Raw genomic sequence first — 84,584 nt, 5'->3', positions numbered from 1 at the left:
GCCCGGCGGGTGGGGGGGGGGGCGGACGCACGGCCGGCCGGAGCGGCCGGATCAGTGGTGATCAGCGGGGTTCAGCGCGGTGCAGTGCGGTTCAGCGGGTGAAGGTGACCCGCTTCTCCTTCAGCGCACCGCAGTTGGAGCCGTAGACCTGCACGTACACGTTGTCGATGCTGCCGCCCCAGTCGACGCAGTGACCCTTGCCGTAGACGTAGGTCGGACCCGCGTACGACGTGTACCAGCCGTCGTCCTGGTCGCCCATCTCGGTGTCCGGCACGTAGATCCACGCGGACATGCTGAGGGCGGTGCCCGGGTTGTTGCGGATCGTCGCCACGCAGTTCTGGCCGTTGCCGGCGTTGTAGGTGAGGTAGACGGTGCCCAGCGACCCGACGGACGCCGAGTTGACGGTCTTGTAGCTGCTTCCGCACACCTTCTGCGGAGTGGTGTTGGGCGCTGCCGAGGCCGGTGCGGCCAGGGCGGTCGTGGCCCCCACCGACAGTGCGGCCAGCGCCGAGGCGGCCAGGACGGAACGACGGAACGTCATATTTCCCCCTTTGCGACTCTTGGAGCGGTTGCTCCTGTCTGGTGTGACTCGCGGACCGTGCACATGGTTGTGCCGCATTCACCGCCCAGTCGCACCCCGTACGGTCACAGGCCGCTGACCTTGCCGCTCGCCGACATCTCGTAGACGAGGGTGACGGTCCGCCGGCCGCCGGGAGCAAGGGGGACGTTCCAGCGGACGATGCCGTCCTCGTCGATCGCGTCGGGCGCGGGTGAGCAGGCGTCCCGGCGCAGCCGCACCTCGACGGCCGACACCTCGGAGACCGGGACGCGTTCGCGCACCACGACCGTCTCGTCCCGGTGTTCGGCGGGGCCGGAGAAGCGGGACAGGTGCAGCCGGACGGTCCGGGTGACGACGGTCCGCTGGGTGAGCGCGGAGGTGTCCCGGGTCTCCTCGGTGTGCCGCAGCACCCGGTGGTCGTCCCGGCTGCCGAACGCGAGGTCGACGGCGGCGCCGGGTGCGGTGAAGGAGAGGGTGCCGCGTCCGCTGAATCCGCTTCCCCGGACGAGGTCGACGGGTCCGGCGAGCAGGGCGTGGCCGGACAGGTTGTCGAACCGCACCACCTGGCCGACCAGGGGCGACAGTTCGGGCGAGCAGGTGTACTCGCTCCTCGCGGTCGAGGTGAAGGACGACAGCGGAACACGGTGGGCGCGGCCGTCGGCGGGCACGGAGACGGGCGAGGGGGAGTGCAGCACGCGCACCTGCCCGCCGTCGTCCACTCCCGGCAGCCCGGTCACCGGGGCCGGGCCCGGCTCCGCGACCTCCTCCTCGCGCAGGTCCACGTGGACCGTACGGCGATCGGCGGCGGGGCGGTCCTCGAGGGTGAGCCGGTCCTCGGCGAGCCGGGGCGGCTCCGTGGCCCGTGCGGAGCGGGCCGTCGACAGGGTCAGCCGTACGTCCGTCCAGTCCTCGCCGGTGCGCTGCCAGACGATCGCGTCCGTGTCCAGGGTGAGGGAGTCGCCGTCGAGGACGGCCCGGTAGGCCGGCCGCCACAGGGCGCACGGTGTGAGGTGGCTCAGGCGCAGCACGGCCCGCCCGGCGGCCTCGGCGCGGACGGTGAGCTCGATGTGGCCGACCAGTTCGGCGGGTTCCGTCTCGGCGAGGCCCATGGCCCGTTCGGCCTCGGCGAGTTCGGCGGTGACGGCGGCCGTCCTGGCCTCCGCCGCGCGCAGCTCCTCGCCGCGCACGTCGCGTTCGCCGTCCACCCGGTCCAGCTCCCGCGCCCAGCGGGCCCTGTCGGTCTCCCCGCAGCCGGCGCCCTGCGCGATCTCCCGCAGCAGGTCGGCGGCGAGACGCCCGAGGAGGTCGAGACGGACGCGGAGCCGGTCGCACCGCTGCTCCAGGGCCGTCCGCTCGTCCTCCAGGGCGGTGATGTGCCGGCGCAGGGCGGAGTCGTCCTCGGCGGGGCGCGGCCCGCGCGGCGTCCACGTGCGGACGATCCGCACGTCGAGCACGGTCGCCGGGAGGTCGGTGGACAGTTCGGCGTGCAGGGTGCGGTCGACGGCCGTGGCGCCGACCGGCCCGAGCCGCAGCCGCCGGGTGCCGGCCTCGAGATCGAGCACGGCGGTGCGCTCGACGTGCGCGCGGTCCTCCGTGCAGGTGACGGCGGTGACCGGGAGCGGAATCAGCTCGGGAGATTCCGAGGCCTCCGAGGACTGCGAAGTCTCCGAGGGCTCTGGGGACATGGACATGAATGTGTCAGCTCCTGCGGTTGCCGCCGGTCAGGGCCTTGCCGGCCGGAATCCGGATCTCGTAGCCGCCGTCGAGGGCGGCGGTGCCGCCCGCGGGCAGTTCCATCCGCCACACCCGCGTGCCCGGCGCGTGCTCGTCCGGGCCCGTGTCGCCCTCCGGTGCCGTCCAGTCGGCCCGTTCCTCGATCCGGACGTCCGCGTCGGAGCCGACGGGCACCCGCTCGCGCACCTCGACGCGGACGGGGACCGGGAGCCGGTTGGCCAACTCGACGTGCACCCGGTGGTCGAGGACGGTGGTGTTGTTGCGCAGCCCCGCGGTCGACTCGTGCAGGTTGGTACGGCGGGTGACCTCGATGGCCTCGGCCGGGCCGAGGCCCACCCGGCGCACCCCGCCGGGTGCGAGGGTGGGCAGCGCGGCGGTCAGCAGGAACGCCTCGTCCACGGTGACGTCCACCGGGCCGGCCAGCAGCGCCTGATCGGTGACGTTGGACAGCACCAGGGTCGCGTACACGGTCTGCTCCACGGACGGTACGCACACGTACTCGGTGCGCAGGCCGACCGGGACCTCGCCGATGGTGACGGTGTGCCAGGTGCCGTCCGAGGGCACGTCGGCGGGCGCGACGGCATCGAACCGGTGGTCGAAGGAGCCGGCCGACTCGCGTGGCCGTACGGCGTGTCCGGGCAGCGGAAGCGCGGCCACCTCGCCGGCACGGCGGCGGTGCTCGGCGGTCACCGGGTCGACGGAGGAGCCGGGGAACAGCCGGCCCCTGCGGCCGTGCTGCTCCTGCGGCCCGTGCAGGACGAGGTCGGTGTAGTCGAGTTCGTCGCCGCTCGGCCGCGGCGGCCCGGCGGGCGGCGGCGTGGGCGCGGACCCGGCGGCGGCCCCGGCCGCGGCGGGCGGTGCGGGCCGGCCGGGTGCCGCGGGCGCCGGCGCTGCGGCCCTGCTCCCGGTACGCGGCCGGCCGCGCGTGAGCGCCTGTGCGCCCGGGGCGGCGCCGAATGCCTGCGGGGCGGGCGCCGGAGCGCCGCCGGGAACCGGCGGTGCGGCGGGCGGCGCTCCGTAGCCGGCCGGTGCGGGTGGTGGCGGTGGGGGAGTGGGCGGCGAAGCGGCTGCGAAGGCCGCGCCCGTGGTGCGTGCCCCGGCCGCCGCGGGTGCGGCGTGCGCGCCGGGGCGGGGGCCGGCCGCGTCGTAGCCGGCGAAGAGGTCGTTCAGGCCCGCCGGGGGTTCGCGCCAGCCGGACGGGGCGGGGGCGGCCTGGCGGCGTCCGATCCGCAGGGAGCGCAGTCGCGGCACGTCGGTGCGACGGCGCAGGTCGGCGGTGGCCAGGGCGATGCGCACACCGGTCCAGTCCTCACCGGTGCGCTGGGCGACCGACGCACGCAGCAACAGCCGTCCCTCCGCGGCACCTTGACGGTAGGTCAGGTGGTAGGCGGGCACCCAGACGGCGCCGGGCACCCCGTACTCGACCTCCACCTCCACCTCGACGTCCGTGTCGCGCGCCCCGTCGAGGGTCAGCACGGCGCTCCACGACGTCTCCACACCGTCCGGCGGCGCGGCCGTGGAGGCCCGGGACAACCGGTCGAGGGCGACGGCGAGGTCGTGCTCGGCGTGGCGCACCTCCTCCTCGCGTTCGCGGAGTCCGTCGTGCAGTCCGGTCAAGCGTTCATCGACGAAATCGGAGAGTTCCAGCCATGCGTCGACCGGGGTGCGGCGGTGCGGGTCGGCGCGCCGGCGCGGTGGCGGCACCGGACGCAGCGCCGCGACCTCCTCGACCAGTGCCGCCTGCCGGTCCCGGCGTCCCCGTGCCGCCGCGCAGGCTTCCCGCAGCCGCTCCACCTCGCGCCGCAGGCTCTCGGAGGGCTCGAGGCCGGCCGGCTCGGCCTCGATCCCCACCCGGGCCTCGACCACCCGCACGTCGGGTGTGCCCACGACGCGCGCCCGGAGCGAGCCCCGGTCCATCGAGCGGGGCAGGCCGGTGACCCGCACGCGTCCGTCCGCCGGCACCCGGCCCCGGGCGAGGCGGCGGCAGAGCGCGCCCTGCGCGTACACCACCACCGAATCGAGTGCCGACGCCCACCTCTGGGCCGTCCCAGCCGTCATGCGCTCCCCACCCCAGCCGTGTCCGTACCGGGAGCAGCCTACGCCGCCGCACGACCGGCCCGTACGGCCGTGAAACCGTGAGCCGGGACGCAGCACCAGGGGCAGCCCCACCACCGAACCGGACGATGTCCCCCTCGCGCCGGTTCCCACGGTGCCGCCACGGTGGACCGGCACACCGTCCGGACGGGTGGCCGACACGGGCCGGCGCGCTGTTGACGTCCCAGGTGCCGACGCGGCCCCGTCGGATCGGCCCTGCGTGAAGCGCCGCCGCGGCCTCCTCCACAGGCGAGCCGCGACGGGCCAACGGCCTCTTGACGGCCACCGCATGACAGGCCTACGACCCGGTCCGGCCGGGACCCGCCGTGTGACGCACCCTGCACGGACCCGCCGCATCCCCCGAGGTGATCTTGGGCAGGCATCAGCCGCCCCAGCCGCCTCACCCGAGGAGCACCACGGCCGTGACCGCCTCGCCCGTCATATCCCCCCGCACACCGACCGCGCCCGGCGCCCTGCCCCTCCTGGGGCACGCCCACCGGCTCGCACGCGACCCGCTCCCGTTCATCACCTCGCTCCGCCGGCACGGCAGCGTCGTCCGCATCCGCATCGGTCCCACCGCCGCCTTCGTCGTCACCGATCCCGACCTCACCCGCAGGGTCCTGGTCACCGAGGCCGCCCACTTCGCCAAGGGCGGCAGGATCATCGACGCGTTACGCGTCTTCTTCGGCGACGGCCTGGCCACCGTCGCCGACGGCGACACCCACCTGCGCAACAGGCGCCTGATGCAGCCCATGTTCAACAAGGCGCACATCGCCACCCGCGTCGACGCCATGACCGACCGGATCGGCTCCATGGTCGGCGCGTGGCCGGCGAACGAGAGGCGGGACGTCTTCGCCGACATGAACGACCTCGCGCTGGCCGCGTTCCTCGTCGCCCTCTTCGGCACGGACCTGCCCGAAACCCTCCAGGCCGAGTTCACCGCCCTGATGCCGGCCGTCATGAAGGGCACCATCCGGCAGACCGTCCTGCCCGGCTGGGCCACCCGGCTCCCGCTGCCCGCCAACCGCGCGCACGCCGAACGCGTGGCACGACTGCGCACCCTGATCGACCTGGTCATCGACCACCACGACACCGCCCCGACGGGCGCGTCCTCCACCGACGCGGGCACCGGCCAGGCCTGCCCCCACGCCGCACCGGCGCGAGCGGGACTGTTCACCACCCTCCTCACCGCGGACCGGCCGCTGACGCGCCGCCAACTGCAGGACGAGGCCATCACCCTGCTCACCGGTGCCATCGAAACCACCGGCACCACCCTGGCCTGGACCCTCTACGAGATCAGCCGGCACCCCGACATCGAGCGGCGCCTGCGCGACGAGGTCGCCACCGTCTGCGGCGACCGGCCCCTGCGCCACTTGGATCTCGAACGGCTCCCCTACGCCCGGCAGGTGCTGCAGGAAGCCATCCGCGCATACGGTCCGGCCTGGATGGTCACCCGCACCGCCACCCGCGACGTCGAACTGGGAGGCCACCGCATCCCCGAGGGCGCCGACGTGGTGTGGAGCCCGTACCTGCACCAGCACGACCCGTCGTACTTCCCCGACCCGGACGTGTTCGACCCCGACCGCTGGGACCCCGACCGCCCGCAGGCGGCCCGCGGTGCCTTCCTCGCCTTCGGGGACGGCCGCCGCAAGTGCATCGGCGAGAACTTCGCATGGAGCGAGATGCAGATCATCCTCGCGACGGTGCTCCAGCACTGGCCCCGCATGGAACTCGTCTCCCGCCCGCCCCGACCGCAGGCGGTGGTCACGGTCAAACCCGACAGTCTCACCATGACGTACGGCCACGGGCCTGACCGTTCCTGACGGTTCGTCAGGACAAGGGCTCCTGCCCGGCCGAGCGGGGGTGCAGGTCCTCGTCGGTGATCGGGCGGACGACCCGGCACGGCGTGCCGAACGCGACGCTCATCGGCGGGATGCTGCGGCTGACGACGCTCCCGGCGCCGATGACGGACCCGTAGCCGATGCGGACGCCGGGCAGGACGACGGCGTTGCTGCCGATCCACACCTTGTCCTCGATCACGATCGGCTCCGAGAAGCGCCCGAAGTCGGCGCGCCGCGAAGGGTGCACCGGATGGCCGGTCGTGGTCAGCGTCACGCTCGGGGCGATCATGACTCCGTCGCCTATGCGGATGTCGACGTCGTCGACGAAGGTGAGATTCACGTTGCCGAAGAAGTCGTCCCCGATGTGGACGTTGCTGCCGAACCCCGCGTGGAACGGCGGCAGCAGGACGGTGCGTTCACCGACGGACCCGAAGATCGCGAGGAGCAGCGAGCGGCGCTTCTCCGTGTCGTCCGGCGGGGTGTGGTTGTACTCGAAGATCTGGCGGGTGCGGCGGCGCGGGGCCTGGAAGGCCGCCTCCGACTCGGTGTAGACGAGCCCCTTGGCGATCCGGGCACGGACGTCGTCCTCCTGGGCGTGCGTCACGGCGTGGCGCTCCTTTCGTACGGCCTGCGGGCACCGGCCCGACGCGCCCGGGCGGCGCGCGCCTCCAGAGCCTAGGACGCCTCGCGGCCGGACGGGCGGGCCGTCGACGCCGATGCCGACGTCGGTGTGGACGGCGGCCCGCTGCGGCCGACCAGGCTGAGGCGACGCCGCGGCCAGGCGCCCGAGCCCCGCGACCGCCGCTCTCGGTCCCGGCGCCCGCGCCCCGCGACCGCCGCTTTCAGGCCCGCGCCCGGGAAGGCACAACGAGGCCTGTGCGCGCGCCCCGGAGCCGTCAGCCCTCGTCAGCGGCACCCCGCATCCCTGACGAGGCGTCAGGAAAAGCCTGCTGTTCCACACCTTGACCGGCCTGAACCGCGCGGTTTAACGTTCCCGCGTTCGACACGAATTGAAACGATTCAATCTCCCGGATGCGCAACCCGAACTCCCCTGGGGTGTACTCATGCACGAATTCGTCTCGCAGCGTGGCGGGATGTCCAGACGCACGGTCCTCGCAACGGCGGTCACCGTGGGAGCCGCGGCCGCCCTCGGCGCCACCGCGCCCGCCGCCGCGCTCGACCGGGCCGGCGCCGCACCCGACCGGGCCGATGCCGCGGGGCACACCGCCGACTGGTTCGCCGCACCCGGCCGGTCGGTGCGCCCGAAGTTCCGGTGGTGGTGGCCGGACGGGCTCGTGGACCCCGACGAGATCGCCCGCGAGATCGACCAGATCGCGGACGCGGGCTTCGGCGGCGCCGAGATCGCCGCGGTGCACCACAGCATCCGGGACAAGTCACTGCTGGACACCGCCCGGTACGGCTGGGGCAGCGGTCCCTGGCGCGACGGTGTCGAGGCGGCACTGCGCCGGGCGGCCCGGCGCGGCCTCACCGTGGACATCAGCCTCGGCCCGAGCTGGCCCACGGCCGTCCCCGGCGTCACCCCCGACGACGACGCCGCTGCCCAGGAACTCGCCTACGGCCGGGTCTCGTTGGCCGGCGGCGCCACCTACCGGGGCCCGGTGCCCCCGCCCGCGCACCGGGCCGCCTCCGGCGTCACCGGTGAGCGGCTCCTCGCCGTCCAGGCGGCCCGCGTGGAGACCGCCCACTCCACGCGCAAGGAGACCGGGCTCGCCCTGGACAGCGTCCGCGACCTGACCGGCACGGTCACCGGCAACACCCTGACCTGGACGGCGCCCGCCGAGGGCGACTGGGTGCTGATCTCGTACTGGCAGCGGGGCTCGGGGCAGCAGCCGGAGTCGGGACCGCACACCGCCCCCGCCGCCTACGTGGTCGACCACCTCAGCGCGGCCGGCACCAGCGCCGTCACGGACTTCTGGGAGCACCGGATCCTCACCGGCTCCCTGCGGCGCCTGCTGCGAGCGGCGGGCGGCGCCTTCTTCGAGGACTCCGTGGAACTGGAGACCGAGGGACTGGTCTGGACGCGGCGGCTGCCGGAAGAGTTCGAGAAGCGCACCGGCCGCGCCCTGCTGCCCCTCCTGCCCGCGGTCGTCGTCGACGACAGCAACCAGGTGTTCGCCTTCGACGCCCAGCTCACCCGGCAGATCAGGCACGACTTCTGGGCCACCGTGTCCGACCTGTTCAACCGCCACCACGTGCGCGCCCTGAGGGACTGGGCGCACACCCTCGGCATGACCCTGCGCGCCCAGCCGTACGGACTGCAGACCGACTCCATCGCCTCCGCCGCGCTGCTCGACATCGCCGAGGGGGAGTCCCTAGGCTTCAAGAACCTCGACGACTACCGCTGCCTGGCCGGCGGCCGGGACATGGCGGGCCGCACGGTGCTCTCCTGCGAGTCGGGCGCCTACAACGGCGCGGCCTACAGCACGACCTGGGACCGGGTGCTGCGCACCATGGGCGGCGCCTACGCGGCGGGCGTCAACCAGACCGTCCTGCACGGCTTCTCCTACGCCAAGGCCCCGGAGTCGCAGTGGCCCGGCTTCGCCGCCTTCAGCCCGTACAACGGCACGCCCGGCTACAGCGAGTCCTGGGGCCCCCGGCAGCCGACCTGGCGGCACGCCGAGGACGTCGCCGGCTACCTCGGCCGCGTCCACCAGGTCCTCCAGGCCGGCACGGTCCGCGTCGACGTCGCCGTGTTCCGGCAGACCGGCTACAGCGCGACCGGCATCGGCGCGTCCTGGTTCACCTCGACCGGTGTCCCGCTCGGCTGGACCCACCAGTTCCTCAGCGGCCCGCTGCTGGACCTGCCGAACGCCCGGGTGGCGGGCGGCCGGCTGGCACCGGACGGCCCCGCCTACAAGGCCCTGTTCGTCGAGGGCGACTTCTTCCACGGCTCCACCCCGACCCTCGCCCTGGACGACGCCCGCAAGCTGCTCCGCTTCGCCGAGGCCGGACTGCCCACGGTGCTCCTGGGCGGATTCGACCAGGCGCTCACACCGGGCGTGTCGGCGCCCGGGGAGACCGAGCGGCTGCGGGACGTCCTGGACCGTCTGCTCGCCCTGCCCACCGTGGTGCGGGTCACCGACAAGGCGGCGGTCGGCGACGCGCTCACGGCCCTCGGCGTCACTCCGGACGTCCGCCACTCCTCCGCCTCGACGCTCCTCAACGCCCACCGCGTGACCGAGGAGGCGGACTTCTACTACCTGTGCAACGGCAAGCACGCCGAGACCGTCAAGCCGCCCGTCGCCGCGATCGACCACGACGTCACCCTGCGCTGCACCCGCGGACGGGAGTTCGTGCCCTACCTGCTGGACCCGTGGACGGGCCGGGCCGAGCGGGCCGGACGGTACACGCGGCGGGGCGACGAGGTCACCCTGCGCCTCGCGCTGCGACCGGGCCAGACGGCGATCGTGGCGCTCGGCCGGCCGGGCCTCTTCGGCGACCGGAACGGCAACCGCCCGCACGCCGTCTCCTCGGACGCCGACGAGGTGCTGTTCACCGCTGACGGACTCGCCGTGCGGGCCGCCGCGGGCGGCACGTACCGAACGCGCCTGTCGCAGGGCCGCACGGTCACCACCACCCTCCCGGCCGTGCCCGCCGCGATCGAACCCGGCCGGTGGCACCTGGAGGTCGACGACTGGTTCCCCGGCCCGGACGCGACCCGGACCGAGACGGTACGCCGGACCCTGGTGCTGGACGCACTACTGCCCTGGTCGCGCATTCCCGGACTGGCGGACTCGGCCGGCGTCGGCAGGTACCGCACCACCGTGGTGCTCCCGGACCACTGGAGCCCCGCCCACGGCGCCCTGCTGGACCTGGGGCAGGTCAGCGACACCTTCCGCGTGACGGTCAACGGCAGGGACACGGGCCCCGCGGACCGCATGCGCCCCGTCGTGGACGTGGGCCCGCTGCTGCGGCGGGGCGAGAACACCATCGAGATCGAAGTGGCGACACCGCTGGTGAACCGTCTGCGGACGACCCGTCCGGAGGTCTTCGGCTCGGTCGCCCGCCAGGACCACGGACTCGTGGGCCCGGTCCGTCTGGTGCCGTACGCCCAGTCCACCCTCTGATTGAACGTTTCAAACCCCTCTTCCCGCCGCCGGGGTCGCCCGGCCCCGACACATCCGATGTGCGGACGGTGCACACGCCCGTCCGCACAGCGGCATGCCCGCGTACGGACAAGTCCCGCACGTCAGCGGGCACTTGCTGCGTTTCGTGGCGTCCTGTGAGAACCCTTGACGCTCCTGGCGGTGCCGCTTGGCGTCTGCGCCGAGTCGAGGCACACCGCCGCCGCCCGGCGGAATCGCCCCTTTCCGCACTCCTCAACGCGCCTCGCCGGTACGTCAGAACGGCAGCCGCCCCCGCATCCGCCGACCCGCGGAGCCACTGCGTCCGACCGCGCGCGAGCCGGAACGGAAGGGCTTGCTCAGCAGGCGTCCCAGCGGGCCCGGAGCCTTGGAACCGGCCCGGGAGCCGACGCCGAGAGAGCGTTGCGCCCCGTTCTGCGGGTGCCGGGAGAGACGCGGCAGGAGAAAGGCGAGCACAGCGATCACCACGCACACGGCAACGATGCCGACGACCATCATGGAAGCCTCCGAAGTCCTACACGCGAACACGGGCCGGCCGGCCCGTGTGCTACCGGATGCCCCGTCCCCGCCCGAACACGCCGCCCCATGCCCCCTCACCCCGGCCCCCCGCCTTTCCCTGGTGTTCCCCGGAGTTCCCCGGTTTCCCGGACAACCTCCCGGCCCGCTCGTGAGTCATGCATACGCGTCACCGATCCGGTGCGCCCGCTGTCCTACTTCCACGGGGGTTTCATGACGCCCTTCGCCGCCGTGCGGCGTACCGTTTCCGCAGTCGTGCTGGCCGCGCTGGCCGGCACCGCGTCCGTCGTTCCCGCCCGGGCCCAGGAGGAACCGCTGCCGGTCGCGGTCACCGGCCCCGACAGCGTGAACCTCTCCCTGCACCCGGACCCGAACGAGCCGGGTGAGCCCGAGATCGAGCTGGGTCTGCGGGCACCCGGCGAGCCGGTACCGGACGACGACGGCGTCATCTGGCCGATCCACACCGGCGATTACACGGTCACCGTGGACGCGAGCTCCCTCGCCGGCGTCGCCGCGGTGGACTTCTCCGGGCTCGGCGGGTGGCAGGGCTGCTCCGTCGACGGGCTCGTCGCCACCTGCGGCGGCTCCGAGATCTACGCCGGCGAGGACTACAACGACCTCGGCGGCATCGGCCTCGACGTGACCGACGAGAGCGCCGCCGGAGACACCGGCTCCATCGAGATCACGGCCGTGGGCGACGGCCTGGCCTTCACCGGGCACACGGTGGACGTCCTCGTGGGCGGCCCGGAGCTGCTGATGAAGCAGCTGTCCGAGCCCGCGGGCTTCCAGGCCGGTGACACCTTCCAGGCGCCGCTGGGCTTCCGCAACGCGGGCGGACTGGGCGGCGACGGCGTCGTGCTGCGGATCTCCGGCAGCAGGGGACTGTCCTTCCCCGGCGCGTTCGAGAACTGCTGGTACGACCCGCGTGACCCCGACGACCTGCTCGGCAGATCCACGGCGCTCTGCGTCTTCGACAGCGAATTCGCCGGTGAGGCCGCGTACGGGCTGAGCGCGCCCTTCCCGGTCGAGACGGCCGGCTTCGCCCTCTACGACGCGCTCTCCTACAGCTTCAGCGCCGTGCCCGCCGATCAGGCGCGGGAGATGCTGGCCGACGGCGACTACCAGGCAGGTACGGGGGCGCCGCTGGAACTGGTCCGCGTGCCGGACACCGATCCGGCCGGTTACACCCGCTACGCCGAGATGGACTTCCCCACGGCGAACACCTTCGACCTCGACCTGAGTGGTGAGCGGCTGCGGGCCCGCCAGGGCAGCACGGTGTCGGTCGACATCGGTTTCGCCAACCACGGCCCCGCCTGGCTGGCCTCCCTCCGCTCGGGCGGCGAACCGATCAGCTTCTGGGTCGACCTGCCGCCGGGCACCACGGCCACCGCCGTGCCCGAGGCCTGCCAACCCGGCTGGGAGGGCTCCGAGGGCGACTACGTCTGCTTCGTCGACACGCCGGTCCTGGAGGACGCCTCCGCCACCTTCACCTTCGGCCTGCGCGTCGACGAGGTCGTCAAGAACGCCGCCGGCCGGGCGTTCTTCGCGTACACGATGCCGAACGAGGGCAATCCGGCGAACGACTCCGGCACCATCCTGCTGAACCCGACAGGCCGGCACTGACCTCGCCGCGCCCGGCACGACGGGCCCGCCCTTCAGGGCGGGCCCGCACAGTCCGGTGGGGCGGTGGGGCGGCACGGAGACGGTGACCCGGTCGGGCGGCAACGGCGGGCGGAGCAGCGCCGCGACGTCACCTCCGCCGCCCGCACGTCGTCGGCCGGGACTGTGCCGATCGCCGCAGGAGCCGGTGCGCGTCAGTGAGCGGCATGGACGCCGACGGTCACCCGCTCGCCCGGAGCGCACCGCAGGAGACGCGCGCCGTGGCCGCGGCGCCGGGCCTCGGCGAGGAAGTCGTCCAGCGGGGACGTGAACACCGTGTAGTCGTCGTAGTGAACGGGCAGGGCCCGGCGCGGCCGCACCAGGTCGAGCAGGTCGGCGCCCTGTCCGGCGTCCATGGTGACCAGCAGCCCGCCCGGCAGGGTCGTGCCGCCCAGATGCAGAACCGCCAGGTGGATGTCCGGGTACCGCCGGGGAATCTCCCGCAGACCGTCGTAGATCAAGGTGTCGCCGGAGAGGTAGACGACGAGACGGGTTTCGCCCGAGCGGTCGCCGAACTGCAGCAGGCTGCCCATCACCGGCGGGAGCAGCATCCGCGCGGGGCCGGGTCCGTGACGGCCGGGCAGTGAGGTGATGCGCACAAAGGAGTCGCCGTGCCGCACGGTGCGGCTCTGCCAGGTGCGCAGGCCCGTGGCGTGACGGAAGCCGTACAGCCCTTTCAGCATGCGGCCGGCGTGCGGGGTGGTCACGAACGGCAGTCCGCGGTCGAGTCCGCGCCGGGCCACTCGGTCGAAGTGGTCGCCGTGCAGATGGGACAGCACCACGGCGTCCAGGTCCTCGTGCGGCAACTCCGTGACGTCCAGGGCCGGTTCGGTGCGCCGGCGCGACACCAGTCCGTAGCCGAGGTGGGCGAACTGCCCGCGGTGGAGGAAGTTCGGATCGGTGAGGAGCGTCAGCTCTCCGTAGCGGATCAGCAAGGTGGCGTTTCCGATGAAGAGGATCTCCGCCGTGCCCTCGGCCGGTGTGCCCGTCATGATCGGCTCCCTTCCGCACCGACGTCGTCCCGTGTCCCGTTCCGAGTGATCCGCCCCCGAGCGGTTCACACCCACCGTCCGGCCCCGGGCAGCGCCCGCCCCGGGCCGGAGGGACGGAACGAAGAGGGACGGAGAGCTCGGACCGGGCTGGAACTCCGGCCTCGTGGCGGGCACCGCGATCATCACCGACACCGTTCCGCTCGCCACCCGCGCCAAGACCCAGGGCCTGGTCGACGTCTCCATCGCCGTCGCCGGAGCCACCGGCGGCATGGCCTCCGGCCTCGTGGTCGCCGCCACCAGCTACCCCGCTCTCGCCCTCACCGGCGGCATCCTCTCCCTCGCCCTCCTGCCCGCCGTCGCCGCCACCGCCTACCGCAGATGACGCCCACGAAGCGCGGACACCGCCCGTCGCCGCCACCGCCTACCGCAGATGACGCCCACGAAGCGCGGACACCGCCCGTCGCCGCCACCGCCTACCGCAGATGAGGTTCACGAACCCCGGACACCGCCCGTCGCCGACGACGCCCGCCGTCCCCGGCACCGCCGGTCCGGACATCACCGTCGACGGCACCGCTCCTGCTCTGCATCACCCTGCTGCTCCGTCTGCGCAAGGAGATCGACGGCGCGGCGCCGGGGACCGTCGTCCACGTGATCGCCACCGACGCCGCCGCACCGCTCGACCTTCCCGCCTGGTGCCACCTGACCGGCCACCACTACCTCGGCCCCGTACACGACGACCCCGCGACCCGTCCTGTGTACGCGCTCCGGCTCGTCTCCGGCGCCCGCGCCACCAGGCCGGACGCGCCGTGGCGCGGCGCTGAGGCCTGACGCCGCCGTCCGCGGGCGCGTGGGGGAGTGGCGACCGGTCCCCGCCGAACCGGCGGCCGCCTCTCGTGTCGTACACACGGGTTCCGCGTCGGCGGGTGGCGCGGGACCGGCCGTGTCACGACTGCCCTTCAACGGCAGCGAGGTGGGTGGTGTAGAAGGCGCCGAGCCTGGCGACGGCAGGGGTGACGTGCTCGTCCTTGTCGTAGAGGGAGATGTGGGTGGCGCCCTCGACGACGAACAGCTCCTTCGGCCCGGCCGCCCTGGCCACGGCCTCACGACTGAAGTACGCCGTGTTCGCGTCGGATCCGACGATCATCAACAAGGGCCGGGGCGCGATGAGGTGGATCGAGGCGTACGAGTCGTACTGGATGATCCGGTCGAGGCTGCGGACGGGCCAGGGCCGGACCGCGCGCGGATGGTGGCCGCGCGGGGTGCGGTAGTACGCGTAGGTCTCGGCGTCCACGGCCTCGGTGATCCATTCCTGCCGCGGAACGGCCTCGCCACGGGCCTCCGCGGTGCGTGCGGCTGCGGCGGACTCCAGCATCGCGCGCAGGAGCTGCGGGTCCTGGGTGCGGCCGAGGCCGTCGCGCATCACCGATCCCATGTCGGTCGCATTGACCGTGGCCACGGCCTTGATGCGCACGTCGGTCTGGGCCGCGTAGGGAACGTAGCCGCCGGAGGCGCAGATGCCCAGGGCGCCGATCCGGTCGGGGTCGATCTCGTCGCGGGTGGTCAGGAAACTCACCGCGGACTTGATGTCCTCGGCACGCTGGAACGGGTCCTCCAGACCGCGCGGCTCGCCCTCGCTCTCGCCCTGGTACGCGGCGTCGAAGGCCAGCGCGGCGAAGCCCTCACGGGCCAGGCGCTCGGCGTAGACGCTCGCGGTCTGCTCCTTCACGCCGCCGCCCGGATGGGAGACGACGACCGCCGCGAGCCGGCCCGCGGTGGGCGTGTCGGGCAGGAAGAGGATGCCGGCGAGCGTGAGACCACTGCTGAGGAAGGTGACGTCTGTCTTCATGACCCCGACCCTCGCAGCCGCCCCGCGCCCGGATAAGGGGACAGAACCGGCCCCCTCACCGGCCGGCGGCCCGGTGCGAGACTCGACCGCATGAGCAGCGAACTGGGTGACTTCCTCAAGGCACGGCGCGGGGAGCTGAGCCCCGCGGCGGCCGGCCTCCCCGACGACGGGCGACGACGGGTCCCGGGTCTGCGCCGGGACGAGGTCGCCCTGCTGGCATCCATCAGCCCCGACTACTACACCCGTCTGGAACAGGGACGCCGCCGGGCCTCCGAGCCGGTCCTGCACGCGCTCGCACGGGCGCTGCGGCTCAACGAGGACGAGCGTGCCTATCTCTTCGAGCTCTCGGGCAAGGACGCCGGCCGACCGGGCCGCCGGCCCACCCAGCGGGTTCAGCCGCAGCTGCGGCGCCTGCTCGACGACCTCACTAACACCCCGGCCCTCGTCCTCGGCCGGTGCACCGACATCCTGGCGTGGAACGAGCCGGCCGCCGCGCTGTTCACCGACTTCGCGCTCCTCCCGCAGCACGCACGCAACTTCGTACGCCTGGTGTTCTGCGACCCGACCGTACGGGCCCTGTACGTCGACTGGGACTACATGGCGCGGGCCTGTGTGGCGCAGCTGCGGATGGAGGCGGCCCGTGATCCGCAAGATCCGCGCCTGACGACGCTGGTGGGGGAACTGTCGGTGCGGGACCCGGACTTCCGGACCTGGTGGGGCGACCACCGCGTGGCCGTGCGGACCTCGGGCACCAAGGCCCTCCGTCATCCGGTCGTCGGCGAACTCGCCCTCGACTGGTCCACCCTGACCGACACCTCCGACCCGGACCAGCAGCTCATCGCCCTGACCGCCGCGCCCGGCACACCCGCGCACGACGCCCTGCGTCTCCTGGGCTCCGTCACCGCGAGACCACCCGTGTCGCCACGACCGGTGGCCGGTCCCGCCGGCCGGACACCGGACACCGTCGACGCAGGGCGCGAAGTGCTGCCGGAGGCCTAGTGCGGTGACCGCACAGGTTCACCGGGTCGGGTCCCCGGTCAGGTTGACGCAGCGGCCCACCGCGATGAACCCCTGCTGGTCCGCCTGCCGGGTCTCCACGGGATCGGGTGGGCCGAGCGACGTGGGAACTCGCGCCCGCGCCGACCGACGGGTTCGAGACGCACTCACGGGAGGACGATGTTGCGGCCGGGTCCGCCTTCGAGGGTGTCCTTTCCGGTGCCACCGCAGACGAGGTCGTCGCCGCCTTCGCCGTCCAGTGTGTCGTTGCCGGAGCCGCCGAGGAGGATGTCGCGGCCGTCCCCGCCCATGGCGTGGTCGTCGCCGGGGCCGGCGTGCACGGTGTCGTCGCCGCCGTAGCCCTCGATCATGTCGTCGCCCCGGCCGCCCCACATCCGCTGGTTGCTGCTGTCACCCATCAGGTGGTCCATGCCGTCGCCGCCGTGCAGGGCGGCGGGTCCCATGACCATGTCGTTCCCCGCGCCGCCCAGCACCGTGCGTGCGGTGTGGGCGTGCAGTTCGTCGTCGCCGGGGCCGCCGCTGACGGTGCCGATCCCGGGGGTGAAGGCGGCGATCGTGTCGTTGCCGTCGCCGAGGACGACGTCGATCCTGTCGGGCCGCGGGCTGTCGGCGGGCAGTTCGCAGACGACGGAGGTGGTGTCCTCGGCTCTGGAGTACGCACAGTGGTCGCCCGGTTCGAGCGGGACCACGTCGCTGAAGCCGATTCGCCGGATTCCGTCGCTGGTGTACATGGAGAATATGTGGAGGTCGTTGGTCTGACCTGCAGCGGCGGTGAAGACGATCGACTGAGTTGCCCAGTCGGCTCCGACGCGGGCCTTCGCCTCGGTGGTGGCGGTGGTGGTGGCAGCGGCTGCCGGGCCGACGGCGAGGCCGCCGACGAGGCCGGCGGTGAACAGGGTCACGGCGACCGCGCTGACGGCGGCTCGGTTACGACTCACGAGACCTCATCTCGGTGGAGTGACGGTGGACCGACGTGCTGGGCGTGGTGCTGCCGGGGACCGGGCGGACCCGGTCGTGAAGGCAGTCTCCCCTGCTGGTCCGGATCCGCAAGACCGCGAACTGACGCGGCGTCATGGTAGGCCGAAGTCCCTCCGGATGCGACGGTTGGGATTTTCGGTCGGGCAGGAACCCGGTGCCGCCGAGGCAAGGTCCGCCACGTCCCGGCAACGGTCCCGACTCCCGGATCACGGCAGATTCCCTGCTCCCCGGCCACCCCTGTAATCAACTTTGTTTGTTGCATTGACATTTCACTCGGAGGACCTACCGTTGGGAGCGCTCCCATCGCAGCCTTGCAAACTGGAAGGAGTACCCCCACATGCGCAAACAGAGTCCGTTAACCGGGCGTTCGCGGTCGTCCCTCCGCCGGCCTCTCCAGGTGCTCGTCATGCTGTTCGCCGTGGTTGTCGGCGCACTGACCTGGTCGACCCCCGCCCAGGCTCACGGCACCATCGTCGACCCCGCCTCCCGCGCGTACCAGTGCTGGAAGACGTGGGGCAGCAACCACACGAACCCGGCCATGCAGACCGAAGACCCCATGTGCTGGCAGGCCTTCCAGGCCAACCCCGACACCATGTGGAACTGGATGAGCGCGCTCCGCGACGGGCTCGGTGGCCAGTTCCAGGCGCGGACCCCCGACGGGACGCTCTGCAGCAACAACCTCTCGAGGAACGCCAGCCTGAACAAGCCCGGGCAGTGGAAGACCACCAACGTCAGCAACAACTTCTCGGTCCGCCTGTACGACCAGGCGTCCCACGGTGCCGACTACTTCAAGGTCTACGTGAGCAAGCAGGGCTTCAACCCCAAGACCCAGACCCTGGGCTGGGGCAACCTCGACTTCATCACGCAGACCGGCCGCTTCGCCCCCGCGCAGGACATCACGTTCCCCGTCCAGACCTCCGGCTACACCGGACACCACATCCTGTTCGTGATCTGGCAGGCCTCGCACCTCGACCAGGCCTACATGTGGTGCAGCGATGTGAACTTCGGCTGAGCCGGCAAGCGCCGCACACGGCACCGGCCTCTGCCGGGCGCCGGTAACCCGCCGCCCGGCCGACCGAGCCCCGTCGGGGCAGGGGACCCATGTGGTCACCCTGCCCCCGGCGGGGCTTCCTGCGTTCCTGACACCGTCCCGGATGCGATCCACCGGTTCGCCGCGACGCGCCCGGCCCGTCCGGGCCCTCGGTGGTGGCGGGAGGCAGTCCCCGCCTGCGGAGAACTGAGGACGAGACCTGCGTCGTCGAGACGGAGACGACCACCGCCCGGCCCACCGCACCGGGCAAGCTCTTCATGGCGCGCGGCGAACCGCCCGCACGGTACGCCGCGTACGCGATGCATACGGGGAATGCACGCCAACCGTACGGTTCACGGGTAGGGTGTGGTGCCGGAGGTGTTGCATGTCCGAGTTGTTCGACGCGGTCGACGCGCTGGTCGCGTCCCGCGCACCGCTGCCGCCGGCGCAGGAGCGCAAGCGGCTCCGCCAGGCCCACGGGCTGACGCTGGACGACGTGGCCACCGCGCTGAAGGTGCGCCGGGCGACCGTGTCGGGCTGGGAGTCGGTCAAGAAGACGACCGAGCCGCGCGGTCCGGAACGCGAGGCGTACGCACGGCTGTTGAACAAGCTCGCGGCACTCTACCCGGCGCCTGCCGCCGCCCCAAACCCGACGCCCGTCGCCGCCCCCGAACCGACGCCCGTCGCCGCCCCGGACCCGGCGTCGGCCCCCTCCGCGGACCGGCACGCCCCGGCGGAGCGCACCGCGTCCACCGCTCCGCCCGCAGCCCCTGGCTCCGCTGCCGCCCGCACGCCCGCAGACGCCGACACCCCGGCTGTCCCCGCCTCCACGGCCGTTGCCGAACCTGTCGTGCCGCGTCCGACGCGCACCGCTCGCGGCGCACCGGCGTCACGCCGCCCGGCCGCACGGAACGCGGCCCCGGCCGGCATCCCGGCGGGCGGCCCCGCTCCGCGGTTCGAGAACGGACCGCTCGCGGTCGTCGACGTCGATGCCGACGGCCGGGTCCTGGCGTACTGCACCGGCGGCCTGGTCCTGGACGTGCCCGCCAAGTCCCTTCCGGCCCTGGTGGAATGGACGTTGAAGGAGGCGAAACTCGGGCAGCCGAGACTGTCCGGCCCGGGCAAGGACGCCGACCCGCTGCTCGTGCTCACCGAGGCCGCGCTGAAGCGCTACGGCCTCCCGGTCGCCCTCACGGAGGAGGAGCGGATCGCCGGGCGGCTGCCGGAGAACCACAAGGTCGTCAGGCAACTGGCGCGCGCCGACTGGAAACTCACCCGACGCGGTTTCGGCCCGTGGGCCCGGATCTACCGCCCCGCCACCGGCGCGGAACGCACCTGCGTCCAGCTGTGCATTCCCTCCTGGCACGCGCTGGACGCCCGCCACTGGGGCGAGGCGGCTCAGCTGCCGGCCGCGGAACTCGCCCGTGTGCTGGGCGTGTACGCCTCCCGCGTGATGACACCGCGCGGCTCCACCGCCGTGACCGGCCTGGAGTTGATGACCGCGCTGCACCCGCCGACCCGCGCCTCCGAGCCCGACGCCGAGGGCAAGCGGCACTCCGAGCACAACCCCGGCTCGCTGGGCACGGACCCGGTGGACTGCGCGCCGTGCGAGGCCCCGGACGGCCATCCGCTGCTCAACTACCTGCCGCGGTTCCACGTCCGCGGCCCGGCGGAGAAGCTGTTCGAGGAGGCGTACGACTGGGCGCGGCCGCTCACCGACGACGAGTGCATGCGCCGCCACCTGGTCGGCATCGACGTGAACATGGCCTTCGCGGCCGGCGCCAACGGCCTGGTCGTCGGCCTCGGCGCGCCCACCCGCGTCGAACGGCCGGTGTTCGACCCGAAGTTGCCCGGCTCGTGGCTGGTGGACCTGTCCCACGTCGACCTGTCCCGGGTGAAGGTCGGCAAGGACAGGTGGGCGGACCTGGACGCCGGCCTGCTGCCCAGCCCGTTCACACCGAAGGGCGAGCGGCCCGACGGTCCGGCCTGGTACGCCACGCCCACCGTGGCGTACGCGGTGGAGCTCGGTTACGAGGTGCGCCCGATCGAGGCGTGGGTGCGGTACGAGAACGGCCGCTACCTGGACGGCTGGTACAACCGGCTCCGGGACGCCTACCTGGCCACGATGGCCGACCTGGGGGTGCACGCCGACATGACGCCGGAGGCGTTCCTGGCGGCGATGGACGGCTGCAAGGAACGCGACCCGGAGCTGGCGATCGTCGTCTCCGCGGTCAAGGCGACGGTGAAGGGCGGTCTGGGCAAGCTGCGCGAGCGCCCGCGCGGGGAGGGCTGGCGGCCCGGCGAGCCGTGGCGGGCACTGTCCCGGCCGACGTGGCGGCCGGACATCCGCGCGGCCGTCATCTCCCGCACCCGGATCAACCTGCACCGCAAGATCGTCAAGCATGCGGCGTTCACCGGCCAGTACCCGGTGGCGATCCTGTCCGACTGCGTCGTCTACGCGGCCGACGGCACCTCACCGCTGGACTTCCTGCCCTACCGGGACGGCAAGCCGCTGCCCGGCGGGTTCAAGCTCGGCGTCAACCCGGGATTGGTCAAACACGAGGGCACCCAGTCCGTGCTGTGGGGCGAGGAGGTCCGCGACCGGTTCGGCGCGCCGGAGCTCAACCTCGCCCGGTACATCAAGGACGGCACCGTCACCGACGCCGACAACGGGGAGTAGGCAGGTATGAGCACGTTCGGGGACGGTCTCGACAAGGCGGTGCAGAAGGCGTTCACGCGCCCGGCGCCCAAGAGCGCGCCCGCGCAGATGCGCTACCTGGTCAAGCAGCTCAAGAGCACCAGGGCGGTCGCCCGGATGCTGCGCATCTCCCAGCGCACCGTCGAGCGGTACGTAAAGGACCAGATCAAGAAGCCGCGTCCGGACCTCGCCGCCCGCCTGGACGCCGAGGTGAAGAAGCGGTGGCAGCCGCAGATCCGGGCCAGGGCCCGGCAGAGGGCGGCCACCACCGACGGCATCGTCATCGACACCCGCGCCCGGATCGGCTACACCGCGCCGATCGGCTCGACCGACGACGCCCGCCTGCGGCACCTGACCGTGGCGCTCCCACCGCGGTACGCGGCCCGTCTCTTCGACGCCCGGCAGACCGGCGCCGACGAGCAGCAGATGCAGCGGATCGCCGCCGAAGCGCTCAAGGAGGTGTACTTCCAGGACGACGGCCGCCGCGCCGGAGACCTGGAGGAAATCCGCTTCACCGACATCGAACACGTCGAGTTCGACCTGTAGGCGGCCTCCATCTGCTCCCGCTGATGCGGACGCGTCTGGAGGAACCAACCGTCCCTCTCCGGCCCGACCCGGGGCGCAGCGGCCCCGGGCGCCCGCCCGGCCCGCGTCCTTCGGGTACGGGGCCGGGCGGTGCCGCGCGCCTGGAAGGGGCCTACTTGTGCCGCTCCAGGTAGATGGACGTGAACACGGCGACCTTCGCCCGCAGGACCCACGGATCGAAGGGCTTGCTGATGTAGTCGACGGCGCCCGCCGCGTACCCGCGGGCGGAGTGTTCCGACCCCGTGCCCATCGCGGTCAGGAAGATGATGGGGACGTCCCGGGTCCTCGGGCGGCGTTTGATGTGAGCGCAGGTTTCATAACCGTCCATCTCCGGCATCTGCACGTCCATGATGATGACGGCGAAGTCGTCGTGGTCGAGCAGGGCCTTGAGAGCCTCCCGGCCGGAGGAGACCGTGACGAGATCCTGCTCGAGCGTCGCCAGAACCGCGGTCATCGCCAGCAGGTTGTCCGGCTGGTCGTCCACGACGAGGATCTTGGGCATGCTCTGCTGCCCTGTCGGCAGCGCGGTGGCCGCAGCCTGCTCGACAGCCTCCAGCTGGCGTTCGAGCAGATCGCAGCGGCCCTCCGCCGCAGCGCGCTGAACCTGTGCCTCGTGCAGGGCCTCCCCGAGCCGCTCCACTTCCTGCTGGAGCGCGTTGCGTTCACGGAGGAGACCGGAGACATCCGGATGGGCCTCCGCGAGTTCGTCCGCGCGTTTCCGCTCCGCGATGCGGTCGGCCTCCAGCTGGTTGAGCCGCGTCTCCAGGTCGGCGATGCGCTGCGTCCGGTCCAGGAGCGCGTCGCCCAGCACGTCGCCGCGGACGCTGGACCGCCGGGAGACGTGGTCCGCGTCCGCGAGCTGCTGTTCCAGGATCTCCACCGCGTGCTTGGGGGAGGAGGCGGCGTCCACGGCCGTTCCGTACAGGCCCCGTACCAGTTCGATGGCCTCGGTCGTGACGGCGGTCCCGCGATGCTCGGCGACATCGGTGAAGAGGTCACTGATGACCTGCCACGGAGGTAACCGGGTGCCGTTCAGGTAGCGGGAGACCGTTCCGGGATCGAGGCGGCGTCGTGCGGCATACCTGCGGACGGACAGGTGAAGGCTCTCGAAGAGCTCGCGCAACGCCTCGGCCAGGGCCCGGGACGCATCGTTGAGGTCGTCGCCCAGGGGCCGCAGTTCACCCATGGCTCTCCTCCTCGACCGTGCCGGCGCCCACGGCGGTCCGTGACCGTACGGCGTCGTCCTCGGCGGCGATGAGGCGGTTGAAGAACGGCACAGCCAGTCCCGTTGCGGCGAGACCCGCGAGCAGACTGCGCGCGGTGCCTTCCCCGGCGACGGCGGTCAGCCCGCTCGCCGCCCCACCGGTGAGCAGGGCAAGCAGGAATATCAGGGCTGATCGCAGTGACAGCAGAGGACGGTCCATCCAGATCTCCATTCATCCAACCCGCCGTAGGCCGCCGGGACTTGTCCCCTTTCCGTCCAGGTGCGGACGGAGAGACCAGGATGGATGAAGCCACAGGTGTTGCAGTCCATGATCCGCGAAGCGGAGCCATTCCGACCGCGTGTTGCGTGTGCGCCATGCCGTTCACGGCGCAGTCCTGGCCGGTCAGCACCGCGACAGCCGGCCTGTTGCCGCAGCGTTGCTGTGCAACGCTGCCGATCTTCGGCAACGTCCGGCAGCACGGAGCGTTGGCCGCGCTCGGGCGGTCAGGCCCGCGGCGGGAACGCGGTGGTGCTCGGCGCGGGCGCTGAGGCAGTGCGCGCTTGCAGGAGACCCTCCACGCCCTGCAGGAAGGTGTCACAGACCAGTTGCGGGTCGAAGAGACAGCCGGCTGCCATGGCGCCGTCGCGGAGCATGACGAGGTGCCGGCCGGCCGCGTCGGCGGGCTCGCAGCCGGCCCGTGCCAGCAACTCCGTGACGGTGTCGAGGAACCATTGCCGGTGGGCCAGCACGGCCTGGTGGATGGGGTGCGCCGGGTCGGGATACTCGGCCACCGCGTTGAGGAAGGCGCACCCGCGGAATCCGGGCGACCGGATGCCTTCGGCGATGGACCGGCTGACGGCCCGGACCTTGTCGGGCGCCGACTCGCTGCTCGCCTCGGCGGCCGCGGTCTGCGCCCGGATACCCCGGTCGGCCTGGTCGAGATAGGCCAGGACGAGTTCCTCCTTGCCCGAGAAGTGCCGGTAGAGCGTCGCCCGGGTCACCTGCGCCTCCGCGATGATCCGGTCGACTCCGACGGAGTGGATCCCCTCGGCGTAGAAGATCTTCGTCGCCGTACTGAGCAGCCTGGCCCGTGCCTCGGACGTGCTGCCGACTCCTGTGCCCCGACTCATGGGGCCGAGGCTACCAAAGACGCGAGGGAGAACGTTCGGTCTTGACAGGAGCCACGGCTGCCCTCTTGGATGCTCTCAAAGAGACCGAACGTTCTCCCTCAGGCTTTCCGGCCTTCCTCGGCCGTGGCCGTGCCACCCGACGACCAGTCGTCCGACTCCCGCACACCGTCACTGAAAGGCACCCCGTGGACACCCTCCTCGACACGACACCGACCGGCGTTCCCGCGGCCCTGCGGAAGCTGTACCTCACGCGCTTCGCCTTCGCCGCCGTGTGGGCCGCCTTGCTGTTCGCGACCGCCGACACACTGGGGCCACTGAGCGCGACGCTCCTGGTGATCTATCCGTTGTTCGACGTGGCGTGCGCCGTCGTCGACGCCCGGTCCGCCAAGGCGAACGACGGCCCGGTGCGCCACCTGTACCTGAACATCACGCTCAGTGCCCTCACCGGCGTCGGTCTCGCCGTCGCCGCCACGTCCGGCATTCCGGCGGTCCTGCGGGTCTGGGGCGTCTGGGCCGTCACCGCGGGTCTCGTCCAGCTCGTCGTCGGTGCCGTCCGGCGCCGACTGGGAGGACAGTGGGCGATGATCGCCAGCGGTGCCATCTCCACCGTCGCCGGCGCCTCCTTCTTCGCCCAAGCGGGCACAGAGGACGCCTCCCTGCGCAACCTGGCCGGCTACGCCTTCCTCGGAGGGATCTTCTTCCTCATCTCCGCTCTCCGGCTCGGGCGTGCCGGCAAGAACACATGACCCCGTCCCACTCCAGCGCGGCGGGCCCGACCGGTGTTCCGACCGGGCCCGCCGCTCCCGTGGTGCGACCCCGGCAGGCGCGGCGCAGGGCCTCCGTCACCAGGAGCACCGAGCCGACGGACCCTGGATCAGGTGGCGGGACGAGCGTTCCACGCGTTGCACCGAGCCGACGGACCCTGGATCAGGTGGCGGGACGAGCGTTCCACGCGTTGCGGAGAGCCGGCTGCACCTCTTCCCCGAGAACCAGGTGCGTCGTTCTGCCCGGCAGGGTGGGCAGGTAGGCCCAGTGGGTCACGGTGTCGTCGTCGGCCGGGTCGTAGGGCCTGCGGATGATCCCGTCGGAGTCGACGAAGCAGTCGCGGTGTTCGGATCCGTCCTCGCCGAAGTGCCGAGTCGTGAAGTACATCGGCCTCACCAGCCAGAATTCCTCACCCGACGCCGTACCGGACTCGGCACCGTCGGCCGGATACCGGCCGGTGATCGCCGCTGCGACCGGTAAACCGTCCTGCGGCAGTTCCTCGCGTACGTCAACCCAGGTCACCTCGGTGACGAGACCCGTCATCCCCATCCTCACCCACCCAAGCGCTCGGACAACCGTGTACTGCTCGGCAACCCGGTAGGACCGCCCGGCGGTTGCGAAGGTTGATCCGTGCCGGAGCCTCTACCGGTCGAGTCGATCACCGCAGGTCCGGCAGCACGTCACGGCCGTCAGGCGGTCGGGGGCGGCGCCGGTTGCTGACGGATCGGCGCTGCGCGAGTGGCGGCGTGACCGTGACGGTCACGCCGCCACCGACCGACCTCCCGACCGGAGGACGGCGGGGGCCGGCGGGCGTACGGAGTGCTACGCGAGGGTGATCGCGTAGATCTGCACCCGAGGGTCGTTCTGCAGACCGACCGAACGCACCGTCTTCGACGCGTCGAGGTCCGCGGAGGCACCGAACAGCCGCACCGGCGGGCCGTCCACACCCTGCCCGCGCTTGATCCGGTGGGGCATCTCCAGTGCGACGGAGCTGCCCTGCGGCTCCGCTCCCGCCCAGTCGCCGACCGGGACCGGCACTTCGGCGGTGGTTCCGTCGGTGTAGCGGACGGTGAGCATGGTCGTCACCGGCCCGTGGTGGGCCGCGCCGACCAGGCGCAGCGCGCTGTACGACCCGGCCGGCAGCAGCATGGCCTGACCGCGCGCCTCGACGAAGTTCGCGGCCGTGCCGGACGGATCGGGAGCGGCGTAGGTCACGCCGTCCCAGACGACGGGACCCGCCGCGGGCAGCAGATCACCGTCGTAGCTCCAGCCCGCTCCGTCGAAGTCGCCCTCGCCGGAGGCTGCGACGGTCGCGGTGCCGTCGTGGTTCGCCTCCTTGCCGAGGTCCACGGCACACTGCTCGCCGGCGTCCGCCGCGCAGCGGGCCGCGGCGCGCACCTCGATGGTCGCGGTCCGTTCCACGCTCTTCACACCCTTCGCGGCCGCGGTGATCCGCACGGTGTACGAACCCGGAGCGGTTCCGGCCGGCACGGTCACGTCGACCGTCGCGGTCCGCTGGACCGGAAGCCGGTGGGAGGCGAGCGAGAAGGGCTCGGAGGTCTTCACGGTCCAGCCGCCGGGAGCCTTGGCGCCGACGTCCACCCGCAGGGTGCCGGGGGACTGGCCCAGCACGTCCAGCCGCAGACGGACGTCCTGCGCGCTGTCGGCCGTCGGCAGGACGTCGGAACCGGTGCGCAGCGACGCGTCGAGGTGCCGGCGGGAATCGGCAGCCGCGCGGTTCACGGACGGCGGCTCCGCGCCCCTGCCCGTGCCCCACGCCGACGGCTCGTCCGCCATCTCGAAGGCCAGGTGTCCACCCTTGGCGACCGCGTCCCAGTCGAGCCAGGTGGCGCGCAGGTCCTTCCCGCCGAACTCCGCCCGCTTCACGTAGCGTCGGGTGTCGCTCGTACCCGGTGCCTCGACGGTCAGGGTGCCGCCCTGCTCGTCGCCGTGGGCGCCGATGCGGATGACCGCCGACGGGAACTGCGGGCTGGAGACGGCGAGGAAGTCGCCGCCGTTCGTCGTCGGGTACAGGCCGAGGGAGGAGAAGACGTACCAGGCCGACATGGTGCCCAGGTCGTCGTTGCCGGTCATGCCGTCGGGCCCGTCCGTGAAGAGCGTCATCGCGGCGCGGACCACGGTGGCGGTCTTGGCGGGTGCACCGGCCCACAGGTACATGTAGGGGGAGTGCAGGTCGGGCTCGTTGTTCGGGTTGTAGGTCGGCTTCCCGTAGTAGTCGTACGGTGCCGAGATCCAGTCCTCGCGAGCGGTTCCGGCGGGGTCCGTGAGGAGTTCGTCGTACGCGAAGAAGGCGTCGAGCCGCTTCTCGGTCTCCCGCTTGCCGCCCATCAGGGACACCAGCCCGGCCGGGTCCTGGGGCACGAGCCACTGGTACTGGTAGGCGCCGCCCTCATGGAACTGGTGGCCCGCTTCGACGGGGTCGTACGGCGTCAGCCAGGTGCCGTCGGTCGTGCGCGGCCGGAACTGCTGGATGGAGGAGTCCCACAGGTTGCGGTACCACTGGCCGCGTGCCGCGAACATGCGGGCGTCCGCGGTGTGCCCCAGCCCTTTCGCCATCAGGGCCAGCGACGCGTCCGCCGCCGCGTACTCCAGGGTCGCCGAGGCGGGGTGACGGCAGTCGTTGTCGCCGCCCTTGTCCGGACAGTCCTTCCCCGGTTCCAGACCGCTCGGGACGTAGCCGCGTTCCTGGTAGGCGTCGATTCCGGCACGGCCGTTGTAGGGGGAGTCGTCCGGCGGCGTGCTCAGGGCGTTCTTCCTGAGGAGGGCGTACGCCTCCTTCTCGTGGCCCGCGAGCAGGCCCTTGGACCACGCCTCGACGAGGAACGGAGTCACCGGGTCGCCGGTCATGATGTTGGTCTCGCTGTTGGCGAGCGACCAGCGCGGCAGCCAGCCGCCGTCCCGTCCGATCGCGACGACCGACAGCGCGACATCGCGGGCGACCTGCGGTTGCAGCATCTGCAGCAGTTGGTTCTGCGGCCGGTGGGTGTCCCACAGCGACAGGTTCTGGTAGGGCGTGAACCCGGACGCGGTATGCGTCTTCCCGTCGAAGCCCGCGTACCGGCCGTCGACGTCTCCGGCGAGGTTCGGGTGCAGTTGCGCGTGGTAGAGGGCCGAGTAGAACGCGCGTCGCCGCTCGGTCGACCCGCCGTCGATCCGGACGGCGGCGAGCTGCCGCTCCCAGGTCGCCCGCAGCGCCGCGCGGGTGGCGTCGAAGTCGTACGAGTCGTCCGTCTCCGCCTTCAGGTTCTTCCGGGCACCCTCGAGGCCCGTGTAGGAGAGTCCCACCTTGACGACGACGTCACGGTCGGAGCCGGCGTCGAAGGTCACCCAGGCGCCGTTCCCGCCCTCGCCGGCCGCGTCCCGCTCACCGGGAGCGGGGGTGTTGCCGCGCCAGGTGCCGTGCGAGGCGAACGGCCTGTCGAAGGTCGCCGTGAAGTAGACGGTGTGCCGGTCCTTGCCCGCGCAGAAGTTCCCCGCCTCGACACGGCCCTCGACCGTCCGGTCGCCGACGACGTGGACCTCCGAGCTGTACACCCGCTGGTTGGCCTTGCCCGTGTTGAACAGGACGTTGGCACGGTCGGTCGAGGGGAAGGTGTAGCGCTGCCAGCCCGTGCGGGCCGTGGCGGTCAGCTCGGCGTCGATGTCGTACGTCTTCAACCCGACGCGGTAGTAGCCGGGTTCGGCGTCCTCGTCGTCGTGCGAGTAGGTCGAGCGGTAGGCATCGGGGTCGACGGTGTCGACCGCTCCGGTCGTCGGCATGAGCGGCAGCTCGCCCATGACGGAGCAGCCGACGCCGGAGAGGTGGGTCTGGCTGAACCCGTGGATCTTGTCCTGCTGGTAGTCGTACCCTCCCTGGCCGCCGGTGTCCGGGCTGACCTGGACCATGCCGAAGGGGGCGCTCGCGCCGGGGAAGGTGTTGCCGAAGTTCTGCGTGCCGATGAACGGGTTGACCAGGGAGGTGAGACGGTCGGCGGCCGCCGGGGACTGGGCGACGGCCGGCGCCGGGCCCAGGGCACCGCCGGCGACGAGCAGTGCGGCGAGGACCGTCGAGGCGCGGTTGCGCCATCGGCGGAGGGGTCTGTGCATGGAAGGGGTCTCCTGTTCCTCACCCGTCATGTGCGGCGCGACATGAGAGGTGATCTTCTGAGCGACGGACGGAGTGGGCCCGTGGAATCGGTGCAGTCGGCGGCCCTGGCTGGATGGAAGCGGACTAGATCACGCGCCTGACATCGTTGTCAAGAGGTCTGCGCGCCAACGACGGCTGCCGTTTGAGGTACCGACTCGCCACCCCGGATCCAGGCGCCGACGCCCCGCACGCCCGCGGACGCCGACCTCGAGCCGGGCGGAGTCCGTACGCGAGGCCTGATCAGCTGTCAGATCCCGGCCGCCCACGGTCTCGTGCGGCAGCTCGTGGCGCTGAGTGCCGCCGGCATGGCCCACGACCCGCGCCGCGAGGCGATCACACGCGACCGGCGCAAGCCGTGGCCGTGCGCGGGTGATCAATGTGGAGCGTGTTGGCAGGAGAACGGTGGTCGCGGGTGGATCTGCGATGACCCGTCCCCTTCGGGTGGGTGCCTTCCCACTCCCTCAGCGACTGGCCTGACCTCGGCTTACCCCACGTAACGTTTGGTGAGACGATCACGCTGTACTGAGTGTCGGTGATCACCGGTGTCATGTCGCGGCGTTCCCAACCGGGTTGGGGAAGCCGCGGTTCCCGGTGTCCCTCCCGGCTTGTCCGGTACCGACACCGCTTCACAACCATGGTCCGGAATGCGGCCTGACGCCCTGCAGGGAAGGGAGTACGCCCGTTAGGTGACGCTTTGTCACCTTGTGTCTCGTTCGTTCAGGCTGACCCACCGCCGACGGTTCCATGGTTCACAGAAAGTGCACGTCCCCTTGATATCTGCGAAAGTCCGGTCGTCCCCGCCCCGGCACGCCCGCCCGGTGACCCACAGCCGGGCACGCGGTGTCTATCTGCCGCGCCTCGCGGATGCTGCCGCGTCCTCCATGACCACCTACGGCATACCCCTGCTGGTGCTGGGAACGACGAACTCGTCCTCGTTGACCGGCGTCGCCTTCGTGCTGGCGTGGGCGCCGCGACTGTGCACGTTCGCCCTGGCGGGCACGGCGGTGGACCGGTTCGGACCCGCCCGGGTCTTCCGGCTGGCCGCCGCGGCCCGTGCACTGGTCGCGGGACTCGCGGTGCCCGCCCTGGCCATGACCGGCGCCGAAGTGGCCGCCAGCCTGGTGATGCTCCTGGCGGCATGCGCGGGGTGCCTGACCCAGTTCAGCTTCATCGCGGCCGAAAGCATCGGCGGGGCGGCCAGCCGGGAGGCCGACGGTGCGGCGCACCGCGTCCAGTCGGTCCTGCTGAGCATCGACCAGGCAGCCGCTCTGGCCGGCCCCGCAGCAGGCGGCCTCCTTCTGCAATGGGCCGGCTCCAGCGGCATGCTCGCCGTGATCAGCGGACTGTCGCTGCTGTCGGCCGCCATCGCCCCGAGTGCGCGTCACATGCCCGGACCCACAGCGGGGAACGGGCCCGCGCCGCAGGGCTGGCGCACCGGCTGGTCCACCCTGCGCGCGTTGCCGCCGCTGGCGTGGCTGGTCGGCGGGCTGGCGCTGTCCAATCTGACCCTCGGGTTCCTGGAGGCGGCGACCCCGGTGATCGTGGTGAAGGAACTCGGCCGGTCCAGCGCCTCGGTCGGCGTGGTCTGGTCCTGCGCGGCCGCCGCCTCGCTGCTGGCGGTCGCCGTCTGCCGCGTCGCCATCGACCGGTGGGGACTGTCCGGGGTGGGCCGCTGGGCCGCGCTGGTGACGGCCGTGCCGTGCTTCCTCATCGCCCACGCCGACTCCTACCCGGCGTACCTCGTGCTGGCCGCCGTCTTCATGGCAGGCGACAGCATGCTGGCCGTCGTACTGCGCACCCTGCGCTCCCACCTCATCCCCGCCGAGGTGTTCGGCAGCACCCTGTCCGTGACCGTGCTGATCCTGCTCCTGCCCTACCCGCTCGCCGGCATCCTCATGGCGGTCGTCGACCCCGCGGCCATCCGCACGGTGATCACCGCCTGCGCCGTGGTGCAAGCCATCGGCCTCCTCTGCGCCTTCACCCGCGGCACGCGCTCCCGGCCGCGCCACGGAAAGCGCCGTTAGCCTCCGGGGCGCCCGGGACGTCTCTCGAAAGGGTGAACCAGGGCTTGCGTGGCGTGTGTTGGGTACGGCAGACGCGGTGCGGCAGCGCCCGGGGCCGGACCGTGGGCGGGGCCGACAGCTCCGGAGGACCGCGCCTCGATATGCGATTGCCGACGTCCGGGCACGCTGACAGGATCGGGGGTGTGATCACTGCTGGGACGGCGGACTGCCTGATCGTGACCGGGATGCCGGGGGCCGGCAAGTCGACGGTGACCAGGCTCGTCGCCGAGCGCCTGCCACGCTCCGCCCGGCTCGACGGCGACTTCGTCAGCCGTCTGGTCGTCAGCGGTCGCGTCGGGGCCCTGGGCGAGCCCGCCGACGAGGCGGCACGACAAGTGGAGCTGTGCAACCGCAATCTGTGCACGCTGGCGAACAACTTCTCCGACGCCGGGTTCACACCCGTGATCGACTGGGTGATCCCCGACCGCGCGCAACTGGACTTCTTCGTCTCACTCCTTGCGGCCCGTCAGGTCCTCTTCGTCGTTCTCGCACCGGGCATCGAGGCGTGCCGGTACCGCAACACCCTCCGCGATCCACAGGAGCAATTCCACTTCGACGGCTACGAAGACCTCGACGCCGACATGAAACGCGAACTCGGCGATCTCGGCTGGTGGTTCGACACCTCGGCCCTCACTCCCGAGGAGACCGCCGACCGCGTCGTCCGGGAAGCTCGCCACCGCGCCCTCGTGAACTGACCGCAAGGCCACCGCCCTCATACAGCTCACGCCGCAATCGTCGCTACCTGCGAAGACGCCGGATCGAGCACACCATCCCCGAGCCGAAGGACCAGCGGGCCAACCGCAAACGACGCGGCAGCAAGGGCGGCCTGCCCACCGGTTTCGACAGCGACATCTGCAAGCGCCGCAACGAGGTCGAGCGGGCGATCAATCGGCTCAAGAACTCCCGAGCCGCAGCTACGCGCCACGACAGGAGAGCCTTCGTCTTTCACGCCACCGTCATGGCCGCGGCGATCCGTCTGTGGCTCCGGCCGTGACCAGCCAGACAGAACTAAACAGTGAAGGGGTCTTCCAGCGTCGGGATGCAAGGAGACAGCAGCGCCTCCGTGTGATGCGTGACCGTGCCCCGAGCGAGCCTGAGTACGCGTACCTCGTTCTCATGGCCCGGGTCCTCGTCATCGCGCACATGCAGGAGGCCGTAGGAGCCGGGAGCGACCTTCGCGACATGTTCGAACAGCCCGACCACGTCTGACGACGAGCGGTGATTGGAATTGCCTCCCACGTGGATGAACGGCTCACCGTTCATCCACCTGAGATCAAGGAGGTAGGGACTGGCCATCTTCGCGATGCGAAGCCGAAGCTCATCGACGACCTGCCGCAGTCGGAGGTCATCGTCGTCACCGACTGCGGTCTCCCTGACAGCGATCCAGCCGTGGTACTCGAACACACCGCGATTCTATTGGGGTCAGCTGGGTCTCGACGGCCTCAACCACGGCATGATCCGCCGGACACCGCCTGGCTAGCCGAAGGCCGGGTGACCGGTCACCACACGGGCGTGGGCGGACAGCCGTGCCTCGATCTCCTCGGCTGTCGCGGTGCCCACCAGCAGGTCCATCGCGTAGCCGTCCTCCAGCGCGACGAAGGACCGGCCCAGCGCCAAGGGCTCCGCGGTGAGCGCGAACTCGCCGGTGTCCCGGCCGTGTGCGAGGACCTGGCGGTACAGCTCGGTCTGCCGGCCGAAGAAGAGCCGGTGCGCCTGGGCGACCGCTTCGTTCCGCAGTGCGACGGGGAAGAGCTCGAACAGCAGCCGAGTGCTCTCCTCGCCCTTGCCCGGCCAGGGCACCCCGCTGTGGATGCACGCCCGCAGCTGCTCCACCGGCCCCTCGGCCGCCGCCATCGCATCCTTGCGGATGACCAAGTAGGTCGCGGCGGCGTGGTCGAAGACCGCTGAGAAGAGCTCTTGCAGGTCGGAGTAGTAGTAGAGGACGGAGGCCGGGGTGACGTCCGCTTCTGCGGCCACGTCCCGCAGCTTGACCGCTGTCGCCCCGATGCTCATGACGGCCCGTGCGGCCGCGTCGATCAGCTGGGCGCGCCGCTCCGCCTGGTTCCTCGGTCGGGGCATGGTCCACATGCTCGCACACGCGGTCCCTTCTTCCGGCCCCGACCATTGACGCCCGGCAGATTCATTAACTAAATTTCGTTTAATTAATCCGCTCACACACCTGGTGCCCCATGTCGCGTCCCCTTCCCCTCGCTCTGGTCCAGGCCCCCCGGCGCCCCGCCGACGACCTGGACGGCTTCGCCGCCGATGTCGCCCGGCGTACGCGGGACCTGCCCGCACAGTCACTGGTCGTCTATCCCGAGCTGCACCTGTGCGGTGCGCCGGGCGGCTCCCCGCTGGATCCCGCGGACCTCCCGGAGGCCACCGCCGAACCGCTGGACGGCCCGCGCGACGCCGCGCTCGCGCGGATCGCCGCCGACCTCGGGGTGTGGCTCGCCCCGGGCAGCGTCTACGAACGCGGAGACGACGGCCGTGTCCACAACACCGCCGTCGTGTACTCGCCGCGCGGCGAGCGGGTCGCCTCCTACCGCAAGGTCTTCCCCTGGCGTCCCTACGAGACCACGGTTCCCGGCGCCGGGTTCACCGTCTTCGACATGCCCGGCGTCGGCCGGATCGGCCTGTCGATCTGCTACGACGCCTGGTTTCCCGAGACGACCCGCCACCTTGCGTGGATGGGGGCGGAACTGGTGCTCAACTTCGTCGAGACCGGGACCAGCGACCGGGCGCAGGAAATCGTCCTCGCCCAGGCCAACTCCATCGTCAACCAGGTGTTCACCGCCAGCGTCAACTGCGCCGCCCCCCTGGGCGCCGGACGCAGCCTGCTGGTCGACCCCTCCGGTACCGTCCGCTCGCAGGCTCCGGCCGACGGTGACACGACCCTCACCGACGTCATCGACCTCGACGAGGTGAGCAACATCCGGCAGTTCGGCACCGCGGCACTGAACCGCCCCTGGCAGCAGTTCCGGCCCGACGACGTCCCCCTCGACCTGCCCCTCTACCAGGGCCGTATCGACCCCGCCACCTGGAGCGGCCGCACCCGTTCCGGTTCTGTCCCCTCCCCGGCAAAGAGCACACCATGACCGATCAGCCCACCCGCATGAGAGGCAACCTCGGTCTCCTCTCCATCGTCCTGTTCGGCCTCGCCTACATGGCCCCGGCCGTCGTCACCTCGACCTTCGGCGTCATCGCCGCAACCAGCGAAGGCGCCGCCCCCACCGCCTACCTCGTCGCCACCGGCGCGATGCTGCTCACCGGCCTCAGCTACGCCAAGATGGCCCGGATCATCCCGTCCTCCGGGTCCGTCTACACCTACGCCCGGCGCATGCTCGACTCACGGTTCGGCTTCCTGGCCGGCTGGGCCATGCTCCTGGACTACTTGTTCCTGCCCATGGTGGCCTTCCTGGTGCAGTCGATCTACCTGCACGCGCAGTACCCGTCCGTGCCGCAGTGGCTCTGGCTGGTGATCAACATCGTGCTGGCCACCGCCGTCAACGTCATAGGCCTCAAGGTGGCCGACAAGGTCAACAAGACCCTGCTGATCGCCGTCACCGGCTGCCTGCTGGTGCTTCTCGTCCTGTGCGTCCACTACGGCCTCGGCCACGGCGGAGCCACAACGGCCGGACACGCGCTCTGGAACGGCAGCACCAGCATCTCCGCCGTCACCGCGGCCGCCGCCGTCGCCGCCTACGCCTTCCTCGGCTTCGACGCCGTCAGCACACTCAGCGAAGAGGCCCGGGACCCGCAGCGCACCATCCCGCACGGCATCGTCCTCACCGTGCTCGCGGGAGGCGTGATCTTCGTGGCGCTCTCCTTCGTGATGCAGTGGGCCCACCCCGGCGGCACCTTCGCCGACGAGTCGTCGGCCGGGTACGCCGTCTCCACACTCGTCGGCGGCCAGGGCTTCGCCGACATCGCGAACATCATCACCATGCTCGGCGGTTTCGCCTCCTGCGTGGCCATTCAGGCCAGCACCAGCCGCCTGATGTTCGTCATGGGCCGTGACAACGTCCTTCCCCGCCCCGTCTTCGGGCGTCTGCACAGCAAACTGCTCACCCCGGTGCCGAACGTGCTCATCGTGGCCGCGATCGCGCTCCTGGCGACCAACCTGACCCTCGCCGACGCCACCTCGTTCATCAACTTCGGCGCCTTCCTGGGCTTCACCGTGGTCAACGTCTGCGTCATCGCCCACGCCGTACGGCAGTACCGCTCCGGCAGCCGCCCCGCACTCCTCGGCTTCGTGCTCCTGCCCCTGGCCGGCGCCACCGTCGACATCTACCTGATCACCCAACTCGGCACCACCGCGACCGAACTCGGACTCGGCTGGATCGCCATCGGCATCGTCTACCTCGCCGTCATCACCAAGGGATTCCGCCGTCCCGCACCCGAACTCCGGCCCGACGACGAGCAGTCGACCGGTACGGGGTCCTAGCCCCGCGCTGTCACGAGGCGGGCCGTCCGGCGGACGGCCGGCCGCGCGGAAAGTGCCTCTGGCCGGTCGGAACGCAACCTCGTTCCCGCCGGCCAGAGGCGCTCGCGGCGGTCCGCGCCGACGGGCCCGAGGACCGGGCCGCCGCCGAATGCCGTACACCTTCGACGGTCACCTCACCCCGAGCAGCAACCGACCCGCGCGACCACCGAGATCAACCGTTGAGTGGGGACATGCCCGGGCACCGATCACCTTCCCGTGGACACTCCGTTCCAGTAAGTGGACGCCATCTTGGTGCGGAGCCGGGGCTGCTGTAGAAATGGCCCCATGATTTCCGAGCCCCTGGTGCGACGCCTGGTCATCGACCTGTGCCGACGCGCGGGCTCGTCCTGTTGTTGATCGAGTCTTTCTGATCCCCACGCGCCCCGTCGTCCGGTGATGTCACCCGGCGGGGGCCGTTCGCGCACCCCGACGCAGGGTGCCCCTCTCGCTTCGTTCGCCCTCACTTCTGCTCGGGGCCGGCCGTCCCTGCCCGTCGACGGCAGCTGCTCATGTCCCGGCGCCCCACGGAGGACGCCCCATGTCCACAACCTCTCGTCCGTCCAGGCCCGATGCCCCGGCCGCACGCGCCGACGTCCCGCCCGAACGCCCTCTCCCGGCGGGGAGGACGTGGGCGCGTGTGCGCCATGCCGCGCTGCCGCTCGGCTCGCTGCTGCTGTTCCTCGTCGCGTGGCAGCTGCTGGCCGCGAGCGGTACGTGGAGCGACACACTCGTTCCGCCACCGGCCAAGGTGTGGGACGCCTTCGTCACCGTGTCCACCACCCGTGACGGCGTACGCGGCTACAACGGCACCACCCTCGTCGAGCACCTGGGCATCAGCCTGCGCCGCATCGCGATCGGAGGCGGCATCGGCATCGCACTCGGAGTGCTGTTCGGGCTGCTCATGGGCACCGTCGGCCGGCTGCGCGCACTGTTCGAACCCTGGATCACCTTCCTGCGGACGCTGCCGCCGCTGGCGTACTTCTCGCTGCTCGTCATCTGGCTGGGCATCAACGAGGAACCGAAGGTCACCCTGCTGGCGGTGGCGGCGTTCCCGCCCGTCGCGGTCTCCACCACCACCGCCGTCGCGGCCGTGCCCAAGAGCCTGATCGAGGCGGCCCGGGCACTCGGCGGGTCACGGTGGGACGTCGTCAGGGACGTCGTCGTGCCGTCCGCCCTGCCGGAGACGCTCACCGGGGTCCGGCTCGCCGTCGGCGTGGCCTACTCCTCCCTCGTCGCGGCCGAGTTGGTCAACGGCCTGCCCGGCATCGGCGGCATGGTCAAGGACGCCGCCAACTACAACAACACGCCCGTCGTACTGGTCGGTATCTTCACCATCGGTGTCTCCGGCCTGATCATCGACGGCCTGCTCCTGCGGCTCGAACGCGCCGTCGTCCCCTGGCGCGGTCGCGCGTAGAACCCTCACCTCCCTGCGAACAGAAACGGCTCCGCCATGACCCGTCTCCCGCACAGCCCGTCCCGCCGTCTCCTTCTCGCCGGCGCCCTGGCCGCCGCCTCAGCGGCCGTCACCGGCTGCTCCTCCGACACCGGAACCTCCCCGTCCGGCGGTGCGAAGCGGTTGCGCATCGGCTATTTCGCCTTCCCCAGCGGCGACTTGCTGGTGAAGAACAAGAGGCTGCTGGAGAAGGCCCTGCCCGACCACACGATCACCTGGATCAAGTTCGACTCCGGTGCCGGCGTCAACCAGGCGTTCCTCGGCAGATCCCTCGACATCGCCGCCCTCGGCTCCAGTCCGTTCGCCCGCGGAGTGTCCGGCAGTTCGCCGATCCCGTACAAGGTCGCCTGGATCCTCGACGTCGCGGGGGAGAACGAGGCCCTGGTGGTGCGCAAGGACACCGGTGTCTCCGACGTCGCCGGACTCAAGGGCAGAACGATCGGCACGCCGTTCGCCTCCACCTCGCACTACAGCCTGCTGGCCGCACTGGAGATCGCCGGGCTCGAGCCGGCCGACGTGAAGCTCGTCGACCTGCAGCCGCAGGCCGTCCTCGCCGCCTGGCAGCGCGGCGACATCGACGCCGCCTACGTCTGGCTGCCGACCCTGGACGAACTGCGCCGGACCGGCACCCAGCTCACCAGCAGCAAGGAGACCGGCGGAGCGGGCAGACCCACCCTCGACCTCGCCGTCGTCTCGGACGACCTGATCGCAAAGGACCCGGGAGCCATCGACGCCTGGCGCAAGGCGGAGGCCGAAGCCCTGCGCCTGCTCACGTCCGACCCCGAAGGATCCGTCGAGGCCGTCGCGGCCGAACTGGGCATCAGCACCGCGGACGCCAGGGCACAGCTGAAGCAGGGCGTGTTCCTCAGCCCGGAGCAGGTGGCCTCCGCCGACTGGCTCGGCACCGACGGCCGCCCGGGCAAGCTCCTCACCTACGTCACCGACACCGGCCGGTTCCTCGCCGACCAGCGGCAGATCGACGTCGCACCGTCCGAGGACGTCGTCCGCAAGGCCTTCTACCTCAAGGGGTTGTCCCGTGCCGTCGCATGAGCTCACCGCCTCCCGGGACGAGGCGGACGCCGCCGGTGCCGGGGCCGTCCGACTCGACCACGTCACCCACCGGTACGGCCGGGGCGGCGAGGCGCTCACCGCCGTCGGCCCGGTCGACCTGACCGTGCCGGCGGGGGAGTTCCTGGTGCTGGTCGGCGCCTCCGGCTGCGGCAAGAGCACCCTGTTGCGGCTGATCGCCGGGTTCGAGCAGCCCACTCACGGCTCGGTGCGGGTCTCCGGGACCGGGCCACGACCCGGCAGGACGGCCGGAGTGGTGTTCCAGACACCGCGGTTGTTCCCGTGGCGGACCGTGCGCGGCAACATCGACCTGGCACTGCGGTACGCGGGCGTGGACCGCGCGCTGTGGCCGCGGTGCCGCGCGGAACTGCTGGGCCGGGTCGGCCTGGAGGGCACCGAGAAGCGGCGTGTCTGGGAGATCTCCGGCGGCCAGCAGCAACGCGTCGCCATCGCCCGGGCGCTCGCCGCCGAGAACCCGCTCCTCCTCCTCGACGAACCGTTCGCGGCGCTGGACGCGCTGACCCGGGAGCGGCTGCAGGAGGACGTCCGCCGGGTGACCGACCGCACCGGACGGACCACGGTGTTCGTGACGCACTCGGCAGACGAGGCGGTCTTCCTCGGCTCCCGCATCGTCGTGCTGACGAGGAGCCCGGGCACCGTCGCCCTCGACCTGCCGATCACCCTGCCCCGCGGCGACATCGGCGCCGAAGAGCTGCGCGGCTCCCCGGAGTTCGCCGAGCTGCGCACGCACGTCTCCCACGCCGTCAAGGCCGCAGCGGCGGCCTGATCCCGTATCACACGGAAGGACACCAACGGATGAGCATCCTCAGCGATCGGCCCACCGCGACGACCCTGCCGGTCACCGAACTCGGCCCGCACTTCGGCGCCGAGATCCACGGCATCGACCTCGGCCGCCTCGACGACGACCAGGTCCTCGCCGTGCGCGAAGCACTCGTCAGGTACAAGGTGCTGTTCGTGCGCGGCCAGCACGGTCTCGACGACGCCGCGCAGATCGACTTCGGCAGGCGCCTGGGCGAGGTCACCGTCGGGCATCCCGTCCACGACTCCGGTGACGTGGCACCCGAGGTGTACTCCCTGGACAGCCAGGACAACGGGTTCGCCGACGTGTGGCACACGGACGTGACGTTCGTGCGCACGCCCCCGGCGATCTCCGTGCTGCGGGCCGTGGTGCTGCCGCCCAACGGCGGCGACACCAACTGGGCCGACAGCCAGCTCGCCTACGAGTCGTTGTCGCCGGGCCTGCGGGCGTACGTCGACACGCTGACCGCCGTCCACGACGGCACCCGCGAGTTCGGCTACTACCTGGCCCAGCGCCGGCAGGGCCGCGGCAACCTGTGGGAGGGCGAGGTGTTCACCCAGCTGACGCCGGTGGAGCATCCGGTGGTGCGGGTGCACCCCGAGAGCGGACGCAAGGGCCTGTTCGTGAACCCCGGCTTCACCTCGCACATCGTGGGAGTCTCGGAGCACGAGAGCCGCGGCATCCTCGACATCCTGTACGCCCACCTCACCAAGCCCGAGCACGTCGTGCGGCACCGCTGGCAGCCGGGCGACGTCGCGCTGTGGGACAACCGCAGCACCGCCCACTACGCCAACCGCGACTACGGTGACCGGCACCGCGTCATGCACCGCATCACGCTGCGCGGGGACACTCCGGTCGGCCCCGCCACCGCCGCCCGCTGACCCCGCGCGGCCGCGCGCGGGGTCGGCCGTGGCGGCCGAGCCCATGAACGGCCTCCGGCCCGCCGTCCACGCACCACGGGTGTGGTCACGTGGACGGCGGGTCCACGGGATCGTTCACCCGCGCGTGGTCAGAAGCGCAGCGCGTACGAGATGCGTCGGCGCAGGGATTTGGTGCGCTGTGCCTCGTGGAACCGGTCGTCCTGTTCCAGGACTTCGATCGCCTGCCGCACTCGGACGTCGGCCCGGTCGATGGCTTCGTCCAGCGGCATCACCAGGGGCAGGTCGAAGATCTCGACGATCCGCTCCACGCGTTCACGGACACTGCCGCCCACGACGTGGTACGGGATCTCCAACTCCTCGAGGGTCTCGATGAGAAGGTCGTCGGACAGCTTCCGGAACTTCTCGGAGACCGGCCGGTGGCCGTCGGTCTTCATCGTGAACTCGACCGGGAGGTGCACGTAGGCGTCGTAGATGCGCTTGGCACGGGCCTTGGTGACGGCCCCGTACGCGTGCATGTACTGCCGGTAGAACCGTTTCACCGGCAGCCCGGCGATGTTCTTCACCGTCTTCAGGAGGAAGTTGGCACCCGGGTTGATGCCGACCCGCATCCGTGCCTCGCCGTAGACCCACTCGTGGATCACCGAGCCGTCCGAGATGAACGGTCCCTGGCCTGCCTCGTGGTGGATGCGCTCCTCGAGCCGCCGCAGTCCGAGCATCGTCAGCTCCGACGCGCTGAGCTCCTGGACCTGTTTGCCCGGGACGAGGTCCATGAGGATCTCGCGGGAGGTCATGGCGTGTGTGCGCGGGATGCCGGTCGCTATCGACAGTGCCTCGGTCGTGGTGCTCTTGCCGCTGGAGTACGTGCCGGAGATGGCGAGGTGAAGACCGCGCTCCCCGGTGGAGGCGGCAGGCGGCGAGCCGGCCCGACCTGTCGGGGTGCCTGAGTTGCCCATGGTGTGTTCTCTTCTCGTCGTGGGTGTTCCGGCCGGAGCCGGGATGTCGGGTGGTGCCGGTGGTCGCCGGCCGTGGCGCCGGCGGCACCGCTCCGCGGGCCGCCGAGCGGTGCCGGGTCAGCCGCCCAGGCCCAGGCCGCCGCTGACCGGCAGGACCGCGCCGGTCACGAAGCGGCCCGAGTCGCCGGTCAGGTAGCGCACTGCCGCGGCGACGTCCTCCACCTCTCCCGCGCGGCCCAGTGGGGTGATGTTCAGCAGGTGCTCGCGCCGTCGGTCGGTGATCTCACGGCTCATGTCGGTGTCGATGAGTCCCGGCGCGACGACGTTGACCGTGATGTTGCGGGGACCGAGTTCCCAGGCGAGGGAGCGGGCCATGCCGAGCATTCCGGCTTTGGCGGCGCCGTAGTTGACCTGTCCCGGTGCCCCGTAGGCGTAGGTCATCGAGGACATCAGGACGATCCGGCCCCAGCGGGCACGGACCATGCCGCGCACGGCGCGCCGCACGGTACGGAAGGCGCCGTGCAGGTTGACGTCGACGACGTCCGTGAAGTCCCGCTCGTCCATGCGCAGGAACAACGTGTCGCGGGTGATGCCCGCGTTGACGACCAGTACCTCCACCGGCCCGTGCGCCGCCTCCACCTCGTCGAACGCGGTGTCGATGCTCTTCGGGTCCGTCATCTCGGCGCGTACGGCGAACAGCCCGTCGGGCGGTGCGGTGTCGCGGTGCGTGACGGCGACGCGGTCCCCGTCGGCGGCCAGGGCGCGCGCCACGGCGAGTCCGATGCCGCGACTGCCGCCGGTGACCATGACCGAACGTCCCATCAGTGGCTCCTTCGGTCGGTGGGACCTTCTTCGTGCCCCGCGCGGCGGCGATCGACGACCCTCCGGGTGGCGAGCACCAGGTTCGCGGCCGCGGTCACGGCGATCAACGAGCTGATCTCCCCGTGGCTGGGCACCTGGCAGGAGCCGCTCGGGAAGCCGGCGAACGGGCCGCCGGTCGTGTCCTCGTGCCGGTCGTCGTGGCCGTGGTCGGGGTGGGCGTCGGAAGCGGTGCGCGGGCCGGGCTCCGGTGCGGACCGGGTGCCGGGGCCGGGACGCCCTGTGTGTCGTGTGGTCCTCACCGGATCACATCGCCCGGGTGGCTTCGGGCCGTGCACTCCTGCGGACCGGTGGCGAACAGGTGCTCGACGGCGGCGGTGAGTCGGCCGGCTGTCAATGCGTTCGGCACGAGCCGCCGGGCGAAACGCGGGCTCGGCGGCACCCCGTCGTGCTTCTTCTCGACCATCAGTGGCGGCAGGAGCGCCAGGGGTGTACGGGACAGTGCCGTGTCGCTGTCGGCGAGGAAGCGGGCGGCGCGGTCCCGGTGGGCGGCGGGCAGCCAGTCGAGGAACGGCAGCCGCACCTCGACGACCTCGTCGTCCAGGAGGTCTCCTGGGCAGGGGCCGGTCAGGTCCTCGATCAGTCGGCAGGGTGCGGCCTGCCATTCCTCCCGCAGCATCGGGACGGGGTTGCGGGCCTCGTCCAGCAGGACGAGCAGCGGTCCTCCGTTCTCCAGGTGCTCGCGCACCATGGCCAGCTGCCCCTCGTCGGGCCAGATGCCGGTGGGTGTCCAGTGACCTGCACGTGGCGGAGCGGGCTGCTTCCAGCGCACGCGGGCCGGTCCTTCCAGTACGACGAGCACTTCTCCGAAGCGCAACGTCGGTGAAAAGCGCATGATTGATTTCCCCCGTTGTTTCACTGCAATTGCGATGATGGCGCACCCTCGGGTGTGCCGGACCGCCGCAGTCGTTTTCTCCCATGGGACGGCACGACGTGTGAATGGATGGAATTCGGCATTCACCCGTAATGGCATGCCCGTGAAGATGTACCGGCGCCAAAATGTGCGGCGTGCGGCGTGCGGCGTCGGAAGGGTCCGCTCGTCCGGTGAGTGCGTGGCGTCTAGGCGGCAGAGGGCAGCCGGTGTGCGAGAGAGCACCGGCCGCCGATCCCCGCGTAGTCGTCGACGGTCAGTTCCGCCGTGCGCCAGGTCTCCCCGCCCAAGTGGAGGAGCCGGGTCCTGGCGGTGTGTACGGTCGCGTCGAAGCTACGGCCGAGGGGCCGTACCGGCGTCTGTGTGCCGATGACGAAGCGCCTCATCCAGAGTGTGTCGCTGCTGCCCCGGGACAGCCGGTCCTGTGCGTAGAGCAGGGCCTGGGCCAGCTGGGCCACCCCCACCAGCGCGTCGACCAGCGAGACGGAGGGGCCGTAGGCCGCTTCCGCCCCGTGCGTCTCCGCGTCCCTGTCGGTGGCGACGACGCGCTGCCGTCCGCTGACTCGCTGCCGGTCGAGGTCGACGTGGACCTGGTCCGCGTACTGGGCGCGGTGCTTGTAGCCCTCGCCGTAGTGCCGGGCCCGCGCCGGTCCGAGCGCCTGTGCGGCGTCGGCGTACGTGACGGGGCCCTGGGGCCCGGCGCCACGCTCGTGCGCGAGTGTGCAGCGCACGCGCAGCCCGCCGATGCGGCAGTCGTAGGTGCTGGTGAGCACGGGCTGCTGCGGATCCGGGTGGTCGACCGCGAGGAGCCGGCCCTGCACCGGAAAGTCCGCGAGGTCCTCGTGCGGACTGCTCCCGGCGCGTACGTCGGCGTGCCGCAGCCAGGTGCGGCGCTGTTGCGCGACTGTGAGTCCGAAGGCCCGGCCGACGTGCACTTCGGCCAGGGTCGCGGCGAGTACCAGCGCGTCGATGCTGCTGAGATGAGGCCGCAGCTCGCCGGCGTCCGACTTGCGGGACCAGTCCTGCGGATACGTCAGCGTGCCCCGTGCGGTGGCGCGTGCGCCCGGCTCGGCCGAGCCGTCGGTGGTGATGTTCCTCAGGTCCTGGACGACGCGCTTGTACCCGCTCCCGAAAAAGCGTGTGCTGCCGGGACCGAGGCAGCTCTCCAGAGATCCGTAGAATAAATCCTTGCTGTTCATTCCCCGTTACCTTCCCCCGTGTCGCGGACTGGGTCCGCTCGCCGGAACCGCTCTGGTTCGAGTGGCCCCGGGCGTGAAATATTAACACGGCGGAGTTGCTTCGAGTAAGAGATCAAGGAAATGTGTGACGTCCTCCACAAGGTCACGAAAAAGACGTCCATAAAGTGGATTCCGTAATTCCATGGAAAGATCCATGACGGATGCTCGGAGTGCGGAATTCCATTAAAATGGAAAAGCGGAATCCGTGCATCGGGACCGCGAGAGGATCACTCGCAGGCGATCACACGCGGCCAGCGATCGGCGAGCAGTTCGCCGAGCAGCGTCCGCAGGCGCTCGCGGTCGGCCGCGGGCACGGTGGAGAGGAAGTCCTCCTCCACCTGGTCGACGGCGCGCCCTGCGCGCCGGAGGGCCGCGCGGCCGTCGTCGGTGAGGCGCAGGATGTACCTCCTGCGGTCCGACGGATTGCGGCGGCGCTCGACGTGGCCCGCGCCCTCCATCTCGTCGATGAGGGCCACCATGGTGGTGGGGTCCAGGTTGAGCAGTCGGCTCAGGTCCTGTTGGGACAGGGTGAGGTCACTGTCCAGGGCCGCCAGGACGTAGAAGTAGCGCAAGCGCATGCCCTGCGCCGTGAGCGCCCGCTCGGCCTCCTCCATCAGGAGGAGGCCGGCTTTGTTGAGCAGGTACCCGGTCCTGCGGATCAGCGGGAAGTCGAGCCCGGCGGGCTCGGCCGGGCTGGGCGTCGCCTGTGTCATCCGGGCCGCTCCCTTGTCGCTGAGTGACCGGTCCCGGGCCGCCGGGCCCTCGGTGACGCCGAGCGTCGTTGGTGCCGATCGTCGGTTGTTCCGAGGGTACCCGGCGGTGGTGCCGGCCTCCAAGGCCGGTGCGGCCAAGGTCACCGCCGCTGTGGCCGCCCGTGAGGCGTCCGGCCCGTCCGGCCTCAGCGTGCTCCGCCGGCCGGCACCTGACCGTGGTTCGTGGTGTGTCCGGCGGTCACGTCGGCGCCGCCGGTGTCCTTGACGCCCGAGGTGCCCGCGAGCCGGCCGTCGTCGTCCGGTGTGTCCATGCGGGCGCTCTCGTGGAGGTCGCGGTTGCGGATGAAGGCGAATCCCACCACCGCACCGATCGCGGCGACGGCGGCACAGACGAGCATGACGTCGGTCAGGCCGTCGACGAAGGCGGTGCGCGCCGCCGCGTCGAGCGCGGGTGCCAGTTCCCGAGGTGCACGGCTCACGGCTTCGGCACCGCCGCCCGCCGCGACCGCCTCACCGAACTCGTGCGCGGCCGGGCCCAGTTGCCGACCCGCCTCGGATGCGGTGAACAGGTCCGTCACACGGCTCTGGAACACGGCGCCGAAGCCGGCGATGCCGATGGCGACACCCACCTGCTGGAACGTCTCGCTGATGCCCGAGGCCATGCCCGCCTTGGACGGTTCCACGACGGCGATGGACAGCGAGGCGCGGGGCGGGTTGAACAGCCCCATGCCCAGGCCGATCCCGAGCATGCTCGGCAGCAGCGCGGTCCAGGTGGTGTCCGGGCCGGTGAGTGAGACGAGGACCAGTCCGATCGCGATGAGGGTGAGGGAGGCTCCCATCAGCAGCCGCTGCGGCACCCGCGTCGTCAGCGAGCCGGCGACCGCGGCGGCAACGAACAGGGTCAGCGTCAGCGGGAGGAACCGCAGGCCGGTCTCCCAGGGGGAGAACGCCAGCACGTTCTGCACGTAGGAGACCAGCAGGAAGATCGCCGACATGGTGGCGGCGGCGCACAGCAGCGTCACCATCGACACCCCGTTGAACGTGACGTTCCTGAACAACGACAGCTGCAGCATGGCCCGTTCGCCAAGTCGCCTCTCGACGACGCCGAACACCGCGAGGAGGAGGGCGGATCCGGTGAACATGGCGACGATCGGAGCGCTGGACCACCCGTCGGCCTCGCCGCGCAGCAGTCCCAGCACGAGCAGGGTCAGCGCGCCGGAGAAGAGGACCAGTCCCCACCAGTCGACGGCCGGTGCCGACTCCTCGCGGGACTCGCGCATCCGGAGCAGGCTGACGGCCAGTGCGAGGAGACCGACCGGAACGTTGACCAGGAAGATCCAGCGCCAGCTGAGCCCGTCTGTGAGAGCGCCGCCGATCAGCGGCCCGAAGGCGATGGACAGGCCGACGACACCGCCGAAGACGCCGAAGGCCGTTCCGCGGTCCTTGCCCCGGTACTCCTGCCCGATCAGCGCGGGGCCGATGGCGAAGAGGACGGCGCCGCCCAGGCCCTGGATGCCACGGGCGACGGAGAGGACGACCACGTCGTTCGCGAGGCCGCACGCGAGCGAGGCCACCAGGAAGACGACGAAGCCGAAGTTGAAGACGCGCTTGCGGCCCAGTCGGTCAGCCAGCGATCCGGCGGTCAGCAGCACCGCGGCGAGGCCGAGCGCGTACGCGTCGAGGACCCACTGAAGTGAGGTGAAACTCGCGTCGAAGGCCTGCCGGATGTCCGGCAGCGCGACGTTCACCACGGTCAGGTCGAGCAGCAGCATGAACGTGGCCACACACACGACGGCCAGCGTCCATCCCCGCCCGCCGCTCTCGGCCGCGGCGGCGTGGCCGGCGGCCTGTTGCGGCGTCCGCGTCGTTCGGTCGGACATGATTCCCCCGAGTCCTGATGATCTAGCTTCCAAATCATCTGTGATTCCGATGATTGCCGAAGCTATGGAGATGGAGGGGTGCGTGTCAATGCACTCAGGACATTCGGTCGGCATCAGGCCGGAAAGCGCCGGTCCGGTGAAGAGGCGGGGCTGGTGGCGGCTGCTGGGGTGCGGTGCCGGGAACGAGCGCCTGTGCGCCCCGCGGGCCCTCTCCCCGACGTGGTCCGGTGCGGCGCACGGTCGAACGCATGGGGCATACCGGTGAAGCGTGTGCGGGACGCGGGGACGGCGCGGACTGCCCGAACGGGGAGGACGCCGTCGTGGACGGACCGCGGTGTGAGGAGTGCCGGCATCACTGGGAGCTGGACCAGACCGAGCCCGGCCGGCGTGCGATCCCGGATGACGGGCTGACCCGGCCGACGGGGGAGCCGGGCGAGGTCGGGAAGGAAGACGCCGCGTAGGTGCCGGGAAGGCAGCCGCCGCGCGGCGGCAGCGGCCGCACGGCCCCGCACCCCCGGTGGTGGGGGCGCGGGGCCGTCGGTTGCTCACGCGCTGTCGTGAGCGCGGGATCGGGCTAGTTGCTGCCGGTGCGTCGCCGTCGCATCCACCACACCATGGCTGCGCCGGCGGCGAGCGCTGCGGCGGCGATGCCGGCGATCAGGCCGACGGGCGTGCTGGATCCGGTGTCGGCGAGGTCGCCGTCAGGGTCGGCGGGGGGCTTGTTGGCGCCGCCGGTCTGGGAGGGGCTGGGTGCCGGCGTTGACGGGGTGTCGGTCGGTGTCGGCTCGTCCCCGCCGGTCGGCGTCGGGGTGGGCGTCGGAGTGGGCGTGGGCGTGTCGCCGTCGTCGTCGCTCTTGCCCGCGCTGTTCCCGCCGAGCATGAGCATGCCGTCGTGGTCGGCGTCGTCGGTCGCGGCCTTGACCGCCGTGTCCTTCGTGCGCGGTGCGTAGGGGTTCTCCGCACGGAACTGCGCACGCGAGATGTTGCGCTTGGGCTGCTTGGAGAAGTCGACTCCGCCGACGGTGATGACCCAGACCTCTTCGCCCTTGGTCAGCTCGTACGTGAACTCGCCTTCCTTGAAGATCTTGACGTACCTGTTGAAGACGTCGGTCTTCTTCCAGTCCTGGTGGGGTGCGCGCAGCGGCCACCGCTTGACGTTGTTGCTGTTGATGATCTTGCGGTAGTCGGTGGGCTGCCGGGCGTCCTGCTGCCGGATCCATTCCGCGGCGACGCGGGCGGTGTAGACGCGGCGCAGGTCGGCGTACTCGGGCCTGGTGTTGATCCAGTTCTCGACCTCGGGGACGACGGTGCTCCTGAGCACGCGTTCGTTGTGCTCGATCTCCTCCTTGCTCAGCTGGTCCTGGCAGGACTCCCCGCCGCCCGGGCCGGGGGTGTTGACCTCGGCGTACTCGGACTGGAGCTTGAGGGGCGCGTCGAGGATGTAGATTCCGCCGTCCTGCTCACGCACCTTCGCGGTCTTCGGCTCGATCCAGTTGCGTCCGGAGTGCAGGCACGGCCAGCCGTTGACCTTGGCGAGGCCGTTCCAGGCGGCCTTGCCGACATCGGTCTTGGGGTCCAGCGCCTTGTAGAAGTCGTGCTTGAGCCGCAGGTCGGCTTCCAGCAGGACGCGGCCGGCGTCGGTCGAGGCGAACTTGTCGTCCATGATCGTGCCGGGGGTGTCCGGGTTGAGGTTCACCCAGAACTTGTCCGGGGTGAGGGCCAGCCAGGTGAAGAAGGCGTCGGAGATCATCTGCGCCTTCTCCTTGCCGCCCCAGCCGCCGGACTCGCCCGGGGCCTTCTTCGCGGAGAACGCGTAGTCCAGACCCTCACCCTTGACGGGCTTTCCGACGTACTTCAGGTCCAGCGAGGTGAAGTCGATGCCTCCCGGCCCCTTGGGGAAGCGGCCGCCGGACGCCTGTTCACGCCGGTTGAGGAAGTCGGCCATGTCCTTCGGGGTCGGCTTGGACTGCTTGATCTGGTCCACCGCGCCGCCACGGGACCCGTTGTTCTTCGACGGATCGGCGTTCATGTAGGGGGCGTTGTACCGGTGAGGGCTGTTGTTGGCCTGCGCCGGCGCCTTCTCGATGGCGTTGGAGCGGTGCTCGTGGATCGTGACCCGTTCGCGGCCGAGGGTGTCCTTGCCCAGGTTCTGGCGCATCTCGTTGAAGAACTTCTGGCCGTTGCCGCCGCGTTCCTCGGCGAAGACGAACCGTATCCGGTAGCCGGACTTCTGCCAGTTCTTGTTCCTGGACAGGGCCAGGTCCTTGGGCTTCTGGCTTTCCTCCGGCTTGTTGTTGGACTTGATCTCCACGATTTCGCGGGTCTTCTTGTTGATCGCGTCCAGGATCCGGCGGTGGACCTTGCCGGTCTGCGGGTCCCGGACCTTGATCTCCTTCTGGCAGATCCAGTCGGGTCCCACCAGGCCGAAGTCCTTGACGACCTTCGCCTCGAACGCCTTGCCCCGCGGGTCGTGGCCGGACTGCGGAATGTACTTGCCGTCCCGCCAGCCCTCCCAGTCCGTCTTCCACTTGCTGCCCGGCTTGGCGATCTCCTTGGCGTAGTACGCGTACACGCGCCGCGGGTCGCCCTTGCCGTAGGCCTCGGGGTCGGTGCCGACCTTCTTCAGGAACGCGGCGCGTTCGGCCGGGTCGGCGGGCAGCTCCAGACCGTCGTACTGCTTGCCGGGGTTGGTGTAGTCGAACTCGTCCCACTGCGACTTCGGACGGCTGCTGTCACCGCTCGGGAGACGGCCGGGGCGCACGTCCCTCAGCCCGTACAGCTCGTCGCACCGCTTGCCCGGTGACAGCGGCTTCTCCTTCGCCACGGCAGTGCCGTTCAGCGCGGGCAGCGCCCCGGTGGCGAGGACAACGGTGCACACGAACGCGACGGTGCTCCTGGTCAGGACGCGCAGCCGGCCGGTTCTTGTCTGATACTTCACGTGAAGCAGGTCTTCCCCAAGGGCCCACTGGGGTCGGGTCCCGTGCGCCGCCAGGGCCCCCGTAGTCATGGGCGGCACACAGAGTGCACCACCATAGGGGCTCAACTTCCGCCACTCACAAGGGAAAAGCCGAGTGTCGCGCGTCATCTCGGCATGTACACACGGCCATTACAAGCCGGATCCGGTACCGCGCTAGGGTCACCCGCATGGAGGAACAGCAGCGCATGAACGAGAAGGAGTGGGCGGACAACCCACGGCTGAACGCGTGGACCGCCGCACAAGCCGCCGCATTCGAAACGTGCTCCCCGTTCGACCGGGGCGGATGGGATTTCAGCATCGAATCCCTCGACCGCCTCGAGGACCTGCTGCGCCGCCGGTTCACCTCCTACGAGGACATCACCGCGGCACATGGCACCGAGCTCGTCGGCGTCGCCGCCTGGTACCTCGGCGAGGTCCACGTCCGCCACCACGGAGCGCAGTGGCAGTGCCAGCCCGAACCCGATCCCCAGGGCCTCGGCAACGATGAGCCTTACGTCACCATCCCCTTCGCCCGCGCCGACGCGTACCCGCCGGCCGACGACGACCCCGACGAGGACGGCCGCCCCCTCACCGTCCCCGTCAACGAACTGGACGCCCTGTTCCTGCGCGGCCCCGGACACCACCTCCGCGACACCCTCGACCGCTACCGGCCCCGGGACCGGTGACCGGAGGGCCCGTTTGCGGGCCGGCTCACCGGCATGACCGGCGGTGACGTTCCGGCGTGGTCGCCGTCGACAGCCTCTGCGGCCGGCACTGCCCGGATCGGGTCCGCTGCATCGGCCAGGCCCGGCAGATCGCGTTGAGGCACCTTCACGAGCGAAGTCCGAAGACAGCCGCCCCGAGCCGTCGCAGCGCTGCGACCACTCATCCCGGCCGACGCTGCCTGGCCGATGCCGCCCGGCACGCCGTGTGTCGCGCCGCGCGGATGCGGCACACCGTGTGTCGCGCCGCGCGGATCATGTGTCCGGCCGGTGACGGGCCCGCCGCGTCGCCCAGAATCCGACCGGAAGCCGGCCCGGGGTGGCTCGGTAGCCTTCTTCCGTGACCCCGATGATCCGCGCCGCCGGCCTGCGCGGTTTCGTTCCTCTTGTCGAGCAGCTCGGGGGCGACGCGGACCGGCTGCTCGCCCGGTTCGGGGTCGCGCCGTCCGTACTGGAGTCGGACGAGGCCCTCATCCCGATTACCGTCAATGACCTCCTGCTCGACGGTGCGGCGGCCGAACTCGGCTGCCCCGATCTCGGCCTGCGCCTGGCAGAGGCACAGGACCTGACGATCCTCGGTCCGCTGGCGGTGGCCGTCGAATCGTCGTCGACGGTCTCCGAGGCACTGACCCTCGCGTCGAGGTTCATGTTCGTCCACAGTCCCGCACTCAGCATCGGCGTCGAGGCCGACCCCTGGGGGCGCCGCGAGGTGGTCGCCCTGACCTATCGGAAGGACCTGCACGAGTCCCCGTACTCGCCCCAGGCGATGGAGCTCGGACTCGGACTCTTCCACCGCATCGTGGTCGCGCTGACCGGCGACACGGCGGGGCTGCGGTCCGTCGAGATCGCGCACCAGCCCCTCTCCCCGATCCGCCGCTACACCGGTTTCTTCGGCGCGGACGTGAAGTTCGGCCGGCCGGCCGCCGCTCTCCGGGTCGAGCGACGGCTCCTCGACATGCAGTTCGGCACCGCCGACGACACGATCCGGCACCTGGCCGTCCAGCACCTCGCGGGCCGCTACCCGGACCCCGCGCGCAAGGTGTCGACACACGTCCGGCGTGCCGTCGCCGGGAACCTGGGCACCGGCCGGCCGGTGATCACGCGTGTCGCACGGCTGCTGGCCGTACACCCTCGGACGCTCCAGCGGCAGCTGGCCGCCGAGGGCACCTCGTTCGAGGCGGTCCTCGACGAGGTACGGCGTGAGGCGGCGCACCGGTACATCACCACGACCGACCTCCCGCTGGGAGCGGTGACAGCACTCGTCGGCTTCACCGAGCAGTCCACGCTGAGCCACGCCGTACGGCGCTGGTTCGGTGCCAGTGCCCGCGAGCTGCGCCGAGCGGCGCGGCGGGGTGGCGGCACCGGTGGACCCGATGTGTCGCGCTGAAACAAGTCCCGGAGAGGACTCGGCTGCACTCTGAGGGGGCGAACGCCCCGGCAGGAAAGGACCCCATGGTGCAGCAGGCACATCGATCCGGCCCGGATCCCGCAGCGATCGGCGCCCGTCCGATCCCCGAGTTCGACGACGTCCACGACGTGTGGCCGCGCGGTGAGCGGCTGACGGCGGTGCGGCGCGCCGCGGCTGCGTACAAGGCGCGCTCCACGGCGCGGGGACAGGTCCACGCGGTGGTCAAGGAGAGGACGCTCGCCGAGCCCTGCCGGAGAGACCCGCACGGGCTCCAGACCCTGCCTTCCACGGAAACCGCCCCGTGGAAACGGTTCTGGCCGGTGGTACCCACCTACGCGCACGGCGGCATCGCATACGGCGAGATCAGGGGTGGGCGACGGTGAGCGGATCCCTCGAAGGCGCGGTCGTCACCGGAGCCGGCCGCGGGCTCGGGCGCCTGATCGCGGCGCTGCTCGCCGAACGCGGACACCGCGTGCTGGTCACGGACATCGACGCGGCGGCGGCCCGCGCCACGGCCGAAGAGCTCGGACCCGACGTCCTGTGGGCGGCCCTGGACGTACGCGACGAGGAGGCGGTCGCCGCTGTCCGGGACCGTGCCGTGGCGGAGACCGGAGGTCTCGGCGTGTGGGTGAACAACGCCGGCGTGCTCCTGACCGGTCCTGCCTGGGATCAGTCGCCGGCCGCGCGGCGGCTGATGCTGGAGGTCAACACGCTGGGCACGATCAACGGCACGGTCGCCGCGATCGAGGCGATGCGCGGCACGGGCGGACACATCGTCAACATCGTTTCCCTCGCGGGGCTGACCGCGGTCCCGGGTGAGGCCGTGTACGCCGCGTCCAAGCACGCGGCGATCGGGTTCAGCGTCAGCACCCTGGCAGACCTGCGCCTGGCCGGGACGAAGGACATCGACATCTCCTGCGTCTGTCCGGACGGGATCTGGACGCCGATGCTTCACGACAAGCTCGACGACCCCGCGTCGGCGCTCTCCTTCTCGGGCCGGCTCCTCCGGCCGGCCGACGTCGTGGCGGCGGTACGCAAGGTACTCGACCGTCCCCGTCCGGTCACCGCGGTGCCCGGCCGGCGTGGCCTCCAGGCCCGCCTGGCCGGCGCCCTCCCGGCCCTCGGCCTGCGCGCTCTGCCCCTGATGGTCGCCAAAGGCAGACGCGTACAGCGCAGGATGCTGGCGGAAGCGCGACGGGACGGCTGAGAGCGCGTCGCCGAGCCACAGGTGGGGCAGCCGCGTCGCGCCCCGGGACCCCGCAGTTCTGCGCGGGCCCCGGGCACGCGTCGCGCTGTTTCCGCCTGTGCGGGAGCGGCGAGCTGATCGTGAGCTCGGTGACAGCGGCGGTCGGTCGGCCCGGGGTCTTCCACGAACGGGGATCTCAGGTGGCCGACGCCACCGCGAAGGCGCGGGCACGGCCGTATGCGTGCAGCAGCCCCGTGACTCGTGCAGGACCTCGACCACGGACGGTGTCGTGGACGCGCACGTCGTGGGCGGCCTTCAGCAGCGGGGACAGGCCGCCGACGACGTCGCGGGTGAACAACTCGCCGGCCAGGTGCGCCCGCGCGTCGGCCACGGCCCGGAAACCGTGGAGGACCTGGACGTCCTCGTCGCGGACGAGGGGCTCCTTGCCGAGCGCGCCGGGGACGGTCTCCAGGACCGTACGGCCCTGGCGGCGGGCGGCCGCGAGGTTGTCGGCCGTAGGTGTCGGGGTCGATGAGCCGTTCCTCGCGTGTTCGATTTTGCGTTCGATATAGTGAGGGTGGGAGGTGGCAGTGATGACCGCAGGGCCGGAGCCGGCGCGGGAGGTGCCGACGGTGATGCATGTGCGCTGCCCGGCCCGCCTGCCGGAGGAGACCTACCGCCAGGTCCTCGAGCAGCTGGCGGACCTGTCACCCGTGGTGCAGGCCCTGCCGCCGTCGGCCGCGCTGGTGGAACTGAAAGGCGCCCTGCGCTACCACGGCCCCGACACCCGACGGCTGGGCGAGATGCTCCGCGTGCGCACGATCTCCCGCCTCGGCGTCGACCTCCGCGTCGGCATCGGCCCGACCGTCACCGTGGCGGCCACCGCCTCCGCCCAGGTCCCCGAACCGGGAGGCGTCCTCGCCGTCCCCTCCGGCCAGGCCGCCGACTGGCTCGCGCCACTGCCCGTCCAGGCACTGCACGGCATCGGCCCGCGCCAGGCCGACGCACTGCACCAGTACGGCATCCACACCGTCGGCCTGCTCGCCGCCGTCGCACCGGCGACGGTGCAGCGCCTGCTCGGCGGCACCGCCGGCCGCGCCGCCAGCGACCGGGCCCGCGGCATCGACCCCCGCCCCGTCGTCCCCCGCGCACTGCCCTCCTCCGCGGCCGTGCGCCGCGGCTTCGACCAGCACACCCTGGACGGCGCCACCGTCCGCGCCGCCCTCCTCGACCTGGTCGTGAAACTCGGGCGACTCCTGCGCCGCCGCGGCCAGGCAGCCCGCGCGCTGACCCTCACCCTGCGCTTCGCGGGCGGGACCACCTGGGAGAAGACCCGCCGCCTCACCGAGCCGTCCGCACACGACGAGGACCTCCGCACCCTCGCCTACCAGCTGATGGACGCCGCCGGCCTGCAGCGCGGCCGCCTCACCGGCATCGCTCTCAAGGGCGAGGACCTCGTCGACGCCGACCAGGTCGCCCAGCAGATCAGTCTGGATTCCGCCCGCGAGGCCCGCCTGGTCACCGAAGCGGCCATGGACCGCATCCGCGACAAGTTCGGCCCCGGCGTGATCGGCCCCGCCGCCACCCGCCGCGTGTCCTGAACCGGCCCGACAACCGCGCGCCCCGCCGGTGCAGCAACCACTGCTTCCGCGTGCCGGGCACGGCGGGACAGCAGTGCCCGTACGATGATCACGTGACCGCCCGCCGCGTACTCGGCTCCGGCCCCGACAGCTCCGCGCCCATCGGCGCGGCCCAGGCCGACCTGCAGCACGACCTCCCCGGCGTCCGACTGCCCGACCTGGCTGAACTGCGGGCCAGGGGAGTACTCGGAACCTCTGGTGCCAGGCCCTCGGCCGCCCGCCGCGTACTCGGCGCAGGCAACCGCCCGGACTCCGGAACCGCCGACACCTCCGGCTGACGCACCCCGGCCCGGTCCGGGTGGCGTCACACCGTGGCGGCCTCCTGCCCGGACACCGTCGCCGACCACCGCAAGGCAAGCGCGCGCAACGCAACCGGCAAACGGTGTGCGCTGCCGCCGCCGACGTGGTGGTCACCTCCGGCGCCGACGCCCCCATCCGCCAGATCGCGGCCCGAGCGGGAGTGGGATGGCCACCATCCATCGCCACTTTCCCGACCCGGGCGGATCTCGCCACGGCCGCCCACCGCCACCAGATCGAGGCATGCGCCGAGGCCGGCCCACCTACCGGCAGCCGTCCACTACCCGCTCAACGCGTCGAGCCAAGGGATCGACCTCTTCCCTGATGTGTCAATGCCCGCGTCTTCGGTATCCCTTCGGAGGACCTGATCAACAGCCTTGCAGATCATTCACCCCTCCCGGGCCGTGTCGATCGTCGGATGGGTCGTTAGTCATAGCGCTCCGGCCAGGACGGCCGGTTCACGGTCCAACGGAAGGAAACCGACACTGATGTACGGCACGCGGCGCATGGCGGTAGTGACCTCGATCGTGGGGATGCTCATGGCTCTTCCCGCGGGCATGGCTACGGCCCATGCCGGTGACGGTGACGCAGGGGCGGGCGGTGTGCTGTCCAACCTCTCCGGCCGCAACTCCTCCGGTCATGCCAACCTCTGCGGCACCGGCAAGGTGGCGCTCTTCAAGGAGCGCACCTGTGTGGCCGAGGACGACGGCAAGGGAGGCGGCGACCAGGCGGGCCCCAGCGGCGGCGTCCTGTCCAACCTGCTCTTCGCCCGCAATGCCTCGGGGCACAGCAACAACTGCGGCAACGAGACGGTGGCCGTGTTCAGCAAGACCACCTGCGTCACCGTGGACCGCTCCGGTCACTGAGTAGCCACACCGTTTGAGCAAGGAGAGGGGCCACGATGTCGTCGACTTCCCTGTGTGTGGGTGTAGTAGCGCCCTTGACGGGGCGACTGGCCCCTCTCGGGGCTCCGCTGTCCTACGTGCTGCGCAGACTCGCACCCCGGCTCGCGCACGTCCGCAACGGCGGCCGCCGCCACGACGTGACCGTTGCCGTGCGCGACAGCCGTTCGGATCCTGCCGTGGCCCGGCAGGCCGTGCGCGATCTGGCCGACGTCGACGGCGCGCACGTTGTGCTCACCATGGCCGGCACCCGCGTCCTGCCCGCCGTCACGGACGCCTGCGAGGAGGCCGGGGTGCCCTGTGTGTCGACGACGTTCCCCTGGCAGGCCTACGTCCACACACGCGGTGCCGGGCTCGGGGGCCGATTCCGGTGGACGTACCACTTCGCGTGGGGACTGGACGACATCGCGGCCGTCTTCGCCGACCTGTGGGAGCGCGTCGAGGGGCGGGGTGCCGTCGGGTGCCTCTGGAACGACGACCTGCAGGGCGCCCTGCTCCGTCACGACCGGTACGGCTTTGCCCCGGTGACGCTCCTGCGCGGGCACGCCCTGGTCGACCTGGGCGCCTACCGGGAACCCTCCGACAGCTTCCACGCGCAGGTCGGCCGCCTGCGGGAGCACGGCACCGACCTCGTCACCAGCGCCGCCACCGCCACCGATCTCGCCCTCTTCCACCGCCAGGCCCGTGAGGCCGGGCTGCGCCCGCGGCTGATCACCTGCTCGCGCTGGCTGACCTACCCGCACACCCACACCACCCCTGCCCCCGACATCCACGGTGAACTCGCCGACGCGGGCATCGCCACCCTGGTCTACTGGAGCCCCGGCCACCCGTACCGCTCCAGCCTGGACGGCACCACGTGCACCGAACTCGCCCACGCCTACCAGCAGGACACCGGCGCGGCATGGCTCCAGCCCCTCGGCCTGGCCCACGCCCTCTTGGAGACGGCGCACCACGCTCTCGCCACTGCGGGCGACCCCACCGACCGGACCTCCGTCGCAGAGGCCCTCGCGGAAACCCGTCTCGACACCATCGCCGGACACCTCGACTGGAGCCGGGGACCGACGCCCAACATCGCCCTGCTGCCCCTGGTCGGCGGGCAGTGGCACCAAGGTGCGGAGGGCCCCCGGCTCGCTGTCGTCAGCAATCGCGCACATCCACAGGTCCCGCTCACCGGGGAGCTGACGCCGGCACGCTGACGTCCGCCCGGCCCATCCGCCGCACGCGCCTTCCGGTGCACCCCCTGTACGGCGCCGCCGGTGGGACGCCTCGGCGCAGTCCCCGCCAACCGGGCGGGGACCGGCCGGCGTGACCGCCCGCCGAACATCCGGCTCGATGCGCGGCGGCAGCTCACCACCGGCTGAGCCGTGGACCCTGAGGCCGCAGGCCACGTTTCGGCCGACAGACCCGCTGCCGCACCATCGAGCGCTGCCCCGACCGGCTCGATGGCCCAAGGCGCCGCCGCGAGACACGACAGGAACGTCACTGCCTGCAGCAGCGACCCAAGGCCCTTCCTCGGACGGCTTTCGTCGAGAGTGGACGCTGCGCGACGGTGACCGTATCCACACAGGTGGTCACCGGGTCTGCTCCTGCAGGTACTCGGTGAGGGCCACGCCCGGCCGGAACGTGGCCACGCCGTCAGCGGCCTCGAAGCTTCCAAAACTGCCGAGGGTGACGGACTCCCGGGCCTTGAGCGCCTCGGCGATGGTGCCCGCCTGCTCGACGGTGCCGAAGAGCACGTCGAGGATCCGGCCGATGTCGTCCGCGGTGAGCTGCCGGCCCTCCGGTCCGTCGACGGCACGGCGAGCGGTCATCTCGGTGAGCTGCGACTTGTCCACGTGAACGCTTCCCTCGCCTCTTCAATGACAGTGATACGTCGAGGCTTCCACCATCGTGGCAGGCTGCTCCGGCCGCATCTCCTGACGCTCGCCTCCGCGCGAGACTGGGCCCGCCGCCGGACCACCGCAGTTCGGAAGCACCGGAATCACCCGTAAGGAAGGCCGGCAGCCGGACGGAGAGGGATTCGCCGCTGCGGTCTGCCGTTCGGGTGGTGCTCGCCGCCGTGGCTACGCGGTTGGCTCCCGGGTCTGCTGCGCCGCACCGCCCGTGCCTGCGCTGCCCGTACCTGCGGAGCGGGGCCCGCGTTGCCGCGGGCCCCGCCCGAATGGTGCCGCTCGTCAGGAGGGCGTGGGGCGCGCCCGGTCGGGGGAGGGTTCGAGGCGGACGACGATGCCCTTGGACGTGGGTTGGTTGCTGATGTCGGCGACGCTGTCCAGCGGTACGAGGACGTTCGTCTCGGGGTAGTAGGCGGCGGCCGAGCCTTTGGCAGCCGGGTAGGGCACGACCTCGAAGTTCGCGGCCCGCCGCTCGGTGCCGTCCGCCCAAACGCTCACGAGGTCGACGCGGTCGCCCCGGGCCAGACCGAGTTCGGTGAGGTCGGCCGGGTTGACGAGTACGACGTGACGGCTGCCGTGGATGCCTCGATAGCGGTCGTTGTTGGTGTAGGGGACGGTGTTCCACTGGTCGTGCGAGCGCAGAGTCTGCAGCAGCAGGTGACCCTCGGGCGCCCGCGGAACGACCCGCTCGTTGCAGGTGAACAGGGCTTTGCCGGCCTTGGTGTTGAAGACGCCTTCGTTGACGGGATTGGGCAGCCGGATGCCTCCGGGGCGGGCCACGCGCGCATTGAAGTCGTGGAAGCCGGGCACGACGCGCGAGATGTGGTCGCGGATGGTGCCGTAGTCGCCCTCGAACGTGTCCCACGCGATGTCCGCCTTGCCGTCCAGGGTGCGGCGGGCGAGGCGGCACAGGATGGCTACTTCGCTGAGCAGCAGCGGGGACGCGGGCTCCAGGCGGCCCTGGGAGGTGTGCACCTCGCTCATGGAGTTCTCGACGGTGACGAACTGTTCGCCGTCGGCCTGCCTGTCGCGCTCCGTGCGGCCGAGGGTGGGCAGGATCAGCGCGGTCTCACCGCAGACGGTGTGCGAGCGGTTGAGTTTGGTCGAGATGTGGGCGGTGAGCCGGCAGGAGCGCATCGCCTGCTCGGTGACCTCGCTGTCGGGAGCGGCGCGGACGAAGTTGCCGGCCAGGGCGAGGAAGACCTTGACGCGGCCCTCACGCATCGCCTTGATCGAGTTCACCGAGTCCAGGCCGTGCCGGCGCGGCGGGTCGAAGCCGAACTCCTGCTGCAGGGCGTCGAGAAAGCTGTCCGGCATCTGCTCCCAGATGCCCATGGTGCGGTCGCCCTGGACATTGCTGTGGCCGCGCACCGGACAGGCACCGGTCCCGGCGCGTCCCAGATTGCCGCGCAGCATGAGGAAGTTGACGATCTCCCGGACGGTGGGCACGCCGTGCTTGTGCTGAGTGATGCCCATGGCCCAGCAGACGATGACGCGTTCGCTCTCGAGGACCTCGTCGCGGACCTTCTCGATCTCTTCGAGAGTGAGTCCGGTCGCTGCGCGCACGTCGTCCCACTCGACGGTCCTGGCGTGCCGGGCGAAATCCTCGAAGCCGGAGGTGTGGGCGTTGATGAAGTCGTGGTCCAGGACGGTGCCGGGCCGGGCGTCCTCCGCCTCCAGGAGCAGACGGTTGAGGCCCTGGAAGAGGGCGAGGTCACCGCCGGGTTTGATGTGCAGGAAGCGGTCGGCGATCTGAGTGCCGCGCCCGGCGATCCCGCGTGGTTTCTGCGGGTTCTTGAAACGCCGCAGCCCGGCCTCCGGCAGTGGGTTGACCGCAACGATCCGGCCGCCGTTGCGTTTGGCCTCCTCCAAGGCGGAGAGCTGGCGCGGATGGTTGCTGCCGGGGTTCTGTCCGACCAGGAAGATCAGGTCGGCGTGGTGGAGGTCGTCGAGGCTGACGGTGCCCTTGCCGGTGCCCAGGGTCTCGCTCAGGGCGAAGCCGCTCGACTCGTGACACATGTTGCTGCAGTCGGGAAGGTTGTTGGTGCCGAAGGCGCGGGCGAAGAGCTGCAGGACGAAGGCGGCCTCGTTGCTGGCGCGGCCGGAGGTGTAGAAGACGGCCTCGTCGGGTGAGGCCAGCGCTGTGAGTTCCTGCGCGAGGACGCCCAGGGCGTCGTTCCAGCCGATGGGCTCGTAGTGCTCGGAGCCGGGCCGCTTGATCATCGGTTCGGTGAGCCGGCCCTGCTGGTTGAGCCACATGTCCGAGCGGGCGGCGAGGTCGGCGACGCTGTGCTCACGGAAGAAGTCGGCGGTGATCCGGCGCGTGGTGGCTTCGTCGTTGATGTGCTTGGCGCCGTTCTCGCAGTACTCGTTGCGGTGGCGCCGGCCCGGAGCCGGATCCGCCCACGCGCAGCCGGGGCAGTCGATTCCGCCGACCTGGTTCATGGCCAGCAGGTCCACCCCGGTCTTGCGCGGGGAGGTCTGCTCCAGGGAGTACTCCAGCGCGTGCACGACCGCCGGGAGGCCGGCCGCCCACTTCTTCGGCGGTGTCACGGAGAGGGTGGTCTCCGGCTCCTCGCCGGGCGGGTTGTGCATGGGTTCGCCTTTCTCTTGCCGTGTCCGGCACGCCGGTCAGCCGACGGGCCACCGAGCCACGCGGCTCCTGGGCGGTTCCGGGTGCTCGTACTGCACGCGGCCGTTGCGGATGGTGCCGCGCCAGGCGCCGCTCTCCTGCCCCAGTCCCTCGATGAACCGCTTGAAGTGCATGAGTTCGCCGCGCACCAGCCGAGCGGTCAGCCGGGCGGTCAGGCGGGCCGCCCTGGACGAGGCGGCGAGGATCCGCGCACCTCCCTGCGGCTCCAGGAGCATGCGGACGGTGATCGCGGTGCCGCCGGACTCCGTCGGCCGGAACTCGACCTCGCCCTGGTGAGAGGGGTACTGCTCCAGACCGCGCCAGGCCAGGTAGGCGTCCGGGTCCTGCTCGACGATCTCGGCCGCGAAGCGGTGGCGAAGCGGGCCGTAGCCGATGGTCCAGACGGTCACGGTGGGCCTGGGCTGCTCCACGCCGCGCACCACGGCCGAGAAACGCGGAAAGGTCTTGAACTGCGTCCACTGGTTGTACGCCGTCCGTACCGGCACCGCGACCCGCACCGTCTCCTCGACGTGCTGCTCCCGCAGCGGACGGCGGCGCGCGACGCCGTCCGTGCGCGTCCCCGGCATGTTCGGCACGGCCTGCCGGGCGTCGTCTTCGTGCGCCATCGTGGCCTCTCCTCGGGTGAGGGAGCCGGGCGTCCGGGCACCCGGTCTCCCTTCGTGCGTCAGCTTGTCTTCCGGTTCCCGCTTCGAGCACTTCGAGTCACCCCGAAGGCGTACGTGTCCTGCCTCGTGCGGTCAGGCCACGGGGCTGCGCGGCGACTGACGCGGCCGGTCACGGATGGCCCGCGGACGGCGCGGTTCAGGCAGTCGTCGCGCGCGTCCCGACCCTGTCGCCGTGGCCCCGTCCGGCGCGAGGCAGGCGATGCGGATGTCTAGCTTGTTGCGGATGTGCGGCGCAGCGGCCGGGCACCGCGTTCCGGCTGGTGGCCGCGGCGGTCAGAAGCTTCTCGGGCGCCGGTCACCTCCAGTTTCATCCCGCGCGCGTCCACCCGCCACTCACTGTGCCGCGCCGTCCGCGATCAGCGGGCGATGACACCCGGCGCGGAGCCGATGGCCGTGACGCTGCGCGGGCCGCGCTGGGCGAGGATGCGCCCGACACGGATTCCGGCACGTGCGCAGACGGCGACATGTGCGACGGCAACATGTGCGACGGCGACATCGGGAGGGCACGCCGCGGCGGTCCCCCGACTGCCGGAAAACGGCCGGTCGCGGCGGTGATCGGCCGTCCTCCGACCGGTCGGAATGATGCCCCGTACGAGTCGCCACCGGCGCCGGTACGGCGGAGCGAGGCGGGGCACGCAGTTCCTGTACTGGCCTCTGTCGCACCCGACCGCGTACCGGTGGTCAAGGAAGGCGTACGTCGGCGGCCTCGGACGTGCTGTCGTGCGGCGGCGCCGGTGCGGCCGGCCCGGGCGGGGCCGCCGCAGCACATCGGGGCGGCCCGCCGATCGAGCGTGCCGGTCAGCCGGGCCGCAACGACATCGCCCCGAGAGGGGTTGATCGGTCAGTACGCCGTTTTCGTCTCCTGCGGTCGGCGGTACCGCCGAACCCGGGAACCGCGTCCAGCGGATCACCGGCTCGGTTCAGCAAGGGCTGCGCCACACCCCGAGGGCCGGCTCCTTCACCATGGACGACAGTCCCAGCCGCCGGGACTCGGCGCAGAAGCTGCTCCGCGGCTCCGTGTACTCCACGTGGAACACCGCCTTGCCGGCCTCGACGAACGGGGAGAGTTCACCGCACTCGTCGTACTGGGCGCACTCCTCGTTGACCGCGAAGTCGAAGTGGTCCACGAGCTGGGGGATCTGAGGAAGGTCGTTCTTGAGTCCCACCGACAGCCCTCGCTCGTGGGCGATGGCGGCGATCATGCGGTTGTACCTGAGCTGGTCACGTGCGGTCAGCGGGAAACCGGTGTCGTTGCCGTAGCCCTCCACGAGATCGGGTTCCACCGCGTCGAAGCCCTTGTCACGGCACATGTCGAAGCGGCGTTCCATGATCGGTCGCAGGACGTCCAGCCGACGGATGTCCAGCCACCGTTCGCCCTTCCAGCCGTTGGGCCGGCCGAGCACGGAGCGCGGGAACGCCTCCCGGTCCGGCCGGAACTCCTCCCACGCGCCGACGTTTATGTAGCAGATGACCTTCCGGCCCGCACGGTGCAACCGGGCCACGTCCGCGGCGGAGTTCTCGAAGCCGTCGATGTCGTAGACGGGCACGTCGGCCGACGGATCCACCCTGCCATCGAGTTGCCACTGCCAGGTGAGGCCCGGGCGGGGCTTCCAGCGTGCTCCGGTCGTCGTCGCGTGCGGTGCCGCCGGTGTCGTGCCGTGCCCGCCGGAAGGCCGCTCCTCATTGTCGGAGCAGCCCGTCAGTGCCGTGGCCGCCAGCGCGGTCAGCAGCGCGGCGCAGGACCATGCCCGTGTCACCGCTCCGCCCCGCTGAGAGCCGGTGTCAACTCGGCCCAGGGATTGGGCGGCTCGCCCGTCACCGGGCCGCAGACCGCAGCTCCGCGTTCGTGAGCGGTGCGCACGGCGAGGGGGACGAGGGCGTCGGGCACGCCGTAGACCAGGTGGCAGAGTCGTCCGGGTGGCCGGCGAGCGGCCCAGGCCGGACGGGCGAACGCGGAGACGTACGTCGACCAGTGGCCCTCGAACGTGACGGTCAGATCGGCGAGTCGGGCGTAGCCCGGCTCCGGGTGGACTCCGGGATTGAGGACGACCGTCCCCGCACCCAGCCTACGCAGCGTCCGCACGAGGCGGCGGCAGGTCGCGAGCCCGTCCGCGTTCGCGGTCACGCGGTCCAGGAAGCAGCCGTCCGCCGCGTACCACTCCCGGTGGCGGCGCAGGTCCTCGATGACGTCCTCCGCGGCGCGCACCCCGTAGTCCGTGTCGACGTAGCCCAGCAGGCGTGCGCCCGCGTCCCGCAGGGCGCCGGCCGCGGCGGTGAAGGCCGGGTCGGGGGCTTCGCCCGGGCCGCTCGCGGGGTTGAGGACGACTCCGTAGGTGCGGGACGCGGCAGTGATGAGCCGGTGCCAGGCTCCCGGATCCTCGGCCGGGTGGACGTACAGCGGGATCAGCAGGTTCATGACGTACGGCGACCTTCCCACAGTGCGGTCAGTGCGTCGTCGAGGGTGTGGGCCGGGCGCCAGCCCAGGCCCTCCACGGCGGCCGTGATGTCGGAACACTGCCACGACACCCGCGCCGAGCGGGCCGGGCTGCTCGCCGTGGACTCCTCGATCCGGCCCCGGAAGCCGGCCAGGGCCGTCAGGCCCCGCACCAGGTCGCGCACCGGGACGGCCCGGCCCCCGCTGATGTTGAGGACCGGCGGCAATGGGTGCGGGGCCGTGGCCGCGAGGACCGCGGCCCGTGCCACGTCCCGTACGTCGACGAAGTCGCGGTGGGCGGACAGGTCCCCCAGCCGCAGCACCGCCTCCGGGCCGGGCCCGGCCTCGCGCAGCAGGGCGGCGATCCGGCCGGGCAGCGAGGTGGGCGGCGCTCCCGTGCCCACCGGATTGCCCACACGCAGCACCACCGCGTCCAGTCCCGAGGTGGTCACGGCGACCGTGCCCGCGAGCTTGGTCGCGCCGTAGGAGCCGACGGGGCGGGTGGCCGCCGACTCCGTGACCCGGGTGCCGGGCGCTCCCGGGCCGTACTCGGCGGCCGAGCCCAGGTGCACCAGCCGGGCCGCGGGGGCCGCCTCACGCAGAGCGGCGCACAGCACCGCGGGGCCGCGGGTGTTGACCTCGGCCATGGCGACGGGGTCACCGCCGGTCGCGCCCGCGCAGTTGACCACGGCGTCGGGCGCGGCGGCGGCGAGGGCCTTCGCCAGGTGCTCCGGGCGGACGCGGGCCAGGTCCACGTCGAGGTCGGCGGCCGGTGACCGGCCACCGCCGAGGACCAGCGCGCCCGGCAGGGCGCGCAGCCGCTCGGCGACGTGAGCGCCCAGGTAGCCGGTGAAACCCAGGACGAGAATGCGCATGAGGTGCTCAGGCTCCCTTGAGCAGAAGCGACTTGCGGGTGGTGAACTCGGCGTTGGCCCGGTCGTAGTCGTCGGGGCGGCCGATGTCCAGCCAGTAGCCGTCGAACTCGTAGGCGTGCGGCTGGTTGTCCGACTTCAGCAGATCGAGGACCAGCTCGTCGAACCCCAGAGGCAGACCGGGCATGTAACCGTCCAGCGTGGAGCGGGACAGGCCGTAGACCCCCATGGAGACGCGGTAGTCCATGCTCGGCTTCTCGGTGAACGCCACGACCTTGCTGGCGTCCGTGGTCAGCACCCCGAAGTCGATGTGCACCTTGCGGGCGTAGGTGGCGATGGTCAGCGGCGCGCCGGAGGCGCGGTGCCGGGCCAGGACATCGGCGTAGTCGAGGTCGGTGAGGACGTCACCGTTCATCACCAGGAACGTCTCGGGAAGGCGGTCGCGCAGGGTGAGCAGTGGGCCCATGGTGCCCAGCGGGCTCTCCTCGCTGGCGTAGTCGACGGCCAGGCCCCATTGCGAACCGTCGCCGACGTAGGCGCGGATGATCTCGCCGAGGTGGCCGATCGCGATGGTGCAGCTGGTGAAGCCGGCGGCGGAGAGCTGGCGCAGCACGATCTCCAGGATCGCGTGCTGGTCGCCGATGGGGACGAGCGGTTTGGGCAGCGCCGTGGTGTAGGGCCGCAGCCGTACGCCCTTGCCTCCGGCCAGGATCACTGCGTGCATCGTGGGCTCCTCCTTCGGGAACGCTTCGTGACGTGCGCGGACGGGACGGACGAGGTCCGCGCGGTCAGATGTTGTAGATGCCGGTCTTGTAACGGGCGAGGTTGGCCGGGTCGCGGAAGAACTCCACGGTGTGGGCGAGGCCCTCCTCCAGGGTGTGGGCGGGCCGCCAGCCGGTCGCGGCGGCGAGCCGGCTCGCGTCGGCGACCAGACGCATCACCTCGGAGTTGGCCGGGCGGATGCGGGCCTCGTCCTCGCGCACGTCGAGCGGCGTGTCCATCACCTTGCCGATCAGCGCGACGAGGTCGCCGACCGAAATCTCGCCGCCGGTACCGGCGTTGAAGGTGCGGCCCACGACCTTCTCGGACGGCGCGGTGCCGACGGCGAGGAAGGCCCGGGCGGTGTCCTCGACGAAGGTGAAGTCCCGGGTGGGACGCAGGTCTCCGAGCGTGATGGTGCGTTCGCCGGCGGCCACCTGGCCGATGACGGTGGGGATGACCGCCCGCATCGACTGGCGCGGCCCGAAGGTGTTGAAGGGGCGCAGCGTGACGACCGGGGTGTCGAAGCTGGCGTGGTAACTGTCGGCGAGCCGGTCGCCACCGGCCTTCGAGGCGGCGTACGGGGACTGCGTGTGGATGGGGTGGTCCTCGGTGATGGGCACGGTCTGCGCGGTGCCGTACGTCTCGCTGGTGGAGGTGTGCACCAGCCGGGGTGTGCCCAGGGCCCGTACGGCCTCCAGCACGTTGAGGGTGCCGGTGACGTTGGTGTCCACGTAACTGTGCGGGGCCCGGTACGAGTAGGGGATCGCGATGAGGGCGGCCAGGTGGTAGGCGCTGTCGGCGCCTTCGAGGAGGCCGCGGACGGAGCCGGGGTCCCGGACGTCGCCGAGGACGATCTCCACCTGGTCCAGGACGTCGGGGTGCAGGGTCTCCAGCCAGCCGTACGAGGAGAAGGAGTTGTACTGGGCCATGGCCCTCACACGGTGTCCGGAGGCAACCAGGGCCTCGGTGAGGTGCGAGCCGATGAAGCCCTCGGCTCCAGTGACGGCGGCGAGCGGTGCGGAGGTCAACTGGGTTGTCCCTTCGGTGTTTCGGAGGTGAGCGGGCAGGGGCCGGACATCAGGCGTGCGGGGAGGGCCGGCCGAGCAGCCGCAGCGCGCACGCCGACAGGCACAGGGCGGCGGCACCGCAGCTGAGCGGCAGGGCCAGGGCGGTGCCCGGCGGCAGCCGGAAGAGCACGACGGCCGCGGCCGCGGCGGCCGCGGCCAGGCAGATACCGGCCGACGGCCAGGCCGCTCCGAAGGCCTGCAGCAGCAGAGCGGTCCACAGGACGGCCGCGAGGAGCAGCAGGCCGACGGGGTCGGCACCGATGAGCAGGGCCGCGGGCAGCAGCGGGGCGAGATACACGAGCAGACAGAGGCCGAGGATGCCGGCCGAGCGCAGCAGGAATCCGGCGGGCGTCGCGGTGGCGCGCAGCGCGGCGACCGACAGTCCGCGGTAGCGGTACAGCAGCCATTCCGCGGGCCCCATGGTGAGCGTCAGCACGATCACCGCGTACGGCTCCTCCCGCCCCTGAAGCAGCACCAGCACCGCGGCGGCCAAACCGAAAAGGCCGTACGGAAGCGACCACAGCAGACGCGGCCTGCCCGCACCGGTGACGGCCGGGACGGAGAGGGTGCCGCGCAGGACCCGTGCGGTGACGGCGAGCGTGGCGAGCAGCGCCAGCGCGGGCAGACCGCTCCGGAGCACGGGCCCGGGCTCCCACCAGGGCAGCGCGGCGGCCCCCGCGAGCAGCGGACTGAGCGCGGCCAGCAGCAGCCGCTCCCGGCCCAGCACCAGCAGCACACCGGCGGCGGCCAGGTAGGCGGACTGCGCCGCAGCCACCCACGTCACCGGTCCGCCCTGCGCGGGCAGCGCGGCGATCGCCGTTGCCACCGCCGCTCCCGCGGGCGCGCCGGCCAGCAGGGTACGGCCCGCCTCCCGGCGTCCGGTCGCCATCCGCAGGTGGGCGCGGTGGCCGAGGGCCTGCCCCCATGCCCAGGAGACGACCCCGGCCACGACGAGGGCGCCGGCGTGCCCGCCCGCGTCCCACAGGGGAGCGGCCAGCAGGTAGGCGAGCCCCGGCAGGGCGAACAGCACGCCGCGCAGCAGACAGCGCACGGTGTCGGGACGCCAGGGATCGGCAGCCGGAGCGGGTTCGGGGAAGGTGCGCGGTACGCGCTCGTACAGCGCGGAGGCGAGCGAGAACAGGTTCGGGTGACCGTACCGTTCGTTGATCACGGAGGCGGACAGTCCTTCCGCCTCCAGGAGCGCGGCCACCTCGTAGGGGTGAACGGCAGGGCCTATGCGGTCGGCGAGTTCGGCGGCGAGTTCGCTGACCGCCCGCTCGTCGGGGCCGCTGCGGGGGAGCCGGACGGTGAGTGTGGCCTCGTCGACGGCCCAGCGGGGACGGCGTCGGAGTGGGCGGGTGCCGGCCAGCCGGATGGCCAGCGTGTCCTCCTCGGAGCCCCCGGGTTCGAGGGATATCGGCCCGCTCACAGGGCGTGGCTTCCGGTGCCGTTGACGGCCGGTGCGGAGATCCTGACCGCGGTGGGCACGACCGTCGACTCCTGTTCGGGGTGGGCCAGTTCCAGGTAGACGGAGCGGAACGTGTCGATGGTCCGGCGGAGGGTGAACTGCTCGATGACCCGCAACCGCGCCGCCTCGCCCATGGCCCTGCGCCGGGCGGCGTCGCCCAGCAGCTCCAGCGCGGCGCCGGCCATCGCCTGCGGATCGCGCGGGGGCACCACGAGCCCGGTGTCGCCGACGGCCTCGCGTACTCCGCCCACATCGGTGGAGACGGTCGCGCGGCCGCAGGACATGGCCTCGATCAACGTGAACGGGAAGCCCTCGCTGATGCTGGAGAGCATCACCACGTTCCCCGCGGCGTACGCGTCCCTGATGTCCTCGACGCGGCCTTCGAAGGTGACGGCGTCGGCGTGCCCGAGTTCCGCGGCCAGGGCCTCGCAGCGTTCCCGGTAGGCCTCTCCACCGCGCGGTGTCCCGCCGAACAACCGCAGCCGCGTCCGCGGGAGGCGGGCCCGGACGAGGGCGAAGGCGCGGATCAACGTCTCCAGGTCCTTGATGGGGTCGACACGGCCCGCCCAGCTGAGCGTGGGCACCTCGGGTTCCGGCCCGGCCGCCGGGAACGCGGCGGGGTCGACGCCGTTGTAGACCGTACGGATCGACCGCGGGTCGGCGCCGCCCTCCTCCTCCCACAGCCGGTTGTAGCGGTTGCCCGGTGTGATCAGGGCGGCCCGGAGGTAGCTCTCCCGCGCGAGCAGCCGGAAGAACCCCAGAATCACCGCCTTCACCGGCCACCGGTAGGGCGCGGTGCGGTAACCGAGGTAGCGCTCGCGCAGGTAGACCCCGTGCTCCGTCAGCAGCAGGGGAACGCCGTGGCCTTCCAGCGCGGCGAGCCCCGGCAGCACGGCGACCCCGCCGCTCACCGCGTGCGCGACCCCGCTCTCCGGCGCCGGGGCGGCCAGCGGGCGCAGGGCGTGCTCGAGCAGCGCGGTCGCGGTGAGCGCGTCGTGCAGCGTCGGCCGGGCCTCGCGGACGGCGAGACCGGGGCGGTTCCAGAGCGCAGTGAGCAGCGTGACGGCCCGGTCCCCGCGCAGGAAGGCGCTGAGCGTCCCGTCCGACGCTGCCCGTGCCAGCGCGTACAGGGCGGGCGCGAAGCCGTCCTCGGCGCGCGGGTCGAGCAGCGCCGTCAGGAACCGCTCGTAGGCGGCGGCGAGTTGGTTGCGCGCCCGGCCCCGGGGCGGACGGCCCTCGGGCGGGGCGCCCCACATGGGGACGGACAGCACGCTCGTCACGTGCGCGGGCAGGTCCCACACGACCGGCTCACGTCCGGTGCCGGTGACGGCGATGACGTCGAAGGTGAGGTCGGGCATGCCCTGGACGAGTTGGTCGCACCAGACGCTGACACCGCCGTGGCTGTGCGGGTAGGTACCTTCGGTGAGCAGGGTGACGCGCGTCACTCCGGTGTGTCGCGCGCCCTGGGGAAAGGGCATCGGTGTGCTCCACGACTGAGGTGTGGGGTGGTTCGAGCCGGTCCAGGCCGCCGCCCGGGGGGCGGCCTGGACCTTCGGTCGGTGCGCGGCGCGTGCGCGCCGTTCAGCCGTCCGCGGTGTGGCCCACCGGTTCGGTGATGCCCGCGGCGGCACGGGTGCGCGGATCGGTGACGCCCGCCGGGACACGGGTGGGCGGCGCGGGGCGGGTGGCCGGAGCTGCTTCGGTGGTGTCGTCGGCGGCCGGAGCCGCGGATGGCGCCGGCAGGGTGAAGGCGAGCGGCGTACCCGTGGAAGGGACCCAGCCGGACACGGCCCCCGCGTACGCCTCGCCGAACGCGGTGCCGTTCAGCGTGGTGCCGGTCGGCAGGGTCGCGGTGACCGCCAGTCCGGCCGGGGCGTCGACACGCACGGTGGTGCCGATGCGGTGCGCGGTGACGTCCCCGGCGCGGAGTGCGGCCTGCCAGTCGGCACGGCGCTTCAGTTCGGTGCCGATGTCGCGCATCCGCGGGTTCACCACGGGGGTGTCCTCGGTGAACAGCGCCGCGTAGCCGCCCAGTACGCCGTCGAGGACGGGGTAGGCGATGCGGTCCTCGGCGAGGTTGGACTGGTGGATGAAGTGCGGCTTGGGGTCGTTGGACAGGACGTGCCCGAGGGCGATCCGGGTCTCCAGCGGCACGATGTGGTCGGCGTACCCGGTGGCGGTGTCCAGGGGCGCCGGGAGGCAGGTGGTGGTGTCCGGGTTGTCCTCGCAGATGCCGCTGCCTCCCTGGGCGCGGCTGGTGTAGATCCAGTTGTACTCGTCGACCTGCTCGGCCGCCCGGCCGGCGTTGTAGAAGACGTTCATCGGGTAGCGCGGCACGGTCGTGGCGGTGCCGACCGGGCGCTGGACGGGCTCACGGGAGTTGTCGGAGCCGAGCCAGGCGATGTCGTTGTCGTCCAGGGCGGGAGCCAGGTTGGGGTTGTCCTCGGGCTGCTGCGGGAGGACCTTCATGCCCGAGTGCTCACCGGTGACCAACTCGTCGTTCTTCATCGGCAGTCCGGCGACCAGGCCCCAGACCCGGTTGATGGCGATCTCGTCGGAGATGTCGTTGCGGCTCATCCACCGGGTGCTGCCGTCGGCGTTGGTGGCGCACTTCCACGGCACCACGGAGACGTCCTGCACACAGCCGAGGAAGGGGTGCGAGTAGGTGTGGTTGATCCAGCGGAACTCGCCCCGCCGTGCGATCAGCCGGTCGGCGAGGGCGTCGACGCCGTTGTTGTCCGCGCGGTGGTCGACACTGCCGGCGCCGTTGTAGGCGAAGTCGAGAGTGAAGTTCTTGCTGTCCTGCCACGCGACGGCGTGGTCCACGTCGGCGGCCGTCATCCGGATCGGGTCGGGCCTCACGTCGGGGTCCGTGCAGTCGACGTCGCCCGGCGTGCAGTTGAGCGTGCTGTTCCACCGGTCGTCGGCGGCGAAGACGTCGTCCACGTGCACGGAGAAGTAGTTGCGTGAGGCGCCCAGGTGCACGCCGCCGGTCATCCACTCCACGATGCCGCGGGCCAGGAGCCGGAACTGCTGCTGGTACCGGTTGTAGACGAACGTGACCACCAGTTCGCGCCGGCCGTCGTGCCGGTACTCGCCCACCAGGGTGCCCTTGCCGGACTGCCCCGGGATCGCGGCCTCGACGTACGGAGTGAAGTCGGCCCCCGCCACGGGCTTCGACAGGTAGGCGTAACTCTCGCCGACGGCCGTGTCGTTGTCCTCGAAGGGCACCGCCCCGTCGAGATAGCCGAAGGGACCCGACTTGCCCGCGGCCGTCACCTGAGCCTGCTTGCCGTCGAGGCTGCCGGCGTAGCCTCCGAGGACCGGGTACTGCAGACCGGCCTCGGGGCGCGCGTAGGTGTAGGCGTCGACCTGGGGAATGTCATACGTCCGCTCGTACGCCGCGAGTGCGGCCATCTCGGTGGAACCGGCCGGGAACGGATTGTCGTTGGGCAGCACCACGGCCTGGAACTTGGCGCGCGGCCGGCCGTCCACGGTGTCCGCGAGGAAGCCGGCGTCGATCACGGTCCGGTCGGACTGCGTGAGGTCGACCTCGGTGTACGGCGTGCCTGCGGCGGCCAGTTCGGCGGCGATCGCGTCGGTGGACGGGCCGCCGTCGCTCACCACCAGCACCCGCAGGTCGATGCGGGGCGTGGGATCGGCGTGGGCCGCGCCGGCCGGCAGACCCAGTGCGGCGATGAGCGCGCCCACCGTGACCACGGTGGTGCGTATGGTCCGCTTCATGCGGTGATGTCCCCTCCCGGGCAGGGGTGAGCACGGCTCCCGCGGAGCGGACGCACCCCCTTGCGTGCCGCCGGCATCCCCCTCAGAAGCCCGTTCGTCACGCATCCGTCGCGTCACATAGTGGGGTCTGTGTGAGGATTTCGAGGTCGTGTTGTGAAACATGACGAGAAAGTGCAGGTGTCGAACGGGGTGATTGCGGAGGGCGGATCGAACCGCCGCGGATCGTCCGGGGGCCGGGGCGGGGCGGGTGCGAGGGCTTCGTTGCTGGTCCGGGCCCTGTGCCGCGGACCGGCGGGCCGCTGGGGCCCGCCGGTCGTCGTGACAGGGTTCCAGGCGGTGCGAGAAGCGGGGCAGGGCGACTTTCAGGTCACGGTTGCCCGGTTTCTCGCAGCGGGCGTCAGGCGCAGAGAACGCGCGTCACGGGGGTGTAGACCGGGCCGCCGCTGACGTTCGTGGAGTCGTTGAACTCGGCGTAGAAGTACGAGTAGAAACCGATGTTGCCGTTGCAGCCGGAGTCGGCCGCGATGTCCAGCTCCAGGGTGACCGTACGGCTCTGGCCGGGCGGGATGGTGGTGCCGTAGTTGCCGCCGAGGTTGGCCGGGCCGGTCCCCGAACAGGGCGTGGCGCCGTTCGCGGTGGCCAGGGTGCAGCCGGAGAAGCTGTACTTCAGGTCGGGGCGCTGCGTGGTCAGCCAGGTCGGCTCGATCGTCTGGTACACGAACCAGATGTCGTAGGTGTTGTTGTTCGTGAGGGTCATCGACAGGTTGACCGTGCCGCCGGGCGTGGTGGTGGCGCTGTCGGTGGCGAAGGTCAGTTCGGCCGGCGCCGGGTCGGCCGCGCTCGCGCTGGGGGCCAGGCCGAACACGGCGAGGAAGAGGGCGAGGACGGCACCGAGACCGAAACGTCTCATCAGGGGTGATCGCATGGCCAGGGAGGCTAAGCAGGGCCCGGGTGCGGCGTCTGCCCTGCGGGGCAGGGGGTGAGGGGTGCTCGGCTGGAAGTATGCGTGGCGTGATGGAAACGTGGTGGAAGTGTGAAGGATTGGCGGGGTGTGCAATCGCCCAGGTGACCGGCGCGGGCGAAGACACTGCGGCGGGCCGGATGACGCCGACCGTCTCCACGGCGCCCGAAGATGACATTGGCGCGTATGCGACCCGGTGGGCCTCACCGCCACCCGAGCAGATCATGGAACTCTCGGCCATCCGTCCGGTTTCCGGCCGAGGACTCGGTGCGCCCGGCATCCGGGGAGTCCTGCACGACAGCGCCCATGCGTCGCCTCGGCGTGGATCAGCGCTCGCCCGCTCCGCGGCACGATCGAGGTCGGCCGGCCGCCGCCGGGCGAGCACGCCGTTCACGACGTCGTAGCCCGAAGGCGTCCGCCGTCACGTCACGCGCGCACCCGTCACCAGGATCCGCGCGGCATCTCCGCCGTGACATGCGGCGATGTGACGCGCCCCATCAGCGCGGTGAACAGGTGCCGAGCGTGCATCCCGTGGTTCGGGGGACACGAGGCGGTATGGCGAGAAATGGCGGGAACAGAGTGTTGACGGAATCGTCGGGCCGGGGAGCGGCACCGGAGGGCACGGCGCTCAAGCGCGCGCTGACGACCCCGCTGCTGTACTTCTTCATCCTGGGCGACGTGCTCGGCGCCGGCGTCTACGTCCTGGTCGGGCAGGTCGCGGCCGACGCCGGGGGAGCGGTCTGGCTCCCGCTGGTCGTCGCGCTGCTGCTGGCGCTGCTGACCGCCGCCTCGTACGCCGAGCTGGCGACGAAGTATCCGCGGGCCGGCGGAGCCTCCCACTACACCACCCGCGCGTTCGGGCCGTTCGCCGGATTCGTCGCGGGCTTCTGCATGCTGGCCGCCGGCATCGTGTCCGTGGCCGCACTCGCCCGCGGCTTCGGCGGCGACTACCTGTCCGCCTTCGTGACCCTGCCCGTAGGGCTCGTCGCCGTCCTGTTCCTGGCCCTGCTCGCCCTGGTCAACGCGCGGGGCATCAAGGAGTCGACCCGCGCCAACGTCGTCGCCACCGTCGTCGAGGTGGGCGGACTGATCGTCGTCGTCGCCCTCGGCGCGTGGCTGCTGCTGCGCGGCGACGGCGACGCCGGGCGGCTCACGCAACTGGGCACGCCGGAGAAGGGCGCGGCCGCGGCCGTGCTGAGCGGCTCCGTACTGGCCTACTACTCCTTCGTCGGGTTCGAGACCTCCGTGAACGTCGCCGAGGAGACCCGCAATCCGCGGCGCTCCTACCCACGCGCCCTGTTCGGCGCCCTCGCCACCGCCGGGGCCGTGTACGTCCTGGTGGGCATCGCCGCGTCCGCCGCGGTACCGACCGCCCGGCTGGCCGAGTCGAGCGGCCCCCTGCTGGAGGTCGTGAAGGAGGCCGGCGGCGTGCCGACCCGCCTGTTCAGCGCCATAGCACTCGTGGCCGTCGCAAACGGGGCGCTGCTCACCGGCATCATGTCCTCCCGCTTGGCCTACGGCATGGCGAAGGACGGGCTGCTGCCCGCCGCACTGACCGAGGTTCTGCCGGGCCGCCGTACGCCGTGGGCCGCGATCGCGGTCACCACGCTGCTGGCGATGCTCCTCGCACTCACCGGCAGCGTCGCCACCCTCGCGTCCACCCTGGTGCTGTTGCTGCTGATCGTCTTCCTCATGGTCAACACGGCGGTCCTGGTCCTGCGCCGCGACGCGGGCGAGGCCGACCACTTCCGGACGCCGACCGTACTGCCGGTACTGGGCATCGCCTCCTGCGTCCTGCTGGCCACGCAGATCGAGGCGGAGGTGTGGTTGCGCGGACTGGTGATCGTGGCCGTCGGCATGGTGCTCGGCGCGGTCGGCGCCGCGCGGCGTGGCGGCCGGACGGACGCGGGCGTGCGGGACCCCGGCTGACCGGGGCCCGGCTGCTCCGGCCGGCGGGTTGCCAATCGACACTCGGGCGATGCGCCGGCCACCGGCCGGGTGGGTGGCTGTCGAAGGAGGCGGCCGAGGAGACGAGGACGAAGCGGACAAGCCCGTCCGCTGCGGTGGCGCGAGTGGGTCGTCGACGAGGACGTGCCGGAAGTGGCGGCGGTAGTGCTCGGCGACGTTCGGTGGCCCCCTTGCTGCCCGGACGCTGACGGAGTCGATCGCGCACCGCGACCGGTCCGGCTCACCCCGGGCACCGAGTTCGTAGAGGATGCCCCTGGTGCAGCCGGGCCCGGACCCGCTCCCCGCTCCACTGGCGAAGCGCCGGTAGACCGTGGGCCAGGCCGGGCCGAACACCGGAGGCAACTGCCGCCCGGTGCAGCCGACATGGCCACGAAGACGATCGCCGCCAGGCACTCGCGGTCCCCGGCCCACTGTCGCCTGCCACCCTGCGGGCGTACGACCGGTAAGGGCGGAACCACCGCCGACTCATGAGAGACGCCGCGCACCCGACCCCAGCCGGACGGTGACGCCCTCGGGGGTCAGGGGGGTGTGCTCCGCCGAGCACTGGACGGTGACGTGCACCGGGGCGCCGCACTCGGTGTGGGTCACGTCCAGAACGGGGCCCGGGCTCCCGGGGTCGACGGCGTACCTCTCGCCCCACTGGCTGAGCGCCACCAGGACGGGCCACAGGTCCCATCCCTTACGGGTCAGGTGGTACTCGTTACGGGAGCGTCGGCCCGGCTCCCGGTAGGCGACAGCCTTCAACACGCCGGCTGCGGTCAGCTTGCGCAGGCGGTCGCTGAGGACGGCCTCCGAGAGGCCGATGTGACGGTGGAAGCCGTCGAAGCGGCGCACCCCGTTGACGGCGTCGCGCAGGATCAGCAGCGTCCATTTCTCCCCGACCACATCCAGCGCGCGCTGGACTGGACAGTTCTCCGTGCTCACCTCAAGCCACTCCATCCGGTCATCGTAGAGCCCCTGGCTTCGTCATTGACAGTCAGAGGAAGGCGCAGCTAGCTTCACTTGGGAAAGCCAGATGATCAGACGGAAGGCGCTGGGCCGTGGGGCGAACACGTACGTACAGCTGGGACGATCCGGCGATCCCGGCGCAGGCCGCTGCGGGCATGGCCGGTCTCGACTTCCTGCGAGAGGTGCAGGCGGGGCGGCTTGCCGCGGCGCCCGTCGGCCGGACCCTCGACTTCGCCCTGGACGAGGTGGAACACGGCAGGGCGGTCTTCTCCCTGGTGCCGGGCGAGGAGCACTACAACCCGATCGGCAGCATGCACGGCGGCGTCTTCGCCACGCTGCTCGATTCCGCGGCGGGCTGTGCGGTCCAGTCCACGCTTCCGCAGGGGATGGCGTACACCTCGCTCGATCTGACGGTGAAGTTCCTGCGGCCGGTCACCGTGGACACGGGCCGGGTGCGCGCCATCGGCACGGTGATCAGCAGTGGTCGCCGAACCGCCCTCGCCCAGGCCCAGTTGGTCGACGCGGCGGACCGCCTGCTCGCGCACGCCACCAGCAGCTGTCTGCTCTTCCCCGTGCCCGTGTGACGTTGTGGTCAGCGAGACACCGCGGTCCTTCGAGCGCCGCTCTCCTGCTGGGTCCAGGCGTCGAGCTGCTGGCGCAGCCAGCCTGCCAGTCGCTCCCGCCTTCCCTCGGTCACCGTCGGCCGCTCCGCGGGACACGGTCGATGGGCGCAGATGAGGCGAAGCTCGATAGGTGTCACATAGACAGGATTTCCGTCACCGCCACAACATTATTGGCGAATTACGGCAGTTCACCAGGTTTCCGCACGGGGAGTAGCGTTGGGGCGCCCCTGCGGCGGGCCGCCGGAGCTTCCTACGGCCCGGCACAGCCGAATTGAGCACTGACCGACAAGGAGGATCACGATGTCGTGGTTGACCAGCAGCCTTCGGGCGCTCAGTGGTGAGATGCGTGCACGGTGGCACGGGTACTTCGTCGGCTACGGGCAGCAGGACTGACGCTCGGCGGCCGCCAGGCACAGCCCCGACCGTGAAGGAGGGCAGCAGCGGTGTCATGGATCATCAAAAGCCTTCGCGGGCTCAGCGGTGAGGCGCGTACACGGCGCCACGGGTACGGCGACAGGTACGGGCACAACGCCTGACGTTCTCTCCCTGAAGGGATGGGACGCGAGGCAGACAGCCGTGCGTCCCGTCCCCCGTCAGATGGGCGGATGACCTCCTTGCTCCTGGACAGAAAGAGCCTGTGGCCGCAACTGCGGCGGTGGGAGAAGCAGGCTGCGGGCCGCGACGGTCCGTTCAGGCTCCGCTTCGGCACCCTGTTCGTGGCCGACGCCGACGCGGCCCGAGACATCCTGGTCGACTCGGCCGGTGACTACCTGTCCCAGTCCGGGTTTCTTCGCCTGGGACCCGAATCCCTGCCTCGCAAGGTCAGGAGAGAAGCCTCCCGCGAACTGCTCAGGGTCCTGTCCCGGCACGACCTCGCGTCATCGTTCGACCTCGCCTGCGCCCTCGGTGAGGTGAGTGACGGCCGCGGCCGTCTGCGGCACCAGCGCTGGGGCGTCGAACTGGTGCGGCGGTACTTCGCCCCCGTCATCGCGCACCCGCGCCATACCGAGATCAACGCGCTCGTCGACGCCTACGTGACGTCCAGCGTCGTCGCCGACGACATCGTCGGCCATGTGCTGAGACGCTCGCACCGTACGGTGCCGGCCGTCCGGGCCGGGCTCGCCGCACAACTCAGCCGACTGCAGGCACCCGAAACGGGCGCGCAGGACCTTGTCGACCTGGTGCTGGGCCTGCCCGGAGAGCTGTCCCCGGCCGATCGCGCGCAGTTGCTGCAACGCCTTGTCCTGTCCACGGTCGGCTTCACCGGCGTGACCCTCGAATGGGTCGTGATGCTCGGTATCAGGCACGGCTACGACACCCCGGCGGTACGCCCAGAGCAGGTCCATCGGCTGGTCAAGGAGGCGTTGCGTCTCTACCCGACCGCCTGGCGCCTCATCAGAGTGGCCGCCGCCGACCACGCCATAGCCGGCTCCCGGGTCCACGAGGGTGAGCACGTCCTGATCGGCACGCACGCGATTCACCGGTCGGCGACCGTATGGGACAGGCCCCTGGACTTCCGCCCCTCACGCTGGGAGCAGCCGACCGATGAGCAACGGCGCTCCTACCTCCCCTTCGGCAAAGGCGAGGGCATGTGCCCGGCGAACAGCTTCGCCATCAGGGCCCTCGAACACCTCAGCCACCTCATCCTCCACGATTACCGGGGACACGTGCGGCTCCGCGCCCGCAGACCCCACGTCCGCACGCTCCTGGCCCCGCCTGCAGGCTGGACCCGCCTCACCCCCGCCCCGCCACCCGATTGCTGAACCGGTCTCTTCGGCTCGTCCTCAGCGAAGAGTCGCGACCGCACCGAGAACGAGGCGTCGAGGACGAGGGCTGAGAACCGCTGACGAAATGAGGTGCCGCCGGCTCAACGCGGTCCGACGGCACTGCGAGTCGTGCCGGCGTCATTGCCCCAGTGAGTGGACTTGTAATGACAGCCCTTCCGGGCTGTGCAGTCTCAATGCGGAGTGGTCGGTCTCTCGGATCCAGGTAGTGGGAATCTGGCCACCGACCTGCACGCGGGAGATGACGCCATCCACATCATCGACCCCGACGGAGAGTTCCCACTGCGGGGTGGCGATGGGGCCACGCGTCTTGATGAATGCGGCAGCCTCCAGGGCAGTACCTGTCAACTGGTAGGAGAAGTCCCGGGCCCGGTCTGGTCGGTTGCAGGCCAGGAGCATGTGGTGTGGGGCGCCTACGAAGCGGGGCGGGAACTTCCACCCGGTGAACCCATGGGGTTGCCACAGGGAGAAGGCAGCGCCCACCGGGTCGATCAGCGTCGCCGTACGGCCCTGATCGCCCGCGTCGAAGGGACCACGACAAGACGCGCGCCGTTCACGGTCGCGGCTTCAGCGCGGCGGTCGACGTCGTCAACAGCCAGGCAGATGCGACGTGGACGGGCATGTCCGGCGGGTAGATCGGGTTCGCAAGGTCGCTGACGCTGCCGATCTGATACCCACCGATGGTTATCTTGGTGGCCTGGCGCCAGTCCTCCTCATCCACTGCGAAACACCAGCCCAGTGCCTCCGACAGGAAGGCAGCGGTGCCGGACGGGTCGCGGACTTTCAGGTCCATCCAGCAGAACTCGTGCAACGAACCGAGGGCGGTCATCATGTCCTCCCTGTCTTCAAGTGCTGGGTATCGGCTCGCCGGGCGACTGCGCAAGCAGGTTTCAGCTGCCACCCGGCGGGCCCGCCTTGCACGTGGTCCGTGGCGGCCTCGCGACCTGGGTTGCCCCGTCCGTTCGAGTGCTGTTCCCTGCCCAGCCCTCTTGGGCAACGGCGCGTTCACGTGCACCGGTCTGCTCGCATCGTCGCGTCCACGCCAACTTGAGCACCTGACCGCCTCACCCACCTTGCGACCGGGCGCTTTCCCTCTCGTCACTTCATCGTTGCCGCCGCAATTCAGCCGCATGCCGTGCAGCGCGTTACTGCGAACGCTTCGCTGACCAACATCACCGAAGTCTCTGCTCACCGCTGCCTCACAGGTGATTCACCATGCGGCACAGGCGCGAAGACTCGTCACGGCCTTCCTGGCCTTGATTCTCCTTGCGATATCGGCTGTCGCCCCGTCCTGGGCTGCTCCCCGGGCCCGGCCGGATGGTGTTGCGGTGGGTGTCGCTCAGGTCAAGGCCCGTACGGCCGAGGATCTGCCCGATCCACCCAGGGCGATGACGCTGGCCGAGCGTCGCAAGCAGGTCGCGAAGGACCGGCGCGAACTGTCGCCCGTGGGGCGCTACATGACTGCGCCGGAGCGAACGGCCAAGGGCACGCCTCACGGTCGGCCGGACAGGAGCGCATCAAGCGTGGCCCCGCCGCCGAGACGGGCGCGGCCGCGCAGCGCCTCGCCGCCGCGCCCGGGAACCCGGTTTGGTGTCGGCCTGGGCGACCGCGTGCCCCGGCATGCTGTCGATCGGCGGACAGGTGTGTGGTCCGGCCGCGGTGCGACGCGCGTGCAGTGAGCCCGTGGCGCGCTGTCGGGAGAGTCTCCGTCCTGGGCAGGAGGGCAAGTTGTCCGTTGACTATGAGCTCACTGGTGGCCGCACCACGGGGGACGGAGCCGTTCGCGGAGTCCTCGGCGGCCGACGGCTCCCTTGGGGTGGTGGCGGCGCAGGTTGGCGGCGAGGATGCGGTCGAGCGTGCGGTCGGACAGCATCGGGCCCAGGCACATGATCAGGGCGGCATCCCGGCCGGCGGTGTAGCGGGTGCGCGGTCTGGGCGTCGTCACGGCCCTCGCGATGACCCGGGCGGCGGCGTCGGCGGTCAGGCCTGAAGCAGTGCCCGAGGTCATCAACTTGTTGTTCGCCTGGAGCAGTCTGCCGTAACGCTCGTCCTGCTCCGGCGTCATCTGGGCAGCCAAGTGGTTCGCCGTCTCGACCCCGCGGGCAGCCATCTCCGTGCGGACGCCGCCGGGCTCGACCACGACCACCTGTACGCCCAGCGGAGCGACCTCCCGGCGGAGCGAGTCGCTGACCGCCTCCAGGGCGAACTTCGTGCCGGCGTACGCGCCGTAGGTGGCCATGGCGAACCTGCCGCCGACCGAGCTGATGTTGATCACACGGCCCTTGCTGCGCAGCAGCGCGGGTAGGAGCGCTTGAGTGACGGCGATGTGACCGAAGAGGTTGACTTCGAACACCCGCCGCCACTCCGTCATCGGCAGGGCTTCGACCGGGGCGTTCACCTGGACGCCGGCGTTGTTGACGAGCGCGTGCAGCGCGCGCGGGTCGTCGGCGACCCGCGCGGCGAGTGCCTCCACCTGCTCGGACTTGGTGATGTCGAGGATGACCGGCTCGATGCCGGTCGATCGGATGGCGTCGGCGTCACGGTCGCGTCGCACGCCGGCCAGGACGTGAAATCCCCGGCGAGCCAGTTCGCGGGCGGCTGACGCGCCCATGCCCGTGGAGGCTCCGGTTACGACGATCAACTTCTGATTTTCAGATGACGTTGTCACTTTGATTACGGTACCGGTTCAGATGACGCTGTCAACTGTATGATGGGTGTCATGACCACCCGTGCCGAGTCCGCCGCCGCCACCCGCCGTGCTCTGCTCGACGCGGCTGCCGAGCTCCTCGACCTCGGCGGTCCCGAAGCAGTCACCTTGCGCGAGGTGGGCGCGCGGGCAGGCGTGACCCGGGGAGCGCCGTACCGGCACTTCACGGGCAAGGACAGCCTGCTGACCGCCGTCGCGGCCGAAAGCTGGGAACGGATCGGCGACCAGGTGCATGCCCTTCGGACCGACCCGGCCCTGTCTGCCTCCGAGAAGCTGCGTGGCGCTCTCCGCGCCCTCATCGACGTCAGCCGGAACCAGCCGCACCTGTACCAGGTGTTGTTCAGGCGGCGCGCAAAGCTTCCTGGGCAACTCGGTGACGGGATGGATCGCATCCGGCGTCAGCTATGCGGGCCGGAAGGCGACCCGGCCGTGGCAGACCGCGCGGCCGAACGCTTTCAGGACGAGTTCCTGGACATCGTCGCCGCCCTCGTGGGAGAGCGGAACGCACGGCATTACGGCGCCCTGCTGCTGACCAGCGCACACGGCATCGCGGGCATGGAGCTCAGCGGCCACCTCGACACAGACAGGTGGCACACCACGGCCGACGAACTTGTCGGAACTCTCGTCCGTATGGTCACGGAAGCCGGTGAAATGGCGTAACAACGCCCATGCCCTCTCGACGGCAGAGGAATAGGTCTACCGGGACCGGATCCGGCCCTTGCGTGAAGGTAAGCGGACCCTGCTGGCCACCAAGCCGTCCGGGCGGGCCCTCCACGCGTGGATGCTTCGATTCGCCGACTGGGCCGGTGAACGACGCGGCGTCTGCGAGGTCTCAGTCGCTATGAAGGTTTGCGGCTGCTTGGGCGCCGGCCCGGTCTGCGACGGGGTCCGGCAGGTTTTGGCGATGGTGTTCGAGGCCGGTGCCACGGCGGGGGAACTGTGCAGCGGCATGGACTGGTTGGGGTGGGCGGTGTCCTCGCCGGGGTTGGAGGTCTTTGGGGCTGGAGTGGGGGTTGTTCCCGGTGCCGGGTGGGGGTCGTGTGTTTGTGGAGTGCGGCAGTCGGCGCTGTTGGCTGTGCTGCCGTGGTGTCTGACTGGTGAGGAGGGTGTCTGGCCTGTCTTATGGTGTCAGGCGGCCATGGATGGCTTGGCTGATGGTCCGCACCGCATGGTCGACACCTCGTACCGTGGCTGTGGGGTGGGCTGTTCGGATTCGTAGATGAACGCTGTGGAGCTGTGCCGGCTGCCGCAGTAGTCGGTGATTCCGTGCTCGATCTGCGTCCGCAGTGCACTTTCGTATCCGTGGCGCTGGTATGCGCTGCAGTCGTCGCCGGTGATGGGGAGGATGTGGGTGGTGAGGTTGTGCAGTTTCGGCTGCAGGCCCGAGGCGGGGGAGTGTTCGAACGCCCAGCCGTTGACGAAGACACGGTCGATCCACCCCTTCAGCAGTGCAGGCATCGACCACCAGTACACGGGGAAGACGAGCACGAGGTCGGTGGCCTGTTCGAGGCGGCGGTGCCCGGCCACGATGTCAGTCGGATAGTTGCCTTTCTCGCGGTACGTCCGACGATCCGCCGGAGTGAACCGGGGGTCGAACTGCTCCGCGGCGAGGTCGGCGGTCTCGGTGGAACCGGGCTGAACACGTGATGCGTCAGGGACTGGGGGTCCGGGTTGGCGGCGGCCAGCAGGGTGTGCGTTGACGGCTCCTGTCGGATGGAGAACGGATGTTGACGAGTGGTGTGGGTGTGCGGGGCGGCGTGCGGTGCTCGGCCTTCCGCAGTGTGGTAGGCCAGGCAGGGGCTCGCGGGACTCAGCACCGCCAGGCTTGCGCTGCCGTGGCCCGCAGGACGAAGTCCTCGAAGGTCCGCGGCGCGCGTCCCAGCACGGTGGCGACGTCGTCTGTCGTCCAGGCGGTGGTACCGCGCTCGAGCAGCACGAACATCTCGGTGAGGTGCTGGGCCTCGTCTTCGTTCCAGCCGTCGCGGACCAGCGCCGCGGTGTACTCGGCGGGGGAAATGCGCCGGTAGACGATGGGCAGTCCGGATGCCCGGGAGATCATCTCGGCTGCCTCCGCCCAGGTCAGCCCGCGTGGCCCGGTCAGCTCGTAGACGCGGCCGGCGTGCCGGCCGGGCTCGGTCAGTACCGCGGCCGCTACGTCGGCGACGTCCTCGAGGTCGATGAACGGCTCGGGGACGGCGCCCGCCGGGAGCGCCAGCTCGCCGGCGGCCAGCGGGGCGCGGAAGGGGTGCCCGTCGAAGTTCTGGGCGAAGTTCGAGGCGCGCAGGACGGTCCATTCCAGCGCCGAGCCGCGCACGGCGTCTTCGGCCGAGCGCATGTCCAGCCCGAACGGGGAGTCGCCCCAATCGTCGGCGCCGTGACCGGACAGCAGGACCAGGCTCCGCACACCGGCGGCCTCGGCCCGCGCCACGAAGTGGTGCACCGGGCCGGGCACGGGCGGGGGCACCACGTAGGCGGCGGTGATGCCCTGCAGGACCTGGTCCCAGCCGGCGGGCTGGAACCAGTCGAACGGGGTCCGGCTGGAACGGGAGGCGGCGCGCACGGGTGTGTCGCGCAGCCGCAACCGGGCGGCCACCCGCCGGCCGGTGTTGCCCGTCGCGCCGAGGACGAGAGTGATGTCGTTGCTCATGACAGTGAGTCAACGGCATGAAACCGGACGGTTCCATGGGTGACAAGCCAGATCACCTGGGTGATCGTCTGAATCGTTTAGCCTTGGCGGGTGGATGCTTTCGGTGACCTGCTGCGCGGAGTGCGGGCTCAGGGTTCGTTGTTCGGCAGCTCGACCCTGACCCCGCCCTGGGCGCTGCACTTCGTGGACGGCGCGCCGCTGACCTTGTGCACGGTCCTGTCCGGAGGTGGCTGGATCGTGCCGGAGCGCCGTCCGCCGGAGCGTCTTGGCATCGGTGAGACAGTGATCGTGCGGGGCCCGGCGCCGTTCCTCTTCGTCGACGAGGTGGGTACCCGGGCCGAACCCGTCGCGTGCGGCGCGTTCTGCTCGACGCCCGAGCAGGGCGGGACCCGGTACCGGCTCGGCTGGCACGACGCCGGTACCGGCGCAAAGGACACGACGACGCTGGTCGTCGGTGCCTATCCGGTGCGCGGCGAGATGAGCCGCAGGCTGCTGGACGCGCTGCCCGTCGTGCTGCGCGTGGGATCCGGCGGCGGGCCCGACCCCGTGTGGGACCATCTTGCCGCCGAGGTCGCCGTCGACACGCCGGGCCAGCAGGTCGTTCTCGACCGGCTGCTGGACTGGATGCTGGTGTGCGCGCTGCGCGAGTACTTCGACCGGCCCGGCGGCACTGCGCCGGGCTGGTACTCCGCCGGGCGCGACCCGGTGGTGGGCGGCGCGCTGCGCCTGCTGCACTCGGAACCGGCAGCGCCCTGGACGGTTGCCTCGCTGGCCGGCCGGACCGGGGTGTCGCGGGCCACGCTGGCGAAGCGGTTCACCGACCTGGTCGGCGAACCGCCGCTGACCTACCTCACCCGCTGGCGCATGACGCTCGCGGCGGACCTGCTGACCGAGCGCGAGACGATGACTGTCGCGGAGGTCGCCCGCGCCGTGGGCTACTCCGACGCGTTCGCGTTCAGCGCGGCGTTCAAACGAATCCGCGGCATCAGCCCCAGCGCGTACCGGCGCACCGCGACGATCCCGTCCCAGGAGCCGGCCGGCCTGCTCCCGTGACGAGATCCCGGACGTCCCCTCCCGGCCTTGCGCTGGCCGGCGAAACAGTGGCGCGACCGCTCTGCGTGTGTCCCCTCCCGGCCGGGAACAGTTGCATCGACGAACAGGCGGTCGGCAAGCACCCTGCCTGGGCCACATCCTCCACTCTGCCTGGGCCACATTCTCCACTCTGCCTGGGCCGCGTCCTCGTGTCGGGAGACCGTCCCACGTGGGCTCGCCCGCCCAGCCCGGCCGCGGATCACCCGGGTCGGGCGGACTTTCGTCTCTGCGGGCCGGCTCACCGACTGGACGGACGACTCCCTGCACCTCACCGTGAAGAGCCTCGCCCGAGGGCGCCGAGGGGTTCGTGGTCCTCCTGTGGCGTTGGCGCGTCGAGCGCACCTGGGCCGGGTGATGAAGGCGCGGCGCAACGTCCGGGGCCGTGAGCGGTTCGGGCAGGTCGGCCCGTCCCATCCGGCCTGCTCCCTGGTCGCTTTGATGGCCCGTCGCCCGGCCCGGCGCGGGCCCGGGAGGTGAGAGGACGAAGACGCCCCGGCCCGCCGCCGTCCGAGCGCAGTCCACTCTGCGACGAGGCACAGGATCGGAGGAAGGCCGCCCCGCACGTCCGCGGAACTGCGAGAACGCCGGCTGCGTTCGAGCCGCGATCGATCCGGCCGGCAGAGGACCAGCTCGCTCCGGCGCAGGCACGCTGCGGTCAGGGACGGGTTTCCCGGGGCAGGTGGCCGCCGGTACCGGCCGGCGTGAATCCTGGCGGCGTGTCTCGCGGCGGCTCCGGGTGACATGGAGGAAGCGGGGCAGGTCCAGCGCCTGGGCACTGGGCCGCCCGGTTCGGCGTGGTGGACGAACTGCCGGCCGGGCGCGTCGCGTACGTCGAGGACCTGGTAGGCGAGGGTGAGGGTGAGGGGACCGACGTCCGGGCGGCAAAGGTGTTCGGCGTCCTGGGTCTTGCCGCGCTCGGTAGGGCTGCTCCACCGGCGGGGGGGGGGGGGGGGGGGGGCGGCGGGGGGGGGGGGGGGGG

71 protein-coding genes and 2 pseudogenes are annotated in these 84,584 nt (G+C 71.4%); 32 read left to right on the top strand and 41 right to left on the bottom strand.

Features of this window, described 5'->3' with window-relative positions:
* Positions 1 to 91: 91 nt before the first annotated feature.
* From FGW31_RS00495 to FGW31_RS00485, 3 genes are all read right to left on the bottom strand, one after another.
* Positions 92 to 541, bottom strand: a complete 450-nt coding sequence (locus tag FGW31_RS00495; RefSeq protein WP_142191260.1) for a spore-associated protein — start codon at positions 539 to 541, stop codon at positions 92 to 94.
* Positions 542 to 645: 104 nt separating this feature from the next.
* Positions 646 to 2,244, bottom strand: a complete 1,599-nt coding sequence (locus FGW31_RS00490; protein WP_142191270.1) for a mucoidy inhibitor MuiA family protein — start codon at positions 2,242 to 2,244, stop codon at positions 646 to 648.
* A gap of 13 nt (positions 2,245 to 2,257) precedes the next feature.
* Entirely contained in the window at positions 2,258 to 4,351 is a 2,094-nt protein-coding gene (locus FGW31_RS00485; protein WP_142191259.1) for a DUF4139 domain-containing protein, read from the bottom strand.
* Positions 4,352 to 4,809: 458 nt separating this feature from the next.
* Between FGW31_RS00485 and FGW31_RS00480 the strand changes: the two genes are divergently transcribed.
* Entirely contained in the window at positions 4,810 to 6,210 is a 1,401-nt protein-coding gene (locus tag FGW31_RS00480; RefSeq protein WP_142191258.1) for a cytochrome P450, read from the top strand.
* Between the two features lie 7 nt (positions 6,211 to 6,217).
* Here FGW31_RS00480 and FGW31_RS00475 read toward each other — a convergent pair whose 3' ends face one another.
* Entirely contained in the window at positions 6,218 to 6,832 is a 615-nt protein-coding gene (locus FGW31_RS00475; protein WP_142191257.1) for a sugar O-acetyltransferase, read from the bottom strand.
* Positions 6,833 to 7,292: 460 nt separating this feature from the next.
* On the opposite strand from FGW31_RS00475, the gene FGW31_RS00470 reads away from it, so the two are divergent.
* On the top strand, positions 7,293 to 10,316 hold the full coding sequence (locus tag FGW31_RS00470; protein ID WP_142191256.1) for a glycosyl hydrolase: 3,024 nt from the start codon (positions 7,293 to 7,295) through the stop codon (positions 10,314 to 10,316).
* Between the two features lie 273 nt (positions 10,317 to 10,589).
* Here the strand turns inward: FGW31_RS00470 and FGW31_RS00465 are convergent, their stop codons facing one another.
* A complete protein-coding gene (locus FGW31_RS00465; protein WP_142191255.1) occupies positions 10,590 to 10,832 on the bottom strand; it encodes a DUF6411 family protein in 243 nt (80 codons plus the stop codon).
* Positions 10,833 to 11,063: 231 nt separating this feature from the next.
* Between FGW31_RS00465 and FGW31_RS00460 the strand changes: the two genes are divergently transcribed.
* A complete protein-coding gene (locus tag FGW31_RS00460) occupies positions 11,064 to 12,473 on the top strand; it encodes a hypothetical protein (protein ID WP_142191254.1) in 1,410 nt (469 codons plus the stop codon).
* 191 nt (positions 12,474 to 12,664) lie between these two features.
* Here the strand turns inward: FGW31_RS00460 and FGW31_RS00455 are convergent, their stop codons facing one another.
* Entirely contained in the window at positions 12,665 to 13,501 is an 837-nt protein-coding gene (locus FGW31_RS00455) for an MBL fold metallo-hydrolase (RefSeq protein WP_142191253.1), read from the bottom strand.
* A 136-nt stretch (positions 13,502 to 13,637) separates the two neighbouring features.
* Between FGW31_RS00455 and FGW31_RS00450 the strand changes: the two are divergent.
* Positions 13,638 to 13,883, top strand: a pseudogene (locus FGW31_RS00450) (MFS transporter); the annotation flags it as partial.
* Between the two features lie 266 nt (positions 13,884 to 14,149).
* A complete protein-coding gene (locus tag FGW31_RS35380) occupies positions 14,150 to 14,329 on the top strand; it encodes a sulfurtransferase TusA family protein (protein ID WP_233288759.1) in 180 nt (59 codons plus the stop codon).
* Between the two features lie 115 nt (positions 14,330 to 14,444).
* On the opposite strand, the gene FGW31_RS00440 is transcribed toward FGW31_RS35380, so the two are convergent.
* Positions 14,445 to 15,347 (bottom strand): alpha/beta hydrolase, encoded by a 903-nt coding sequence (locus tag FGW31_RS00440; RefSeq protein WP_142191252.1) that lies wholly within the window; start codon positions 15,345 to 15,347, stop codon positions 14,445 to 14,447.
* A gap of 90 nt (positions 15,348 to 15,437) precedes the next feature.
* Between FGW31_RS00440 and FGW31_RS00435 the strand changes: the two genes are divergently transcribed.
* Positions 15,438 to 16,346: a helix-turn-helix domain-containing protein gene (locus FGW31_RS00435; protein WP_142191251.1), complete on the top strand. Its 909-nt coding sequence runs from the start codon at positions 15,438 to 15,440 to the stop codon at positions 16,344 to 16,346.
* A 164-nt stretch (positions 16,347 to 16,510) separates the two neighbouring features.
* Here FGW31_RS00435 and FGW31_RS00430 read toward each other — a convergent pair whose 3' ends face one another.
* Positions 16,511 to 17,302 carry a calcium-binding protein gene (locus tag FGW31_RS00430; RefSeq protein WP_233452290.1) on the bottom strand — a complete coding sequence of 264 codons (792 nt, stop codon included), beginning with the start codon at positions 17,300 to 17,302 and terminating at the stop codon, positions 16,511 to 16,513.
* A 377-nt stretch (positions 17,303 to 17,679) separates the two neighbouring features.
* Between FGW31_RS00430 and FGW31_RS00425 the strand changes: the two genes are divergently transcribed.
* The 3 genes from FGW31_RS00425 to tpg all read left to right on the top strand — a co-directional run bounded on the left by FGW31_RS00425 (position 17,680) and on the right by tpg (position 21,616).
* Positions 17,680 to 18,354 carry a lytic polysaccharide monooxygenase auxiliary activity family 9 protein gene (locus FGW31_RS00425; RefSeq protein ID WP_459179158.1) on the top strand — a complete coding sequence of 225 codons (675 nt, stop codon included), beginning with the start codon at positions 17,680 to 17,682 and terminating at the stop codon, positions 18,352 to 18,354.
* 403 nt (positions 18,355 to 18,757) lie between these two features.
* Positions 18,758 to 21,052, top strand: coding sequence for a telomere-associated protein Tap (gene tap / locus FGW31_RS00420; protein WP_142191249.1), 2,295 nt, complete (start codon positions 18,758 to 18,760; stop codon positions 21,050 to 21,052).
* 6 nt (positions 21,053 to 21,058) lie between these two features.
* Positions 21,059 to 21,616 carry a telomere-protecting terminal protein Tpg gene (gene tpg / locus FGW31_RS00415; RefSeq protein ID WP_142191248.1) on the top strand — a complete coding sequence of 186 codons (558 nt, stop codon included), beginning with the start codon at positions 21,059 to 21,061 and terminating at the stop codon, positions 21,614 to 21,616.
* 151 nt (positions 21,617 to 21,767) lie between these two features.
* Here the strand turns inward: tpg and FGW31_RS00410 are convergent, their stop codons facing one another.
* The 3 genes from FGW31_RS00410 to FGW31_RS00400 all read right to left on the bottom strand — a co-directional run bounded on the left by FGW31_RS00410 (position 21,768) and on the right by FGW31_RS00400 (position 23,990).
* Complete coding sequence (locus FGW31_RS00410) at positions 21,768 to 22,841, bottom strand: response regulator (RefSeq protein ID WP_182674816.1); 1,074 nt, start codon at positions 22,839 to 22,841, stop codon at positions 21,768 to 21,770.
* Positions 22,834 to 23,079, bottom strand: coding sequence for a hypothetical protein (locus tag FGW31_RS00405; RefSeq protein WP_233288761.1), 246 nt, complete (start codon positions 23,077 to 23,079; stop codon positions 22,834 to 22,836). The genes FGW31_RS00410 and FGW31_RS00405 overlap by 8 nt, the downstream gene beginning before the upstream one ends.
* Positions 23,080 to 23,363: 284 nt before the next feature.
* Positions 23,364 to 23,990: a TetR/AcrR family transcriptional regulator gene (locus tag FGW31_RS00400; protein WP_142191247.1), complete on the bottom strand. Its 627-nt coding sequence runs from the start codon at positions 23,988 to 23,990 to the stop codon at positions 23,364 to 23,366.
* A gap of 185 nt (positions 23,991 to 24,175) precedes the next feature.
* Here FGW31_RS00400 and FGW31_RS00395 point away from each other — a divergent pair, with 185 nt between their 5' ends.
* The gene (locus FGW31_RS00395; RefSeq protein WP_142191246.1) at positions 24,176 to 24,736 is read left to right on the top strand and encodes a hypothetical protein; all 561 of its coding nucleotides are present in this window, start codon (positions 24,176 to 24,178) and stop codon (positions 24,734 to 24,736) included.
* 181 nt (positions 24,737 to 24,917) lie between these two features.
* Here FGW31_RS00395 and FGW31_RS00390 read toward each other — a convergent pair whose 3' ends face one another.
* The gene (locus FGW31_RS00390) at positions 24,918 to 25,298 is read right to left on the bottom strand and encodes an AQJ64_40280 family protein (protein ID WP_142191245.1); all 381 of its coding nucleotides are present in this window, start codon (positions 25,296 to 25,298) and stop codon (positions 24,918 to 24,920) included.
* A gap of 279 nt (positions 25,299 to 25,577) precedes the next feature.
* Positions 25,578 to 28,862, bottom strand: coding sequence for a GH92 family glycosyl hydrolase (locus FGW31_RS00385; RefSeq protein ID WP_142191244.1), 3,285 nt, complete (start codon positions 28,860 to 28,862; stop codon positions 25,578 to 25,580).
* A gap of 858 nt (positions 28,863 to 29,720) precedes the next feature.
* Here FGW31_RS00385 and FGW31_RS00380 point away from each other — a divergent pair.
* From FGW31_RS00380 to FGW31_RS00370, 3 genes and pseudogenes are all read left to right on the top strand, one after another.
* Positions 29,721 to 30,926: an MFS transporter gene (locus tag FGW31_RS00380; RefSeq protein WP_142191243.1), complete on the top strand. Its 1,206-nt coding sequence runs from the start codon at positions 29,721 to 29,723 to the stop codon at positions 30,924 to 30,926.
* A 182-nt stretch (positions 30,927 to 31,108) separates the two neighbouring features.
* Positions 31,109 to 31,660, top strand: a complete 552-nt coding sequence (locus FGW31_RS00375; RefSeq protein WP_208765882.1) for an AAA family ATPase — start codon at positions 31,109 to 31,111, stop codon at positions 31,658 to 31,660.
* A 17-nt stretch (positions 31,661 to 31,677) separates the two neighbouring features.
* Positions 31,678 to 31,959: pseudogene (locus FGW31_RS00370) on the top strand (IS5/IS1182 family transposase); the annotation flags it as partial.
* 14 nt (positions 31,960 to 31,973) lie between these two features.
* Here the strand turns inward: FGW31_RS00370 and FGW31_RS00365 are convergent.
* Both FGW31_RS00365 and FGW31_RS00360 read right to left on the bottom strand, forming a co-directional pair.
* Positions 31,974 to 32,369: an Imm7 family immunity protein gene (locus tag FGW31_RS00365; RefSeq protein WP_142191242.1), complete on the bottom strand. Its 396-nt coding sequence runs from the start codon at positions 32,367 to 32,369 to the stop codon at positions 31,974 to 31,976.
* Positions 32,370 to 32,441: 72 nt separating this feature from the next.
* Positions 32,442 to 33,044: a TetR/AcrR family transcriptional regulator gene (locus tag FGW31_RS00360; protein WP_142191241.1), complete on the bottom strand. Its 603-nt coding sequence runs from the start codon at positions 33,042 to 33,044 to the stop codon at positions 32,442 to 32,444.
* A gap of 110 nt (positions 33,045 to 33,154) precedes the next feature.
* On the opposite strand from FGW31_RS00360, the gene FGW31_RS00355 reads away from it, so the two are divergent.
* The 6 genes from FGW31_RS00355 to FGW31_RS00330 all read left to right on the top strand — a co-directional run bounded on the left by FGW31_RS00355 (position 33,155) and on the right by FGW31_RS00330 (position 39,673).
* A complete protein-coding gene (locus FGW31_RS00355) occupies positions 33,155 to 34,063 on the top strand; it encodes a carbon-nitrogen hydrolase family protein (RefSeq protein WP_142191240.1) in 909 nt (302 codons plus the stop codon).
* Complete coding sequence (locus FGW31_RS00350; RefSeq protein WP_142191239.1) at positions 34,060 to 35,412, top strand: APC family permease; 1,353 nt, start codon at positions 34,060 to 34,062, stop codon at positions 35,410 to 35,412. Before FGW31_RS00355 ends, FGW31_RS00350 begins: the two co-directional genes overlap by 4 nt.
* Before the next feature lie 577 nt (positions 35,413 to 35,989).
* Complete coding sequence (locus FGW31_RS00345) at positions 35,990 to 36,865, top strand: ABC transporter permease (RefSeq protein WP_220510962.1); 876 nt, start codon at positions 35,990 to 35,992, stop codon at positions 36,863 to 36,865.
* A gap of 36 nt (positions 36,866 to 36,901) precedes the next feature.
* Positions 36,902 to 37,954 carry a taurine ABC transporter substrate-binding protein gene (locus tag FGW31_RS00340; RefSeq protein ID WP_142191237.1) on the top strand — a complete coding sequence of 351 codons (1,053 nt, stop codon included), beginning with the start codon at positions 36,902 to 36,904 and terminating at the stop codon, positions 37,952 to 37,954.
* Entirely contained in the window at positions 37,941 to 38,759 is an 819-nt protein-coding gene (locus tag FGW31_RS00335; RefSeq protein WP_142191236.1) for an ABC transporter ATP-binding protein, read from the top strand. Before FGW31_RS00340 ends, FGW31_RS00335 begins: the two co-directional genes overlap by 14 nt.
* A gap of 29 nt (positions 38,760 to 38,788) precedes the next feature.
* Complete coding sequence (locus tag FGW31_RS00330) at positions 38,789 to 39,673, top strand: TauD/TfdA dioxygenase family protein (RefSeq protein WP_142191235.1); 885 nt, start codon at positions 38,789 to 38,791, stop codon at positions 39,671 to 39,673.
* A gap of 128 nt (positions 39,674 to 39,801) precedes the next feature.
* Here the strand turns inward: FGW31_RS00330 and FGW31_RS00325 are convergent, their stop codons facing one another.
* The 8 genes from FGW31_RS00325 to FGW31_RS00285 all read right to left on the bottom strand — a co-directional run bounded on the left by FGW31_RS00325 (position 39,802) and on the right by FGW31_RS00285 (position 49,145).
* The gene (locus FGW31_RS00325) at positions 39,802 to 40,626 is read right to left on the bottom strand and encodes an AAA family ATPase (protein ID WP_142191234.1); all 825 of its coding nucleotides are present in this window, start codon (positions 40,624 to 40,626) and stop codon (positions 39,802 to 39,804) included.
* A gap of 117 nt (positions 40,627 to 40,743) precedes the next feature.
* Entirely contained in the window at positions 40,744 to 41,448 is a 705-nt protein-coding gene (gene fabG / locus FGW31_RS00320; RefSeq protein ID WP_142191233.1) for a 3-oxoacyl-ACP reductase FabG, read from the bottom strand.
* Complete coding sequence (locus tag FGW31_RS00315; RefSeq protein ID WP_142191232.1) at positions 41,448 to 41,747, bottom strand: hypothetical protein; 300 nt, start codon at positions 41,745 to 41,747, stop codon at positions 41,448 to 41,450. Before FGW31_RS00315 ends, fabG begins: the two co-directional genes overlap by 1 nt.
* Positions 41,744 to 42,340: a hypothetical protein gene (locus tag FGW31_RS00310; protein ID WP_220510963.1), complete on the bottom strand. Its 597-nt coding sequence runs from the start codon at positions 42,338 to 42,340 to the stop codon at positions 41,744 to 41,746. The genes FGW31_RS00315 and FGW31_RS00310 overlap by 4 nt, the downstream gene beginning before the upstream one ends.
* A 224-nt stretch (positions 42,341 to 42,564) precedes the next feature.
* Complete coding sequence (locus FGW31_RS00305) at positions 42,565 to 43,575, bottom strand: AvrD family protein (RefSeq protein WP_142191231.1); 1,011 nt, start codon at positions 43,573 to 43,575, stop codon at positions 42,565 to 42,567.
* A gap of 266 nt (positions 43,576 to 43,841) precedes the next feature.
* Entirely contained in the window at positions 43,842 to 44,327 is a 486-nt protein-coding gene (locus tag FGW31_RS00300) for a MarR family winged helix-turn-helix transcriptional regulator (RefSeq protein ID WP_142191230.1), read from the bottom strand.
* A 185-nt stretch (positions 44,328 to 44,512) separates the two neighbouring features.
* Positions 44,513 to 46,207: an MFS transporter gene (locus tag FGW31_RS00295; RefSeq protein WP_233452288.1), complete on the bottom strand. Its 1,695-nt coding sequence runs from the start codon at positions 46,205 to 46,207 to the stop codon at positions 44,513 to 44,515.
* A 574-nt stretch (positions 46,208 to 46,781) separates the two neighbouring features.
* Entirely contained in the window at positions 46,782 to 49,145 is a 2,364-nt protein-coding gene (locus FGW31_RS00285; RefSeq protein WP_142191228.1) for an LAETG motif-containing sortase-dependent surface protein, read from the bottom strand.
* A 206-nt stretch (positions 49,146 to 49,351) separates the two neighbouring features.
* Here FGW31_RS00285 and FGW31_RS00280 point away from each other — a divergent pair, with 206 nt between their 5' ends.
* From FGW31_RS00280 to FGW31_RS00265, 4 genes are all read left to right on the top strand, one after another.
* Positions 49,352 to 49,849, top strand: coding sequence for a hypothetical protein (locus FGW31_RS00280; protein WP_142191227.1), 498 nt, complete (start codon positions 49,352 to 49,354; stop codon positions 49,847 to 49,849).
* 385 nt (positions 49,850 to 50,234) lie between these two features.
* Positions 50,235 to 51,272, top strand: a complete 1,038-nt coding sequence (locus FGW31_RS00275; RefSeq protein WP_142191264.1) for an AraC family transcriptional regulator — start codon at positions 50,235 to 50,237, stop codon at positions 51,270 to 51,272.
* A 65-nt stretch (positions 51,273 to 51,337) separates the two neighbouring features.
* Complete coding sequence (locus FGW31_RS00270) at positions 51,338 to 51,676, top strand: hypothetical protein (protein ID WP_142191226.1); 339 nt, start codon at positions 51,338 to 51,340, stop codon at positions 51,674 to 51,676.
* Positions 51,673 to 52,500 (top strand): SDR family oxidoreductase, encoded by an 828-nt coding sequence (locus tag FGW31_RS00265; RefSeq protein ID WP_142191225.1) that lies wholly within the window; start codon positions 51,673 to 51,675, stop codon positions 52,498 to 52,500. The genes FGW31_RS00270 and FGW31_RS00265 overlap by 4 nt, the downstream gene beginning before the upstream one ends.
* A gap of 175 nt (positions 52,501 to 52,675) precedes the next feature.
* On the opposite strand, the gene FGW31_RS35375 is transcribed toward FGW31_RS00265, so the two are convergent.
* The gene (locus tag FGW31_RS35375) at positions 52,676 to 52,870 is read right to left on the bottom strand and encodes a hypothetical protein (protein ID WP_233452287.1); all 195 of its coding nucleotides are present in this window, start codon (positions 52,868 to 52,870) and stop codon (positions 52,676 to 52,678) included.
* Between the two features lie 202 nt (positions 52,871 to 53,072).
* Here FGW31_RS35375 and FGW31_RS00255 point away from each other — a divergent pair, with 202 nt between their 5' ends.
* The 4 genes from FGW31_RS00255 (at position 53,073) to FGW31_RS00240 (ending at position 56,514) form a co-directional block, all read left to right on the top strand.
* Entirely contained in the window at positions 53,073 to 54,080 is a 1,008-nt protein-coding gene (locus tag FGW31_RS00255; protein WP_142191224.1) for a DNA polymerase Y family protein, read from the top strand.
* Positions 54,081 to 54,172: 92 nt separating this feature from the next.
* Positions 54,173 to 54,397, top strand: coding sequence for a hypothetical protein (locus FGW31_RS00250; RefSeq protein ID WP_142191223.1), 225 nt, complete (start codon positions 54,173 to 54,175; stop codon positions 54,395 to 54,397).
* Between the two features lie 576 nt (positions 54,398 to 54,973).
* Entirely contained in the window at positions 54,974 to 55,282 is a 309-nt protein-coding gene (locus tag FGW31_RS00245) for a hypothetical protein (protein ID WP_233452285.1), read from the top strand.
* Between the two features lie 35 nt (positions 55,283 to 55,317).
* Positions 55,318 to 56,514 (top strand): ABC transporter substrate-binding protein, encoded by a 1,197-nt coding sequence (locus FGW31_RS00240; protein ID WP_142191221.1) that lies wholly within the window; start codon positions 55,318 to 55,320, stop codon positions 56,512 to 56,514.
* A gap of 375 nt (positions 56,515 to 56,889) precedes the next feature.
* Here FGW31_RS00240 and FGW31_RS00235 read toward each other — a convergent pair whose 3' ends face one another.
* The 12 genes from FGW31_RS00235 to FGW31_RS00180 all read right to left on the bottom strand — a co-directional run bounded on the left by FGW31_RS00235 (position 56,890) and on the right by FGW31_RS00180 (position 71,800).
* Complete coding sequence (locus FGW31_RS00235) at positions 56,890 to 57,153, bottom strand: HU family DNA-binding protein (RefSeq protein ID WP_233452282.1); 264 nt, start codon at positions 57,151 to 57,153, stop codon at positions 56,890 to 56,892.
* Positions 57,154 to 57,492: 339 nt separating this feature from the next.
* Positions 57,493 to 59,805, bottom strand: coding sequence for an FdhF/YdeP family oxidoreductase (locus FGW31_RS00230; protein WP_142191220.1), 2,313 nt, complete (start codon positions 59,803 to 59,805; stop codon positions 57,493 to 57,495).
* A gap of 36 nt (positions 59,806 to 59,841) precedes the next feature.
* Positions 59,842 to 60,468 (bottom strand): SRPBCC family protein, encoded by a 627-nt coding sequence (locus FGW31_RS00225; RefSeq protein ID WP_142191219.1) that lies wholly within the window; start codon positions 60,466 to 60,468, stop codon positions 59,842 to 59,844.
* A 980-nt stretch (positions 60,469 to 61,448) separates the two neighbouring features.
* Entirely contained in the window at positions 61,449 to 62,285 is an 837-nt protein-coding gene (locus tag FGW31_RS00220; protein ID WP_233452280.1) for an endo alpha-1,4 polygalactosaminidase, read from the bottom strand.
* Complete coding sequence (locus FGW31_RS00215) at positions 62,282 to 62,944, bottom strand: spherulation-specific family 4 protein (RefSeq protein WP_142191218.1); 663 nt, start codon at positions 62,942 to 62,944, stop codon at positions 62,282 to 62,284. Before FGW31_RS00215 ends, FGW31_RS00220 begins: the two co-directional genes overlap by 4 nt.
* Positions 62,941 to 63,837 carry an NAD-dependent epimerase/dehydratase family protein gene (locus tag FGW31_RS00210; protein WP_142191217.1) on the bottom strand — a complete coding sequence of 299 codons (897 nt, stop codon included), beginning with the start codon at positions 63,835 to 63,837 and terminating at the stop codon, positions 62,941 to 62,943. The genes FGW31_RS00215 and FGW31_RS00210 overlap by 4 nt, the downstream gene beginning before the upstream one ends.
* Positions 63,838 to 63,844: 7 nt before the next feature.
* Positions 63,845 to 64,558 (bottom strand): nucleotidyltransferase family protein, encoded by a 714-nt coding sequence (locus tag FGW31_RS00205; RefSeq protein WP_142191216.1) that lies wholly within the window; start codon positions 64,556 to 64,558, stop codon positions 63,845 to 63,847.
* 64 nt (positions 64,559 to 64,622) lie between these two features.
* Complete coding sequence (locus tag FGW31_RS00200) at positions 64,623 to 65,624, bottom strand: GDP-mannose 4,6-dehydratase (RefSeq protein ID WP_142191215.1); 1,002 nt, start codon at positions 65,622 to 65,624, stop codon at positions 64,623 to 64,625.
* Between the two features lie 49 nt (positions 65,625 to 65,673).
* Positions 65,674 to 67,092, bottom strand: coding sequence for a hypothetical protein (locus FGW31_RS00195; protein WP_142191214.1), 1,419 nt, complete (start codon positions 67,090 to 67,092; stop codon positions 65,674 to 65,676).
* Positions 67,089 to 68,609 carry a GT4 family glycosyltransferase PelF gene (gene pelF, locus FGW31_RS00190; protein ID WP_142191213.1) on the bottom strand — a complete coding sequence of 507 codons (1,521 nt, stop codon included), beginning with the start codon at positions 68,607 to 68,609 and terminating at the stop codon, positions 67,089 to 67,091. The genes FGW31_RS00195 and pelF overlap by 4 nt, the downstream gene beginning before the upstream one ends.
* Positions 68,610 to 68,712: 103 nt before the next feature.
* A complete protein-coding gene (locus tag FGW31_RS00185; RefSeq protein WP_142191212.1) occupies positions 68,713 to 70,875 on the bottom strand; it encodes a hypothetical protein in 2,163 nt (720 codons plus the stop codon).
* 397 nt (positions 70,876 to 71,272) lie between these two features.
* Positions 71,273 to 71,800, bottom strand: coding sequence for a COG1361 family protein (locus FGW31_RS00180; protein WP_142191211.1), 528 nt, complete (start codon positions 71,798 to 71,800; stop codon positions 71,273 to 71,275).
* 618 nt (positions 71,801 to 72,418) lie between these two features.
* On the opposite strand from FGW31_RS00180, the gene FGW31_RS00175 reads away from it, so the two are divergent.
* Positions 72,419 to 73,765 carry an APC family permease gene (locus FGW31_RS00175; protein WP_220510964.1) on the top strand — a complete coding sequence of 449 codons (1,347 nt, stop codon included), beginning with the start codon at positions 72,419 to 72,421 and terminating at the stop codon, positions 73,763 to 73,765.
* A 504-nt stretch (positions 73,766 to 74,269) separates the two neighbouring features.
* On the opposite strand, the gene FGW31_RS00170 is transcribed toward FGW31_RS00175, so the two are convergent.
* On the bottom strand, positions 74,270 to 74,743 hold the full coding sequence (locus FGW31_RS00170) for a winged helix-turn-helix transcriptional regulator (protein WP_142191209.1): 474 nt from the start codon (positions 74,741 to 74,743) through the stop codon (positions 74,270 to 74,272).
* A 101-nt stretch (positions 74,744 to 74,844) separates the two neighbouring features.
* Between FGW31_RS00170 and FGW31_RS00165 the strand changes: the two genes are divergently transcribed.
* Both FGW31_RS00165 and FGW31_RS36040 read left to right on the top strand, forming a co-directional pair.
* A complete protein-coding gene (locus FGW31_RS00165) occupies positions 74,845 to 75,336 on the top strand; it encodes a PaaI family thioesterase (protein ID WP_142191208.1) in 492 nt (163 codons plus the stop codon).
* Positions 75,337 to 75,980: 644 nt separating this feature from the next.
* Positions 75,981 to 77,138, top strand: coding sequence for a cytochrome P450 (locus FGW31_RS36040; protein WP_308432270.1), 1,158 nt, complete (start codon positions 75,981 to 75,983; stop codon positions 77,136 to 77,138).
* A gap of 574 nt (positions 77,139 to 77,712) precedes the next feature.
* Here FGW31_RS36040 and FGW31_RS35360 read toward each other — a convergent pair.
* A complete protein-coding gene (locus FGW31_RS35360; protein WP_233452278.1) occupies positions 77,713 to 77,991 on the bottom strand; it encodes a VOC family protein in 279 nt (92 codons plus the stop codon).
* 915 nt (positions 77,992 to 78,906) lie between these two features.
* Entirely contained in the window at positions 78,907 to 79,827 is a 921-nt protein-coding gene (locus FGW31_RS00150) for an SDR family NAD(P)-dependent oxidoreductase (protein WP_142191207.1), read from the bottom strand.
* A gap of 51 nt (positions 79,828 to 79,878) precedes the next feature.
* On the opposite strand from FGW31_RS00150, the gene FGW31_RS00145 reads away from it, so the two are divergent.
* Positions 79,879 to 80,526 carry a TetR/AcrR family transcriptional regulator gene (locus tag FGW31_RS00145; RefSeq protein WP_220450346.1) on the top strand — a complete coding sequence of 216 codons (648 nt, stop codon included), beginning with the start codon at positions 79,879 to 79,881 and terminating at the stop codon, positions 80,524 to 80,526.
* Between the two features lie 468 nt (positions 80,527 to 80,994).
* Here FGW31_RS00145 and FGW31_RS00135 read toward each other — a convergent pair whose 3' ends face one another.
* Both FGW31_RS00135 and FGW31_RS00130 read right to left on the bottom strand, forming a co-directional pair.
* Positions 80,995 to 81,663: an NAD(P)H-dependent oxidoreductase gene (locus tag FGW31_RS00135; protein ID WP_233452292.1), complete on the bottom strand. Its 669-nt coding sequence runs from the start codon at positions 81,661 to 81,663 to the stop codon at positions 80,995 to 80,997.
* A gap of 13 nt (positions 81,664 to 81,676) precedes the next feature.
* Entirely contained in the window at positions 81,677 to 82,513 is an 837-nt protein-coding gene (locus FGW31_RS00130) for an NAD(P)H-binding protein (protein WP_142191205.1), read from the bottom strand.
* 90 nt (positions 82,514 to 82,603) lie between these two features.
* Between FGW31_RS00130 and FGW31_RS00125 the strand changes: the two genes are divergently transcribed.
* On the top strand, positions 82,604 to 83,566 hold the full coding sequence (locus tag FGW31_RS00125; protein WP_142191204.1) for an AraC family transcriptional regulator: 963 nt from the start codon (positions 82,604 to 82,606) through the stop codon (positions 83,564 to 83,566).
* Positions 83,567 to 84,584 lie beyond the last annotated feature (1,018 nt).

This window comes from Streptomyces calvus (assembly GCF_006782915.1).
Taxonomy (GTDB): Bacteria; Actinomycetota; Actinomycetes; order Streptomycetales; family Streptomycetaceae; genus Streptomyces; species Streptomyces calvus.
The sequence above is the reverse complement of the archived record's forward strand: the minus strand, read 5'-3'. Positions and strand labels throughout refer to the sequence as shown.

What these genes read in the sequence shown, in the direction of transcription:
- FGW31_RS00495 (WP_142191260.1), bottom strand. Translation starts at nt 541, where the DNA reads ATGACGTTCCGTCGTTCCGTCCTGGCCGCCTCGGCGCTGGCCGCACTG.
- FGW31_RS00490 (WP_142191270.1), bottom strand. Translation starts at nt 2,244, where the DNA reads ATGTCCCCAGAGCCCTCGGAGACTTCGCAGTCCTCGGAGGCCTCGGAA.
- FGW31_RS00485 (WP_142191259.1), bottom strand. Translation starts at nt 4,351, where the DNA reads ATGACGGCTGGGACGGCCCAGAGGTGGGCGTCGGCACTCGATTCGGTG.
- FGW31_RS00470 (WP_142191256.1), top strand. Translation starts at nt 7,293, where the DNA reads ATGCACGAATTCGTCTCGCAGCGTGGCGGGATGTCCAGACGCACGGTC.
- FGW31_RS00465 (WP_142191255.1), bottom strand. Translation starts at nt 10,832, where the DNA reads ATGATGGTCGTCGGCATCGTTGCCGTGTGCGTGGTGATCGCTGTGCTC.
- FGW31_RS00460 (WP_142191254.1), top strand. Translation starts at nt 11,064, where the DNA reads ATGACGCCCTTCGCCGCCGTGCGGCGTACCGTTTCCGCAGTCGTGCTG.
- FGW31_RS00455 (WP_142191253.1), bottom strand. Translation starts at nt 13,501, where the DNA reads ATGACGGGCACACCGGCCGAGGGCACGGCGGAGATCCTCTTCATCGGA.
- FGW31_RS00440 (WP_142191252.1), bottom strand. Translation starts at nt 15,347, where the DNA reads ATGAAGACAGACGTCACCTTCCTCAGCAGTGGTCTCACGCTCGCCGGC.
- FGW31_RS00435 (WP_142191251.1), top strand. Translation starts at nt 15,438, where the DNA reads ATGAGCAGCGAACTGGGTGACTTCCTCAAGGCACGGCGCGGGGAGCTG.
- FGW31_RS00425 (WP_459179158.1), top strand. Translation starts at nt 17,680, where the DNA reads ATGCGCAAACAGAGTCCGTTAACCGGGCGTTCGCGGTCGTCCCTCCGC.
- tap (WP_142191249.1), top strand. Translation starts at nt 18,758, where the DNA reads ATGTCCGAGTTGTTCGACGCGGTCGACGCGCTGGTCGCGTCCCGCGCA.
- tpg (WP_142191248.1), top strand. Translation starts at nt 21,059, where the DNA reads ATGAGCACGTTCGGGGACGGTCTCGACAAGGCGGTGCAGAAGGCGTTC.
- FGW31_RS00410 (WP_182674816.1), bottom strand. Translation starts at nt 22,841, where the DNA reads ATGGGTGAACTGCGGCCCCTGGGCGACGACCTCAACGATGCGTCCCGG.
- FGW31_RS00405 (WP_233288761.1), bottom strand. Translation starts at nt 23,079, where the DNA reads ATGGACCGTCCTCTGCTGTCACTGCGATCAGCCCTGATATTCCTGCTT.
- FGW31_RS00400 (WP_142191247.1), bottom strand. Translation starts at nt 23,990, where the DNA reads ATGAGTCGGGGCACAGGAGTCGGCAGCACGTCCGAGGCACGGGCCAGG.
- FGW31_RS00390 (WP_142191245.1), bottom strand. Translation starts at nt 25,298, where the DNA reads ATGACGGGTCTCGTCACCGAGGTGACCTGGGTTGACGTACGCGAGGAA.
- FGW31_RS00385 (WP_142191244.1), bottom strand. Translation starts at nt 28,862, where the DNA reads ATGCACAGACCCCTCCGCCGATGGCGCAACCGCGCCTCGACGGTCCTC.
- FGW31_RS00360 (WP_142191241.1), bottom strand. Translation starts at nt 33,044, where the DNA reads ATGCCCCGACCGAGGAACCAGGCGGAGCGGCGCGCCCAGCTGATCGAC.
- FGW31_RS00355 (WP_142191240.1), top strand. Translation starts at nt 33,155, where the DNA reads ATGTCGCGTCCCCTTCCCCTCGCTCTGGTCCAGGCCCCCCGGCGCCCC.
- FGW31_RS00350 (WP_142191239.1), top strand. Translation starts at nt 34,060, where the DNA reads ATGACCGATCAGCCCACCCGCATGAGAGGCAACCTCGGTCTCCTCTCC.
- FGW31_RS00345 (WP_220510962.1), top strand. Translation starts at nt 35,990, where the DNA reads ATGTCCACAACCTCTCGTCCGTCCAGGCCCGATGCCCCGGCCGCACGC.
- FGW31_RS00340 (WP_142191237.1), top strand. Translation starts at nt 36,902, where the DNA reads ATGACCCGTCTCCCGCACAGCCCGTCCCGCCGTCTCCTTCTCGCCGGC.
- FGW31_RS00330 (WP_142191235.1), top strand. Translation starts at nt 38,789, where the DNA reads ATGAGCATCCTCAGCGATCGGCCCACCGCGACGACCCTGCCGGTCACC.
- FGW31_RS00325 (WP_142191234.1), bottom strand. Translation starts at nt 40,626, where the DNA reads ATGGGCAACTCAGGCACCCCGACAGGTCGGGCCGGCTCGCCGCCTGCC.
- fabG (WP_142191233.1), bottom strand. Translation starts at nt 41,448, where the DNA reads ATGGGACGTTCGGTCATGGTCACCGGCGGCAGTCGCGGCATCGGACTC.
- FGW31_RS00310 (WP_220510963.1), bottom strand. Translation starts at nt 42,340, where the DNA reads ATGCGCTTTTCACCGACGTTGCGCTTCGGAGAAGTGCTCGTCGTACTG.
- FGW31_RS00305 (WP_142191231.1), bottom strand. Translation starts at nt 43,575, where the DNA reads ATGAACAGCAAGGATTTATTCTACGGATCTCTGGAGAGCTGCCTCGGT.
- FGW31_RS00300 (WP_142191230.1), bottom strand. Translation starts at nt 44,327, where the DNA reads ATGACACAGGCGACGCCCAGCCCGGCCGAGCCCGCCGGGCTCGACTTC.
- FGW31_RS00295 (WP_233452288.1), bottom strand. Translation starts at nt 46,207, where the DNA reads ATGTCCGACCGAACGACGCGGACGCCGCAACAGGCCGCCGGCCACGCC.
- FGW31_RS00280 (WP_142191227.1), top strand. Translation starts at nt 49,352, where the DNA reads ATGGAGGAACAGCAGCGCATGAACGAGAAGGAGTGGGCGGACAACCCA.
- FGW31_RS00275 (WP_142191264.1), top strand. Translation starts at nt 50,235, where the DNA reads ATGATCCGCGCCGCCGGCCTGCGCGGTTTCGTTCCTCTTGTCGAGCAG.
- FGW31_RS00270 (WP_142191226.1), top strand. Translation starts at nt 51,338, where the DNA reads ATGGTGCAGCAGGCACATCGATCCGGCCCGGATCCCGCAGCGATCGGC.
- FGW31_RS00255 (WP_142191224.1), top strand. Translation starts at nt 53,073, where the DNA reads ATGACCGCAGGGCCGGAGCCGGCGCGGGAGGTGCCGACGGTGATGCAT.
- FGW31_RS00245 (WP_233452285.1), top strand. Translation starts at nt 54,974, where the DNA reads ATGGCTACGGCCCATGCCGGTGACGGTGACGCAGGGGCGGGCGGTGTG.
- FGW31_RS00240 (WP_142191221.1), top strand. Translation starts at nt 55,318, where the DNA reads ATGTCGTCGACTTCCCTGTGTGTGGGTGTAGTAGCGCCCTTGACGGGG.
- FGW31_RS00230 (WP_142191220.1), bottom strand. Translation starts at nt 59,805, where the DNA reads ATGCACAACCCGCCCGGCGAGGAGCCGGAGACCACCCTCTCCGTGACA.
- FGW31_RS00225 (WP_142191219.1), bottom strand. Translation starts at nt 60,468, where the DNA reads ATGGCGCACGAAGACGACGCCCGGCAGGCCGTGCCGAACATGCCGGGG.
- FGW31_RS00215 (WP_142191218.1), bottom strand. Translation starts at nt 62,944, where the DNA reads ATGAACCTGCTGATCCCGCTGTACGTCCACCCGGCCGAGGATCCGGGA.
- FGW31_RS00210 (WP_142191217.1), bottom strand. Translation starts at nt 63,837, where the DNA reads ATGCGCATTCTCGTCCTGGGTTTCACCGGCTACCTGGGCGCTCACGTC.
- FGW31_RS00205 (WP_142191216.1), bottom strand. Translation starts at nt 64,558, where the DNA reads ATGCACGCAGTGATCCTGGCCGGAGGCAAGGGCGTACGGCTGCGGCCC.
- pelF (WP_142191213.1), bottom strand. Translation starts at nt 68,609, where the DNA reads ATGCCCTTTCCCCAGGGCGCGCGACACACCGGAGTGACGCGCGTCACC.
- FGW31_RS00185 (WP_142191212.1), bottom strand. Translation starts at nt 70,875, where the DNA reads ATGAAGCGGACCATACGCACCACCGTGGTCACGGTGGGCGCGCTCATC.
- FGW31_RS00180 (WP_142191211.1), bottom strand. Translation starts at nt 71,800, where the DNA reads ATGCGATCACCCCTGATGAGACGTTTCGGTCTCGGTGCCGTCCTCGCC.
- FGW31_RS00170 (WP_142191209.1), bottom strand. Translation starts at nt 74,743, where the DNA reads ATGGAGTGGCTTGAGGTGAGCACGGAGAACTGTCCAGTCCAGCGCGCG.
- FGW31_RS36040 (WP_308432270.1), top strand. Translation starts at nt 75,981, where the DNA reads ATGACCTCCTTGCTCCTGGACAGAAAGAGCCTGTGGCCGCAACTGCGG.
- FGW31_RS35360 (WP_233452278.1), bottom strand. Translation starts at nt 77,991, where the DNA reads ATGATGACCGCCCTCGGTTCGTTGCACGAGTTCTGCTGGATGGACCTG.
- FGW31_RS00145 (WP_220450346.1), top strand. Translation starts at nt 79,879, where the DNA reads ATGACCACCCGTGCCGAGTCCGCCGCCGCCACCCGCCGTGCTCTGCTC.
- FGW31_RS00130 (WP_142191205.1), bottom strand. Translation starts at nt 82,513, where the DNA reads ATGAGCAACGACATCACTCTCGTCCTCGGCGCGACGGGCAACACCGGC.